Source organism: Ideonella alba (genome assembly GCF_018069875.1).
GTDB lineage: Bacteria > Pseudomonadota > Gammaproteobacteria > Burkholderiales > Burkholderiaceae_C > Ideonella > Ideonella alba.
Map to the genome: position 1 here is coordinate 1 of NZ_JAGQDF010000009.1, position 111,193 is coordinate 111,193.

105 protein-coding genes (1 of these 105 cut by a window edge) are annotated in these 111,193 nt (G+C 70.9%); 48 read left to right on the top strand and 57 right to left on the bottom strand.

The annotated features are described in order from the left end of the window. Together KAK07_RS15500 and KAK07_RS15505 are read left to right on the top strand one after the other, a co-directional pair. Positions 1–735, top strand: a 735-nt coding sequence (locus KAK07_RS15500; RefSeq protein ID WP_247664400.1) for an IS3 family transposase, incomplete at its 5' end; no start/stop codon positions are given. A 447-nt stretch (positions 736–1,182) separates the two neighbouring features. Next, entirely contained in the window at positions 1,183–1,704 is a 522-nt protein-coding gene (locus tag KAK07_RS15505; RefSeq protein WP_247652910.1) for a reverse transcriptase domain-containing protein, read from the top strand. Positions 1,705–1,914: 210 nt separating this feature from the next. Here KAK07_RS15505 and KAK07_RS15510 read toward each other — a convergent pair whose 3' ends face one another. From KAK07_RS15510 to KAK07_RS15525, 4 genes are all read right to left on the bottom strand, one after another. Continuing rightward, on the bottom strand, positions 1,915–3,159 hold the full coding sequence (locus KAK07_RS15510) for a tyrosine-type recombinase/integrase (RefSeq protein WP_210853562.1): 1,245 nt from the start codon (positions 3,157–3,159) through the stop codon (positions 1,915–1,917). A 263-nt stretch (positions 3,160–3,422) separates the two neighbouring features. Continuing rightward, positions 3,423–4,868: an MFS transporter gene (locus KAK07_RS15515; protein WP_210853564.1), complete on the bottom strand. Its 1,446-nt coding sequence runs from the start codon at positions 4,866–4,868 to the stop codon at positions 3,423–3,425. Between the two features lie 249 nt (positions 4,869–5,117). Continuing rightward, entirely contained in the window at positions 5,118–6,878 is a 1,761-nt protein-coding gene (locus KAK07_RS15520; protein WP_210853566.1) for a glycosyl hydrolase family 17 protein, read from the bottom strand. Positions 6,879–6,886: 8 nt separating this feature from the next. Further along, positions 6,887–8,263, bottom strand: a complete 1,377-nt coding sequence (locus KAK07_RS15525) for a TonB-dependent receptor (RefSeq protein ID WP_210853568.1) — start codon at positions 8,261–8,263, stop codon at positions 6,887–6,889. Between the two features lie 252 nt (positions 8,264–8,515). Between KAK07_RS15525 and KAK07_RS15530 the strand changes: the two genes are divergently transcribed. The 6 genes from KAK07_RS15530 (at position 8,516) to KAK07_RS15555 (ending at position 16,629) form a co-directional block, all read left to right on the top strand. Next, positions 8,516–10,807 carry a glycosyl hydrolase gene (locus tag KAK07_RS15530; RefSeq protein ID WP_210853570.1) on the top strand — a complete coding sequence of 764 codons (2,292 nt, stop codon included), beginning with the start codon at positions 8,516–8,518 and terminating at the stop codon, positions 10,805–10,807. Positions 10,808–10,863: 56 nt separating this feature from the next. Beyond that, a complete protein-coding gene (locus tag KAK07_RS15535; RefSeq protein ID WP_210853571.1) occupies positions 10,864–13,047 on the top strand; it encodes an Ig-like domain-containing protein in 2,184 nt (727 codons plus the stop codon). 125 nt (positions 13,048–13,172) lie between these two features. Beyond that, on the top strand, positions 13,173–14,240 hold the full coding sequence (locus tag KAK07_RS15540; RefSeq protein ID WP_210853573.1) for a LacI family DNA-binding transcriptional regulator: 1,068 nt from the start codon (positions 13,173–13,175) through the stop codon (positions 14,238–14,240). Positions 14,241–14,393: 153 nt separating this feature from the next. Then, on the top strand, positions 14,394–15,749 hold the full coding sequence (locus KAK07_RS15545) for a GH1 family beta-glucosidase (RefSeq protein WP_210853575.1): 1,356 nt from the start codon (positions 14,394–14,396) through the stop codon (positions 15,747–15,749). Between the two features lie 14 nt (positions 15,750–15,763). Further along, a complete protein-coding gene (locus KAK07_RS15550; protein ID WP_210853577.1) occupies positions 15,764–16,156 on the top strand; it encodes a glycoside hydrolase family 16 protein in 393 nt (130 codons plus the stop codon). Positions 16,157–16,302: 146 nt separating this feature from the next. Continuing rightward, positions 16,303–16,629, top strand: coding sequence for a glycoside hydrolase family 16 protein (locus KAK07_RS15555; RefSeq protein ID WP_210853579.1), 327 nt, complete (start codon positions 16,303–16,305; stop codon positions 16,627–16,629). On the opposite strand, the gene KAK07_RS15560 is transcribed toward KAK07_RS15555, so the two are convergent. Genes KAK07_RS15560 through KAK07_RS15570 form a run of 3 tightly spaced genes read right to left on the bottom strand, consistent with a single transcriptional unit; the run spans position 16,607 to position 18,845 of the window. Further along, positions 16,607–17,122, bottom strand: a complete 516-nt coding sequence (locus KAK07_RS15560) for a dihydrofolate reductase (protein WP_210853581.1) — start codon at positions 17,120–17,122, stop codon at positions 16,607–16,609. The genes KAK07_RS15555 and KAK07_RS15560 overlap by 23 nt on opposite strands. Next, a complete protein-coding gene (locus tag KAK07_RS15565; RefSeq protein WP_210853583.1) occupies positions 17,119–18,006 on the bottom strand; it encodes a DMT family transporter in 888 nt (295 codons plus the stop codon). Before KAK07_RS15565 ends, KAK07_RS15560 begins: the two co-directional genes overlap by 4 nt. Further along, complete coding sequence (locus KAK07_RS15570; protein WP_210853585.1) at positions 18,006–18,845, bottom strand: thymidylate synthase; 840 nt, start codon at positions 18,843–18,845, stop codon at positions 18,006–18,008. Before KAK07_RS15570 ends, KAK07_RS15565 begins: the two co-directional genes overlap by 1 nt. A 49-nt stretch (positions 18,846–18,894) precedes the next feature. Between KAK07_RS15570 and KAK07_RS15575 the strand changes: the two genes are divergently transcribed. After that, positions 18,895–20,013 (top strand): acyltransferase family protein, encoded by a 1,119-nt coding sequence (locus tag KAK07_RS15575; RefSeq protein WP_210853587.1) that lies wholly within the window; start codon positions 18,895–18,897, stop codon positions 20,011–20,013. Here KAK07_RS15575 and KAK07_RS15580 read toward each other — a convergent pair whose 3' ends face one another. Next, a complete protein-coding gene (locus tag KAK07_RS15580; protein WP_210853589.1) occupies positions 20,014–21,798 on the bottom strand; it encodes an ABC transporter transmembrane domain-containing protein in 1,785 nt (594 codons plus the stop codon). It abuts the gene before it with no gap. Positions 21,799–21,917: 119 nt separating this feature from the next. Between KAK07_RS15580 and KAK07_RS15585 the strand changes: the two genes are divergently transcribed. The 4 genes from KAK07_RS15585 to KAK07_RS15600 are packed head-to-tail and all read left to right on the top strand — an operon-like array spanning position 21,918 to position 26,700. Next, positions 21,918–22,430, top strand: coding sequence for a MarR family winged helix-turn-helix transcriptional regulator (locus KAK07_RS15585; RefSeq protein ID WP_210853590.1), 513 nt, complete (start codon positions 21,918–21,920; stop codon positions 22,428–22,430). Beyond that, entirely contained in the window at positions 22,427–23,860 is a 1,434-nt protein-coding gene (locus KAK07_RS15590; RefSeq protein ID WP_210861743.1) for an efflux transporter outer membrane subunit, read from the top strand. The genes KAK07_RS15585 and KAK07_RS15590 overlap by 4 nt, the downstream gene beginning before the upstream one ends. 31 nt (positions 23,861–23,891) lie before the next feature. Then, on the top strand, positions 23,892–25,112 hold the full coding sequence (locus KAK07_RS15595) for an HlyD family secretion protein (RefSeq protein ID WP_210861745.1): 1,221 nt from the start codon (positions 23,892–23,894) through the stop codon (positions 25,110–25,112). Between the two features lie 13 nt (positions 25,113–25,125). After that, entirely contained in the window at positions 25,126–26,700 is a 1,575-nt protein-coding gene (locus tag KAK07_RS15600; RefSeq protein WP_210861747.1) for a DHA2 family efflux MFS transporter permease subunit, read from the top strand. Here KAK07_RS15600 and KAK07_RS15605 read toward each other — a convergent pair whose 3' ends face one another. From KAK07_RS15605 to KAK07_RS15625, 5 genes are all read right to left on the bottom strand, one after another. Continuing rightward, positions 26,701–26,886, bottom strand: coding sequence for a type II toxin-antitoxin system antitoxin (locus tag KAK07_RS15605; RefSeq protein WP_210853597.1), 186 nt, complete (start codon positions 26,884–26,886; stop codon positions 26,701–26,703). It lies immediately after the preceding gene. Then, positions 26,886–27,158, bottom strand: coding sequence for a hypothetical protein (locus KAK07_RS15610; RefSeq protein WP_210853599.1), 273 nt, complete (start codon positions 27,156–27,158; stop codon positions 26,886–26,888). Before KAK07_RS15610 ends, KAK07_RS15605 begins: the two co-directional genes overlap by 1 nt. A gap of 15 nt (positions 27,159–27,173) precedes the next feature. Then, positions 27,174–27,674, bottom strand: coding sequence for a DUF1648 domain-containing protein (locus KAK07_RS15615; RefSeq protein WP_210853601.1), 501 nt, complete (start codon positions 27,672–27,674; stop codon positions 27,174–27,176). Between the two features lie 19 nt (positions 27,675–27,693). Next, positions 27,694–28,584: an SPFH domain-containing protein gene (locus tag KAK07_RS15620; RefSeq protein ID WP_210861748.1), complete on the bottom strand. Its 891-nt coding sequence runs from the start codon at positions 28,582–28,584 to the stop codon at positions 27,694–27,696. An 80-nt stretch (positions 28,585–28,664) separates the two neighbouring features. After that, positions 28,665–30,806: an acetyl-CoA hydrolase/transferase C-terminal domain-containing protein gene (locus tag KAK07_RS15625; RefSeq protein ID WP_210861751.1), complete on the bottom strand. Its 2,142-nt coding sequence runs from the start codon at positions 30,804–30,806 to the stop codon at positions 28,665–28,667. Between the two features lie 195 nt (positions 30,807–31,001). On the opposite strand from KAK07_RS15625, the gene KAK07_RS15630 reads away from it, so the two are divergent. Then, positions 31,002–31,811, top strand: coding sequence for a GGDEF domain-containing protein (locus tag KAK07_RS15630; protein WP_210853606.1), 810 nt, complete (start codon positions 31,002–31,004; stop codon positions 31,809–31,811). 12 nt (positions 31,812–31,823) lie between these two features. On the opposite strand, the gene KAK07_RS15635 is transcribed toward KAK07_RS15630, so the two are convergent. The 6 genes from KAK07_RS15635 to KAK07_RS15660 are packed head-to-tail and all read right to left on the bottom strand — an operon-like array spanning position 31,824 to position 39,166. After that, complete coding sequence (locus KAK07_RS15635) at positions 31,824–32,594, bottom strand: oxygen-binding di-iron domain-containing protein (RefSeq protein WP_210853608.1); 771 nt, start codon at positions 32,592–32,594, stop codon at positions 31,824–31,826. Positions 32,595–32,636: 42 nt separating this feature from the next. Continuing rightward, entirely contained in the window at positions 32,637–33,578 is a 942-nt protein-coding gene (gene miaA, locus KAK07_RS15640; RefSeq protein WP_210861753.1) for a tRNA (adenosine(37)-N6)-dimethylallyltransferase MiaA, read from the bottom strand. Continuing rightward, positions 33,559–34,797 (bottom strand): Bcr/CflA family efflux MFS transporter, encoded by a 1,239-nt coding sequence (locus KAK07_RS15645; RefSeq protein WP_210861754.1) that lies wholly within the window; start codon positions 34,795–34,797, stop codon positions 33,559–33,561. The genes miaA and KAK07_RS15645 overlap by 20 nt, the downstream gene beginning before the upstream one ends. Beyond that, complete coding sequence (locus tag KAK07_RS25815; protein WP_210861756.1) at positions 34,784–36,127, bottom strand: pseudouridine synthase; 1,344 nt, start codon at positions 36,125–36,127, stop codon at positions 34,784–34,786. The genes KAK07_RS15645 and KAK07_RS25815 overlap by 14 nt, the downstream gene beginning before the upstream one ends. Positions 36,128–36,177: 50 nt before the next feature. Further along, the gene (mutL, locus tag KAK07_RS15655; protein ID WP_210861758.1) at positions 36,178–38,013 is read right to left on the bottom strand and encodes a DNA mismatch repair endonuclease MutL; all 1,836 of its coding nucleotides are present in this window, start codon (positions 38,011–38,013) and stop codon (positions 36,178–36,180) included. 22 nt (positions 38,014–38,035) lie between these two features. Next, positions 38,036–39,166, bottom strand: a complete 1,131-nt coding sequence (locus KAK07_RS15660; RefSeq protein ID WP_210861760.1) for an ABC transporter substrate-binding protein — start codon at positions 39,164–39,166, stop codon at positions 38,036–38,038. A gap of 118 nt (positions 39,167–39,284) precedes the next feature. On the opposite strand from KAK07_RS15660, the gene KAK07_RS15665 reads away from it, so the two are divergent. From KAK07_RS15665 to fae (KAK07_RS15700), 8 genes are all read left to right on the top strand, one after another. Beyond that, positions 39,285–39,923, top strand: coding sequence for a DedA family protein (locus KAK07_RS15665; RefSeq protein WP_210853620.1), 639 nt, complete (start codon positions 39,285–39,287; stop codon positions 39,921–39,923). A 142-nt stretch (positions 39,924–40,065) separates the two neighbouring features. Further along, on the top strand, positions 40,066–41,178 hold the full coding sequence (locus KAK07_RS15670; RefSeq protein WP_210853622.1) for a beta-ribofuranosylaminobenzene 5'-phosphate synthase family protein: 1,113 nt from the start codon (positions 40,066–40,068) through the stop codon (positions 41,176–41,178). A gap of 45 nt (positions 41,179–41,223) precedes the next feature. After that, positions 41,224–42,126, top strand: a complete 903-nt coding sequence (locus KAK07_RS15675) for an NAD(P)-dependent methylenetetrahydromethanopterin dehydrogenase (RefSeq protein ID WP_210861762.1) — start codon at positions 41,224–41,226, stop codon at positions 42,124–42,126. Next, positions 42,123–43,292, top strand: coding sequence for an ATP-grasp domain-containing protein (locus KAK07_RS15680; protein WP_210861764.1), 1,170 nt, complete (start codon positions 42,123–42,125; stop codon positions 43,290–43,292). Before KAK07_RS15675 ends, KAK07_RS15680 begins: the two co-directional genes overlap by 4 nt. After that, a complete protein-coding gene (gene mch, locus KAK07_RS15685) occupies positions 43,289–44,287 on the top strand; it encodes a methenyltetrahydromethanopterin cyclohydrolase (RefSeq protein WP_210861766.1) in 999 nt (332 codons plus the stop codon). Before KAK07_RS15680 ends, mch begins: the two co-directional genes overlap by 4 nt. Positions 44,288–44,295: 8 nt before the next feature. Then, positions 44,296–45,219: an ATP-grasp domain-containing protein gene (locus KAK07_RS15690; protein WP_375141229.1), complete on the top strand. Its 924-nt coding sequence runs from the start codon at positions 44,296–44,298 to the stop codon at positions 45,217–45,219. A gap of 49 nt (positions 45,220–45,268) precedes the next feature. Continuing rightward, the gene (locus KAK07_RS15695) at positions 45,269–46,150 is read left to right on the top strand and encodes a triphosphoribosyl-dephospho-CoA synthase (protein WP_210861771.1); all 882 of its coding nucleotides are present in this window, start codon (positions 45,269–45,271) and stop codon (positions 46,148–46,150) included. 117 nt (positions 46,151–46,267) lie between these two features. Then, complete coding sequence (fae, locus tag KAK07_RS15700) at positions 46,268–46,777, top strand: formaldehyde-activating enzyme (protein WP_210853831.1); 510 nt, start codon at positions 46,268–46,270, stop codon at positions 46,775–46,777. Between the two features lie 200 nt (positions 46,778–46,977). On the opposite strand, the gene folB is transcribed toward fae (KAK07_RS15700), so the two are convergent. Beyond that, positions 46,978–47,460 (bottom strand): dihydroneopterin aldolase, encoded by a 483-nt coding sequence (folB, locus tag KAK07_RS15705; protein ID WP_210861772.1) that lies wholly within the window; start codon positions 47,458–47,460, stop codon positions 46,978–46,980. Between the two features lie 224 nt (positions 47,461–47,684). Here folB and KAK07_RS15710 point away from each other — a divergent pair, with 224 nt between their 5' ends. From KAK07_RS15710 to KAK07_RS15730, 5 genes are read left to right on the top strand one after another with little or no spacing between them, the layout of a single operon-like run. Continuing rightward, positions 47,685–49,694, top strand: a complete 2,010-nt coding sequence (locus KAK07_RS15710) for a sigma-54-dependent Fis family transcriptional regulator (RefSeq protein ID WP_210861774.1) — start codon at positions 47,685–47,687, stop codon at positions 49,692–49,694. Next, positions 49,627–50,307: a flavoprotein gene (locus KAK07_RS15715; protein WP_210861776.1), complete on the top strand. Its 681-nt coding sequence runs from the start codon at positions 49,627–49,629 to the stop codon at positions 50,305–50,307. Before KAK07_RS15710 ends, KAK07_RS15715 begins: the two co-directional genes overlap by 68 nt. Beyond that, the gene (locus tag KAK07_RS15720; RefSeq protein WP_210853640.1) at positions 50,286–51,689 is read left to right on the top strand and encodes a DUF6513 domain-containing protein; all 1,404 of its coding nucleotides are present in this window, start codon (positions 50,286–50,288) and stop codon (positions 51,687–51,689) included. The genes KAK07_RS15715 and KAK07_RS15720 overlap by 22 nt, the downstream gene beginning before the upstream one ends. After that, positions 51,682–52,257: a DUF447 domain-containing protein gene (locus KAK07_RS15725; RefSeq protein ID WP_210861778.1), complete on the top strand. Its 576-nt coding sequence runs from the start codon at positions 51,682–51,684 to the stop codon at positions 52,255–52,257. The genes KAK07_RS15720 and KAK07_RS15725 overlap by 8 nt, the downstream gene beginning before the upstream one ends. Continuing rightward, entirely contained in the window at positions 52,254–52,955 is a 702-nt protein-coding gene (locus KAK07_RS15730) for a (5-formylfuran-3-yl)methyl phosphate synthase (protein ID WP_210861779.1), read from the top strand. The genes KAK07_RS15725 and KAK07_RS15730 overlap by 4 nt, the downstream gene beginning before the upstream one ends. Here the strand turns inward: KAK07_RS15730 and KAK07_RS15735 are convergent. The 3 genes from KAK07_RS15735 to KAK07_RS15745 are packed head-to-tail and all read right to left on the bottom strand — an operon-like array spanning position 52,946 to position 55,549. Continuing rightward, entirely contained in the window at positions 52,946–53,527 is a 582-nt protein-coding gene (locus tag KAK07_RS15735; protein ID WP_210853646.1) for an amino acid kinase family protein, read from the bottom strand. The genes KAK07_RS15730 and KAK07_RS15735 overlap by 10 nt on opposite strands. Before the next feature lie 11 nt (positions 53,528–53,538). After that, on the bottom strand, positions 53,539–54,600 hold the full coding sequence (locus KAK07_RS15740) for a hydantoinase/oxoprolinase family protein (RefSeq protein ID WP_210861781.1): 1,062 nt from the start codon (positions 54,598–54,600) through the stop codon (positions 53,539–53,541). Then, a complete protein-coding gene (locus KAK07_RS15745) occupies positions 54,593–55,549 on the bottom strand; it encodes an ATP-grasp domain-containing protein (protein ID WP_210861783.1) in 957 nt (318 codons plus the stop codon). Before KAK07_RS15745 ends, KAK07_RS15740 begins: the two co-directional genes overlap by 8 nt. Positions 55,550–55,570: 21 nt before the next feature. Between KAK07_RS15745 and KAK07_RS15750 the strand changes: the two genes are divergently transcribed. The 10 genes from KAK07_RS15750 to KAK07_RS15795 all read left to right on the top strand — a co-directional run bounded on the left by KAK07_RS15750 (position 55,571) and on the right by KAK07_RS15795 (position 65,584). Beyond that, positions 55,571–56,314 carry a HisA/HisF-related TIM barrel protein gene (locus KAK07_RS15750; RefSeq protein ID WP_210861785.1) on the top strand — a complete coding sequence of 248 codons (744 nt, stop codon included), beginning with the start codon at positions 55,571–55,573 and terminating at the stop codon, positions 56,312–56,314. 208 nt (positions 56,315–56,522) lie between these two features. After that, the gene (locus tag KAK07_RS15755; RefSeq protein ID WP_210853654.1) at positions 56,523–57,701 is read left to right on the top strand and encodes a molybdopterin-binding domain-containing protein; all 1,179 of its coding nucleotides are present in this window, start codon (positions 56,523–56,525) and stop codon (positions 57,699–57,701) included. Then, positions 57,698–59,377 (top strand): formylmethanofuran dehydrogenase subunit A, encoded by a 1,680-nt coding sequence (locus tag KAK07_RS15760; RefSeq protein ID WP_210861787.1) that lies wholly within the window; start codon positions 57,698–57,700, stop codon positions 59,375–59,377. The genes KAK07_RS15755 and KAK07_RS15760 overlap by 4 nt, the downstream gene beginning before the upstream one ends. After that, positions 59,374–60,285, top strand: a complete 912-nt coding sequence (gene fhcD / locus KAK07_RS15765; RefSeq protein ID WP_210853657.1) for a formylmethanofuran--tetrahydromethanopterin N-formyltransferase — start codon at positions 59,374–59,376, stop codon at positions 60,283–60,285. Before KAK07_RS15760 ends, fhcD begins: the two co-directional genes overlap by 4 nt. After that, a complete protein-coding gene (locus tag KAK07_RS15770) occupies positions 60,282–61,100 on the top strand; it encodes a formylmethanofuran dehydrogenase subunit C (RefSeq protein ID WP_210861790.1) in 819 nt (272 codons plus the stop codon). The genes fhcD and KAK07_RS15770 overlap by 4 nt, the downstream gene beginning before the upstream one ends. Positions 61,101–61,145: 45 nt before the next feature. Then, positions 61,146–61,679 (top strand): formaldehyde-activating enzyme, encoded by a 534-nt coding sequence (gene fae / locus KAK07_RS15775; protein ID WP_210803350.1) that lies wholly within the window; start codon positions 61,146–61,148, stop codon positions 61,677–61,679. After that, on the top strand, positions 61,666–63,582 hold the full coding sequence (gene pabB, locus KAK07_RS15780; protein WP_210861792.1) for an aminodeoxychorismate synthase component I: 1,917 nt from the start codon (positions 61,666–61,668) through the stop codon (positions 63,580–63,582). Before fae (KAK07_RS15775) ends, pabB begins: the two co-directional genes overlap by 14 nt. Positions 63,583–63,900: 318 nt before the next feature. Beyond that, complete coding sequence (locus tag KAK07_RS15785; protein WP_210861794.1) at positions 63,901–64,338, top strand: hypothetical protein; 438 nt, start codon at positions 63,901–63,903, stop codon at positions 64,336–64,338. Between the two features lie 67 nt (positions 64,339–64,405). After that, positions 64,406–64,858: a GFA family protein gene (locus KAK07_RS15790; protein WP_210861796.1), complete on the top strand. Its 453-nt coding sequence runs from the start codon at positions 64,406–64,408 to the stop codon at positions 64,856–64,858. Positions 64,859–64,909: 51 nt separating this feature from the next. After that, the gene (locus KAK07_RS15795) at positions 64,910–65,584 is read left to right on the top strand and encodes a hypothetical protein (protein ID WP_210861798.1); all 675 of its coding nucleotides are present in this window, start codon (positions 64,910–64,912) and stop codon (positions 65,582–65,584) included. 70 nt (positions 65,585–65,654) lie between these two features. Here KAK07_RS15795 and KAK07_RS15800 read toward each other — a convergent pair whose 3' ends face one another. Next, complete coding sequence (locus KAK07_RS15800; RefSeq protein ID WP_210861800.1) at positions 65,655–66,263, bottom strand: response regulator transcription factor; 609 nt, start codon at positions 66,261–66,263, stop codon at positions 65,655–65,657. Positions 66,264–66,444: 181 nt separating this feature from the next. Between KAK07_RS15800 and KAK07_RS15805 the strand changes: the two genes are divergently transcribed. The 3 genes from KAK07_RS15805 to KAK07_RS15815 are packed head-to-tail and all read left to right on the top strand — an operon-like array spanning position 66,445 to position 70,581. Continuing rightward, positions 66,445–67,218 (top strand): hypothetical protein, encoded by a 774-nt coding sequence (locus KAK07_RS15805; RefSeq protein ID WP_210861802.1) that lies wholly within the window; start codon positions 66,445–66,447, stop codon positions 67,216–67,218. 17 nt (positions 67,219–67,235) lie between these two features. Further along, a complete protein-coding gene (locus KAK07_RS15810) occupies positions 67,236–69,584 on the top strand; it encodes an ATP-binding response regulator (protein ID WP_210861804.1) in 2,349 nt (782 codons plus the stop codon). Then, positions 69,574–70,581, top strand: coding sequence for a phosphotransferase enzyme family protein (locus tag KAK07_RS15815; protein ID WP_210861806.1), 1,008 nt, complete (start codon positions 69,574–69,576; stop codon positions 70,579–70,581). The genes KAK07_RS15810 and KAK07_RS15815 overlap by 11 nt, the downstream gene beginning before the upstream one ends. A 23-nt stretch (positions 70,582–70,604) precedes the next feature. Here the strand turns inward: KAK07_RS15815 and KAK07_RS15820 are convergent, their stop codons facing one another. After that, positions 70,605–70,862 (bottom strand): MoaD/ThiS family protein, encoded by a 258-nt coding sequence (locus KAK07_RS15820; RefSeq protein WP_210861808.1) that lies wholly within the window; start codon positions 70,860–70,862, stop codon positions 70,605–70,607. Beyond that, positions 70,859–71,998, bottom strand: a complete 1,140-nt coding sequence (locus KAK07_RS15825) for a glycosyl hydrolase (protein ID WP_210861810.1) — start codon at positions 71,996–71,998, stop codon at positions 70,859–70,861. The genes KAK07_RS15820 and KAK07_RS15825 overlap by 4 nt, the downstream gene beginning before the upstream one ends. Before the next feature lie 242 nt (positions 71,999–72,240). Here KAK07_RS15825 and KAK07_RS15830 point away from each other — a divergent pair, with 242 nt between their 5' ends. Together KAK07_RS15830 and KAK07_RS15835 are read left to right on the top strand one after the other, a co-directional pair. Continuing rightward, positions 72,241–73,038, top strand: a complete 798-nt coding sequence (locus tag KAK07_RS15830) for a substrate-binding periplasmic protein (RefSeq protein ID WP_210861812.1) — start codon at positions 72,241–72,243, stop codon at positions 73,036–73,038. Then, positions 73,035–75,158 carry a diguanylate cyclase domain-containing protein gene (locus KAK07_RS15835; RefSeq protein ID WP_210861820.1) on the top strand — a complete coding sequence of 708 codons (2,124 nt, stop codon included), beginning with the start codon at positions 73,035–73,037 and terminating at the stop codon, positions 75,156–75,158. Before KAK07_RS15830 ends, KAK07_RS15835 begins: the two co-directional genes overlap by 4 nt. A 25-nt stretch (positions 75,159–75,183) precedes the next feature. Here the strand turns inward: KAK07_RS15835 and KAK07_RS15840 are convergent, their stop codons facing one another. The 13 genes from KAK07_RS15840 to tsaE all read right to left on the bottom strand — a co-directional run bounded on the left by KAK07_RS15840 (position 75,184) and on the right by tsaE (position 86,559). After that, positions 75,184–75,729 (bottom strand): thioredoxin domain-containing protein, encoded by a 546-nt coding sequence (locus KAK07_RS15840; protein WP_210861822.1) that lies wholly within the window; start codon positions 75,727–75,729, stop codon positions 75,184–75,186. Further along, a complete protein-coding gene (locus KAK07_RS15845; protein WP_210861824.1) occupies positions 75,726–76,568 on the bottom strand; it encodes a quinoprotein dehydrogenase-associated SoxYZ-like carrier in 843 nt (280 codons plus the stop codon). Before KAK07_RS15845 ends, KAK07_RS15840 begins: the two co-directional genes overlap by 4 nt. A 13-nt stretch (positions 76,569–76,581) precedes the next feature. Then, positions 76,582–77,571, bottom strand: coding sequence for an MBL fold metallo-hydrolase (locus KAK07_RS15850; RefSeq protein WP_210861826.1), 990 nt, complete (start codon positions 77,569–77,571; stop codon positions 76,582–76,584). Between the two features lie 10 nt (positions 77,572–77,581). Then, complete coding sequence (locus tag KAK07_RS15855) at positions 77,582–78,124, bottom strand: SRPBCC family protein (protein WP_210853704.1); 543 nt, start codon at positions 78,122–78,124, stop codon at positions 77,582–77,584. Further along, complete coding sequence (locus KAK07_RS15860; RefSeq protein WP_210861827.1) at positions 78,124–79,110, bottom strand: YncE family protein; 987 nt, start codon at positions 79,108–79,110, stop codon at positions 78,124–78,126. The genes KAK07_RS15855 and KAK07_RS15860 overlap by 1 nt, the downstream gene beginning before the upstream one ends. Further along, positions 79,107–79,970: a quinoprotein dehydrogenase-associated SoxYZ-like carrier gene (locus KAK07_RS15865; RefSeq protein ID WP_210861829.1), complete on the bottom strand. Its 864-nt coding sequence runs from the start codon at positions 79,968–79,970 to the stop codon at positions 79,107–79,109. The genes KAK07_RS15860 and KAK07_RS15865 overlap by 4 nt, the downstream gene beginning before the upstream one ends. 8 nt (positions 79,971–79,978) lie before the next feature. Beyond that, positions 79,979–80,341 carry a hypothetical protein gene (locus tag KAK07_RS15870; protein WP_210853710.1) on the bottom strand — a complete coding sequence of 121 codons (363 nt, stop codon included), beginning with the start codon at positions 80,339–80,341 and terminating at the stop codon, positions 79,979–79,981. Further along, entirely contained in the window at positions 80,338–81,102 is a 765-nt protein-coding gene (locus tag KAK07_RS15875; RefSeq protein ID WP_210861831.1) for a hypothetical protein, read from the bottom strand. Before KAK07_RS15875 ends, KAK07_RS15870 begins: the two co-directional genes overlap by 4 nt. A gap of 17 nt (positions 81,103–81,119) precedes the next feature. Beyond that, positions 81,120–81,977: a substrate-binding domain-containing protein gene (locus KAK07_RS15880; RefSeq protein ID WP_210853712.1), complete on the bottom strand. Its 858-nt coding sequence runs from the start codon at positions 81,975–81,977 to the stop codon at positions 81,120–81,122. Further along, complete coding sequence (locus KAK07_RS15885) at positions 81,974–82,372, bottom strand: c-type cytochrome (RefSeq protein ID WP_210853713.1); 399 nt, start codon at positions 82,370–82,372, stop codon at positions 81,974–81,976. Before KAK07_RS15885 ends, KAK07_RS15880 begins: the two co-directional genes overlap by 4 nt. Before the next feature lie 141 nt (positions 82,373–82,513). Then, complete coding sequence (xoxF, locus tag KAK07_RS15890) at positions 82,514–84,319, bottom strand: PQQ-dependent ethylene glycol dehydrogenase XoxF (RefSeq protein WP_210853833.1); 1,806 nt, start codon at positions 84,317–84,319, stop codon at positions 82,514–82,516. 408 nt (positions 84,320–84,727) lie between these two features. Beyond that, the gene (locus KAK07_RS15895) at positions 84,728–86,077 is read right to left on the bottom strand and encodes an N-acetylmuramoyl-L-alanine amidase (RefSeq protein ID WP_210861833.1); all 1,350 of its coding nucleotides are present in this window, start codon (positions 86,075–86,077) and stop codon (positions 84,728–84,730) included. Beyond that, positions 86,074–86,559 (bottom strand): tRNA (adenosine(37)-N6)-threonylcarbamoyltransferase complex ATPase subunit type 1 TsaE, encoded by a 486-nt coding sequence (tsaE, locus tag KAK07_RS15900; protein ID WP_210853834.1) that lies wholly within the window; start codon positions 86,557–86,559, stop codon positions 86,074–86,076. The genes KAK07_RS15895 and tsaE overlap by 4 nt, the downstream gene beginning before the upstream one ends. Here tsaE and queG point away from each other — a divergent pair. Next, positions 86,554–87,681, top strand: a complete 1,128-nt coding sequence (queG, locus tag KAK07_RS15905; RefSeq protein WP_210861834.1) for a tRNA epoxyqueuosine(34) reductase QueG — start codon at positions 86,554–86,556, stop codon at positions 87,679–87,681. The two genes, tsaE and queG, sit on opposite strands and share 6 nt — an antisense overlap. Here the strand turns inward: queG and KAK07_RS15910 are convergent, their stop codons facing one another. Continuing rightward, positions 87,682–88,590: an AEC family transporter gene (locus KAK07_RS15910; protein WP_210853716.1), complete on the bottom strand. Its 909-nt coding sequence runs from the start codon at positions 88,588–88,590 to the stop codon at positions 87,682–87,684. Between the two features lie 131 nt (positions 88,591–88,721). On the opposite strand from KAK07_RS15910, the gene KAK07_RS15915 reads away from it, so the two are divergent. Together KAK07_RS15915 and xerD are read left to right on the top strand one after the other, a co-directional pair. Continuing rightward, positions 88,722–89,699 carry a tripartite tricarboxylate transporter substrate binding protein BugE gene (locus KAK07_RS15915; protein WP_210861836.1) on the top strand — a complete coding sequence of 326 codons (978 nt, stop codon included), beginning with the start codon at positions 88,722–88,724 and terminating at the stop codon, positions 89,697–89,699. Continuing rightward, complete coding sequence (gene xerD, locus KAK07_RS15920) at positions 89,696–90,601, top strand: site-specific tyrosine recombinase XerD (RefSeq protein ID WP_210861838.1); 906 nt, start codon at positions 89,696–89,698, stop codon at positions 90,599–90,601. The genes KAK07_RS15915 and xerD overlap by 4 nt, the downstream gene beginning before the upstream one ends. Positions 90,602–90,695: 94 nt before the next feature. Here xerD and KAK07_RS15925 read toward each other — a convergent pair whose 3' ends face one another. Further along, on the bottom strand, positions 90,696–91,649 hold the full coding sequence (locus tag KAK07_RS15925; protein ID WP_210861840.1) for a porin: 954 nt from the start codon (positions 91,647–91,649) through the stop codon (positions 90,696–90,698). 216 nt (positions 91,650–91,865) lie between these two features. On the opposite strand from KAK07_RS15925, the gene KAK07_RS15930 reads away from it, so the two are divergent. Further along, positions 91,866–92,465, top strand: a complete 600-nt coding sequence (locus KAK07_RS15930) for a MarC family protein (RefSeq protein WP_210853720.1) — start codon at positions 91,866–91,868, stop codon at positions 92,463–92,465. Positions 92,466–92,511: 46 nt separating this feature from the next. Here KAK07_RS15930 and KAK07_RS15935 read toward each other — a convergent pair whose 3' ends face one another. The 3 genes from KAK07_RS15935 to KAK07_RS15945 form a co-directional block, all read right to left on the bottom strand. Further along, on the bottom strand, positions 92,512–93,264 hold the full coding sequence (locus tag KAK07_RS15935) for an amino acid ABC transporter permease (RefSeq protein WP_210853721.1): 753 nt from the start codon (positions 93,262–93,264) through the stop codon (positions 92,512–92,514). A 30-nt stretch (positions 93,265–93,294) separates the two neighbouring features. Next, positions 93,295–94,167 carry a basic amino acid ABC transporter substrate-binding protein gene (locus KAK07_RS15940; protein ID WP_210853722.1) on the bottom strand — a complete coding sequence of 291 codons (873 nt, stop codon included), beginning with the start codon at positions 94,165–94,167 and terminating at the stop codon, positions 93,295–93,297. A 103-nt stretch (positions 94,168–94,270) separates the two neighbouring features. Further along, a complete protein-coding gene (locus tag KAK07_RS15945; RefSeq protein WP_210861843.1) occupies positions 94,271–95,074 on the bottom strand; it encodes a ferritin-like domain-containing protein in 804 nt (267 codons plus the stop codon). A gap of 100 nt (positions 95,075–95,174) precedes the next feature. Between KAK07_RS15945 and hslO the strand changes: the two genes are divergently transcribed. Continuing rightward, positions 95,175–96,209 carry an Hsp33 family molecular chaperone HslO gene (gene hslO, locus KAK07_RS15950; RefSeq protein WP_210861844.1) on the top strand — a complete coding sequence of 345 codons (1,035 nt, stop codon included), beginning with the start codon at positions 95,175–95,177 and terminating at the stop codon, positions 96,207–96,209. Here hslO and KAK07_RS15955 read toward each other — a convergent pair whose 3' ends face one another. From KAK07_RS15955 to KAK07_RS16015, 13 genes are all read right to left on the bottom strand, one after another. After that, positions 96,210–96,902, bottom strand: a complete 693-nt coding sequence (locus KAK07_RS15955; RefSeq protein ID WP_210861846.1) for an AAA family ATPase — start codon at positions 96,900–96,902, stop codon at positions 96,210–96,212. It abuts the gene before it with no gap. After that, entirely contained in the window at positions 96,889–97,515 is a 627-nt protein-coding gene (gene pnuC, locus KAK07_RS15960) for a nicotinamide riboside transporter PnuC (protein WP_210853835.1), read from the bottom strand. The genes KAK07_RS15955 and pnuC overlap by 14 nt, the downstream gene beginning before the upstream one ends. Before the next feature lie 22 nt (positions 97,516–97,537). Then, positions 97,538–97,816, bottom strand: a complete 279-nt coding sequence (gene ftsB / locus KAK07_RS15965) for a cell division protein FtsB (RefSeq protein WP_210853726.1) — start codon at positions 97,814–97,816, stop codon at positions 97,538–97,540. 28 nt (positions 97,817–97,844) lie between these two features. After that, the gene (eno, locus tag KAK07_RS15970; RefSeq protein WP_210853727.1) at positions 97,845–99,128 is read right to left on the bottom strand and encodes a phosphopyruvate hydratase; all 1,284 of its coding nucleotides are present in this window, start codon (positions 99,126–99,128) and stop codon (positions 97,845–97,847) included. A 91-nt stretch (positions 99,129–99,219) separates the two neighbouring features. After that, complete coding sequence (locus KAK07_RS15975) at positions 99,220–99,516, bottom strand: DUF1330 domain-containing protein (protein ID WP_210853728.1); 297 nt, start codon at positions 99,514–99,516, stop codon at positions 99,220–99,222. A gap of 5 nt (positions 99,517–99,521) precedes the next feature. After that, the gene (kdsA, locus tag KAK07_RS15980) at positions 99,522–100,379 is read right to left on the bottom strand and encodes a 3-deoxy-8-phosphooctulonate synthase (protein ID WP_210853729.1); all 858 of its coding nucleotides are present in this window, start codon (positions 100,377–100,379) and stop codon (positions 99,522–99,524) included. A gap of 3 nt (positions 100,380–100,382) precedes the next feature. Continuing rightward, on the bottom strand, positions 100,383–102,044 hold the full coding sequence (gene pyrG, locus KAK07_RS15985) for a CTP synthase (RefSeq protein WP_210853730.1): 1,662 nt from the start codon (positions 102,042–102,044) through the stop codon (positions 100,383–100,385). A gap of 109 nt (positions 102,045–102,153) precedes the next feature. Beyond that, entirely contained in the window at positions 102,154–102,975 is an 822-nt protein-coding gene (locus KAK07_RS15990) for a hypothetical protein (protein ID WP_210853731.1), read from the bottom strand. A 33-nt stretch (positions 102,976–103,008) separates the two neighbouring features. Further along, positions 103,009–103,887 carry an alpha/beta fold hydrolase gene (locus KAK07_RS15995; RefSeq protein ID WP_210861848.1) on the bottom strand — a complete coding sequence of 293 codons (879 nt, stop codon included), beginning with the start codon at positions 103,885–103,887 and terminating at the stop codon, positions 103,009–103,011. Positions 103,888–104,088: 201 nt separating this feature from the next. Continuing rightward, positions 104,089–106,107: an AfsR/SARP family transcriptional regulator gene (locus KAK07_RS16000; RefSeq protein WP_210861850.1), complete on the bottom strand. Its 2,019-nt coding sequence runs from the start codon at positions 106,105–106,107 to the stop codon at positions 104,089–104,091. A gap of 21 nt (positions 106,108–106,128) precedes the next feature. Beyond that, positions 106,129–106,953 carry a proteasome-type protease gene (locus KAK07_RS16005; protein ID WP_210853734.1) on the bottom strand — a complete coding sequence of 275 codons (825 nt, stop codon included), beginning with the start codon at positions 106,951–106,953 and terminating at the stop codon, positions 106,129–106,131. Between the two features lie 4 nt (positions 106,954–106,957). Next, positions 106,958–109,495, bottom strand: a complete 2,538-nt coding sequence (gene mutS / locus KAK07_RS16010) for a DNA mismatch repair protein MutS (RefSeq protein WP_210861977.1) — start codon at positions 109,493–109,495, stop codon at positions 106,958–106,960. 73 nt (positions 109,496–109,568) lie between these two features. After that, the gene (locus KAK07_RS16015; RefSeq protein WP_210853735.1) at positions 109,569–110,504 is read right to left on the bottom strand and encodes an inositol monophosphatase family protein; all 936 of its coding nucleotides are present in this window, start codon (positions 110,502–110,504) and stop codon (positions 109,569–109,571) included. A gap of 141 nt (positions 110,505–110,645) precedes the next feature. Here KAK07_RS16015 and KAK07_RS16020 point away from each other — a divergent pair, with 141 nt between their 5' ends. After that, positions 110,646–111,193: the 5' portion of an RNA methyltransferase gene (locus KAK07_RS16020; RefSeq protein ID WP_210853736.1), read on the top strand. The gene runs 223 nt beyond the window's last position; 548 of the gene's 771 nt are visible here — the first part of the coding sequence; the start codon lies at positions 110,646–110,648; its stop codon lies off the right edge, out of view.

A 111,193-nucleotide genomic window follows, 5' to 3' on the forward strand; every position in this document is an offset into this window, starting at 1 on the left:
CAGGCGCTGAAGGACAAGATCGTCGAGATCGCGCACGTCCGGCGGCGCTTTGGCTACCGGCGCGTGCACGACCTGCTACGGGGTGAGTTCCCGGGCGTCAACCACAAGCGGGTGTACCGGCTCTACAGCGCGGCCAACCTGGCGGTGCGCGAACGCAAGAAGGTCAAGCGACCGGCGATGGAGCGCACGCCGCTGAACATCGCCCAGCATATCAACGAGGTGTGGAGCATGGACTTCGTCAGCGACAGCCTGACCAACGGGCGGCGCATCAAGTGTCTGACCGTGGCCGATGACTTCAGCCACGAGTGCGTGGTAATCGCGGTGGACTACGGCATCAGCGGCCTGTACGTGACGCGGCTGCTGGATCAAGCAGCGCGCTTCAGGGGCTATCCGGCCGCCGTCAGAACCGACAACGGCCCGGAGTTCACCAGCCGCGCCTTCATCGCCTGGACCCAGGAGCACCACATCCGGCACATCCTGATCGAGCCCGGCTGGCCCATGCAGAACGGCTACATCGAGAGCTTCAACGGCAAGTTCCGCGACGAGTGCTTGAACGAGCACTGGTTTCAGACCCTGCACCAGGCAAGAACCGAGATCGCCAACTGGCAGCGCGACTACAACGAGGTAAGGCCCCATAGCAGCATAGGGCGGACACCACCAGCGCGCTTCGCCGAGCAGCGTCGCCGGCATGCAGGCGACGCTGCTCGGCACCTGACTCCCACGGAAATCCATTAACCTTCAACCCAGGACCCCTACCGAATCACTGGTACGGCCGTAGGGGGCAGGTCAGAGCGACCGGACGAACGTCATCCCATCCGGGGTGTCCGGTACGTACTGAGAAGATGAGCGAAAGCAAACAGTCCGACGACGCATCGTTATGCCCAAAGCGCTGTCAAAACTGAGGTGGACCATTTGCTTCAGGACGAGTCGGGGCGATACCTGCCTACGGACCCGATGGCAGCCGGTGTATAGGCGGCATGATCTCAGTACAGGCTTCGGTACGGAACGTGAGAACCTCTCTCCAGATGCCAAGGGAAATGACAAGTGGCAAACACCACGAGGAAGAACACCGATGCTGGTGCAGAGGGGCGGAGCCTCCCGTAGTAGCGATGAGGCCTCTGTAATGGGGGCGGAGCGAAGGGGCGGCGTCATCCTTCCGACGAAGATCGCCAACCTCCGGGGATGAGCGACGTGACCTCGGCGAAAACTTACGGCATAGCGAAGCGCACGGTATGGGAGGCATACCAGCAGGTCAAGGCTAACTGCGGTGCCGCAGGTGTTGACGATGTAACCCTCGCCGACTTCGGGCGGCACCTGCCCAAGAATCTGTACAAGCTGTGGAACCGGATGTCGTCGGGAGCGTACTTCCCGCCTCCGGTCAAGCAGGTTGAGACTCCCAAGGCATCCGGCGGCACGTGCAAGCTGGGCGTGCCTACGGTCTCCGATCGTGTAGCGCAAACCGTCGTCAAGCCTCTCATCGAACCAGCGTTGAATTCGATCTTCAATCCAGACCAATACGGGTACCGGCTGGGAAGATCGGCCAGGCAAGCCGTGGCGATCACTCGTGAGCGCTGTTGGCGATATGACTGGGTGGTGGAGTTTGATATCAAGGCAGCCTTCGATCAGATCGATCATGCGCTGCTGATGAAGGCGGTGCACACCCACATCAAGGAAGACTGGATTCTTCTGTACAACGAGTGGTGACTGGGATAGGCGTCGCCGATGGGTGCGCTCAGCAACCGGCCTGAAGCCCGGTTCGCATGCGAAAACGCCCATCAAAGTTGACATAATTAAGACTGCCGCGCACCAGTCTGTAGGAGCAAAGTTCTAACGTCGCCTGCTTTACCGCGCTTGTACCAGATGCGTAGGTCGACGAACTCCCCGGCCGAATCGACGCTTCGCCGCGCTGTGACCTCAGCAGGACCTCTCGCAGATCATTGGCTGCGGCACACCAGTTACTTGCGTGCCCGGCGGACTTGCGCGAAGTTCGTCCACTCGGTCAGCCCATGTCTGCAGCATGATGCGCCGCTCAGCCTGATAGGCATGTCGGTTGTAAGCCGCACGCACTCGGTTGCCAGGGGCATGGGCCAGACAGTGTTCAATAACGTCGACGTTCGCGCCGGCCGCATTGAAATTCGTGCTGAAGGTCGCTCGCATGCCGTGCGGTGTACCGTCGCCGCTGAAGCCCAGTCGCTCCATGAGGGCGTTGAGACTTCGATCGGCCATCGGCCGATTGGGATCGCGTCGATTGGGGAACAGGTAGACACTGCCAACCGGGACGAGTTCGCGCAATTCGTTGAGCAGTTCCAAGCACTGTCGCGACAGTGGAACCCAGTGTGCGCGGCCAGCCTTCATCCGGTTGGCGGGGATCTCCCATTCTGCGGCTTTCAGGTCAATCTCGCTCCACTTGCCTCCGATGACTTCGGCTTTGCGACAGGCCGTCAACACGACCAGCAGCATCGCGATCCGGGTCTGCTCGTGGATCGTGTCGATGGCGTCCAGCTTGCGCAGGAACTCACCGAGCAAGGCGGGCGACAGGGCAGGGTGATTCCCCTGGTTTCTCTTGCGGAGCACGCGAACCGGCGGCACTGGGTTGTCGGCGATCAGCCCGGAATCGATGGCGTACTCGAAGATGCCCCATAGGTAGTTGCGCAGATTCCGTGCGACCTCGGGCGCCCGCGCCTCAACCTCTTTCAGCGCAGTGGTCAGTTCGAGGCGCGTGATCCTGGAGATCGGCCGATCCTTGAAGCGGGGTGTCAGGTCCTTCTCGATCTCCCTGTTGCGCTGAAGGACCGTCGCCGACCGAAGGTCAGCACCCGTCGCGGCATTCCAGTCGGCACACACCGCGCCAAAGCTGCCTTTGACACGGTGCAGTTCTGCCTGGGCACGGCGCTCGCGGTCATCGCGTTGCGCTTGGACGGGGTGAACGCCCTTTGCGACCAGCTTGCGAGACTCTGCGTGGGCGTGCCGCGCGTCGGCGAGCGTGACCTCGGGGAACGCGCCAAGCGCCTGCAGACCTTCGACGCCGTCCAGTCTGAACTTGTAGCGCCAGAGCTTCGAGCCGTTGGGCTGGACGAGAACGAACAGCCCACCTGTGTCGGCCAGCTTGTAGGCACGTTCCGACGGCTTGGCCGACTTGATCTGAAGGGTTGTCAGCATGGGGGTATCGATCGATCCGTACCCCCAACCATACCCCCAGCCGATCGAGATCTCAAGAAATCGGTCGGAACTTCTCGAGACAAGGTGTGACGCTAAGTTGTTGTCACGTATAGGGCAATCAGGACAAGCTGGGACATCCTGGAATCGCTCGGGACCCTCATGCACAGTTCAGGTGGCGAGTTTCACGGCGGTGGTCTTGGGTGACGATGCGCCGATTGTCGACGCTGTCGGGCCTGCTGATGGTGGCCGGTCAGGCGTCGTGCTCAAGCCGCAGGGGATCCGGGTTCCGCGGCCCTGGTTGAGCCGCGCCGCGCCAGCTCGGCCTGCACCTGTGCGGCGCGCTGCTCGTCCAGGTCGTAGTCGCGCATCACCCACAGGGCCAGCAGCGTGCCCAGGATCGGCACGCCCGAGTAGAACAGCCGCAGGCCATCCACCGCCCCCGCGGCCTGTGCCGGTGCGCCAGGCGTGAAGCCCACCAGGCTCATGATCGCACCGCTGAGCAGACCGGCGATCGCGAAGCCGAACTTCACCATCCACCAGTAGATCGCGCCGAAGATGCCCTCTCGGCGCTTGCCGGTGGCCAGTTCGTCCAGGTCGCAGACATCGGCCGTCATCGACATCATCAGCGTGAACAGCCCACCGATGCCGAACGAGAAGAAGGGCAGCGCGATGATGAACAGGGAGGGCCGGCCCGGCACCATCAGGAACCACAGCAGCACGTAGCCGATGACCGAGATGCCCTGCGACAGCATGAAGGCGTTCTTCTTGCCCATCCTGCGCGACATCCAGGCCACGGTGGGAATCACCGCGAAGGTGGTGATCAGCGCGCCGATGCTGCCGAACAGCGTGGGCCAGATGCCGGCCGCCGCGGTGTCGCCACCGAACAGGTGGTAGACGACGATGAAGAACGAGAACGCCGCCACCGTGTTGAAGGCGTTGAAGATCAGGAAGGTGGCGAAACACAGCTTGCGAAACGGCGGTGACCCGAAGGCCTCCTTGAAACCGTTCAGGATCTCGCGCACGCCGCCTTGAAGGTTGCGCCAGGTCAGCGGTACCAGGTGCGTGTCGTCCACGCTGGAGCGCAGCGGAATGAACAGCGCCGGCACCATCGCCAGCAGCATGCAGATGCCGCCCACCCACCAGGCCAGGTGGCGGGTGGCCGCATCGGCGTTGTCGAACCAATTGCGGTCGTACATCACCACCCAGAACCACGGGGCGATCACCCAGGCCCATTGGCCAATCCACTGCGCCACCGCCATGATGCTGGTGCGCTCATGGAAGTCGTCGCTCATCTCGTAGCCGATGGCCACATAGGGAATGCTGAACAGCGTCAACCCGGCGTAGAACACCAGCGACCAGAACAGGAAGTAGATGAAGTTGCGGGTGATGCTGTCGTCGCGGTAGAGCTGCCACATCGCGATGAACGAGATGCCCATCACGATCGCGCCCAGGAAGACGTAGTGATGACGCCGGCCCCAGCGCGAGCGCGTGTTGTCGGAGATGAAGCCCATCACCGGATCGATCACCGAGTCGAAGATCCGTGGCACGAAGAACAGGATGCCCCACATCCAGCTGGGAAATCCCATGTCCTGCACCAGCACCACCATGAAGATGCCCAGCGCAGCGGGGAACATCTGGTTGGCCAGCATGCCCAGGCCGAAGGCGACCTTGTTGCGGAAGGGAACGCGGTGCGGTGGGGTGGCGGACATGGGCAACAGACTATCGGGCGCGGGCGCGCCCACATTTGGCCAGCGCAGGCAAGGGGAACCCGGCCGGGTGGATCAGCCCATCAATGGCCAGTTCGACGTTGCGGCTGGTCATGTGCACGCGGCACGGCTTGTCGCCATGACCCTCGGCGGGCTGAAAGCCGGCGCGCGGCGCGGCCTGCGGCGACCGCCGCAGCGCCTGGCCGTCGTCGCGGGCACGGAGCACCCTCTGAAGCGCAGCGCCCGGGGTCATCAACGCGACCAATGCAGGTCGTCGATGTGCAGCGTCGGCAGGCCGGTGTAGTCCAGCGGCTTGCCGGTGAAGCTGAAGCGGTCGGCGACGATGAAGCGGAAGTTCACGTAGCGCAGGTCCAGCTTCGGATTCACGGCCAGGAAGGCGCTGACCGGGATCGAGACCTGGCACCAGCTGCCGTTGTTGCAGTAGCCGTAGTCGCCGGGGGCCACCTGCAGGAAGGCTTCCTGGATGTCACGGTCCTCGGTGTCGGTGGTGATGCCCACCTCGATCTTGCCGGGGTAGCCATCGCTGCGCACCTGGAAGTTCAGCCGGCCATTGGCAAAGCTGGACAGGTTCTCCAGCACGCCTGCACCCGAGTAGCGGAACAGGCCCCAGCCGTAGTTCAGCGGATTGGGCGTGATCTCCAGGGATACGCCGCCGTCGGTCGAGGCCGGGCCGGTGGCGGACTCGCGGTAGCCGGTGAAGGCGAACGGGTCCCAGCGCAGGCCGGTGGCAAAGGTGTCGTCGGCGGTGGCGGTGTCGGCGAACAGCGTGTAGCGCGCGGTGCTCACGGCCGGCGCCAGTGTGGGCGGTACCCACTTCGTGGCATCGGCATCGGTGTAGCTGCCGGCCTCGCAGGCCCAAGTCACGCCGCAGGTGCCCAGCGCCTGGACCGCATAGCGGGCCTGGCGTTGCGCATTGAACAGGCCCCAGCCGTCGTCCCCCTGCTTCCAGGGCTCATCAAAGGCCTGGAAGACGAAGATCGCCTTCGGGCCCTGCGCGTCCTGCCGACCCTGCTGCACCCAGGTCTGCAGCGCGTCGAGGTAGAGCTTCTGGTTCACCGGGTGGGCGCGGAAGGCCAGGTTGGGGCCGCCGCCGGTGTCCACCGCGGCCCAGCCGGTTTCGCCGATCAGCATCGGCAGGCTGCCCAGGTTGAGCTTGACCAGGCCCTGGCGAGCGCGTTCGAACTGCGACCTGGCTTCGGTGATCGTCGCGTCGATCATGGCCTGGGCGCGCTCGGCCTCAGGCACCGATTTCTGGCGCCAGTCGTAGGCCGTGGGGTTGTAGTAGGTGTCGAGGAAGGGGTAGACGTGCACCGCGGCAAAGTCCACCACCTCGGCGATGGCCTTGGGCACCGAAGCCCAGAACAGGAAGTTGTCGTCGGTGGTGACCGGCTGGGTGATCGCGTCGCGCACATGCTTGAGGTAGCGGGCCATGTCGGCCACCGCGATCTTGTGGGCCGACCACTCCACCATGGTCTCGTTGCCCACGCTCACCGCCACCACGGTGTCGGGGAAGTCCTTGGCCAGCGCGATGCAGGCGTCCAGCTCGGCCAGGTTGTCGGCCTCGGCGGCATCACCGGTGACCGGATTGGGGTAGGCGCCCAGGTAGACCTTCAGGTCCAGCGCGTTGTCGCGGATCACCTCCAGCACGGTGCGGGCGAAGGCGCGGCTGCTGAACAGGCGGATCGTGCCGATGCCGGTGGCCTGGACCAGTCGCAGGTCTTCCAGCACATGGGCCGGTGTGATCACCTCGTTGGCCAGGTCGTCGGCATTGGCCGCGGTGCGGTAGGGCGAGTAGTTGACCGCGGCGCGCGTCATCAGGCTGCTGGGCAGCACACGCCGCTCGCTGGTCTGCGAGACGGCCTGCTCGGTGTAGCCGCCGCTGCTGCCACCGCCGCAGCCGGCCAGTGCGAGCACACTGCCCGCCAGGACGAGCGCGGCCACAGCCGTCCAGCGGGCCAGTCGCCGAGGATCAGGGGTGAGTCGAGGATGCATGACAGGCCTCAGAACGTGAAGTTGACGCCGACGGCAACCGAGTTGCCGCGCGTGGCGACGCGCGAATCGATGCGGGTGAAGGCGTCGTTGGCGGGCATCGACAGTGGCGCCAGCCCCTTGCGCCCGTACTGGTAGGCGCTGGCCGAGGCGTACAGGTTGATGTGCTCGTTGACCGTGTAGCCGACACTGGCGCTGGCCACGCTCAGCGTGTTGCTCTGGCCGCGCTCACTGGGGTTCTTGGTGCTGGCCCGGCCCAGGTAGACCAGGCCGGCACCCAGCGTGAGCTGGTCGTCCCAGCGGTAGCGCACGCCCAGCATGCCGTCGGTCGAGCGCGCCGCGTAGCCCGGATTGGGCACGCCGTTGGCGTCGACACCGCCCCAGTCGACGTTGAACATGTTGTTCCAGCGGCCCAGCGCGCCGGGCGTGGTCTGCACCGCATAGGCGCCGCTCCAGCGGTTGAAGCGCACGCCGCCCGACAGCTCCAGCTGCGGGTTCAGCAGGTGGCGCACCATCAGCATGGCCATGCCCTGGCTGGAGCCGCCCAGCAGCGGGTCGTCGGCCGGGAAGGGCGTCAGGCCACCGAAGGGCGCCTTGCCCCAGGCCACCGGCTCGCCGTTCTTGGCCGACTGCACGATCACATCGACCAGCAGGTCGCGGCCGATGTACTTGGCGTACAGCTCCAGGAAGGACGGCCGGTTGCGTGTCCAGCCGGACTTGCCGAAGTCGTAGGTGGCCTCCAGCAGCACATCGCCGCCGAACATCTCGACCGGGCGCGACATGTAGCGCACGGCGCGGCTCAACAGGCCATAGGCAGCGCCGCTGTCGCTCCAGGCCGTGGAGGAGCCCACGCCGCCGCCCCAGAAGTCCGAGCCGATCGCCTTGAAGGCATAGGGGTAGTCGGGCACGCTCCAGCCGCGGGTGGTCATCGCGCCGATCGTCAGGCGGCCCCAGTCCTCGTGGGCCACGCCCAGGTTGCGCTCATAGAGCCAGCCGTCCAGGTCCACCTTGCCGTCGCGCCAGCGCTGGCTCAGCAGGCCGAAGACCTCGAAGCCACCGCCCACGCGCTGCTTGTAGCCCAGGTAGGGTTGGAACAGCGTGACGTGATCGGCGCGCGTGCCAAACGGTTTGCCGAAGGCCAGGTCGTCGGCCCAGACGCGCTGCCGGTTCTCGCCCAGTTCGCGCTGGCAGTCCTCGCAGACATTGGTGGTACTGGTCGCTTCAGCCTTGGCAAAGCCGGTGAGGCTGAACGGTCCCAGTTCCACGGCGACGCTGGGTACCGTGGCCAGCGTGGCGCCCAGGGCCAGCAGCGCGTGGCGGGCGCGTCGGCGCCCCTGCGAGCGTGGCAGGCGCTGCAGGAGCGGGAGGAGGCGGTTCGGTGGCGGCATGGAGGCCCTCGGGACGACGGTGCAGAGGTGGGCGCAGCCAGGCTGGGCAGATCGGCGACAGGGCCGGAATCGGGCTCGAGGCTGAAAGCGCTTTCAGACGATAGGCCCGATACCCTCACGAGTCAACGGATCGGCCACCCGTGTTTTCCCGCAACCTCGGATCGACGATATCCGGGAAAACGACAGATAGTGCTGAAAGCGCTTTCATACACAATCCTCCCACTGCCCAGTCCGGGCGTTCGAGACCTCGCCATGAGCCTCACCCGCCGCGATCTCCTGGCCCTGATGCCCGCGCTGGGCGCCGGTTGGGGCACCGTCCACACCGCCGCCTGGGCACAGGCAGACTCGGTGGCGCTCGGTGCCGGGCGGGTCAGCCTGAGCCCGCGCGGCAACGCCCCGGTGCCGCGCGCCCCGCACCGCACCGAGGCGATGGCGCGCCGCGCCGCGCCCACCAACCAGTGGTACTCGACGCTGATCTTCAGCGACAAGCCCGAGGCGCTGCATGCGCTGCCGCTGACCGCCAAACCCACCGCCGCCGGGCTGGAGGTGTCGCTGCCGAAGAAGGCGGTGGTGCCGACCGAGCGCCGCGATGTCGAGATCCACTACGCCCACCACGACGCGCTGCTGATCGCGCCGACGGCCTTCGAGCCCGGCCGGGCCCTGCTGGCCGGCGCCAGCGACTGGGCGGTGGATATCGCGATGGGCCGAGGCGCCGACCGCTTCGACGCCACCGTGGCCCATGGCAGCCCCTACGTCTGGCTGCGCATCGGCCGCGGCGACCTGCGGGTGCGCCTGAAGTCGCCGGCCGAGCGCCTGTCCTCGGCCGACCCACGGGCGCTGCTGCTGCGGGTGGCCGGCACGCCCTACGCGCTGTACGGCCCGACCGGCGTGCAGTGGGAGCAGGCCGCGCCGACCGAATGGATCGCCCGCCTGCCGGCCGGCCCGGGCTATCTGGTCGCCGCGGCCCTGCCCGACGACAGTGCCGCCACCCAGGCCCTGCTGCTCAGACATGCCTATGCGGCGGTCACCGACACCCGGGTCAGTTGGAGCGTTGACCGCGCCAGCGGCCGGGTCGAGACCGTCTTCACCGCCACCACCCAAGCGCTCGAGGGCAGCGAGACCATGCCGCTGCTAGGTCTGTACCCGCACCACTGGCACGGCAACGCCAGCGTCGAGGGCCGCCTTGGCCCGACCTACGCCACGCTGCGCGGCCCGATGAAGCTGCTGGCCGACAAGCGCTTCACCACCACCAGCCGCTACACCGGCTTCGTGCCCTACTGGCCTGCGGTGCCCGACAGCAGCCCGCGCGTGGGCGACCTGCGCGAGGCCCTCAAGGCCGATGTGCGCAACGCCCACCGCATGCTGCAACAGGGCGGTGAGGGGCCGTACTGGCAGGGCAAGGGCTTGCTGCGCCTGGTCAAGATGCTCGATGTCTGCGAGCAGCAGGGCGACCGCGAGGGCGCCGAGCGCCTGCTGGGCCTGCTGAAGAAGCGCGTCGAGGAGTGGTTCTCAGGCACCGACCGTCGGCGCTTCTTCCATTGGGACCAGGCCATGGGCACGGTGGTGGGCTACCCCGAGGAGTACTTCGCGGTGGTGCAGATGAACGACCACCATTTCCACTACGGCTACTGGATCCGCGCGATCGCGGAGATCGGGCTGCGTGACCCCGATTGGGCGGCCCGCGGTCGCTGGGGCGACATGGTCGATCTGCTGGTCAAGGACATTGCCACCACCGAGCGCGGGCGCGCCGACTTTCCCTTCCTGCGCACCTTCGACCCCTACGAGGGCCACAGCTGGGCCTCGGGCATCGGCCTGGGCGAGTGGGGCAACAACCAGGAGTCGTCCAGCGAGGCGCTGAACGCCTGGACCGGCCTGATCCTGTGGGGCGAGGTGACCGGCGACGCGGCCTTGCGTGACCTGGGCACATGGATGCTGGTCACCGAGACCGAGGCGGTGCGCCACTACTGGTTCGACCTGCACCGCATTGTTTTCGCGCCCGAGTACCGCAACGCCGACGTCAGCATGGTCTTCGGCGGCAAGTACGCGCACAACACCTGGTGGATCGACGAGCCGCGGCAGATCACCGGCATCAACCTGCTGCCGATCACCACCGTTTCCACCTACTTCGCCAGCCACCCCGACTACATCCGGCGCAACCTGGCGTCGCTGAAGGACGAGCAGAAGATCTGGGCCGAGCGCGGCAAGCGCTTCGATCCGCCCGACATCTGGCAGGACATCTTCGCCAAGTACGGTGCACTGGCCGATCCCGAGGCCGCGCTGGCCGGCTGGGACCGCTGGGGCGCCGTCGAGGCCGGCGACAGCCGCAGCCACACGCTGCACTTCCTGCTCAGCCTGGTGGCGATGGGCGCGCCCGACACCAGCATCACCGCCGACACCACGCTCTACCAGGTCTTCCGCCGCCCCGATGGGCAGCGCACCTACCTGGCCTTCAATGCCGGTCGCCAGCCGCTGCGTGTGCGCTTCTCGGACGGCCGGCAACTGGAGGTGCCCCCCGGCCGACTGGCCCGCGCCGACGGCGCCTGACCGCCCTGCGCATCCCCCCGATGGCCTTCACCGCACCGACACCCAGGATCACCGCCATGACGACCCGTCGCCCGCGCCAGACCCTCGCCGCCACGGCGGCCGTCGCGCTGATGTTCACCCTGGCCGCCTGCGGTGGCGGCAACGACAGTGCGGCTCCGCAGACCGGCGGCAACGAGGTCACGGCGACCGCGCCCGTGGTGACGATCAGCAACAACATCAGCGACGAGACGGCCACCGGCGACATCACCTTCACCTTCACGTTCAATGTGGACGTCGGCACCAGCTTCACCGCCGACGACATCACGGTCAGCGGCGGCACCAAGGGGGCCTTCACCCGTCTCTCCGGAACCAGCGCCACGCTGGTGGTGACGCCCGCGCCGGACACCACGGGCACGGTCGAGGTTACCGTGGTCGCCGCGGGCGTCACGGACGCCGTGGGCACCGCCAACGTCGAGACCTCGGCCAGCAAGCCCTTCTACACCGTGGCGCGCACCTCGCTGGTCAGCTTCGACGAGGCCACCGCGCCCACACTGGTCGGCTTTGGCGGCGCCGAGGATGCCAGCGTGGTGGCGGACCCCACCAACGCCGCGAACAAGGTGGCCCGGGTGGTCAAGAGCGCCACCGCCGAGGTGTGGGCGGGCACCACGTTGGTGATGTGCCCCGGCGACGCGATCGCCCGGCTGCCGTTCGCTGCCGGCAAGACCCAGCTGTCGGCACGCGTGTGGTCGCCGGTGGCCGGCATCCCGGTGCGCCTGAAGGTGGAGAACTCGGCCAACAGCGCGCAAACGGTGGAAACCGAGGCCATGGTTTCGGTGGCCGCGGGCTGGCAGACCCTGGTGTTCGATTTCGCCAGACCGGTGTCGGGCACGCCGGCGCTGAACACCGCCCACACCTACGACAAGGCGTCGATCTTCTTCGACTTCGGCACCCCCGGCGCCACGTCCGGCGCACGCACCTACTACCTCGACGACCTGAGCTTCGTGGGCAGCCGCTTCAGCGCCACCTGCGCCGGCGCTGCGGCCAGCCAGACCATCACGATGGACGAAGCCAGCGCGCCCACGCTGACCGGCTTCGGCGGCGCCGAGGACGCCACCATCGCGGCCGATCCCGCCAACGCCGCCAACAAGGTGGCACGCATCGTCAAGAGCGCCACCGCCGAACTGTGGGCCGGCACGACCATTTCCATCGCGGCTGGCAGCACCATCCCGCGCATCGGCTTCGCTGCGGGCAAGACCACGATCACCGCGCGCGTCTGGTCACCGGTGGCGGGCATCCCGGTGCGCATGAAGGTGGAGGACTCGACAAACGCTGCGAAGTCGGTGGAGACCGAGGCCACGGTGAGCACCGCCTCGGGCTGGCAGACCCTGAGCTTCAACTTCGCCAACGCGGTGGCCGGCACGGCCGCCCTGGACCTGGCCGCCAGCTACGACCGCCTGTCGGTGTTCTTCGACTTCGGCACACCGGGCGCGTCAGTGGGTGCGGCGCGCACCTACTACATCGAGGACATCGTCTACCCGCTGCCAAGCGGCGGCAGCACGTCGGCGCTGGTCTTTGCCAGCGGCTTCGGGTCGGGCAACCGCACCGTCGAGGGCGGCGAGTTCGGTGGCTTCAGCGGCAGCAACCTGGACGGCTTCACCTGCAACGGCGACCCGGCCAACTGCGGCAGCGGTGGCGAGTTCACGCCCACCAAGACGGCCGCCGAGAGCTACTTCTTCTACTACCACCAGACCGCCACGCCGGCCACCGACCTGTTCATGGGCGTCTATGTGCAGGCGCCCGGCCTCACCGGTGGTTTCGTCAATGGCGTGGACACGCCTGGCGTGCAGGTGGGCGCGCAGACCCAGCTGAAGTTCAAGCTGGGGGTGAACGCCGAGTGGTTCAGCGCCCCGAACCACAACGTCATGATCGTCGCCGACCTGGGCAAGCGCTTCACCGCGGGCGCCAACACCGATTGCCGGCTGCAGTTGCGCCGCGTGGTCACCGCCGCCGCCGCCGTGGCCACCGACTATGCGCTGCCATGGAGCTCCTTCGCGCTGTCGCAGGACTGCGGGGGCGCCGCCAGCAGTGTGGCCGACGCGCTGGCCAAGTCACCGGTGTCGCAGCTGTCGTTCCAGGGGGTGGGTGGGGGCATCGCGCTGTCCGACGGCACACTCACCAGCGGCGCCAACCTGTCGGTGGCCAACGGCTCGGGCGTCTACCCGACCACCGTGGTGCTGGTGGGCGGCATCACGATCGAGTAGAGGCCCGCGGGCCGAAGGTCGGCGTGGGTCGCTTGGCGGACTGCCACAATGCAGTCAGCCCCGGCCAGCCGCGTCGATCTGCCATGAAGGCGGCGCGCCCGGCCATCCGTGCTGGATCGCGCCTGATGAGCAGCAAGCCCTCTCCCCGCCGTGCACGGGGCTCCTCAACCCCCGCCACCGATGGCGGTGCCGCTGGCGTGGTGACCCTGGAGATGGTCGCGCACACGGCAGGTGTGTCGCCCAGCACGGTCTCGCGCATCCTCAACGGCACCGCCCGGGTCAGCCAGGCCAAGCAGCAGGCGGTGGACGCCGCGATCCAGTCGCTGGGCTTTCGGCCCAACCCTGTGGCTCGGGGCCTGGCCGGTGGGCGCACGCTGAGCATCGGCGTGCTGACGCAGACGATCAGCAGCCCCTTCTATGGCGAGGCCTTGCATGCCATCGAGGACCGGCTGGACGAGGCCGGCTACATCCCGATCTTTGTCAGCGGCCATTGGCAGGAGGTCGAGGAGCGCAAGGCGCTGGAGGCGCTGATCGCCCGCCGCGTCGACGGGCTGATCGTGCTGGCCGGGCGCCTGTCCAGCCGCGCGCTGCAGGCCGGCGCCGGCCACCTGCCACTGGTGGTGGTGGGCCGCACCATGGAAGGCCCGCGCGTGCATGGCCTGACCCTTGACAACCGGGCTGGCGCGGCCATGGCCACGCAGCACCTGATCGATTGCGGCCACCGCCGCATCGCCCACATCGCTGGCGAACCCGACCATGCCGATGCCCACGAACGGCTGGCCGGCTACCGCGATGCGCTGGACCGCGCCGGCCTGCCGTTCGACCCGGCGCTGGTGACCCCGGGTGACTACACCGAGGCGGGCGGCCTGCTGGCGGTGAACCGCCTCCTCGACGCCCAGCGGCCTTTCACCGCGATCTTCGCCGCCAATGACCAGACTGCGATCGGCGCGGCATTGGGCCTGTACCGGCGCCATGTGCGGGTGCCCGACGACGTCTCGCTGGTGGGCTTCGACGATCTGGCGCCGGCGCGCTTCGCCATCCCGCCGCTGACCACGGTGCGCCAGCCCGTCTACGAGATGGGCTTCCAGGCCGCGGGCGCGATGATGGCCCTCTTGCGCGGCGAGCCTGCGCAGGTGGCCTTGCCGCCGCTGCAACTGGTGCCGCGCGAGTCGGTGCGCCGCCTGCAGCGCTGATCCCCTCGCGCGGTCCACGCCGAACCGTGGGGTTCGGGGTTTTCCTGCAGCCTGTTGCGGCCCCCCTCCACGCAGAATCTCTGGCAAAATGAAAGCGCTTTCAGTTTCGAATCCGATCGGGCCTGATGAAGGCCGACCACGCTGACCGCCACCATGTCCCGGACCCTCACCGAGCTCCCATCCTTTCCCCCCGACTTCGTCTGGGGCGTGGCCACCAGCGCCTTCCAGATCGAAGGCGCCGCCCATGAAGCTGGCAAGGGCGAGTCCATCTGGGACCGCTTCTGCCGCCAGCCCGGCGCGATTGCCGACGGCTCGAACGGCGACATCGCCTGCGACCACATCAAGCGCGTGGACGAGGACCTGGACCTGATCGCGCGGCTGGGGGTCGACGCCTACCGTTTTTCAGTCAGCTGGCCGCGCGTGCAGCCCGACGGCCGCGGTGCCTTCAACGAGGCCGGCCTGGCCTTCTACGACCGCTTGGTCGACGGCCTGCTGGCCCGCGGCCTGCGCCCCTACCTGACGCTGAACCACTGGGACCTGCCTCAGGCGCTGCAGGACGGCGGCGGCTGGGCGGTGCGCGACACCGTGCACCGCTTCGTCGACTACGCCCGCGCGGTGAATGCCCGGCTGGGTGACCGTCTGGCCGCCGTCACCACCCACAACGAGCCCTGGGTGATGGCGGTGCTGGGCCATGAGAGCGGGATCTTCGCGCCCGGCATCCGCCATCGTGGCACCGCGATGCAGGTCGCGCACCATCTGCTGCTGAGCCATGGCCTGGCGCTGCAGGCGCTGCGTGCCGACGGCTGCCGCAGCCGCCTGGGCATCGTGCTGAACCTGTCACCGATCGGCCCGGCCACCGACAGCCCCGAGGACCGCGCCGCCGCCTGGCTGGAGGATGGCCGCCTGGTGCGCTGGTACATGGATCCGCTGCTGCTGGGGCGCTATCCCGAGGACGTCTGGCAGCACCTGGGGGCCGACGCGCCGCGCATCGAGCCCGGCGATCTGGCCGCGATCGCCACGCCGATGGACTACCTGGGCATCAACTACTACACCCGCGGCGTGGTCAGCGCCAGTGGCGGCTGGAGCGCGCAGTCCAGTGGCCTGCCGCTCACCGACATGGGCTGGGAAGTCGTGCCCGAGGGCCTGACCGAACTGCTGCTGCGCCTGCACCGTGACTGGGACCTGCCGCCGGTCTACGTGATGGAGAACGGCGCGGCCTTCCGTGACGAACTGGTCGACGGCCAGGTCATGGACACCGAACGTCGCGACTACATCGCCCGCCACATCGCCGCCACCCACCAGGCCCTGGCCGCCGGCGTGCCGATGGCTGGCTACATGGTCTGGAGCCTGATGGACAACTTCGAGTGGGCCTCGGGTTACGCCAAGCGCTTCGGCATCGTCCACGTCGATTACGCCACGCTGGCCCGCACGCCCAAGCAGAGCTACCACTGGTACCGCCACTTCCTGCAGTCCCAGCGTGCGCAGCGTCAGCAGCCTCAGGCCGCCTGACACCCGAGGCGACGATGGAGCCGCCCACGACCAAGATCTGGACCCTGGTCTGGCACGACGAGTTTGACGGCGACACGTTCGACCGCAGCAAGTGGGACTTCGATCTGGGCAATGGCTTCTACGACGATCGGGTACACGGCTGGGTGCCGGGCTGGGGCAACGATGAGTTGCCGTACTACACGTCGGAGCCCGAGAACGTGCAGGTGCGTGACAGCAGCGTGTTCATTCGCGCGGTCCAGGCGCCGCTGCACGGCTGTGGCTACACCTCGGCACGGCTGAAGACCCAGGCACGCGACGGCCGGGTGCTGTTCGCCAAGCGCGATGGCCGCGTCGAGTTCCGTGCCCGCATGCGCTGGGGCAAGGGCCTGTGGCCCGCCTTGTGGATGCTGCCAGCCGATGACCACTAGGGCGGCTGGGCCGCCAGCGGCGAGATCGACCTGATGGAGATCGTCGGCGAGCAGCCGCACGAGGTGCTCAACAGCCTGCATGTCGGTTCGGCCTTACCGCGCCGCTCGCTCGCCACACCACTCATCGCCTGCCTGCCGACTCCAGCGTGGCCGGTTGGCACACCTACGCCGTGGAGTGGGAGCCGGGCGAGATCCGCTTCGTTGTGGACGAGGTGCAGACCTGCAGCTACCGCCACTGGTGGAGCTGCAGCTGGCGCGAGGCAGGGCAGGGCGTGGAGGCGCGCGCCGAGGCCGATCTGAACCCCTGGCCGGCGCCCTTCGACCAGCCCTTCTACCTGCTGATGAACGTTGCGGTGGGCGGCAACGTCCCTGGCCACCCCGACCAGCACACACGGATGCGCGGCCGAAGTTCGGCTGACGGGCCGAGCCAGGGCCCGCCGCTGGCGAGCCTCAGCGCCGTCGCCGGTAGGTGACGAAGCTGATGTCGAAGTTGTTGGGCGCGGCGGCGTGGCGGGTGTCGCGGGCCACCTCGGTGAAGTCGGTGGTCGGCCAGTCGGGGAAGAAGGCGTCGGCGTCCGGCACGTCCAGCGCCAGCTCGGTCAGCAGCAACTCATCGGCCAGCGGCAGTGCCTGGACGTACAGCTCGGCGCCACCGATCACGAACACCCGCGGCACGCCGGCGCAGCGCGCCAGCGCCTCGGGCACGCTGCCCACGACCTCGGCGCCGGGACAGACCAGGCCGGTCTGACGGCTCAGCACCAGGTTGCGCCGTCCAGGCAGCGGACGAAAACGCTCGGGCAGTGATTCCCAGGTGCGCCGGCCCATCAGCACCGGCGCGCCCTGGGTGCTGCGGCGGAAGTGGGCCAGGTCCTCCGGCAGGTGCCAGGGCAGCTGGTTGGCGCGGCCGATCGCGCGGCCACGGGCCAGCGCGGCGATCAGGACCAGGTCGGGGCGGGTGTCGCTCATGGGGCCGATTGTCGGCGCGGCAGCAGCGCGCTGGCGATGGCCAGCACGATGGCCAGTGCCGCCACCAGGTCCAGCGGCCGCGGCCATTCGCCGACGATCGCGGTGGCCGCCGCGGTGCCCACCAGCGGCACGGCCATGATCGAGAAGGCGCTGGCCGAGGGCGGCAGCGTGCGCGCCATGCCGAACCAGATCACCTGGGCCACGCCATAGTTGAGCAGCACGCCATAGAGCAGCGACCACCACAGGCCGGTGCTCCAGGCCGCCGGGCTGGGCGTGGCCTCCAGCAGTGGCGCCACGCACCAGAAGAAGGCCGAACCCAGCGCCATCATCCACACCGTCACCGCCTCGGTGGGCATGGGACAGGTGGTGCGGCGCATCAGCACCGTGCCGGCCGCCCAGCTGAAGGCGGCGGCCTGCATCCACAGCACGCCTTCGGGCCGACCAGCCAGATGGGCCAGTTCCTGCCAGGACAGCAGCAGCACCGCGGCCAGTGCGGCGACGGCCGACAGCAGCACCCGGCCGCTGGGCCGCTCGTGGGCCAGCACCAGCGTGATCAGCACCGTCCACACCGGCATCGTGAAGCCCAGGATCGCGGCGCGCCCTGATGCCAGCGCCTGCAGGCCGGTGATCGAGCAGAAGTGCCAGGCCAAGATGTTGGGCAGCGCCAGCAGTGCCACCTGTCGCCACTCGGTGCGCGGCCAGCGCATATCGACGCCGCGCCAGAAGCGGTAGTACAGGTACAGCGTGAGCGCGCCGCCGGTCATCGTGATGGCACGGAAGTACAGCGGCGACAGCTCGCGCAGGCTGAACTTCATCATCGGCCAGTTGACGCCCCACATCAGCGTGAGGGCCACCAGCACCGCGATCTGGCGCGGCTGCAGCATCAGACCGCGACGTCGGCCTTGATGGCCGGATGGTGCTGGTACTCCAGCACCTCGAAGTCCTCGTACTGGTAATCAAAGATCGAGTCAGGGCGGCGCCTGATGTTCAGCACCGGGTAGGGGAAGGGCGTGCGCGCCAGCTGCGTGCGCACCTGCTCGAAGTGGTTGGTGTAGAGGTGGCAGTCGCCGCCGGTCCAGATGAAATCGCCCACGTCCAGGTCGCACTGCTGGGCCAGCATGTGGGTCAGCAGCGCGTAGCTGGCGATGTTGAAGGGCACGCCCAGGAAGATGTCGGCGCTGCGCTGGTAGAGCTGGCAGCTGAGCTTGCCGCGGCCACCCGGCGTGGTGGCCGGCGCCACGTAGAACTGGAAGAAGGCATGGCAGGGCATCAGCGCCATCTTGTCCAGGTCGGCCACGTTCCAGGCGCTGACGATGATGCGGCGGCTGTCGGGGTTGCTCCTGAGCTGCTGCACCACCTGCGCGATCTGGTCGATGTGGCCACCGTCCGGCGTGGGCCAGTTGCGCCACTGCACGCCATAGACCGGCCCCAGCTCGCCGTCCTCGCGCGCCCACTCGTCCCAGATCGTGCAGCCACGCTCCTGCAGCCACTTGACATTGCTGTCGCCGCGCAGGAACCACAGCAGCTCGACGATGATCGCCTTCAGGAAGACCTTCTTGGTGGTCACCAGCGGGAAGCCTTCGGAGAGGTCGAAGCGCATCTGGTGACCGAACACGCTGCGCGTGCCGGTGCCGGTGCGGTCGCCCTTGGCCACGCCGTGTTCCCAGACATGGCGCATGAAATCTTCGTACTGCGAGCGGACAGGGCGGGCGGCGGAACTCATGGGGCCGGATTATCCCGCGGCCGGGGTGTCACACTCGGCGCTGGCCGCCATGACCTCGCCGCACCGCCTGCATTTCCTCGATGACCTGCGCCTGCTGGCGCTGGGTGCGCTGCTGCTCTACCACGTGGGCATGGCCTATGTGCCCTGGCCCTGGCATGTGAAGGGCGGTGTCACCAGCGCCGCGCTGGCGCCCTGGATGCTGGCGCTCAACCCGTGGCGGATGAGCCTGTTGTTCGCCATCTCCGGTGCGGTCACCAGCCTGACGATCGCTGGTGCGCCCCCGGGATGGCTGCGCGCCCGGATGACGCGCCTGGGTGCACCACTGCTGCTGGGCGTGCTGCTGATCGTGCCGCCGCAGGCCTGGTGGCAGGTGCGTGAGCAGTTCGGCTACACCGGCGACTTCCTCGACTTCATGGGCCTGTACCTGCGCGGCTACCACGGCTTCTGTGATGCAGCCGGGCACTGCCTGGTGCTGCCCACCTGGAACCACCTGTGGTTCCTGCCCTACCTGATGGTCTACACGGGGCTGCTGTGGGCCACGCTGCGGCGCTGGCCCAGGGCGCTGGATGAGGCCGGGGCCTGGCTGGCCACGCGCCTGGGCGCATGGAGCCTGCTGTGGGCGCCCTGGCTGCTGCTGGCCGCCGGCCGGCTGGCCTTGCGGCCCTGGTTTGACGTCACCCACGACCTGATCCACGACCCGCTGGCCCATGCGCAGTACGTCCCGGCGTTCCTGGCCGGCGCCGTCTGGGCGCGCACGCCAGGCGCCTGGGCGGCGATCGCGCGCCTGCGGCACCTGGCGCTGGCGTTGGCGGTGACGGCATTCGCGGCATCGCAGCTGCTGGGTGAGCCCGCGCCGGCGGCACTGGTCCGGGCCGGCTTCGCATTGCAGCAGTGGTGCGGCGTGCTGGCCGCGCTGGGATTCGGCCAGCGCTGGCTGGGCGCCATCAGCACCCGGTGGCCTGGGCTGGCGGCGCGGGTGTTCCCGGTCTATGTGCTGCACCAGACGCTGCTGATCGGCGCGGTGGTGACGCTCAAGCCGCTGGGGCTGGCGCCGCTGGCCGAAGCGGGCGCGGTGCTGGGGATCACCGTGGGCGGCTCGTGGGTGCTGGCCGCCACCGCCACGCGCTGGCGCGCCGTGTCGCCCTGGCTGGGCGGTGCGACGCGCTGATCAGCCGGGCTGGAACTGCATCGCCGCCAACCGGGCGTACAGGCCGCCGCGCGCCACCAGTTCGGCGTGCGTGCCCTGCTCGACGATGCGGCCGTGTTCCAGCACGACGATGCGGTCGGCGCGCTGCACCGTGGCCAGGCGGTGGGCAATGACCAGCGTGGTGCGGTCCTGCATGGCCGATTCCAGCGCCGCCTGCACCATGCGCTCGCTCTCGGCGTCCAGCGCGCTGGTGGCCTCGTCCAGCAGCAGCAGCGGCGGGTTCTTCAGCATCGCCCGCGCGATCGACAGGCGCTGGCGCTGGCCGCCCGACAGGCGCACGCCGCGCTCGCCCAGGAAGCTGGCATAGCCCTCGGGCAGGGCCAGGATGAAGTCGTGCGCGAAGGCGGCTTTGGCGGCGGCGATCACCTCCTCGTCGGTGGCGTCGGGGCGACCGTAGCGGATGTTCTCCATCGCGCTGGCGCTGAAGATCACGCTGTCCTGCGGCACGATGCCGATGCGCGCGCGCAGCGCGGCCAGGTCGGCGTGGCGCACATCGACGCCGTCCACCTGCACCGAACCCTCGGCCACATCGTAGAAGCGCAGCAGCAGCTGCAGCACGGTGCTCTTGCCGGCACCGCTGGGGCCGACCAGGGCCACGGTCTCACCCGGCTGCACGCTCAGGCTGACGTCGTCCAGCGCCGCCTGCTGCGGCCGCGACGGGTAGCGGAAACGCACGCCCTGCAACTGCAGCGACGAGCCGCCGCGCGTGGCCGGCAGGGACTGCGGCGCGGCAGGCGATTCGATCGGCGAGCGCGCGTGCAGCAGCTCCATCAGGCGCTCGGTGGCGCCGGCGGCGCGCAGCAGATCGCCCCAGACCTCGGAGAGCACCGCCACCGAGCTGACCAGCAGGATCACGTACAGCACGGTCTGGCCCAGGTGGCCGGCGGTGATCTCGCCATGCAGCACCGCCTGGGTGCCCTGGTACAGGCCCCAGAGCAGCGCGCCGAAGGTGGCAGTGATCAGGAAGGCCACCAGCAGCGAGCGCACGCGGGTGCGCTTGCGGGCGGTGTCGAAGGCGGCCTCGGTGGCCAGCGAGAAGCGCGCGGCCTCGCGCGGCTCGGCCACGTAGCTCTGCACCACCGGCATGGCGTTGAGCACCTCGGCGGCGATCGCGGAGGAATCGGCCACGCGGTCCTGGCTGGCGCGGCTGAGCTTGCGCACCCGGCGGCCGAAGGCCAGGGCCGGCAGCACCACCACCACCAGGATGCCCATCACCTGGAACATCACCCAGGGGTTGGTGACGATCAGCATCGCCAGCGCGCCGATGCCCATCACGGTGTTGCGCAGGCCCATGCTGAGGCTGGAGCCGACCACCGTCTGCACCAGGGTGGTGTCGGTGGTCAGGCGCGAGAGCACCTCACCGGTGGCGGTGGTCTCGAAGAACTCGGGGCTTTGCCGCAGCACGTGGGCGTAGACGGCATCGCGCAGATCGGCGGTGATGCGCTCGCCCAGCCAGGTCACCATGTAGAAGCGGCTGGCCGAGAACACGCCCAGCGCCGCACCCACGCCGAACAGCGCCAGGAAATGCTCGCGCAGCGCCATCACGCGCTGCCCCGGATCGGCCGCCACGATGCCCTGGTCGACCAGGGACTTCAGGGCCGCAGGCAGCAGCAGCGTGGACACCGCTGCCAGCACCAGGAACAGCAGCGCCAGCGCGATCTGCAGGCGGTAGGGACGGAGAAAGGGCAGCAGGCCGGACAGCGATTGGGGGCTGCTGCCGGTGGGACGGTCGGGACGGGTAGCCATGCGTGCAGTGTAGGCAGCAGGTGGGGCCTGGATCGCACCCTCGTAAAAACCCTGCCAAAACGCTGGACTATTCAAATAATGACCAAGCAATCATTGCATAGGCAACTAAACTGGCGGGCATGGCAAAGAAAGAACCCGAGCCCGCTGGCTTCTACCAGCCGGGCCAGTACCGGCCGGACGAGAGCGTGGGCTACCTGATGCGCAAGGTCATCAGCTCCATCCTGGCGCAGGCCGATGCCCAGCTGGCCAGCTGTGACCTCACCTATGTGCAGTGGCTGCCGCTGTACAAGCTGGTGATGAAGGAAGGCCACACCGTGGCCGGCCTGGCGCGCGACCTGGAGATCGACCCGGGCGCGATGACCCGCTCTCTCGACCGCCTCGAGGCCAAGGGCCTGGTGCGTCGCGAGCGCTCCACCGAGGACCGTCGCGTCGTCAACCTGGTGCTCACCGACGAGGGCCGCAAGGTCGCGCGCCGCGTGCCCCAGGTGCTGGCCGACGTGCTCAATGGCCACCTGCGTGGGTTCAGCCACGACGAGTGGCGCACCCTGGTCGACCTGTTGACGCGCATGCTGGCCAACGGCGAGCGGCTGCGCCAGGGTGATGCGCAACCCGACCCGAAGGATCCGGCATGACGCCCCGCCCGACCCCATCCCCCCGCCGCATGGCCGCGCTGGCCCTGGCGGTCGCGCTGCTGGCCGGTTGCGCCACGCCTGGCGACCGTGCGCAGGCCGCGCGGCTCGACGATGGCCAGGCGCTGGCCTTGGCCGCACGCACCGAGGCACTGCCGGCCGCCGACTGGTGGCGCGTGCTGGGCGACGCCCAACTCGACACCCTGATCGAGCAGGCCCTGCGCGACCAACCCAGCCTGGCCGTGGCACGCGAGCGCGTGCGCCGCGCCCAGGCCCAGGCCGACGTCCTGCTGGCGGCCCACGGTCCGCAGGCCCAGCTGAGCGCCAGCCTGACGCGCCAGCGCTACTCGGAACATGGCCTGGTGCCCGCCCCGATCGCGGGCGATACCTGGAGCTCGGGCGAGCTGCAGGCCGCGCTGGCCTGGTCACCCGACCTGTTCGGCGCCCAGGCCGCCGAGCAGGCTGCGGCGCTGGGCCAGGCCCGTGCGGCCCGTGCCGAAGCCGCCGCCGCCGCCAACGGCCTGGCCACCCAGATCGCGCGCGGCCATGTGGCGCTGGCCCGTCTGCTGGCGCAGCGCGAGGTGCTGCAGGCCCAGACGGCCCAGCGTGAGCGCATCCGCCAGATCACCCAGCGCCGAGTAGCCGCCGGCCTGGACACCCGCGTCGAGCAGGTGCAGGCCGACGCCGCGCTGCCGGATCTGCGCGTGCAGCTCGAAGCGCTGGACGAGCAGACCACGCTGCTGCGTCGCCAGCTGGCGGTGCTCAGCGGCCAGGCGCCCGAGGCGCTGAGCGGCCTGTCGCCTCGCCTGGCGGACCTGCGCAGCCCCGCGCTGCCGTCCGCGCTGGGTGCCGACCTGCTGGGCCGCCGGCCCGACCTGGTGGCGGCGCGCTGGCGCGTCGAGGCCAGTCTGGCCGATGTGCGCGCCGCCGAGGCCGCCTTCTACCCCAGCATCAACCTGGTGGCCTATGCGGGCCTGTCGGCGCTGGGTCTGGACCGCCTGTTCGACCTGGGCAGCCGCCAGCTGGGTGTGCAGCCGGCGCTGCGCCTGCCGCTGTTCGACGGCGGCCGACTGCGCGCCGCGCTGCAGGGGCGCGAGTCCGAGCGCAACGCCGCCATCGCGCAGTACAACGCCACGCTGCTGGACGCGGTGCGCGAGGCCGGCGATGCGCTGGCCTCCGAGCAATCGCTGCAGCGCCAGCGCGCCGAACAGGCGCGTGCCCTGGCCGCGGCCGAGCAGGCCCACAGCATCGCCGAAAAGCGCTACGCCGCCGGCCTGGGTAACCAGCTCACCGTGCTGGCCACCGAGACCGCCGTGCTGGCGCAGCGCCGCAACGCCGTGGACCTGCAGGCGCGCCAGCTCGACAACCGCCTCGCGCTGATCAAGGCGCTGGGCGGTGGCTGGATCGACGACACCGCGCTGGCCGCCCGCTGAGCTGGCCGAGCCACACCGAAAGACGACACCGATGAAAGCCCCCGCCTCTTCCGTTTCTCCGGCCGCAGCGCGCACCGCCCGCCAGCGCGGCCTGACCGCCATCGCCCTGGTCGTGCTGCTGGCCGGCGGCGCCTGGGCCGGCTGGCACTGGCTGCATGGCCGCCACCTGCAGAGCACCGACAACGCCTACGTCGGCGGCAACGTGGTGCAGATCACGCCGCAGGTCGGCGGCACCGTGGTCGCGCTGGGCGCCGATGACAACGACGCCGTGCGCGCCGGCCAGGTGCTGGTGGCGCTGGACCCGGCCGAGGCGCGGGTGGCCCTGGCCCAGGCCGAGGCCACGCTGGCGCAGACCGTGCGCGAGGTGCGCGCGCTGTACGCCAACAACAGCACGCTGAAGGCGCAGATCGCGCTGCGCGAGGCCGACGTGGGCCGCGCCCAGGCCGACCTTGCACGCGCCGACGACGACGTCAAGCGCCGCGCCCCGCTGGTGGGCGAGGGCCTGGTCGGGCAGGAGGAGTTCAACCACGCCAAGGCGCAGCAGGCGGCCGCGCGCAGCGCGCTGGCGGCGGCGCAGTCGGCGGCCCAGGCGGCGCGCGACCAGCTGGCTGCCGGCCTGACGCAGACCGAAGGCACCAGCGTCGAGCAGCACCCCAACGTGCTGCGCGCCGCCGCCAGGGTGCGCGAGGCCCACCTGGCGTTGCAGCGCGTGGCGCTGGTCGCACCGATCGACGGCCACGTGGCCAAGCGTGCGGTGCAGCTGGGCCAGCGCGTTCAGGCCGGCACGCCGCTGCTGACGGTGGTGGCGATGAACCAGCTGTGGGTGGACGCCAACTTCAAGGAAGGCCAGCTGAAGGACCTGCGCATCGGTCAGCCGGCCGAGCTGACCGCCGACGTCTTTGGCGACCAGGTGGTCTTCCACGGCCGCATCGCCGGCCTGGGTGCCGGCACCGGCGCCGCCTTTGCGCTGCTGCCAGCGCAGAACGCCACCGGCAACTGGATCAAGGTGGTGCAGCGGGTGCCGGTGCGCATCGCGCTGGACCCGCAGGAGCTGGCGGCGCATCCGCTGCGCGTGGGCCTGTCGATGGAGGTGAACGTGGACACCCGCGACCAGTCTGGCGCGCAGCTGGCCCAGGCGCCACGCGCCGAACCCCTGGCCCGCACCGCGGTCTTCGAGGCCCAGCAGAAGGCCGCCGACAGCGATGTCGAGCGCATCATCGCCGCCGCGCTGGGCCGCGGCAAGGTCCACTGAGGGGCCGGGCACCATGGCCGATGATGCCGCGCCGCAGGGCCTGCCGCCCCGGCCGCCGCCGCTGAGCGGCACACCGCTGCTGCTGGGCACGCTGTCGCTGTCGCTGGCGACCTTCATGAACGTGCTCGATTCGTCGATCGCGAACGTCTCGCTGCCGGCGATCGCCGGCGACCTGGGCGTCAGCCCGGGACAGGGCACCTGGGTCATCACCAGCTTCGGCATCGCCAACGCGATCTCGGTGCCGCTGACCGGCTGGCTGGTGCAGCGCTTCGGCGCGGTGCGGCTGTTCGTGGCCACGGTGCTGCTGTTCGTGCTGGCCAGCTGGCTGTGCGGCTTCGCGCCGTCGCTGGAGTGGCTGGTGGCCTTCCGCGTGCTGCAGGGCCTGGTGGCCGGACCGATGATTCCGCTGTCGCAGACCCTGCTGATGGCCACCTACCCACCCCACAAGACCGGCCTGGCGCTGGCCCTGTGGGGCATGACCACGCTGGTGGCACCGGTGGTCGGGCCGCTGCTGGGTGGCTGGATCACCGACAACATCAGCTGGCCCTGGATCTTCTACATCAACGTGCCCGTGGGCCTGCTCGCCGCCGGCCTGACCTGGGCCATCTACCGCAAACGCGAGACCACGATCCGCAAGCTGCCGATCGACGCCGTGGGCCTGGGTCTGCTGGTGCTGTGGGTGGGCTCGCTGCAGCTGATGCTCGACAAGGGCAAGGAGCTGGACTGGTTCTCGTCGCCGCTGATCGTTGCCCTGGGTGTCACCGCGGTGGTGGGCCTGGCGGTGTTCATCGTCTGGGAGCTCACCGCCGAGCACCCGGTGGTGGACCTGCGCTTCTTCCAGCGGCGCAATTTCGTGTTCGGCGCCGCCACCTTGTCGATCGCCTACGGCCTGTTCTTCGGCAATGTGGTGCTGATGCCGCTGTGGCTGCAGCAGTGGATGGGCTACACGGCCACCAGCGCCGGCTTTGCGCTGGCGCCGGTGGGACTGCTGGCGATCCTGCTGACACCGCTGGCCGGTCGCAAGGTCACGGTGTGGGATCCGCGCTGGATGGCCAGCGTGGCCTTCGTGATCTTTGCCGGTGTGCTGTGGGTGCGCTCGCAGTTCACCATCCAGACCGACCTGGTGCACATCATGGTGCCGACGCTGGTGCAGGGCGCGGCGATGGCGATGTTCTTCATTCCGCTGACCACGCTGACGCTGGCCGGCGTGCCGCCCGAGCGCATCCCGGCCGCCGCCGGCCTGTCCAACTTCACCCGCATCACCGCGGGGGCGATGGGCACCTCGATCTCGACCACGCTGTGGGACGACCGCGCGGCCCTGCACCACGCCCACCTCAGCGAGGCGCTGGGCAGCGGGCAGGGCGGCGCGCTGGCCGGCACGCTGGCCAACCTGCAGGCCGCCGGGCTGTCGCGCGAGCAGGCGCTGGCGCAGATCAATCGCCTGGTCGACCAGCAGGCCTACACCCGCGCGGCCGACGACATCTTCCTGGCCTCGTCGATGATCTTCCTGGCGCTGATCGCGCTGGTCTGGGTGGCGCGCCGGCCACCGCGCCAGGCGCCGCCGGCCGACGCCGCCGGCGCGCACTGATCAGGACCCGGGCGCGGGCCGGGGCGGCGGCGCCGGCTTGATGCCGCGCCGCGCCAGCGCCTCGCGCAGCAGGAACTCGATCTGCGCGTTGGCGCTGCGCAGTTCCTGCGCGGCCAGGCGCTCGATCTCGGCCCACAGCGCAGGGTCGATGCGCAGCGGATAGCTCTTCTTGCCGGGGCTGGCCATCAGTGCTTGCGCCGGTCACCCAGGCCGGGTGGATCTTCTGAAAACCAGCCCCAGGCGGCGTCGCGTGCGCCCCGGCGCAGCAGCGCCTGCGCCAGTGTGCCGGTCAGCCAGGCCAGCAGGGCCAGCGTGGCGAGCACGCACAGCGCCAGCAGCACGGCCGCCCCCATCAGGCGTGGCGTGCTCCAGGCGGGCAGCAGGTCGTGTCCGGCCATGACAGCGACGCCGCACAGCGCCAGCACGGCCACGGACAGTTTGAGCATCAGCAGGTTCATGGCGACTCCCTTGGCTCAGCGCGTGCGACCAAAGCGCAGGTTCAACTCGACCACCCAGGCCAGCATGCCCAGGATCAGCGCGCCGTGCAGGGCCAGCATCAGGCCCTGCGGCAGGTGCGGTGGTTGCAGCTTCTGCGCCTGGACGATCAGCAGGTGCAGGCCCAGCGGATAGGCGGCCAGCAGCGTCGCCATCACCTTGGCGCGCACCCCCATGGCCGCGAGCGTGTCAGCGCGGCGCTCGGGAGCCAGCCAGTAGGCCTTCTGGGGGATGCTCAGCCGCTGGCCCTCGCGCCCGGCCAGCAGGCCCATGCCGTAGCCCAGGGGCAGGGGCAGGCCCACGGCGAGCAGCGTCATCATCCACAGGTGCCGGTTGCGCTCACCGTAGCCGGTGGCTTCGCCCAGCGCGCCGAAACCCGTGGCGATCTGCGAGGGCAGCGCCAGGCCGGTCCCCCAGATCGCGGCGGCGGCTGCGGCCACCGTGGCCAGCAGCAGCGCATCGATCAGACGCGGGTTCATGGCGGCTCTCCACCGGGGGTCAGTTGTAGAGCGTGCCGGTGTTGACGATCGGCTGCGTGTCCTTGTCCGAGCACAGCACGACCAGCAGGTTGCTGACCATCGCGGCCTTGCGCTCGTCGTCGAGCTGCACGATCTCGCGCTCGGACAGGCCCTTGAGCGCCGCCTCGACCATGCTGACCGCGCCATGCACGATCTTGGTCCGCGCGGCGATCACCGCCTCGGCCTGCTGGCGCCGCAGCATCGCCTGGGCGATCTCGGGCGCATAGGCCAGATGGGTCAGCTTGGCGTCCACCACGCGCACGCCGGCCGGCCCGAAGCGCTGCTGCAGTTCGGCCTGCAGCGCCTGCGCCACCTCGTCCAGGCTGCCGCGCAGCGTGGGCTCCTGGCCGGCGTCGGCGTCGACATCGCCGTCGTCATAGGCGTAGCGCGAGGCCAGGTGGCGCAGTGCGCTCTCGGCCTGCAAGGCGACGAAGCGCTCCACGTCATCCACCGAGAAACTGGCCTGCGCGGTGTCATGCACCTGCCAGACCACGGCCGCGGCGATCTCGACCGGGTTGCCGCGCTTGTCATTGACCTTCAGGGTGCTCATGTTGAGCGTGCGGGCGCGCAGCGACACGGTGCGCTTGAGCAGCAGCGGATTGCTCCAGCGCAGGCCTTCGCGGCGATCGGTGCCCTGGTACGCGCCGAACAGCATCAGCAGCGCGCCGGTGTTGGGCTGCAGCATGTACAGACCCGAGGCCAGAAGGACCGCCAGTACCACCGACACCCCCATGACCAGAAACGACCCGCGGTCATCGGCCAGCTGGAAGACCTGCCAGGCCGCGGTGCCCGCGAGCCCCGCGATCAGCAGCACGATGGGGTAGCCACTGGTGGTGGTCGCCGAGCGTTCGACGTGCTCCGAGCGGTCCATGAAGGTCTCCTGGATATTATATCAAAGTGATATCACTTTAGGCCGGCTTTCAGCAGCCGTCAAGCCTCCTGGTTCGGCGCTCAGAGATTGCCGGCGAACAGTTTGCGGATGAACAGCTGCTTGAAGTCGGTGGCCTCGTCCAGGCCCAGGCGCTGCAGATAGGCGGGCGGGGCCTCGCGGTTCTCCCACAGCGCCTTGAGCGCCAGCCGCACCAGATCCACCGGATGCTCGGTGGCCTTCTTCAGGCGCTTGAGGGCGCGCACGATGTGCAGCTCGTCGGCGGTCAGGTCGGTGCCGAAGGGGAAGTCGGGCAGGGCGCCGGCCTCGCTCCAGGGGTGGAGCCGGCTGTCGAGCGTGGCGGGCAGGTTGTGGCGGTGCGCCTCGGGCACCTGCCAGCCGGCCTCCAGCTTGCCGTGCGACTGCGCGGCACGGATCAGCTCGTCCTGGAAGCGCGAATCGGCGATGCAGATCAGGCGCTTGACCACGTCGCCATCGGACTGGCCGCGCAGGTCGGCCACGCCGTACTCGGTGATGACGATGTCGCGCAGGTGGCGCGGGATGGTCGCGTGGCCATAGGACCAGACGATGCTGCTCTTCAGGCCGTCCCGGTGCTCGTGGGTGGCGCGCAGCATCAGGATCGAGCGTGCGTCGGGCAGCGCATGCGCCATCGCCACGAAGTTGTACTGGCCGCCCACGCCCGAGACCACCTGACCGCTCTCCAGGCCGTCGGACACCGCCGCGCCCAGCAGCGTCACCATCATCGTGGTGTTGATGAACGAGGCCTGGCGGCGCTGGGCGCGCTTCAACTCCATCTCGCCGCGGTGCTGGCCGTAGAGCTGGTTGATGAAGTCGATGCGCGTCATGTCGATCTTCGCCAGCCGGCTGCGCGGCAGGTGGCGCAGGCGCTCGTAGAAGTCGCCCGGGCCGAGGAAGAAGCCGCCGGTCATGAACACGCCATGCGCCAGCCGCGTGCCCAGCCAGGTCGAGCAGATCGCCTCGAAGGCGTCGCCATCGTCCAGGTCGTTGCGCAGGCGGGTGTCGCCGTCAACGAGCTCATGCCCTTCGCGCCGCAGGCCGGCCTTCAGGATGCCGAAGCGGCCCAGGAAGTCCAGGTCGCGCTGGCGCAGCGGCGAGTCGATGCGCCCGGCAGCCTGCAGCGCCCGCAGCGTGTCGGGGGTGACGGCCAGGTCGGGGATGCGGCCGGCGTTGATCAGCTCCTGCAGCACCGCGTCATCGAACACCTCGCGCCGCACGATGCCGGCTTCCATCAGCTGCAGGAAGCCGTTGACGAACATCTCCGAGCAGCCGTAGAGGCCCTGCTCGAAGCGGCCGGTCTCCCGGCCGTCCAGACCGTCGGGACACAGCGTGGTCAGGATGCGGCGGTAGTCGGCCCCCTGGCGCTCGCGCAGGATCAGCGCCTGGGCGATCGCATCGCCCAGCGAGCCGATGCCGATCTGCAGCGTGCCGCCATCGCGCACCAGGCTGGAGGCGTGCAGGCCGATCGCATAGTCGGCGGTGCTGACCTTGCCATTGGGCGGCGCGAACAGCTCGTGGGTGCCGCGTGGGTCGGTGACCACGATGTCGAAGAAGTCCGGCCCCACCTCGGCATGGTTGGGCATGAAGGGCATGCGCTGGTTGACCACGCCCACCTTCAGCAGCGGCAGGCCCTGGGCGGCGTAGCGCTCGGCGATCTCGAAGGTGAGGTCGGGGTTGCTGGACAGCGACAGCTGCCAGTGGGCGCCTTCGCCCTCGCTGGCCACCGCCTGGGCGATCACGTTCATGCCCTGCAGCGCCATGTCGCGGGCGACGAAGGTGTAGTTGGTGCTGATGTAGCCCTGCTGGGCAGCGGCGTTGCCCAGGTAGTCGCCGGTCTTCAGGAAGAACTCGCGCACCTCGATGTGGGCGGGCAGGGTGCCGGCGCGGCTGTCCTTCACGTAGTCCAGGTCGGGGTAGTCGGCGAACACGCGCTCGACCAGCGGCGCCAGGAAGTGCCGCTCCAGTTCGCTCTTGCCCACCGGTTTCTCCAGCGACAGCGCGGTGACGATGCGCAGCCGCCGCGTGTCCTGGGCCTTGAGCCGGCGGTAGAGCGCATTGACGAAGGGGTTGGGCTTGCCGATGCCCAGCGGGATGCCCAGCACGATGTCGCCGCTCACCCGGTCCAGCACCGCGTCCACCGCGCGGTCCAGGTCATCCATCACGAGGGGGGCGGCGGTCGGGCTCATGGTCTCCTTGTCTCGCGCCGGGTGGGCGCCTGGGGCGCAGTGTCGTGCACCGGCGCGGTGCGGGCCTTGACGCCGGGCAAGACCGGCGCCGGCGCGCCGGCCGTTGCCTTTGTCACGCGGGGGCGCGCCGAGATCGCCACAGCGCCACGGCTTTGTGATGCAATGTCTGCCTCGTCCACGAACGACCGTCGCATCTTGACCCGCTCGTCCACCGCCACCCCGCTGACACAACGCCTGGCCCTGGCGGCCATCCGCCTGGGCACCGGTGGGGCGTGGATCTTCGAGCTCAGCGTCGGCCTGGCCGTGGCGCTGGCGGTGGCCACGCTGCTGGTGCTGCTCGATGGCATGAGCTGGGGCACCGCGGTGCTGGCCGGTGTGCTGGCCCTGGTGCCGGCGCTGCTGGCCGGCGGGGTGGCCCTGCACCTGGCGCGGGCGCTGGCCGAATCACAGCAGCAGCGCGAGATGCTGATGCTTGACGAAGACCTCACCGGCGTTAGCTCGCGGCGCCAGTTCCTGCGCCTGGCCGAGCGCGAGTGGTCACGCTGCCGCCGCTACGGCGATGACGGCGCGCTGCTGCTGATCGACACCGACCACCTCAAGCGCATCAACGACGGCCTGGGCCTGCGCTGCGGCGACGCCGTGCTGCTGGAGGTCACCCGCCGCGTCAACGCCACGCTGCGCCAGTCCGACCTGCTGGGCCGCTTCGGCGGCGCCGAGCTGGCGGTCTTCCTGCCCCACACCGACCCGCTGGGCGCACTGGACGCCGCCGAGCGCATCCGCCAGCAGGTGGCCGGCGCGGCCTTCCGCTGGGAGCAGTCGCACCTGGTGGTCACGGTCAGCGTGGGTGTGTCGGCGGTGCATGTCAACCAGGCCTCGCTGGACGCCCAGATCCAGGAAGCCGAGGCGGCACTGGAGCTGGCCAAGGACGCCGGCCGCAACTGCGTGCGCGCCGCCCCCATCATTCCGCGCCCCTCGGGCGAAACGGCGCCGGCCGCGCGCAGCTGAGGGCCGCGCCGATCAGGCCGGCACGCGGTAGGTCTGCGGGCCGACCAGGTCGATGCCGCAGGCCAGCGTGCGCACCCAGGCGATGAACTCCTTGACTGCCGGGCCGGCCAGCGGCGCGCCGTGCTGCGGCACGATCATGTCGATCGCCATCGGCTCGACCATGTCGGCCCATAGGCGCAGCACCTTGTTCGACACCATGTAGCGGCGGTGGAAGGCCTCCATGCGCGGCAGCAGCGGCGCCAACGCGGTGGCCGGCTGCTTGGCGTCCTGGCCGCCGCCCAGCGACACACCCAGGTCACCCGAGAAAAGAATCCTGCTGATCGGGTCGTAGAACTGGAAGTTGCCTTCGGCGTGCAGGAAGTGCGCCGGCAGCGCGACCAGTTCGCTGTTGCCAATGGGAATGCGCATGCCGCTGTCCGGAATGCCCACCACGCGGCCGGCGGTCTTGCCCGGCTTGCAGAAGTGCGGCACGAAGCGCTCCCAGATGGTGGAGACGTAGATCTTGGCCTGCGTGGACGTGGTCCAGCGGTCCAGCGAACCGATGATGTCCGGGTCGGCGTGCGAGGCCACGATCGCCGACAGCTTGTGCGGCGGAAAGTGCTGCGTCATCGTCAGGTACAGCTCGCTGTAGGCGAGGTTGCCGCCCGGGTCGATGATCGCGCCGGTGTCGTCGTTGACGACCAGGAACTGGTTGGACTGCACCGCCTCCGCCGCATGGTCATCGGCCAGGTCGGTGAACATGAGGCACTTGTGGCTGCCGTGTTGGTAGAGGGTGACGGGCATGCGGCACTGTAGCCGTTGAAGCCGCCTTGCACTTGATCTTGGTTAAGGCGAAATCGCTTGCAGCGCGGCCTGGCACAGCGCTGGCGCGTCCAGCTGGTCGATCGGCAGCGCTTGCCGCACCATGCCCCGCAGCCAGGTCAGCTGCCGCTTGGCCAGCTGGCGGGTCGCGGTCGCGCCCCGGGTGGCCACGTCGGTGCGCAGCGCCGCGCCCGCCAGACCGGCGTCCAGCGCCTCCCAGGCCTGGCGGTAGCCGACGCAGCGCATCGAGGCCAGGCCCGGGTGCAGGTCGCCGCGCGCGCGCAGCGCCTGCACCTCGTCCAGCAGCCCGGCGTCCAGCATCTGGGCAAAGCGCTGGCCGATGCGGGCATGCAGCCAGGCGCGGTCCACGGGCTCCAGCGAGATCAGCTGGTGGGTCAGTCCGCGGGAGCGCGGGCCGGTGTGGAAGGCCGACAGCGGCCGGCCGCTCTGGCGCCACACCTCCAGCGCGCGCTGGATGCGCTGGGCATCGGTGGCGTGCAGGCGCGCGGCGGTGACCGGGTCGACCTGGGCCAGCTCGGCGTGCAGGGCCGGCCAGCCGCGCTCGGCCGCCTCGGCGTCCAGCGCGGCGCGGATCGCCGGGTCGCTGGCCGGGATCTCGTCCAGGCCGTCGATCAGCGCCTTGAAGTACAGCATCGTGCCGCCCACCAGCAGCGGCAGGCGGCCCCGGTCGCGGATCTCGGTGATCAGCTGGGTGGCGTCCTGCACGAAGCGGGCGGCTGAATAGGCCCCGGTGGGCTCGATCAGGTCGATCAGGTGGTGCGGCACCGCGGCGCGCTCGGCCGTGCTGGGCTTGGCGGTGCCGATGTCCATGCCGCGGTAGACCAGGGCCGAGTCGACGCTGACCACCTCTAGCGGCAGCCGCTCGGCCAGCGCCAGCGCCAGCGCGGTCTTGCCCGACGCGGTCGGCCCGGCCAGGCCGACCCAGTCAATGGCCGGGTTCACCATGCCGGCGCACCAGCGTCCAGGCGATCAGCGCGGTCACCGCCGCCGGCACCGCCACGCCCCAGCCCAGCATCGCCAGCGAGCCGTCCAACGCGCGGCCCAGCCACAGGCCCATGCCGAAGGCCACCAGCGCCAGGATGAAGCCGGCCAGCGCCGAGGCCGTGCCCGCGGCGCGCGGGAAGGGCGCCACCGCACCCACCTGGCCGCAGGGCTGGTGAAAGCCATGGCCCCAGCTGTACAGCCACTGCGCGCCGATCACCAGCGGCACCGAGCGCACATCGGCCAGGCCCAGCGCCAGCATCGACAGCCCGCCGGCCAGTGTGAAGAAGCCGCCCACCCAGGCCGCACCGGCCAGACCGCGCCGGGGCAGCAGGCGCCGGCAGTGGAAGGTGCCGGCGATGTAGGCCAGCGAGCAGGTGGCCAGCGTCACGCCGTACTGCGCGGTGCTCATGCCCAGCGTGCCGATGTAGACGAAGGAGGTGCCGGCCAGCAGCACGTACAGCCCGGCATAGGTGCTGGCCACCAGCAGCGCCCAGGCGCGAAAGCCCGGGTGCGCGGCGATCTCGGCCAGGCGGCGCAGCAGCGGGCCGGGCGCGGTGGCCTGCGGGTCGCGGCGCGGCGCGGTCTCGGGCAGCTTCAGCACCACGAAGACCAGGATCGCCGCGCTGCACAGCGACAGCGCCGTCATCGAGCTGCGCCAGCCGCCCCAGGCGGCCAGCAGCCCGCCCACGGTGGGCGAGGCAAAGGCGATCACCCCCAGGCCCGACAGGCCCTGGCTCATGACCGTGGCGCCCTGGTGCGGCTCGAACAGGTCGCGCACCATCGCCCGCGCACAGACCACCGAGGCCGCCAGCCCCACGCCCTGCACCGCGCGCAGCGCGATGAACACGACGATGTCGCCGGCCAGCGCCGCACCGGCGGCGCCGGCCGCATGCAGGGCCAGGCCGCCCAGCAGCACCGGCCGGCGGCCGAAGCGGTCGGACAGTGGACCCATCACCAGCTGGCCGGCGCCAAAGGCCAGCAGCAGCGCGGCCATCGTCATCTGCACCCGCTCCATCGGCGCGTCCAGGCCGGCCTTGAGCAGCGGCAGCGCCGGCAGGTAGAGGTCGGTGGTGATCGGCTGCAGGCCCAGCAGCAGGGCCAGCGCCAGCACCACCACCTGCGGCGGCAGCGCGCGGGCGGCGGCGTTCAGCGGGACGGCCGCCACCTCAGAAGCGTTCATCGTCACGCAGGTAGCGCCACTCACCCACCGGCAGCTTGCCCAGCACCACCGAGCCGATGCGTACCCGTTTGAGCGCCAGCACCTTCAGCCCGACCAGCTCGCACATGCGGCGGATCTGGCGCTTGCGGCCCTCGCGCAGCACGAAGCGCAGCTGGTCTTCGTTGGCCCAGCTGACCTTGGCGGGCTTGAGCTTCACGCCGTCGAGCTCCAGGCCATGGTTCAGGCGCTGCAGGTCGGCCTCGGGCAGCTGTTCGCCGCGGGTGTATTCCACCCGCACCAGGTACTCCTTCTCGACGGTCGAGTCGTCGCCGATCAGGTGCTTGGCGATGCGGCCGTCCTGGGTCAGCACCAGCAGGCCGGTGGAGTCGATGTCCAGCCGACCGGCCGGCGCCAGGCCGCGCGCATGACCCGGATGGAAGGGCTTGCGCGCCGGGTCGTCGGCCCAGTGGTTGGCCGGCGTGACCAGCACGCTGGCGGGCTCATAACCGTCCTCGGCCTGGCCGGACACATAGCCGATCGGCTTGTGCAGCAGGATCGTCACCCGTTTGGCCTGCTGGGTGCGGGCGGCGGGGTCGATCTCGATCGCGGCGTCGGGCGCCACGCGCTGGCCCAGCGTGGCCATCTGGCCGCCCACCTTCACCCAGCCGGCCTCGATCCACTCGTCGGCCTCGCGGCGCGAGGCCAGGCCGCGCTCGGCCAGGACCTTAGACAGGCGCTCGCCGGCGCCCTCGGGCGCCAGGCGAGGCGGCACCACGCGCTCACCGGCCGCCGGGTCGCGGCGCGGGCGGTCGGTGCGCGGGCGAAACTCGTCGCGCCCCTCGGGCCATCCCTCTGGCCGCGCCTCGCGCGGCGGGCGCGGGTTGGGCGGGCGGCCCGGGCGGTCGCCGCGCTCGGCGCGGGGGTCGCGTTCCTCGCGGCGTGGGCCGCGGGGTTCGGCCCGGGCGCCTTCGCGACCTTCAGGCCGTGGGCCCTCGCGCCGTTCAGCCCTCGGGCCATCACGTCGTTCAGGGCGGGGGCCATCACGCCACTCCGGGCGCGGGCCGTCGCGCCGATCCCCCTGCGGTGGGCCGCGGCGGTCGTCGCGGGGCGCGGTGTTCCGGTCATTGCGGCGCTCATCTCGGCGATCGTCGCGGCGGGGCGGGCGGCCATCGTGGTGCGGCGGGCGGCGATCGTCACCGCGCGGTCCCCCCTCGCTGCGGGGCGCGTAGCTGACCTTGACGGCCGGGTCGACCACCACCGTGGGCTCGGTCGGGGCGGGTGTGTCGGGCGTGGCGGCCGGGCTGGCTGCGGCGCGGCGCGGCTTGCGCTGGATGTCGCGTTCGGAACGCATCGGGAACCTTCGTCGGGGCGGGGCCGCGGCGGGCCCAATCGCGTATTGTCTCAGCGACCGCGCAGAAACAGGGCGTCGAGCTCTTTCATCGACACCTGGCGCCAGGTCGGGCGGCCGTGGTTGCACTGGTCGGCCCGCTCGGTGGCCTCCATCTGGCGCAGCAGGGCGTTCATCTCCTCCAGCGTCAGCCGGCGGTTGGCGCGCACCGCGCCGTGGCAGGCCATGGTGGCCAGCAGCTCGTCGCGGGCGCGGGTGAGCAGGTGGCCGGCATCCGCCTCGGCCAGCTCGGTCAACTCGCGCAGCACCGAACGCGCCAGCTCCACCGGGTCGGCGTCGGGCAGGGCCGCCGGACGGCTGCGCACCGCCAGCCGGCCCGGGCCCAGCGCGGACAGGTCCAGGCCCAGCGCCTGCAGTTCGTCGGCGCGGGCTTCGGCGGTGGCCACCTCGGTGGGCGTGGCGGCGAAGGTGGCCGGGATCAGCAGCGGTTGGGCGGCCAGCGCCGCCTGGTCGGCCGCGGCCTTCAGGCGTTCGTAGACGATGCGCTCGTGCGCCGCGTGCATGTCGACCACCACCAGGCCCTGGGCGTTCTCGGCCAGGATGTAGACGCCGGCCAGCTGGCCCAGCGCGCGGCCCAGCGGCCAGTCGTGTTCAGGGGTTGGCGCGGGCACCGACGCGCTGGGTTCAGCGGCCAGCAGCCGCGTCGCGCCGGTCTCGACCGGCAGCGGGGCCCGCGGCTCGGGGGCGTAAAGCGCGCCCAGATCGGCCAGCGAGAGGCGCGATTGATGGGCGGTGGGTGGCAGGCCGGCGAAGCGAAAGCCGCTGCCGGCCACCGGGGTCTCGGGCAGGGTGATCGGCGCGGGCGCGGCCACGATCGGCGCCGCACCGCCCGGCGCGGCCAGCGCCTGGGTCACCGCGCGCCGCACCGCGGCGTAGACCTCGCCCGAATCGCGAAAGCGCACCTCGATCTTGGTCGGGTGCACGTTGACGTCCACCCGCGTGGGGTCGATGTCGATGAACAGCACATAGACCGGCTGGCGCTGGCCATGCAGCACGTCTTCATAGGCGCTGCGCAGCGCATGCTGGACCAGCTTGTCGCGCACGAAGCGGCCGTTGACATAGCAGAACTGCTGGTCGGCGCGGGCGCGGGCGGCCTCGGGCAGGCCGACGCGGCCGATCAGGCGCATCGGGCCGGCCTGCACGTCCAGCGCGCGGCTCTGGGCCAGGAAGTCCTCGCCCAGGATGTCGGCAAAGCGCTGCTCGTGGCTGCCGCGCTTCCACTGCTCGACCAGCTTGCCCTCGTGCCACACCGCGAAGCCCACGTCGGGCCGGGCCAGCGCGTGGCGGCGCACGGCTTCCACCGCGTGGGCCAGCTCGGTGGCTTCGCTCTTCAGGAACTTGCGCCGCGCCGGCGTGCTGAAGAACAGCTCGCGCACCTCGATGCTGGTGCCCTGGGCGCGCGCCGCCGGCGCCAGCTCGCCGCTGCGGGCGTCCAGACGCTGGGCGTGGGCGGCGTCGGCGGGGCGGCTGACGATGGCGGTCTCGGAGACCGAGGCGATGGCCGCCAGCGCCTCACCCCGGAACCCCATCGTCGACACGCCTTCCAGCTCTTCCAGCGTGCGGATCTTGCTGGTGGCATGACGGCGCAGCGCCAGCGGCAGCTCCTCGGGCGGAATGCCGCAGCCGTCGTCCTCCACCACGATGGCGCGGATGCCGCCCGCCACCAGGCGCACCGTGACCTGCGTGGCACCGGCGTCCAGCGCGTTGTCCACCAGCTCGCGCACCACCGAGGCCGGTCGCTCCACCACCTCGCCGGCGGCGATCTGGCTGACGAGCTCGTCGGGCAGTTCGCGGATCGGGCGGCGGGGCGGGGCGGCGGTCTCGGTCATCGCCGGATTGTAGAAAGCCGACTCAGCGCAGGAACTTCCCCTGGGCATTGACCTGCACCAGCTCGACGAAGCGCGAGCCGGTGGCGTCATCGCTGAAGTCCAGGTCCAGCCCGCCGACGCGGCCCTTGAAGCCGCGCATCACCGTGTGCAGGCCGGCGCGGGTGGGCTCCTTGCCGCAGCGGCGCAACGCCTCCAGCAGCACCAGGGCGTTCAGGTAGCCCTCGTAGCTGGTGTAGCTCACAGGGGTCTTGGCGGCGTCGCACAGCTGCTGGAACTGGCGCGCGGTGGGGTCGGCGCCGCTCCAGGGGTAGGGCACGGTCTGGCAGATCGCCAGCCCGCGCAGCCGCGCGCCCAGCGTGGCCGCGACCTTTTCGCCGGCCACGGTGGACATGCCGTAGAAGCTGGGGCTGCGGCCCTTGGCCCACAGACCCTCCATCAGCTGGGCCACCGGCGGGCCCGAGAGGAACATCACCACCGCCTGGGGATCCAGCCTGGCCAGGGTGTCCACCGCCTGGGCCAGCTGGCTGCCGTCATTGCCCACGGCGACCGCCCCCAGCAGGTCCTTGCCGCTGCGCTTCTTCAGCGCCTGCTGGACCAGGGCCAGCACTTCGGTGCCGCCCGGGTTGTCCAGATGGGCCACCGCCAGGCGCTCGACGCCCAGCGTGCTCAGGTGCTGCACCAGCTTCTCGGCCTCACGGCCGTAGCCGGCGCGGATGAAGTAGGCCGCCCCGCGCGCCTTCTGGCGCACGCTGTCGGCCACCGCGAAGTTGCCCACCAGGGGCACGCCGGTGTCGCGCAGCAGCGGGGTGACCGCGGCGATCGTGCCAGAGCCGACGCCGCCGAAGAAGGCGAACACCCCCGGGTCCTGCAGCAGGGTGCGGTAGTTGCGCTGGGCCAGGTCGGGCTTGAGTTCGTCGTCCAGCGAGACCAGCCGGACCTGCCGGCCACCGATGCCGCCGCGCGCATTGGCATCGGCCAGGGCCAGCGCGGCGCCGGCATTGAACATCTGCAGCGACAGCCCCAGCGGGCCGCTGAGCACGGCGCTCTGGCCGATCAGGATCTCGCGCTCGCTGACACCCGGCTCGGCCGCCCGGCTCCAGGCGGGCCAGGCCGCCGCCAACGCGGCCAGGGCCGCCTCCCGTCGTCGCCACATGCGTGGGTGTTCCTTGGTGAATCAGCGCCGGACAGACGGCGCGTTGGGTCCAGTGTCGGTAACGCCTGCCGGCTTGGGCATCAGGGTTGCCACGGAGCCGCTGGCGATAATGCGGCGGATGGATCTGCTTGCCCTGCTGGTCGACTTCGTGCTGCATGTCGACGTTCACCTTGCCCAGTTCGTCACCCAGTACGGCGCCTGGGTCTACGCCCTGCTGTTCCTGATCATCTTCGTCGAGACCGGCGTGGTGGTGATGCCCTTCCTGCCGGGCGATTCGCTGCTGTTCGTGGTGGGCGCGCTGTGTGGCGCCGGCCTGATGCAGTACCAGTTGGCGGTGCCGTTGATGCTGGTGGCGGCCGTGGCCGGCAACCAGAGCAACTACACGATCGGCCGGGCGCTGGGCCCCAAGGTCTTCCAGTGGGAGAACTCGCGCTTCTTCAACCGCCGCGCCTTCGACCAGGCGCACGCCTTCTACGAGCGCTATGGCGGCATCACCATCGTCATCGCCCGCTTCATGCCGTTCCTGCGCACCTTCGCGCCCTTCGTGGCCGGGGTGGCGCAGATGACCCGCAGCCGCTTCACCTTCTTCGACGTCACCGGCGGCACGCTGTGGGTGGTGGGCGTGACCAGCGCCGGCTACTTCTTCGGCCACCTGCCCTGGGTGAAGGAGAACCTGGACAAGATCATCTGGGCGATGATCTTCATCCCCGGCGGCCTGGCCCTGCTGGGCGCCTGGCGGGCCCGCCGCAAGGCGTGACAGATTGTCCCCGCCGCGGGTCAGGCGGGCGGCCGCGGGGCGGGGTGGCCGACGGGCCCGCGGGCGGCCTGCCGCCGGGCGTGGATGGCCACCGCGGGACATCCCTGAGCGCATGGGAACACCCTTTGCTTACCGTCTGTGCATGACCGCGTCCGCCGACCCCGCCACGCCCCGCCTCGTCAGCGTCGACGCACCTGGGCGCCTGCACCTGGGCTTTCTGGATCCGTCCGCCTCGCTGGGGCGTCGTTTCGGCAGCCTGGGCCTGGTGCTGGACGACTGGGTCACCCGGGTGGAGCTGCGCGCTGCGCCGGGCGCCACCGACCTCTTCACCGCCGACACCCCCGAGGCCCGCGCCGAACTGCCCCGCGCCGAGGCCCATCTGGCAGCACTGAAGTTGCGCACCGGCCAGCCCGCGCCGCTGCACCTGCATCTGGCCCGGGTGCTGCCGGCGCATGCTGGCCTGGGCTCGGGCACCCAGCTGGCGCTGGCGGTGGGGCGGGCCTTCGCCCGCTGGCACCAGCTGAGCCTGTCCACCGCCACGCTGGCCCATGGCCTGGGCCGGGGCCTGCGCTCGGGCATCGGCATCGGCGGCTTCGACCAGGGCGGTCTGCTGCTGGACGGCGGGCCGGGCGCCGATGGTCAGCCGGCGCCCGTGCTGGCGCGGGTGGCGCTGCCGCCGAACTGGCGGGTGCTGTTGGCCATCGAGCCTGGCGCGCGCGGCCTGTCAGGGGCCGAAGAACGCGCCGCGCTGGCCCGGCTGGCGCCGCTGCCGGCCGCGGCCGCGGCCGAGATCTGTCACCAGACGCTGATGCGTGTGCTGCCCGGCGCCACCCAGGGGGATTTCCTGGCCTTTGCGATGGGCGTGGGCCGGATCCAGCAGATCGTCGGCGACCACTTCGCGCCGGCGCAGGACGGCGAGGCCTACACCCGACCCGCGATCGGCCGCCTGATGCGCTGGCTCGAGGCGCATGCCCCGGCCTTCACCAGCGAGCCGGTGGGGGTGGGCCAGAGCTCCTGGGGCCCCACGTCCTTCGCCTTCGTCAGCCGGCCCGAGCATGGCCAGGCCTTGATCGCCGCGGCCCGCGCGGCGGGTGCGCTGGCCCAGGGCCTGCAGCTGGTGATGGTGCGTCCGCGCGACCATGGCGCCCTGGTCAGCGACAGCGCTGACACCGCCCACCGTGCACCCAGCCGACCCAGCGCCGAGAGCCTGTGGCGCTGGCAACAGACCGAGCAGGCGCCCTGGCGCCTGCACTGACCGCTTTCAACGACTGTCGCGGCGCTCCCACGCGCCCCTTGAGCCATGGAACGTCCCTACATCCTGCACATGTTCACCCCGGGCCGCCAGATGAGCCCCTTCGATGTCAACATGGCCGCTGATGCCGGCTACCAGGTGCTGGCGCCCTACACCGATGTCACGCTCGACGCGGTGCGCGGTCTGACCCAGGACGCAATCTTCTCGCGCAGCCCCAAGGGCCTGGCGCGCACCGCCATCTTCATCGGCGGCCGCGACGCGGTGCTGGCGGCCGACATGCTGGAGCGGGCGCAGCAGGCGATGGTGCCGCCGTTCACGGTCTCGCTGATGGCCGATCCCAGCGGCTCGTACACCACCGCCGCGGCGATGGTGGCGGCGGTCGAGGCCGAACTGGTCGCGATGGGTGCGGGCGGCCTGACGGGCCAGCGCGTGGTGGTGCTGGGCGGCACCGGCCCGGTCGGCCGCATTGCCGGCGTGATGGCGGCCATGGCGGGCGCCAACGTGGCGCTGTCCAGCCGCAACGGCATCGACGTCGCCGAAGAGGCGGCGCAGCAGACCGGCCAGCGCTTCGGCGTCACGCTGCATGGCATCTCGGGGGGTGACCGCGACGCGGTGCGCCGCTCGATCGCCGACGCCGATGTCATCCTGGCCACGGCCGCTGCGGGCGTGCAGGTGGTCTCGGCCGAGGACCTGACGGCGGCCACGCGGCTGAAGGTGGCCGCCGACGTCAACGCCGTGCCGCCTGAAGGCATCGCCGGGGTGGGCGTGATGGACAAGGGCACGCCGGTGCCCGGCACCCAGGCCCGCGGCCTGGGCGCACTGGCGATCGGCAACGTCAAGTACCAGACCCAGCAGCGCCTGCTGCGCTCGATGAACGAATCCGCCGAGCCGGTCGTGCTGGGCTTCGCCGAGGCCTTCGAGGCCGCGCGGGCCCTGCTGCGCCAGGCATGACGGTGCACGGTCCGCTGGCGCTGGCGGGCCTGTCGGTCCGGGCGGCGGCGCAGGCGGCCCGGCGCGACGGCCTGCGCGTGCTGGCGCTGGACCTGTTCGGTGACGCCGACACCTGCGAGGCGGCCGAGGCCTGGCGCCCGCTGGGCGACCCGGCGCGGCCGCAGATCGACGGCGAGCGCCTGCTGGCGCTGCTGGCGCGGTGCCGCGACGAGCTGGCCGGCTGGTGGCCCGGCAGCGGCTTCGAGGACCGCGCCGACCTGCTGGAGGCCGGCAGCGCGCTGTGCCCGCTGCTGGGCACGCCGGCCCAGGGCTGGCGCCGGCTGGCCGATCCACGGGCCTTCTTCGAACGCCTGGACGCCTGGGGCATCGCCCACCCGGAGGTGGTGTTCCAGCGGCCCGTGCCGGCGCTGGGCTGGCTGCGCAAGCGCGGCGGCAGCCGCGGCGGCGAGCATGTGCAGCCGGCCGATGTGACGGCGGCCGAACCGGCCGACACGGCTGCGGCCGAACCGGCCGACGGCCCCTGGTACTGGCAGCGCTGGCAGGACGGCGCGACGATGTCGATGACCCTGCTGTGCGCCGCGCCCGGCCGCGCCTGTGTGCTGGGCCTGAACCGCCAGTGGCACCAGCCGCAGGCGGGCCAGCCCTTTGCCTATGGCGGCGTGCTGGGACCGGTGGGCCTGCCTGGCCGCGCGAGCAGCCTGTTGCAGGGCGTGGCCGAGCGCCTGGCCGCGGCCTTCGAGCTGCGCGGCGTGGTGGGGGTCGATTTCATCTGGCACGAGGACAGCGCCTGGGTCCTGGAGGTCAACCCCCGCTGGCCAGCCAGTGCCGGCCTGTATGCGCCCCAGGGCGGCCTGGTGCGGGCTCACCTGCAGGCCTGCCTGCATGGCCGCCTGCCGGCGCCGGCCCAGGTGGCGGCCTGGCAGCCGCCGCGCCTGCGCGGGCTGCAACTGCTGCGTCTGGCGCATGACGCCCAGCTTGACGCCGCCACGGTGGCGCGGTGGGCGCGCCAGCCGGATGTCCATGACCGCCCGTCGGCCGCGATGCGCTTGCCGGCCGGCGCCCCTGTGTGTACCGTCAGTGCCGAGGCCGACGACGAAGCGGCGCTGCGCCGCCAACTTGACGCCCGCTGCGCCGCACTGGCCTCGACCCTGGAGACCCCCGCATGAGTTCCACGACCAGCCACCGCGCCTGGCCCAGCCCCAACGACCTGGCCGTGCCCCTGGTGGCCCAGCTGCTGCAGGACGCCGAGCGCCTGGGCGTGTGCTGGACCCGCGACGAGCGCGGTACCTGCATCGTGGACGCCGGCATCGACGCCCCGGGCAGCATCGCCGCGGGCCTGCTCATCGGTCGCATCTGCATGGGCGGCCTGGGCGAGGTCTCGCTGGTCACCGACGGCCGCCACGGCTGGGCCAACTGGCTGCAGGTCAGCAGCCCGCAGCCCGTGCTGGCCTGCCTGGGCAGCCAGTACGCCGGCTGGAGCCTGGCCGCCAGCAAGGAGGAGACTGGCGGCAAGAAGTTCTTCGCCCTGGGATCCGGCCCGGCACGGGCGCTGGCAGCCAAGGAGAAGCTGTTCGACGAGCTGGCCTGGCGCGACGCCGCAGGCAGCGGCGTGCTGGTGCTGGAGGTCGATCGCGCGCCGCCGCGGGTGGTGATCGACAAGGTGCTGCGCGACACCGGCCTGGCGCCCGAGGCGCTGACCATCGTGCTCACCCCCACCAGCAGCCGCGCCGGCACCACCCAGGTGGTGGCCCGGGTGCTGGAGGTGGCGCTGCACAAGGCGCATGAGCTGGGGATTGCGCTGGACGACATCGTCGACGGCACCGCCAGTGCGCCGCTGCCGTCGCCCACCGCCGACGGTGCGCAGGCCATGGGCCGCACCAACGACGCCATCCTCTACGGTGGCCTGGTCACGCTGTCGGTCAACGGCGAGGTCGAGGCGGCGCGGTCGCTGGCCCAGCGCCTGCCCTCGGGCACCTCGCGCGACTACGGCAAACCCTTCGCCGACATCTTCTCGGCCGCCGGCTACGACTTCTACAAGATCGATCCGGCGCTGTTCGCTCCGGCCGCGGTGGTGGTGCAGCACCTGCCCAGTGGCCGCAGCTTCGAGGCCGGTCGGCTGGACATGCCGGTGCTGCTGCAGGGCTGGCGCGAGGCGGCCTGAGCATGACGATGCGCGTGGCGATCATGACCGACGAGGTCGGCTGGCACACCCGCCAGCTGCAGGCGGCGCTGCGCGCACGCGGCGCCCAGGGCCGCTGCCTGGACCTGGCCGACTGCGGCATCGACACCAGCGCCACGCACCACGGCCTGCGCCTGCCTGGCTTCGAGCGCGCGCTGCCCGAGGCGGTGATCGTGCGCGGCATCGCTGGCGGCAGCTTCGAGCAGGTCACACAGCGCCTGGGCGTGCTGCACGTGCTGCGTGAGCTGGGTGTGCCGGTCTACAACGATGCCCGTGCGATCGAGCGCACCGTGGACAAGGCGATGACCACGCTGCTGCTGCACGCCGCCGGCCTGCCCACACCGCCCACCTGGACCTCGGAGAGCGAGGCCGTGGCGCGCCGCATCGTCGCCCGCGAGGCCGCGGCCGGCCACGCGCTGGTGCTCAAGCCGCTGTTCGGCTCGCAGGGGCGGGGTCTGGTGCGGGTGGGCCAGGTCGAGGGGAGCTTCGAGCCACTGCCCAGCCTGGCCGGGCCGCCCTTCAACGGCCTGGCCTACCTGCAGCGCTGGGTGCCACCGCTGTCCGAGCCGGGTTTCGACTGGCGCGTGCTGGTGATCGGTGGCCAGGCCCGCGCGGCCATGCAGCGCGTCAGCGGCCACTGGATCCACAACATCAAGCAGGGCGCGCGGCCGGTGGCGGCGGCGCTGACGCCCGAGCTGGCCGATCTGGCCGAGCGCGCCTCGGCGGCGCTGGGACTGGACTATGCCGGAGTCGACATCCTGCCCACCCGGGACGGTCTGACCGTGCTGGAGGTCAACGGCATCGCCGCCTGGCAGGGTTTGCAGCGGGTGACCGGCTTCTCCATCGCCCAGGCGCTGGTGGACGACCTGCTGGCGCGACGCTGCGCCGATCGCAGCGCCGCGCGGCGCGCATGAGTCCCCTCCCGCCCCGCCAGCGGGCGCCTGCCGCAGGCCGGGGCGGGCCATGAGCGCCCGCATCGAGGCCGCCTGGCGCCGCGCCTGCGCCTGGGACGTGGCCGCCCGCAAGCCCGGCAACGTCAGCCATGCCAGCGACGGCCACCGCATGACGGCCGCGCAGTTCCTGGACAGCGCCGACGCCGCGGCCGCCGCGCTGGCCCGCCCGGGCGGGTCGGTGGGCGAGGGCATCGAGGCGGCGGTCGACGCCACCTGGGCGCGGGTGGGCTGCAACACCAACCTGGGCATCGTGCTGCTGTGCGTGCCGCTGGCCCAGGCCTGGCGGCGCCTGCCCGCCGGTGCGGCCGATCACACCGCGCTGCGCCTGGCGCTGGGCGCAGTGCTGGCCGGGCTGACGCCGCAGGACAGCGCCGCGGCCTACCGCGCCATCCGCCGGGCCAATCCGGGCGGTCTGGGCCATGCCGACGACGAGGACGTGCACCAGGAACCCACGCTGGACCTGCGCGCCGCGATGAGCCTGGCCGCTGACCGCGACCGCATTGCCCGCCAGTACCGCGACGGCTTTGCCGAACTGTTCAGCCTGGGCCTGGACGCGCTGGGCGAGGCCGACCTGGGCGTGGGTGCGCCGCAGGGTCCGCGCGAAGACGCCGCCGCCGAGGCGGTGCAGCGCGTCTTCCTGGCCTGGCTGGCCTCGGCGCCCGATGCACATATTGTCCGCAAGCACGGTGCGGCGGTGGCACAGTGTGTCATGAACGATGCCAGTCGGTGGCTGCAGCGCCCCGCCGCCGGGCGCAGTCTGGACGCCGATCCGGGCTGGCGCGCCTGGGATGAGCAGCTGAAACAGCAGGGCATCAACCCCGGCACCAGCGCCGATCTCACCGTGGCCACGCTGTTCCTGCACGGTCTGATCGACCGCCGCGGGGCACCCTAGGGATAGCCCGGGGCGCCCGGCGCCCCGACGTGGCATGGAACGTGATTCCATGTTGACCAGCGCCGGCGGATGAGCCCCGGCGTCGTCAACACAGGAACAGCACAGGAGACTGACAATATGGCCAAGATCGATCGCATGCTGGTGGGCGAATCGCTCGTGGGCGATGGCAATGAGGTGGCTCACATCGACCTCATCATCGGCCCGCGTGGCAGCGCCGCTGAAACCGCGTTCGCGAACTGCCTGACCAACAACAAGGACGGTTTCACCTCGCTGCTGGCGGTGGTGGCCCCGAACCTGCTGTGCAAGCCGGCAACCGTGATGTTCAACAAGGTCACCATCAAGGGCGCCAAGCAGGCCGTCCAGATGTTCGGCCCGGCCCAGCGTGGCGTCGCCATGGCGGTGGCCGACTGCGTCGAGGATGGCACCATCCCCGCCGACGAAGCCGACAACCTGTTCATCTCGGTCGGCGTCTTCATCCACTGGCTGGCCGAAGACGACAAGAAGATCCAGGACTACAACTACGCTGCGGTCAAGGAGTCGATCAAGCGCGCCGTCGCCGGCACGCCGACCGCCGCGGAAGTGGTGGCCAAGAAGGGTGGCGCGTCGCACCCGTTCGCCGCCAACTGACCTGCTTGAGGCCGCCGCCTGTCTGGCAGGCGCGGCCCGCGTTGCGAGCACGCAAGGGGGCCTTGCGAGCGCCCGGGGGTCATCCGGGTTGCATGACCGGTCAGCACCGCTGACCGGTTCTTTTTTGCGCCCTGCGCGCTCCTTGCCGATGAAAAAGGGCCCCGCATCTGCAGGGCCCCGGAGGCGTCAGGGCGAGCCGTTCAGGACTTGGCCGGCACCATGCCCGAGCCGATCCAGCGCAGCACCTGGGCGCTGCGGCCACCGGCGGCGCGCGACGAGGCGGCACCGGCGCGGCGCTCGATCTGCACGCCCACCGCATCGAGGTCCTCGAACTTGTTCGGCTTCACCACCTTGACCCGCACCCACTGGGCACCGAAATCGTGGATCAGCATCTGCGCAATCTGCTCCGCCAGTGCTTCGAGCAGCGTGACACCATGGTGAAGCATCAGGCCGTGCAGGCGTTCACGCACCACGCTGTAGTCGATGGTGTCGGCGATGCGGTCGCTGTCGCAGGCGTCGGCGTGCGGCACGCCGGCGTGCAGGTCGATCACCAGCGGCTGCGGGCGATGCAGTTCGTTGTCGTGGATGCCGATCACGGTCTGCACGCGCAGGCCTTCGATGAAGATCAGGTCCAGGGCCTGGGGTTCGGCGGTGCCGTGGGCTTGGGGCAGGGCGGCAAGCATGTCGGGGGATGTCTCCGGTCGGGTTCCTGGTTCCAGGGTTCGGCGGTGTCGAGGCAAGTTCCAAGCCACCGGCGGCACCGGCGTTTATCGGCTGGCCGGGCCTTGATTTCAGTCCATCAACATCGGGGGTTTCACCGGCGTGGTCGTTACTGCGGTAGCGCCACAATCCGGAATGGCGCCCAAACTGTCGGGAGCCCGTCCTCGTGAAACAGGGAGATTTTCCCATGAGCCTCGTCCTGCCTCGTTCCGACGGCCACGCCGACCATGTGTTCGATGTGGTGCGCAGCGGCCAGCACGACGACCCGAACGACATCGTCGCGCGCTCCTGGAGCCGCTGCCTCAACGAATACCGCCTGCACCCCGACCGGCCGCGCGAGCTGCCGGTGCTGCCGGCCAAGACGCTGGAAGAGCGCCTGTCGCGCATGGCCGACGTCATCGACTGCGCGCGCTACGAGATGACCTCGCTGTACCAGCAGCTCTCCGACGGCGAGACCGCGGTGGTGCTGACCGACACCGAGGGCGTGATCCTGCACATGGTGACCTCGGCCGATTTCGCCTCGCAGGTGGAGCCGATGGGCCTGCGCGTGGGCGCCATCTGGAGCGAGAACACCGCCGGCACCAACGGCATGGGCACCTGCCTGGCCTCGGGCGCACCGGTGTCGGTGCGCCGCGAAGACCACTTCTTCACCGCCTTCACCGGTCTGACCTGCTCGGCCGTGCCGGTCTATGACCCGGCGGGCGAACTGTGCGCGGTGCTGGACGTCTCCAGCCGCAGCTCGATGATGCAGCAGCACCTGCTGGTGCTGCTGGGCATGACCGCGCGGATGATCGAGAACCGGCTGATCGACCGGCGCTTTCGCAGCGCCCACCCGGTGCACTTCCACAGCCGGCCCGAATTCGTCTACACCCTGCACGAAGGCCGCCTGGCGGTGTCCGAGGACGGCCGCATCCTGGCTGCCAACCGCAGTGCGCTGTTCCAGCTGGGCATGACCTCGGTGGCCGAGATCCGCGCGCGCCGCGTGGAGGACCTGTTCCAGTCCAGCCTGGACGACATGGTGCAGCGCAGCGTGTCCTCGTCCTTCCACCCGATCGTCACCTACCGCGCCAATGCGGCGCACCGCTTCTTCGCGGTGGCCCGCCGCCCGGCCGAGGATGCCCGTGCGGGCGGGGCGATGACGGTGATGCCCGCACCCACGCCCGGTGCACGACCGGCCGCCGCGGCCCGTGCCGCGCTGCCGCGCCCGGGCAGCGGCGGGGTGTCCACCTTTGCTGATCCGCGCCTGGCCCAGCAGCTGGGCACGGCGCGCCGCGTGATCGGCCGCCAGACGCCCATCCTGCTGTGCGGCGAGACCGGCTCCGGCAAGGAGGTCTTCGCCCGCGCCGTGCACGAGGCCAGCCCGCACAGCGGCGGCGCCTTCGTGGCCATCAATTGCGCCAGCCTGCCCGAGAGCCTGATCGAGGCCGAGCTGTTCGGCTACCGCGCCGGCGCCTTCACCGGCGCGCAGCGCACCGGTCGGCGCGGCAAGATCCTGCAGGCCGACGGGGGCACGCTGTTCCTGGACGAGATCGGCGACATGCCGCTGGACCTGCAGGCGCGGCTGCTGCGGGTGCTGGAGGAGCGCCAGGTCACGCCGCTGGGCACCGAGGAGGTCCACGACGTCAATTTCCAGCTGATCAGCGCCAGCCACCGCAACCTGCTGGCCCTGGTCGATGAAGGCCTGTTCCGCGAGGACCTGTACTACCGCCTGGCCGGCGTCGAGCTGGACCTGCCGCCGCTGCGCGAGCGCAGCGACAAGCGCGAGCTGATCCGCAACCTGCTGCAGACCGAGGGCGGCACCGAATGCAGCCTCAGCCCCGAGGCCGAGCGTCTGCTGCTGAACCATCCCTGGCCCGGCAATGTGCGCCAGCTGCGCCATGTGCTGCGCTCGGCGGTGGCGCTGGCCGACGCCCAGCAGATCGGCGTCGAGCACCTGCCCAGCCTGCGCTCCCAGCGCGGTGCGCCGCCCGCGGACACCGTGGTGCAACCCGCGGTGCCGGTCGTGCCCGCCGAAGAGCCGGCCGACGAGCTGCCCCGCCTCAACCCGATCCAGGCCAACGAACGCCAGGTGCTGCTGCAGCTGCTGGAGCATCATCGCTGGAACGTCAGCAACGTCGCCAAGGCGCTTGATGTCAGCCGCAACACCCTCTACCGCAAGCTCCACAAGCTCCACATCCGGATCTCCCATCCCGGCTGAGGGCCGCGAGCGCATCGACGCCGTCGACGAGGCGGCCGGCCTGGAGGACGCGCCCAGGCGCTCGCGCTTTGCCTGGTGCGTGACCGGCTCGGGCCATTTCCTGGAAGAGTCGATGGCGCTGGCCGCGCGGCTGCCGCAGTGCGACCTGTTCCTGTCGGCCGCGGCCGAAGAGGTACTGCCCATCTACGGCTACCACCTGGACGCGCTGCGCCAGCGCCACAAGCTGTTCCGCGACAAGACCGCCAGCGCGGTGCCGGTGGGCGCGCTCTACACCGACGTCTACCACACGGTGATCGTCGCCCCGGCCACCAGCAACACCGTGGCCAAGTGCGCCTACGGCTTCAGCGACACGCTGCCCACCAACATGTTCGCCCAGGCCGGCAAGCTGGGCATTCCCGGCATCGTGTTTGCTTGCGATACCGAGCCGGTGGTGGTCACCAAGGCGCCCCATGATTGGGTCATGCTGCGGCCGCGGCGCGTCGAGCTGGAGAATGTCGAGCGCCTGCGCGGCATCGACCATGCGCAGGTGGTCTGCTCGCCCGATGAACTGGAACAGGCCCTGACCCGGCGACTGGCTGAACTGCACCTCGCGTGGAACACATCGTCTTCCTGACCGGCCACCTGGCCGAGGCCTCGCTGCAGCGGGTGCTGCAGTCCTTGAACAGCACCGCGGGCGAGGCGCCCTTCACCTGGGAAACGCGTGACGTGGGCGTGCAGGTGGCGGCGCTGATGACCGCCGACATGATCCGCCGCCGTGTGCCCGCGCCGCTGCCCGGCGCCGACCGCATCCTGGTGCCAGGCCGCTGCCGCGGCGATGTCGAGGGCTTGTCGGCCCACTTCGGCGTGCCGGTGCAGCGCGGCCCCGATGAGTTGAAGGACCTGCCGCAGCACTTCAAGCGAGCGGCCCAGGCGGTGGATCTGTCGAAGCACCGCACCCGCATCTTTGCCGAGATCACCGACGCGCCGCGCCTGAGCGTGGCCGAGATCGTCGAGCGCGCCCGCGCCCTGGTGGCCGACGGCGCCGACGTGATCGACCTGGGCGGCCTGCCGGCCACGCCTTTCGGGCACCTGGCCGAGTCGGTGCAGGCGCTGAAGGCCGAGGGCTGGCAGGTCAGTGTCGACAGCCAGGACACCGACGAGCTGCTCACCGGCGGCCGCGCCGGTGCCGACTACCTGCTGAGCCTGAAGGCCGACACCCTGTGGGTGGCCGACGAAGTGGCGTCCACGCCCATCCTGATCCCCCGCGAGCCGGCCGACGAGGCCAGCCTGGACGCCGCGATCGCCGGCATGCGCGCGCGCGGCCGGCCCTTCCTGGCCGACCCCATCCTCGACCCCATCCCCTACGGCTTCACTGCGTCCATCGTGCGCTACCACGCGCTGCGCCAGCGCCACCCGGAGGTGGCCATCATGATGGGCACCGGCAACCTGAGCGAGCTCACCGAGGCCGACACCAGCGGTATGCACGCGCTGCTGCTGGGCATCTGCGCCGAGCTGGACGTGGCCGCGGTGCTGACCACCCAGGTCAGCCTGCATGCGCGACGCGCGGTGCGCGAGGTGGATGCCGCTCGGCGCATCATGCACGCCGCCGCCACGCTGCCGGCGCTGCCCAAGGGCCTGAGCCCGCTGCTGGCCACGGTGCACGAGCGCCACCCCTGGCCCGACACCCCCGAAGAGATCGCCGCCACGGCGGCCCAGGTGCGCGACCCGAACTTCCGCATCCAGGTCAGCCAGCGCGGCCTGCACGTCTACAACCGCGACGGCCTGCGCGAGTCCACCGAGGCCTTCGCGCTGTGGCCGCAGCTGGGTCTGCAAGGCGATGGCGGCCATGCCTTCTACATGGGCGTGGAGCTGGCCCGCGCCGAGATCGCCTTCCAGCTGGGCAAGCGCTATGTGCAGGACCGGCCGCTGGACTGGGGCGTGGCCTGGCAGCCCACGATCGACAATGAGCAATGCGCCCCTGGCCCGACCCGGGTGAAGCGCGACACCGATGCCTGAACTGATCTACGAGTGCGTCGTCAGCACCACCGACGCCACCGGCCGCCCGCACCTCGCGCCCATGGGCGTGCGCTACCGCGCCGATGACCGCGTGCTGCTGATGCCCTTCAAGCCCTCCACCACGCTGGACAACATCCTTGCCACCGGCGTGGCCGGCCTGAACGTGCTGACCGACACGCGCGTCTTTGCCGGCTGCGTCACCGGCCGGCGCGAATGGCCGCTGCTGCCGATGCAGCGCCTTGGCGGCCTGCGCCTGAGCGCGGCGCTGCGCCACCAGGAGCTGCAGCTCGAGTCGGTCAGCGACGACCCGCAGCGCCCCGTGCTGACTCTGCACGCGGTCCACAGCGTGGACCACGCGCCTTTCCTGGGCCTGAACCGCGCGCAGGCGGCGGTGCTGGAAGGCGCGGTGCTGGTCAGCCGCCTGCACCTGCTGCCGGCCGACAAGATCGACACCGAGATGGCCTACCTGCAGATCGCGATCGACAAGACCGCTGCGCCGGCCGAGCTGGAGGCCTGGGGCTGGTTGCGTGAGGCGATTGCCGCGCACCGCGCCGGGAGCCTGGCATGACCCGGGTGCTGGTCAGCGTGCGCGATGCCGTCGAGGCGCAGGTGGCCGCTGCCGCCGGCGTGCCCTTCATCGACCTGAAGGAGCCCTCGCGCGGTGCGCTGGGCGGGCTGGACCCGGCGGTGATCGCGCGCATCGTGGCCCAGCTGCGCACCTGTGCGCCCCAGGCGGTGGTCAGCGCCACGATCGGCGACTGGCCCGCCGAGGCGGCTGACGAGGTGGCAGCCCGTTGCCGCGCCGTGGCCGCCACCGGCGTGGACCACGTCAAGGCCGGCGTGGTGCCGGGTGGGGCGGCGCTGGCGCTGCTGCGCCAGCTCGATGCGCTGCGCCGCACCGAGGGCCTGCCGATCGTGCCGGTGCTGGTGGCCGACGATGGCGTGCCCTGGGCGCTGGTGGACGCGGCGCTGGCCGCCGGCTTCGAGCTGCTGATGCTGGACACCGTGGACAAGCGCGGCGGCAGCCTGCTGCAGCGCTGCGCGCCGGCCGATCTGCAGCGCTTTGTCGCTGCCAGCCGGGCGGTGCGCGCGCGTCCTGGCCTGGCCGGCGCACTGCGCGCCGAGGACTGGCCGCAGCTGGCGGCACTGGCGCCGGATTTCGCCGGTTTCCGCTCGGCGGTGTGCGCCGGCGACCGCGCCGGCACGCTCAGCGCCGAGCGCCTGTCGGCACTGCTTCGGATGTCCGCTGGGGCCGCTCAGGCCTGACCCAGCAGCAACCCGCGCGCCTCGGGCCACTGGCCCACGTTGAGCACATCGATCGGGAAGGCCACCGGCCCGAGCCGGTCCATGAAGCCCTCGTCGATCACCTCGCGGCGGTGCAGGCTGTCCAGGTCCTCGCCGTCGATGTCGCAGCTCTTGACCAGCAGCAGGCGCTCGGCATTCAGGCGCAGCGCCAGGTCCAGCGCGATGCTGTCGCCGGTCACGGCCCAGTTGGTGTTCGCGTCAGGCACCTGGCGCACCAGCTCCAGTGGCGACCACACCACGGTGCGCGCCTGACGCAGCGTGCGCACGATGTCGGCCTCGCGCTCCACCAGTTGCAGCGCGGGCTGCAGGCCGCACATCAGCCAGGCGTTCTGGGCCATCGCCAGCACCGCCATGTTGTGCGCCGGCAGGTCGTCGAACTGCCAATGCGCCTGCAGCCGGCGCACTTCCTCGGCCAGGCCACCGCCACCGGGCACGATGATGACCCGGCCGCCCCCCAGCAGCGCCAGGCCATCCAGCCAGTCGCGCAGGCCGGCGCTTGCGTTGAGACTGCCTCCGAGCTTGACCACCCACATGGTGCTTCTCCTCAGGCGCCGGCCAGCAGGGCGGCCACGGCCACGCTGGGCGCGCAGACCGTGGCCCAGCCGGCCAGCGGCCCGGCCCGCGCCACGTCGCGCCCGTGATCGATCAGCGCGATGCCCACCGCGGCGTCGCCATACACCCGTCGCATCAGCGCGGCGGCCAGGAAGGCGCCGGCACCTGCCACCACCACGCGCTCGGGGCGCTGTGGCTGGACCTGTTGCCAGGCCTCGGCCAGACGGTTCAACTGGGCCTCGCGCCACTGGCGGGCCAGCTGCCGCCACTCCTCGGCGGTGGCGTCGCGCCGGTCGCAGCCCACCATGCGGGCCAGCCGCGCCTGGCTGCCGGCCTCGTCCTTCGGGCCGTTGTCGGCGCTGGGCTGCTGGTCGTGTGCGGGGTCGAGTTCGCCGGTCAGGCGGTAGACATCGGCGGTGGTGGCGAACCATTCGTTCATCACGCCCAGGCGCTGGCCCTGCAGCTGCACATGCGCGGCCAGCGCGCACAGCGGCGTGCGAACCACGCCCTGGTAGACCAGTTCGCCACTCGCCAGGCGGTCGCGGTCGCTGCGGCTGCGGGTGTCCGGGCGGCCATCGGCCAGGCGGATGATGTCGGTGGTGGTGCTGCCGATGTCCAGCAGCACGCCGTGGCCGATGATGGCCGCCGCGTGCTGCGCCGTGGCCAGCCAGTTGGCCGAGGCCACGCGCTGCCACTGCGCCGCGGCCTGCGCGCTGTCCAGCCACAGCACGGCCGGCCCGGGCGCCAGCCGGGGCCCCGCATAGACCTGCACCGGCGCGTCCAGGCCGGCGCACATCGCAGCGGCCAGCCGGGCCACGCCATCGGCGCGGTCGTCGAACAGATCGGTCATCTCGGCGGTCATCGTCAGCGCGTGGCGCGCCCGCTGCAGGTCGGGCCAGCGCGCCCGGGCCAGCGCCATGGCGGCCTCCAACTGCGGCAGGCCCTGCCACACCGGGCAGGGCCACTGCGCCACATCCTGCACCTGGGCGTCGGCCCAGCGGCAGGCCTTGAGGTGGGCGCCACCCAGGTCCCAGCCGATCACCAGCTCAGACATGGGCCTGCTCCGGCAGGGCGGGCGACCACCACGGCGCCAGCAGCTCGGCCGCCAGCGGCCGGCCCAGCCGCTCGGCCAGGCCGATGAAGGCACAGGTCAGGCGCGCATTGACCTCGACGCACACCGGGCCCAGCTGCGGATGCCAGACCAGGTCCACGCCCACGTAGCCGCGCAGGCCGGGAATGGCCGCCCACACCGATTGCGCCACCGCCTCCAGCCGGCGCCAGCGCGGGTCGCCCGGCGCCACCGCGGCCGCCTCGACACCCAGGAAGCGCAGTTCGCCGTCGTCGGGCGTGTGCAACTGCTGGCGATTCACGGCCAGCAGCCGGCAGCCGTCGGGCCGGCAGGCCATGGACAGGCTCAGCGGCTCGCCGGTGATCCAGGGCTGGCACAGCACGGCTTCGCCGCGGGCGCGCCGCGCCGCCAGCATGCGCAGTGCCTGGGCCTTGCCGGACAGCCGCCAGCAGCCCTCGGCCCCTGCGCCCTGTTCGGGCTTGACGACCCAGTGCGCGGGCTGCACCTCGGCGCCGATGTTGTCCGGCGTGCGCAGCCCGGCGCCGGCCAGCGCGGCCAGTGTGCGCGGCTTGTGGCTGCTCACCTCCAGCGCTGCGGCGCTGCTGCCCACCCAGCGCTGCGCGCCCACCAGGCGCTTGCAGCGCAGCAGCCAGTTGTCGGACTCAGGGGCGATCACCCAGACCAGCTCGTGCGTCACCGCCAGGCGCCGCACGAAGGCCTCGGCCGCCTCGCCGGCATGCGCCCGCACCCCGCGGCCCTGATGGGCCGGGGCGGCGGGGCTGTCGGCCACGCTCAGCGTCAGGCCGGGCAGATCAGCCAGGGCCCGCGCCAGCGCGTCGCGCATGGCCACGCCCTGGTCCAGCAGGCGCGACTCGGCCGGGCCCAGCGGCAGCGCGCCGGCGCTGAGCAGTTCGTACACCACAATGCGGGTCATGCCGACCCCTCAGCGACGACCATGGAACTGATCCCGGTGCTGGACCTGCGTGCGGGCCAGGTGGTGCATGCCCGGCGGGGCGAGCGGGGGCGGTACGCGCCGATCGAGTCGGCGCTGTGCCCGGGCGCCGATCCGCTGGCCCTGGCGCAGGCGCTGGTGGACCTGACGGGGACCCGCACGCTGTACCTGGCCGACCTGGACGGCGTGCTGGACGGCCGCCCGCAGGCCGCGCTGCTGCGCCGTCTGGTGCAGGCCTGGCCGCAGTTGCGGTGGTGGATCGATGCCGGCTGGCAGCGCCGCGAGGACGCCTGGCGCCTGCGCGACGCGCTGGGGTCGGCGGGCGACGCCGTGGTGCCGGTGTACGGCACCGAGAGCCTGGCCGACCGCGCGGCACTGGAGGCGCTGCAGGATGACCCGCGCGCCGTGCTGTCGCTGGACCGCCGGGCGTCCCGCCCAATGGACCCCGCCGGCCTGTGGGACTGCCCGCAGCTGTGGCTGCCCACCACCATCGTCATGACGCTGGAGCGGGTGGGCAGCGGTGCCGGGCCTGACCTGCAGACCTTGCCGGCGCTGCGCCGCCAGGCGCCGCAGGTGACACGCTGGGTGGGCTCCGGCGGCGTGCGCCACCCGGCCGACCTGGCGGCCGGCGCTGCGGCCGGGGCCGACGCCTGGCTGGTGGCCAGCGCCTTGCACACCGGCGGCTGGCCGGCAGGGCGGGTGTCGGGAAAGGAGCAGGCAACGGGCACGGCGGGGCGGCATTCATGAATCGTGCCACGGTGCCGACCCGCCCCGCCCGCCCCGGGCCGATCACGAAACGGAACAGTGTGTGCCGGCCTTGGGCCCGGGCATGCGCCGGTGCGCGAGCGCTGTCGGCCCCGGACGCCGGGGCCTCGCCCGAGCGCGCCATCGGTGACCACGCCGGCCGGCGCCTGCCCGGGGCGCAGGTGGCACGGTGATTGCGGTGCACGGGGCCATGCCTTCCCTTGAAACGGCCATGCCCTCGGCGGCATGGACCTGTCCCTTCTGCCCCCTGATGTGCGAGGCCGAGCCCGGCACTTCGCTCGCCTGTCCCCGACTGGACGCCCGCAGCGCCGCGCTGCCCGTGGTGACGCCCCTGCCTGATGATGTGCTGGACCAGCGCCTGGTCCAGGCTGTGGCCTGGCTGCGGGCCAGCCGCCAGCCGGTGTTCGGCGGCCTGGGCACCGACGTGGCCGGCGCCCGGGCGCTGCAGGCCCTGGCCGACCCATGCGGCGCGGTGGTCGACGGTGGCGTGGCCATGGCCCAGCCGCTGCGCGCGCAGCAGGACCGCGGCAGCTTCAGCGTCACGCTGGCCGAGGCCCGCGAACGCGCCGACCTGATCGTGCTGGTGGGCTCCTGGCCGATGCAGCGCGCACCGCGGCTGCGCGAGCGCCTGAGCGGCGGGCCCTTCGGCGAGCCCGCCTGGGTGGCGCTGGGCGCACCCCAGGCCGGGGCCGTAGATGGCATCGAGCGCATCGAGGCGCCCGACCTGTTCCGGGCGCTGAGCACCCTGGCGGCGCTGCTGGACCAGCGCCGCCTGCCCGCTGGCGTGCCGCAGGCCTGGCGCACCCTGGCCACTCGCCTGGCCGCCGCACGCTACGCCGTGCTGGTGTTCGAACCGGGGCCGCTGGGCCCTCAGGCCGGGCTGCTGATCGAGCGCATCAACACCCTGGTCACGCTGCTCAACCGCCAAGGCCGCGCCGCGTCCTTGTCCATCGGCGCCGGTCAGGGCCTGGGCACGGTGCAGCAGGTGCTGGCCTGGCGCACCGGCCTGCCGCTGCAAAGCCGCCGCGGGCCGCTGGGCCGCGAGCATGACCCGCTGACCCTGGACGGCCTGCGCCAGGTCCACGAGGGCAGCGCCGACCTGCTGCTGTGGGTGTCGGCCTATGGCGAGGCCATGCCGCCTTCGCGCCCCGGGTTGCGACGCATCGTGCTGGGCGCCGCCGACCAGGTCCATTTGTCTTTGCAGCCAGACACCCTTTTCTTCCCGGTGGGCACGCCGGGACTGGACCATGGCGGCCACCTGCACCGCACCGACGGCGTGGTGGTGCTGCCCCTGTTCGCGTCGCGTCGCAGCGCGGCCCCTGCGGTGGCGACGGTGCTGACCGCCTTGCTGGAGAGGCTGATGTCATGAGCCGCCTGACCTGCCTGCGCGGCGGCCTGGTCGTCGACCCCACCCAGAGCGGTGGCCCCACCGTGCGTGACCTCTTCTTCCGTGATGGCCGCATCGTCACCCCGGCGCCCGGCGAGCCGGCCGACGAGGTGATCGATTGCGCGGGCCGCACCGTGATGGCCGGCGGCGTGGACCTGCACAGCCACATTGGCGGCGGCAAGGTCAACCTTGCGCGGATGCTGCTGCCCGAGTTGCAGCGCGACGGCGCCAACCCGCTGCGCTGCACGCCGCACGAATCCGACCCCTGCAGCCTGGTCACGCCGGGCACGCTGGCCACCGGGCTGCGCTATGCGCAGATGGGCTACACCGCGGCCTTCGAGCCGGCGATGCTGCCCGCCAACGCGCGCCACGCCCACCTCGAGATGGGCGACACCCCCATCCTGGACCACGGCGCCTACGTGATGCTGGGCAGCGACGAGCTGCTGCTGCGCTGGATGCATGCCGGCGTGCCGTTTGAGCAGATCCGCGACTACGTGGGCTGGACCATCCACGCCAGCAAGGCGCTGGGCGTGAAGGTGGTCAACCCGGGCGGCATTTCGGCCTTCAAGTTCAATCAGCGCAAGCTGGACGTGGACGAGGCCCATGTCCACTGGGGTGTGACGCCGCGCCAGATCGTGCACACGCTGGCGCGCGCGCTGCGCGAGCTGCAGGTGCCGCACCCGCTGCACATCCACGGCAGCAACCTGGGCGTGGCGGGCAACATCGCATCCACGCTGGAGACCATCGCGGCGCTGGAAGGCCTGCCCGCGCACCTCACCCACGTGCAGTTCCACGCCTATGGCACCGAGGGCCCGAAGAAGTTCTCGTCGGCCGCACTGCAACTGGCCGAGGCGGTCAACGCCAACCCCCACATCTCGATCGATGTGGGCCAGATCATCTTCGGCCATACGGTCACCGCCAGCGGCGACACCATGCGCCAGCACGCCAACGCCGGCCTGGCCAACCCGCGCAAGTGGATCGGCGCCGACATCGAGTGCGACGCCGGCTGCGGCGTGGTGCCGTTCCGCTACCGCGAGCAGAGCTTCGTCAATGCGCTGCAGTGGGTGATCGGCCTGGAGCTGTTCCTGCAGGTCAAGGACCCGTGGCGTGTGGTGCTGACCACCGACCACCCCAACGGCGGCCCCTTCACCAGCTACCCGCACCTGATCCGCCTGCTGATGGACCGCTCGTTCCGGCTGGAGCAACTGGCCAGACTGCATCCCGAGGTGGCGGCGAACTGCGCGCTGAAGGACATGACGCGCGAGCTGACGCTGGAGGAGATCGCCATCATGACCCGCGCCGGCCCCGCGCGCCTGCTGGGCCTGGCCGATCGCGGCCACCTGCGCCCCGGCGCGGCGGCCGACATCGCCGTGTACCGCCAGGACGGCGACGCCGAGCAGCAGTTCACCGACCCGCCGCTGGTCTTCAAGGACGGCCTGCTGGTGGCCCGCGCCGGCCAGATCGTGGCGCAGCCGGTGGGCGCCACGCACATCGTCGAGCCCGTGTACGACACCAGCATCGACAAGCGCATCCGCGCCGAGGCGCAGGCCCACGGCGGCACGCCGCCGCAGCCGATCAGCCACGACGAGCTGTGCAGCTGCTGCCGTGGCGGCCGCATCCTGCCGGTGGAATGCCTGGCGGCGGAGGAGGGCGCATGACGGTCGTGATCAACGGCACCGTCATCGACGACGGTTTTGCCGAAGCCTTCCCGATGAAGGCCACCCGCATCGTCATCACCGCGCACAACGCCACCTGGGCGCGCCACGCCGCGGTGGCCGCCAGCGGCTTTGCCACCAGCGTGATCGCCTGCGGCTGCGAGGCCGGCATCGAGCGCGAGCTGGGCCCCGATGAGACCCCCGACGGCCGGCCCGGTGTGGCCGTGCTGCTGTTCGCCATGAGCGGCAAGGAGCTGGTCAAGCAGCTCGAGCGCCGCGTGGGCCAATGCGTGCTGACCTGTCCCACCACCGCGGTCTACGCCGGCATCGACGATGGTGAGGCGGTGGCTCTGGGCAAGAACCTGCGCTTCTTCGGCGACGGCTGGCAGATCGGCAAGCTGATCGGCGGCAAGCGCTACTGGCGCGTGCCGGTGATGGACGGCGAATTCGTCGCCGAGGAGACGACCGCGGTGGTCAAGGGCGTGGGCGGCGGCAACCTGTTGCTGCTGGCGCGCGACACCGCCAGTGCCCTGGCGGCGGCCGAGGCCGCCGTGGACGCGATGCGCGCGGTACCCGACGTCATCATGCCCTTCCCCGGCGGCGTGGTGCGCTCGGGTTCCAAGGTGGGCAGCAAGTACCCGGCGCTGGGCGCCTCCACCAACGACGCCTTCTGCCCCGCGCTGACCGGCCTGGCCCGCAAGACCGACCTGGACGAGCGCGTGGGCAGCGTGATGGAGATCGTCATCGACGGCCTGAGCGAGGCCGCGGTGGGCCAGGCCATGCGCGTGGGCATGGGCGCCGCCACCGCGCTGGGCGAACCGGGCGGCCTGCTGCGCATTGCCGCGGGCAACTACGGCGGCAAGCTGGGCCCGTTCCACTTTCACCTGCACAAGCTGCTTCCCGAAGCATGAACCGCTGGCACCTGCACCTGCGACACGCGCCCGAGGCGAGGCTGGACCTGCGCAGCATCGGTTCGCACCTGCGCCTGGCGCCTGACGCCGACACCCTGGCCGCGCTGCCGCTGGCCTGCGGCCGCGATCTGCTGCCGATGGGCACGCTGTTCGACATCGCCCCGCTGAGCGAGGGCGACGCCGACCTGCGCCTGTCGGGCGATCTGTCGCGCGCCGACCGCATCGGCTGGCAGTGGAGCGAGGGCACGCTGGAGGTGATCGGCGACGCCGGCCACCACCTGGGCACTGCGATGAGCGGCGGCACGGTGCGCGTCAGCGGCGATGCGGGCGACGGCGCCGGCATCGAGATGCGCGGCGGCGAGTTGCGCATCGGCGGCAACGCCGGGGACTACCTGGCCAGCACGCTGCCCGGCAGCATGGACGGCATGCGCGGCGGCCTGATCGTGGTGGACGGCTCGGTGGGCGCGCGCTGCGCCGACCGCATGCGCCGCGGTACCGTCGTCGTGCGCGGCGACGCGGGCGATTTCCTGGGTTCGCGCCTGGTGGCCGGCACCGTGCTGCTGGGCGGCCGCTGCGGCGCCCACCCGGCCTGGGGCATGCGCCGCGGCACGCTGCTGCTGGCCGGCCCGGCCCCGGCCGACCTGGGCGATGGCTTCGTGCCCGACCACGCCGACCATGGCGTCTTCCTGGCGCTGCTGACGCGCGACCTGGCTCGCCACGGCGGTGTGGCCGCGGCCCTGGCCGGGCGGCCGGCGCGCTTCCTGCGCGGCGACCTGGCGGTCGACGGGCGCGGCGAAGTGCTGCTCTTCGCCTGATACCCTTCCGCCATTCCTGTTGTTTCACTCTTTCGGAGTTGTCCGATGACCCAGCCCTACACCTTCCATGCGGGCGAAGCCACCGTGCTGGCCGCCGACGGCCAGTTCACCGACGCCATGCCCGAGATCCTGATCGGCCGCGTCGACGGCCCGGTCGGCCAGGCCTTTGCCAACATGATGGCCCAGACCAAGGGCCACACCGCGATGTTCGCGATCCGCGCCTGCAACCAGCTGGTGCGCCCGGCCACGATCACCGTGCCCAAGGTCACGCTCAAGGACATGGCCAACATCGACCTCTTCGGCGGCGTGGTGCAAAGCGCCACCGCCGACGCGGTGATCGACTGCGTGATCGAGGGCATCATCCCCAAGGACGTGGCCAACGACCTGTGCATCATCAGCCTGGTGTGGATCGACCCGCGCTGCGCCACCCACGCCGAGCTGGACAAGAAGGACATGTACCGCACCAACTACGAGGCGACCAAGCTGGCCATCAAGCGTGCGCTGAACAACGAGCCCTCGATCGACGAGCTGATCGCCAACCGCCACACGATCAAGCACGACATGGATGACTGGAGCTGATCCAGACACCTCCGCCGTCGTCGCGCTGCTGGACGACGGCACGCCCGGCGATACCAGCCGCCACGGCAGCCGCCTGTACAGCGGCTTCTCGCACGAGCGCCGCTGCACCGACCCGGCCACGCTGGACGCCTGCTGGGCCGCCGTGGCCGCCGACCAGGCCCGCGGCCTGCACGCCGTGCTGCTGGCCGACTACGAATGGGGCGCCAAGCTCCAGCGCGCGGGCGGCCCGGTGCCCGAGCACGCCGCGCTGCGCGTGCTGCTGTTCACCCAGCTGACCCCCCTGGACGAGGCCGGCGTGCAGGCCTGGCTGCAGGCCCAGGACGGCGGCGCCCAGCCGCCCACGCCCGCAGGCGCGATGGACCTGCAGCCCAGCGTGGACCAGGCCGCCTTCACCGACGCAATCGACGCCGTTCAGGCCGCGATCCGCGACGGCGAGACCTACCAGGTCAACTACACCTACCGCCTGAGTGGCCGCGCGCACGGCCACCCGGCCGCGCTGTACCGCCGCTTGCGCGCGCGCCAGTCGGTCAGCTTCGGCGCGTACATCGTGCTGCCGCCGGACGACCGCCCGGACGCGCCCACCCACATCCTGTCGCGCTCGCCCGAGCTGTTCCTGCGCCTGGCGCAGGGCCTGGTGACCGCCCGCCCGATGAAGGGCACGGCCAGCCGGCTGCAGGTGCCCGAGAGTGACAGCGAAGCCGCCCGCCTGCTGCAGCAGGACGTGAAGAACCGGGCCGAGAACCTGATGATCGTCGACCTGCTGCGCAATGACCTGGGCCGGATCGCCCAGGTGGGCAGCGTGCAGGTGCCCTCGCTGTTCGCGGTGGAGCCCTACGCCACCGTGTTCCAGATGACCAGCACCGTGCAGGCGCGGCTGCGTCCCGGCATCGACATGCCGGCCCTGCTGCGTGCCACCTTCCCCTGCGGATCCATCACCGGCGCCCCCAAGCTGCACACGATGGACCTGATCCGCCGCTTCGAGAGCACGCCGCGCGGCCTGTACTGCGGTGCCATCGGCTGGGTGGACGCGCCACAGCCCGGCGCCGCCTACTCGTCGATCGGCGACTTCTGCCTGTCAGTCGCCATCCGCACCCTCACATTGCAGGCACCCGACGCGCAGGGCGCCCGCGCGCTGCGCCTGGGCGTGGGCGCCGGCATCGTGCAGGACAGCGTGGCCGCGGACGAGTTCGAGGAATGCCGATTGAAGGCCCGCTTCCTGACCGCGCTGGACCCGGGCTTCGAACTCTTCGAGACCATGCTGGTGCCAGCCGGCGCGCAGCCGCTGGCCATCGCTGAGCGGGCCCGCCATCTGGCCCGCCTGCAGCGCAGCGCGCAGGCGCTGGGCTTTGTCCACGACCCCGTCGCCATGGAGCAGGCGCTGGACGCCGCACTGGCCGAGATCGCTGCCGCGGGGCAAGCCGCCCCCCTGGGCTGGCGCCTGCGCCTGGCATTGCGCTTCGATGGCCATCTGCACACGCGGCACGCACCGCTGACGCCGCTGGCGACGGACGGGCAGGGGCGTGTGGCGATCGGATGGGCCACGCAGCCACTGACGCCCAGCCCGCTGAGTGCCCACAAGACCACCCACCGCGCCCACTACGACGCGGCGGTGACCGAGGCCGAATCGCGCGGCCTGTTTGACCTGGTCTTCTGCACGCCGGACGGCCGGGTCATCGAAGGTGGCCGGTCCACGGTCTTCGCGTTGATCGATGGCGAATGGGTGACACCGCCGCTGGCGCAGGGCGCCCTGCCTGGCGTGTGGCGCGAGCAGGTGCTGGCTGCGGGCTTGGATGGGCTGCCGGCGCGAGAGGCCCCGATCCTGGCCCACGATCTGACCACCGCCAGGTCGGTCGTCCTCGGGAACGCATTGCGCGGATCGCTCCAGGCGCGTTGGCAGCCCTAGCCTGGGGCGTGGGCTGCCATTGGCCGGGGCCATCGGCGCGCTGGGCGGTCGATCTCGCGCCAGGGCGCACGGCCCAGCTGCCAGCGCTTGTCACTGGAGAGGATCCCAGGCACAGTTGACTGAGGAAGAGGCCTCTGCTGACGGTGAGCCAATGTTGCAGGCGTGCATGGTCAACGGGTGTGACAGCGAACCCTGGTGCTGCCCGCCAGACCATGGATCTGACGACTCGACGGAGGCAGTCCGCATGGCGTCGCAGCAAAGCGGTCGCTCCCGTCCAAGTTGGCCACCAGATTCCTTCTCTTGACCTCAACCTCCCCCATGTCCACGGCTCCGTTCCTCCTCTTCAGCGCTGCGCTCCTCTTCCCCAGCTTTTCAACGGCGCAGCCTGCAGCGGGCTTTGCCCAAGCGCAGTTGTCGGGGTGGTGGGCAGAGAGCTACAACACAGATCAAGCCTGTGACCCGCAGAACCTGAGGGTGCGCCACACGATCTCGCCCGAGGGCCGCCGACTGGTCATTCAGTTCGACCGGAAGTGGAAAACTGACCTTGGCGAGATGGATCGGATCGAAGCAACGATCATGTCCTCCACAGAGCGATCCCTCACGATTCGCTATGACGGCGAAAGTCGAACGAAGCGCAACGGTCAACCTGTCGAGTGGGAGTTGTCCATGGTTGCCCCGGGCGTCTATCGCTGGCGCGAAACGGAATGGCCGGCGGGTACGGTGAACACGGTCGTGGGAATCCGGTGCGCCAACTGAGGCCTGTTGCCGCGCTCGACCTGATCCACGCCAGCCGGTAGCAACTTCCTTGTCTCTCGACACACCCATGCAGATCACAGGTCGATGCCATTGCGGCGCCATTTCATTCACTGCCCACGTTGACCCGGCCAAGGTGATGGTCTGCCACTGCACCGATTGCCAGCAGTTGTCTGGGGCACCCTTCCGGGCGGTGCTTCCCACGCGCGCAGAGGACGTCGTGATGTCGGGCCAGGCGAAGCACTATGTCAAGCTCGCAGACAGCGGCAATCGCCGAGTTCAGGCGTTCTGTCCCGACTGCGGCACCCAGTTGTATGCCACCGAGGCGGACGGACCTCCCAGGATGCTGAACCTGCGGCTGGGCTGCGTCAATGAGCGGGCTCAGCTGGTGCCCGTCACCCAGATCTGGGCGGCATCGTCGATGCCGTGGCTCCAGCAACTGCAGAGCATCCCGGCACACAGCGAGGGCTTGTCGAGCGCGGCATGGCCTCCCGCAGCGGCGGACGGCACCTGTGCTGCGTGACGCGTCTGCGCCACCGGTTCGCTTCAGTGGTCAGCCTTCCTGGGAGCCTTGGTGACCATTCCTGATCGGCAAGAATCGGTCGACGAGCAACTCATCGCGGGTTCAGACAAGCTGGTCCTGCTGTTCGGCGGAATCTCAGGTGGACTCGGGGTTCCGCCCTTTGAGTTCTACAAGGCCGCGAACCTCCTGGATTGCAGCAAGATCTTCCTGCGAGACCTTCGTCAGGCCTGGTACCAGCGTGGTCTGCCAGGGGTGGGTGACGATGCACGCTCGATTGCGACGTACCTGGCGCAGAAGATCAATCAATCGGGCTGCTCCGACATCACCTTCATCGGAAACTCCATGGGTGGCTTTGCCGCCCTGTTGTTCTGCTCCATGATCGGACGGGGCCGGGTGATTGCGTTTTCTCCGCAATCCTTCATCAGCCCATCGAAGAGGCGCCTGCATGGGGATCGCCGCTGGGGCGAGGTGATTGGAGCCATCCATGCCCATCCTGCGGCTTCGGACGTCTACGATCTGAAGGACTGGATGCTTCAGGCCTGCCCGGACATTCAAGCAAGAGTGTTCTACTCCGACTCGGACCGGCTTGACGTGGTGCATGCGCAGGAACTGTCCGACTTTCGGAACATCGCCCTCCATGGTTTCAGGGATGGCGGACATACGCTGGTCAAGAAGCTGAGGGACGAAGGCACTTTGGGCAGGATTCTGGCGGGGGGGGACGACTGATCTTCGCCAGCAGCGGTCGCCCTGATCACAACGGGCTTCCGCTCAGCCCCACAGGTGCCGCACCAGCCTCTCACTCCGCACTGTCAAACACCAACCACCCCGCCACGCTGGCCTGCGCCACCGCCTCGGCCCGGTTGCGCACGCCCAGGCGGATGAAGATCAGGCTCAGGTGGTCCTTCACGGTCCGCTCGGTCACGCCCAGGCGCTGGGCGATTTCGCGGCTGGGCAGGCCGCGGCCGACCAGGCGCAGCACTTCCAGTTGGCGGGCGGTCAGAGGCGCATCGTCACCGCCGCTGGCGCTGGGAAAGCAGCGCTGGCCCTGCAGCACGCGGTGCAGGGCGTCGCTGATCTGTGGCGGGGTCCAGCGCTTGGGCAGGTAGGCGTCCAGGCCGCATTGCCGGGCGTGCAGGATCAGGCGCGGCTCGTCGGCCCCTGAGAGCAGCAGCCGCAGCGGCACCTGGCCGGCCAGCGTGGCCAGCCAGGCCAGGCCTTCGCCATCGGGCAGGCGCTGGTCGGCCAGCACCAGGCGCGGCGACTGGGCCAGCGCCAGGCGCGCTTCGGCCAGGGTGCTGGCGGCCAGACAGTGCCAGCCGGGCAGGGTGGCCTGCAGCGTGTCCAGCAGCGCCTGGCGGTAGAGCGGGTGGTCTTCAACGACCAGGGCCACGTCGGCGGCGTTCATCGCGCGGGATCGTAGCAGCGCGCCCGAGCGGCGCCACCGGACGAAGGTACGGTGCGGACCCCCTGGCTGCTAGGGGTGGGGTGGACCGTCCCTTCGTCCGGTGCCCGGTGGGTGGGTGAACCGAAGAATCGGACCCAGTCCCCTGCGGGACCCGATCGTCAACCCACGCTGGAGAACCTCGATGAACCACCGCCTGCTCGCACCGATGCTGGCCTCCCTTGTTGCTGTCAGCGCCGCCGCCCAGGCCGGCACCGTGCTGCTGCCCACGCTGACCGCGCCCACCGAACTGCAGCTGGGCCAGCACGACGAGTACACGCTGTCGGTCACCAACACCGGCAACGTGATCGGCAGCAATGTGGTGCTGCGCATGCCTTTCCCGAGCGGCCTGGTGCTGGCGCAGGCGCCCACGGGCTGCAGCGTCATCAGCAACGAGCCGCTCGGCGGCTCGGGCCCGAACACGCGCCAGGTCAAGTGCCTGGTCGGCGGCCTGGGCATTGGCGTGACCAAGAGCTACTGGATGGTGGTGCGCGCGCCCACGCAGCCGCGCCTCGTGCAGCACCGCAACTGGGCGAGTGCCAGCAATGCGGCCTCGGCGCAGTCGGCCATCACCACCACCGACTACCGCCACTACGACGTCACCGTGCCGCCCGGCAGCACCTGGCAGCGCACGCTGTGCAGCGGTTACGCGCCGATCGATTTCGACATCTGCCCGCCCGGCAGCATCCAGGGCCCGGTCACGCTGGACCTGCTGGCCGGCGGTCAGGTGGCCCGCGGCGGACAGGTCAGCTCGATCATGGCCTGGTCGCAGGCCACGGCGCATGACCTGCGGGTGGACTGGTACCGGCCGGTGGCGCCGTTCGCTGATGTGATGCAGGCGCTGAACTCGCGCTGCTTCCGCGGCACGATCGAGCAGACCTCGACCATCTACACCGTGGTGCGCTACTGCCGCACCTGAAGGTGCCGCCACATGCCATGATCGCTGCGACCATGGCCGCCGCCACCGAGCCCCTGCCGCCGCTGGACGCCTTGCTGCGCGAGGCCTGGCAACGCATTGCCGAGCGCGCCGATGCGGCGCTGCCCTGGCTGCAGACCCAGGCCGACGCCTGGCGGGCTGACGCTCGTGCCCAGGGCTGGCTGGCGATGTTCGAGGCCCGCTCGCGCTGGACGCGGGGCGAGCGCGCGCTGGCCAAGACCACGCTGGCGCGGGCCCAGGCGCTGCTGGCCGACGACCGCGACGGCCAACTGGCCTGCCTGGACGCGCGCTGCTGGATGGCCTTCAGCGAGTCCAGCGACGACGAGCAACTGCTGGCCTGGCTGGCACCGGTGATGCCCACGCTGGGCGCCGACACGCCCGCCGTGCTGCGCCGCCTGTTGTGGGTGCGCCAGGGCGGTGTGCTGATGCGCCTGCAGCGCGAGGACGAGGGCCTGCGCGCCTTTCACCTGGGCCTGGCCGCGGCGCGTGAGGCGGGCATCCCGTCGCTGCTGGCCACCGCGCTGGCGTCGCTGGGCGGCGCGCACTGCAGCCTGGGCAACCCCGAGGAGGGGCTGCCGCTGTGCGAGGAGGCCTGGGCGCTGTGCCCGCAGCCGGGTGCCAAGGGGGCGGTGCGGCCCAACCTGATGTCGACCCTCAGCGCCGTGGGGCGCCATGACGAGGCGATCACGCATGCCCAGGCGCTGTTGGACTGCGCGCCCGGCGCCAAGGTGTTGGCGCTGTGTGCGCTGGTCTTTGATCGCGCCGGCCAGCCACAGCGTGCGGCGGCATTGCTGGAACAGGCCCAGGCCTCGGCTGAGGTGCCCAGCGAAACGCAGCACGAACTGGTCTGGCTGCAAGCCCGGCAGTGGCGTCAGCAGGGGAGGCCCGCCGACGCACTGGCCTGCGTCGAGCAGCACCTGGCGCACGGCGGCCGCGACAGCCTGTTTCCGGTGGACCGGCTGGAACTGCACCGCGAGGCTGCGTTGGCCGCCGAGGCCCTGGGCGACCTGCACCGCGCGCTGCACCACCAGCGCCAGTCCCACGAGGCGCAGGTGCAGTCGCTGCGCCAGGCGGCCATGGCGCGCCGCGTCAGTCTGCAGGTGCGGCTGGAGCTGGACATGGCCCATGCGCAGCGCGACGCCGCGCTGCAACGCGAGCAGGCGCTGGCCGTGCTGAACCGCGCGCTGCGTGAAGCCGGCGAGGCCAAGACCCGTTTTCTCGCCGCCGCCAGCCACGACCTGCGCCAGCCGGTGCATGCGCTGATCCTGCAGGCGGCGGCGCTGCGCCCGCAGCTGGACACGCCGCGCCAGCGCGAGATGCTGGCCGGCATCGAGCGCTGCGCCGCGTCGCTGGGCGGCCTGTTCGATGCGCTGCTGGACCTGGCGCGCCTGGACGCCGGCGCGCTGCAGCCGCGTCGCGAGGCGGTCAACCTGGGCCCGCTGCTGGCCGGCCTGGTCGAGGAGCTGCTGCCCCAGGCCGAGGCCAAGGGTCTGCGCCTGGCCCTGCGGCTGAGCAGCCGCGCCCCCGCCTGGGTCGACAGCGACCCGCACCTGCTGGCCACGGTGCTGCGCAACCTGCTGGGCAATGCGCTGCGCTACACCGCGCGCGGCGGCGTGCTGGTGGGCGTACGCGCGCGCCGAGGACCCGGCGGCGCGGCAGGCTGGTGCGTGCAGGTCTGGGACACCGGCGTGGGCATCGCGCCCGAGCACCAGGCCCAGGTCTTCGAGGAGTTCTTCCAGGTCGACAACCCGGCGCGCCAGCGCGAGCGCGGCATCGGCCTGGGCCTGTCGATCGTGCGGCGCCTGGGTGCGCTGCTGGACATGCCGCTGCGCCTGCGATCGCGGCCGGGGCAGGGCACCTGCGTCGAGTTGCAGCTGGGCGCCTGGCTTGCGCCGCTGCCTGATGCCGCGGGCGGCAGCGGCCTTCCGGTGCTGCCGCCTGGCCTGAAGGTGGCGCTGCTGGAAGACGACCCTGAGGTGCGCGCCGCCACCGAGTCGCTGCTGACCGCCTGGGGCTGCGAGGTGCGCGGCGCCGACAGCGTGCGTGCGCTGCAGGCCGCGTGCACGGGCTGGCCGCCGGACCGGCTGCTGTCAGACCTGCGCCTGCCCGGGGTGCAGGACGGCGTGGCCGCGGTGGCCGCGCTGCGCCAGGCCTGGCAGTTGCCCGCCCTGCCGGCGCTGATCCTGACCGGCGACCTGGGTGCACCGACGATGCAGCGCCTGGCGGCCACCGACCTGGCCTGGCTGCCCAAGCCGGTGCCGCTGGCGCGGCTGGCGGCGTGGCTGCAGTCCACTGCGCCCGCACTTGAATCGCTGCCGGTGCCACTGGGCCACGCCCATGGCCCCTGAGCGCGGCCCGGAACCGAACACCGGCGCGGCGCCGCAGGCGTTTGTCCGGACTGTGTTGCAGCGCCATGGCCTGCGCGCCCAGGCGCTGCGTTGCGTGGCCCGGCTGGACTGCGAGGTCTGGCGCATACGGCCCAGCACCGGGCCGGAGCTGGCGCTGCGCCTGTACGCCGCCAGCCACCAGGACACCGCCGCGATCGAGACCGAGCTGGACTTTCTGGAGGCATCGGCCGCCGCCGGCCTGCATGTGCCAGTGCCGCTGCGCAGCCAGGAGGGCGCGCGCTGGCACCGCCACCCGGATGGCCGTTTGGCGGTGCTGCTGACCTGGCTGGGTGGCCGCCAGCATGACCGGGGGCTGAGCCCGGCGCGACTGGCGGCGGTGGGCCGATTCACCGGCACGCTGCACCGGGTGGCCGACGAACTGCAGCATGCCGGCCGCGTGCGCCTGACGCGTCCGGCGGTGTCGCTGGACCTGCCGGCCTGGGCCGATGGCACGCGGGCCGGCCTGGCCCGCCTGACGCCTGAGCACCGCGCGCTGCTGGCCCGGGCGGCGGCCCGCTTGCACCCGATGATCGAGGGCTTCGGCCAGGCGCCCGGCACCTGGGGTCTGGTGCACGGCGACCTGCACCCGTGGAACCTGCTGTTCGTGCGCGGCGCGGCCGGCGCGATCGACTTCACCGACTGTGGTCTGGGCCACCGCGCGATGGACCTGGCCGCCACCTTGCAGTACCTGCGCCATCCACTGGCCGACAACCACGACCACCGACCGCAGTACGCGGCCTTGCACGACGCGCTGCTCGACGGCTACGCCGCCGCCACCACGCCGCCGCCCGACCTGCCACGGCAGGTGTCGCTGCTGATCACGGCGCGGCTGATCATGACGCTGGGCTGGATGCTGGACGACTGGCCCACGCTGGACCACCTGCCCTGGGGGCCCGGCTTTGTGCGCGGTTCACAGCGCGCGCTGCGGGACTGGCTGGACCAGGCCGAGGGGTGCTGAGGCGCGGCGGCGGCGCCCGTTCCTCAGCCGCCACTGAGCGCCAGCACCACCGCCACGTCATCGCCGGGCTGCAGCGCCTGGCCCAGGTCGCGCACGCAGCGGCCATTGACGAAGACCCGCATGTGCGGTCGCAGCTGGCGCTGCTCGTCCACCACCCGGAAGCGCAGGCCGGGGTAGCGCGCGTCCAGGTCGGCGAACAGCGCGTGCAGCGTGTCGCCCTGGGCCTCCACGGTGTTGGCGCCGGTGTAGCTGTACAGGGCGCCGGGCAGCAGGACCTTCATGCCAGCACCGCCGCCTCCACGGCGTAGATCTCGGGCAGGTGACGGGCCAGCAGTTCCCACTGCGCGCCGCCATCGCGGCCGATCCACAGCTCCCCGCTGGTGGTGCCCAGGTACAGCGCTGGCTGCGGCAGGGTGTCCACGGTCATGGCCTGGCGCTTGATCGTCCACCAGGCCTGTTCGCTGGGCAGGCCCTGGTCCTGGCGCTGCCAGCTGGCGCCGGCGTCGTGGGTGACGTAGGCCGCCGGTCGGCCGGCCGGGGCGGTGCGGGGCCAGACGTCGGTGCCGTCCATCGGGAAGACCCAGGCAGTGTCGGCGTCGTGCGGGTGCACCACCATCGGAAAGCCGATGTCGCCCACTTCGGCGGGCATGGCGCGTCCAATGCGCTGCCAGGTGGAGGCGGGCCGGTCCAGGCGGTAGATGCCGCAGTGGTTCTGCTGATAGAGGCGGTCGGGCTGGGTGGGGCACTGGCGGATGCAGTGCGGGTCGTGGAAGGCCACGTTGCCGGGGTCGAAGCCGCCCACCACCTCCATGCCCTCGATCAGCGTGTGCCAGGTCTCACCTTCGTCATGGGATTCGTGCACGCCGCCGCCGGACATGCCGAACAGCAGGTGCGCCGGGTCGCGCGGATCGACGATCAGCGAATGCAGCTTGGGGCCGTCGGGCGTGCCGTCCTGCACCGTGCCCATCCAGTCGCGGAAGCTGGGGCTGTCGTTGATCGAGGACAGCGGCGTCCAGGTGTCGCCGCCGTCGTCGCTGCGGAACAGGCCCTGCGGCGAGGTGCCGGCGTACCAGCGGCCGGGCTGGCTGGCGTGGCCGGGCGTGAGCCAGAACGTGTGGTCCACGCTGCGTGCGGGCAGGCCGTTGGTGGGCGCGGCAAAGGCGGGCGGGCGGCTGGCCTCCTGCCAGGTGGCGCCCAGGTCGGCGGAGCGGAAGATGGTGGGCCCAAGGTGGCCGGTGCGGGCGGCGGCCAGCAGGGTGCGGCCGTCGCGCGGGTCCAGCCGCAGGTGGCTGAGCGTGTGGCCCAGGAAGTGGGGGCCGTCGACGCGCCAGGTCTGGCGCTGCGGGTCGCCGTGATACAGCCAGGCGCCCTTGCGGGTGGCCACCATCAGCAGCAGTCGGGTGGGGGATACGGTCATGGGCTCACTCCTGGTCGGCCGCCCCATGGCGGCTCAGGACAACGACGATCGGGCCGCCGTCGATTCGACACGCCGGCGCGCGACGGCAGTGTGGCATTGGCCGCAGCGGCTCGCCAGTCCGGCGCCCCGGTGGCTGCAAAGTGCCGAACAAGCGGATCGCTCAGGCCCTTCTCCGGGTTCCCCGGTGGGCACCTGGCGGCGCAGAATGGCTGATTCCTGCTGCTTGTTGTCCGGGAGCACCCATGGAGCGATTCGCGCGTTGGGCCGCTGTGCTGTGGCTGGCCCTGGCCGGTGCCGGCAGTGCCATCGGGGCCGAATGCACCCGGGTGGTGTTGTCGGCCAACCCCGACTACCCGCCCTACCACTGGGCCGACGGCGAGCGCATCGTCGGCGCCAGCGTCGCGCTGACGGGCCGGATCCTGGACGAGCTGGGCGTGCCCTGGGAGGCCCGCCACATGGGGCCCTGGCCGCGGGTGCTGAAGTCGGCCGAGTTCGGCCAGATCGATCTGGTCGTCAGCCTCAAGCCCACGCCGGAGCGCGAGGCCTACCTGCAGTTCACCCGCTCACCGGCGTTCCCGAACCCGATGGCGGTGTTCGTGGCCCAGGCCCGGCCGCTGAAGTTCGACAGCCCCAAGGACCTGGTGGGCAAGCGCGGCGGGCGCACCAGCGGTGACCGTTTCGGCGACGCCTTCGACCGCTTCGCCGAGCAGTCGCTGACGCTGGAAGACGCCGACACCCTGGCGGTGAACTTCCAGAAACTGGCGGCGGGCCGCATCGACTACGTGGTCACCGGTCTGTACACCGGCCGGGCGCAGCTGTCGCAGCTGGGCCTGGCGCAGCGCATCGTGCCGCTGCCCAAGCCGGTGAACGAGGGCACGATCCACCATGGTTTCTCGCGCCGCAGCCCCTGCGTGTCCTTGCTGGACGCCGTGGACGCGAAGCTGGCCGAGGCCAGGCGCAGCGGCCTGGCCCATCGGCTGCTGGAAGAAGCCCTGGTGCAATGGCAGCACAGCGCCAGCGCGGGCGGCACGCGGCCATGAGACGCTGGTCCGGCATCGGACGCCTGGCGCTGCGGCAGACCCTGCTGGCCGCGCTGCTGGGCGTGCTGTTCGGCGCGGGCTTCAGCCTGCTGCAGGTGCAGCACAACTACCAGGTGTCGGTGGAGTCCGAGCGGCGCGAGATGCAGCAGCTGCTGGCGGCGATGCGCGAGCCCGCTGCCCAGGCCGGCTACCACCTGAATGTCCAGGCGGCGCAGGTGGTGGTGAACGGCGCGCTGTCCTATGTGCCGGTGGTGGAGGCCACCTTGCGCAGTGACTTCGGCGAGGTGCTGGCCCAGGGCCGCAGCCAGCGGCCCGAGGCGGCGCCCAGCCAGGCCTGGTGGACGCGCTTCATCGCTCCCACCCAGGCCTACAGCCTGCCGCTGGATTACGGCACGGCGCGCCAACGGGTGGGCGAGCTGCATGTGGTGACGGCCCAGGCGCCGCGGGTGCAGCGTTTCCTTGACAGTGCCTGGCGCGACCTGGGCCTGAACGTGCTGCGCAGCCTGACCGTGGCGCTGGCCTTGGGCGCGCTGTCGTTTGTCACGCTGACGCGGCCGCTCACCGCGATCGCCCGGCGCATCGGCCACGGCCCGCGGGCCGGGGGACCGACGCCGCTGGCCGAGGCGCATCGGCGCGACGAGATCGGCCAGATCGCCACCGCCTTCGAACGATTCGAGCGCGAGGCCGATGAGCGCGCCGCCAGCCTGGAAGCCTCGGCCCGCGCGCTGGCGGCCAGCGAGCAGCGCTACCGGCGCATCGTCGAGACCGCGGGCGAGGGCGTGTGGCAGCTCGACGAGCAGGGCCGCACCACGCTGGCCAACGAGGCCATGGCGCGCATGCTGGGCACCCGGGCGGCGCTGCTGACCGGGCGATTGCTGTTCGACTTCGTGGACGACGAGGACCGCCCCGCGGCGCAGGCGCTGCTGCGGCGCCGGCTGGACCAGGACAGCGAGCGCCATGAGATCCGCTTCCGCCGGGCCGACGGGCGCACGCTGTGGGCCGAGGTGTCGACCTGTTCGTTCGCCGAGGCCGACGGCCAGGCCGCCGGCACCCTGGCCATGGTGACCGATGCCACCGATCGGCGCCGGCGCGACGAGGAACTGCGCGCCACCAACACCCGGCTGATCGCCATGGTCAGCGACCTGGAGCGGCACAAGGCCGACATGGCCTTGATCACCGAACTCAACGAGCTGCTGCAGTCGGCCCGCACCGAGGCCGAGGCCTACGAGGTGGTGGGCACCGCCGCCGCGCAGCTGTTTCCCGGCTGCGACGGCGGCTTTGCGGTCGCCCGCGGCGACGAGGATCTTGCCGTCGTCGGCACCTGGGGCGCGACGTCCTGTCTGCCCGAGCGCTACGAGCGCAGCGCCTGCTGGTCGATCCGGCGCGGCGGGCCACACCTGTTGCTGGGGCATCAGGGCATCCGCTGCGCCCACCAGCCGCCCGGCCTGCAGGGGGTCATGCTCTGCACACCGCTGTACGTGGAAGGCGAGCTGCTGGGCGTGCTGCATGTGCACGCGCGCGAGACCACCGAGGCGGATGCGGTGCGCCAGCGCTCGGAGCTGTTTGGTGAGGTGGTCAAGCTCGGCCTGTCCAACCTGCGGCTGCGCGAATCGCTGCGCGAGCAGGCGCTGCGCGATGCGCTGACCGGCCTGCCCAACCGCCGCCTGTTCGACGAGACCCTGCCGCGCGAGCTGGCGCGTTGCGTGCGAGCGGGCCAGCCGCTGACACTGGCGGTGGTGGATGTGGACCACTTCAAGGGCATCAACGACAGCCACGGCCATGAGGTGGGCGACCGCGTGCTGCAGGCGGTGGCGCAGGCCCTGCAGCAGTGCATCCGCACCAGCGACCTGGCCAGCCGCTACGGCGGCGACGAGTTCATGTGCCTGCTGCCCGGCATGAGCGCCGCCGACGCCCGGTTGCGCTTCGAGCGGGCGCTGGAGCGCCTGTCGGCCGAAGGCGCGGCCGGTCTGCCTGGCGTGTGCGTGGGCTTCACGGTGGGCCTGGCCGCTGCACCGGTCAACGGCGGCGAGCCGCTGGCGCTGATGCGGGCGGCCGACGAGGCGCTCTATGCGGCCAAGCAGGCGGGCCGCCACCGGGTCGAGGTGGCTGCGGCGGCCTGAGCGGTTCGGGCGCCAGAGCGCCGGTTCACTCCTCCAGTCGCAGGATCTCGAGCTGCTCGGGCACGGTTTCGAACGTGCCGGCGCCGGCGGGCATCTGCATCAGCGGCTTGCCATCGGCCGACAGCACCCACACGCAGGGGTAGACCAGCAGGCGCGCGCGCTGGTCGCCGATGGCGCGCTGGAAGTCGGCGTACAGGCCCTGGTGGGCGTCGGTGCGCAGCTGCAGGCGCTTGGCGTCCACCTCGAGTCTGGCGGTCATCGTGGCCACCATCCAGCGCTCGTTGAAGTGCGGCACCAGGGCCTTGGCGTTGGCGGCCAGGAAGGCCTCGTAGCGGTGGCAGTAGTGGCAGTCGGTGGCGGTCAGGACCAGGTAGATGTCCTTCTTCAGCTGGCGCGCGCGGGCCTGGGCGGGGCGCAGGTCGAACAGCCAGGGGCCGCCGTCGCCCTGGGGCTTGTCGGGCTCGATGACCATCGGCGCATAGGCCGCCGGGATGGCGGCGCGGGCGGGGGCGGTCCAGGGCAGGGCGCCCAGGCAGGCGGCCTGCAGCCAGTGGCGGCGCCGCGGGTTCATGCAATGGCTCCGGTGGCCAGATCCAGTGCGCCGCGAAAGCGCTGCTCCTTGCTGTCCTCGACCTCGGCTTCCAGGCGGCCGCCGCCGTCGGCGCGCGGCTGGAACAGGAAGCGCCAGCTGGGGTTCTCGCTGATGGAGAAGTCGCAGTCCAGGTCGAACAGCAATCGGCCGTCGTAGCGCGCGCGGATGCTGCGCACGAAGTGCGGCGGGATGTACATCACCGTGACCTGGTTGAGCTCGAAACCGGTGTCGTTGGGATGGATCACCGTGACCTCGCCCGGCGTGGCCTGGCCCGCGGGTTTCAGGCCCTCGGGCAGCTTGAAGCGGGTCTGGCCGATCAGCTGCGGCGCATCGCGGTTGGGCGGTGCGCTGCAGCCGCCCGACACCTTCACGTAGCGCGAGGACAGGTGCAGCGAGCCGTCGTCCAGCTCGGCGATGACGCGCATGTGGCCGTACTCGTCCACGCGCAGCCGGGTCTCGAACTCGGCGCGGACGATGGCCGGGCCGATGTTGAGCGTGGCGGCCACCGGCGACGGGTTCTTGTCGACCAGCAGCGTGTAGCGGCGCACGGCGCGACCGGGCGCTTGGTCGCCCAGACGGGGCACGATCTTCACCGGCACCGAGGCACCGTAGGCCGCGCGCAACGGCACCACCAGCTGCACCGCGCTGTCGGCCCCGGTGGCGATCGGGCGGTCGCCGAAGAGCTTGGCGCGCAGGCGGTCCCACTCGGGCGAGCCGCCGTCGTGGTCGATCACGGCAGGCAGGCCGCCCGGCGCGGCGGTGGCCGCCAGCGGCAGGCCGGCCAGGGCCAGCAGGGCGTGTCGTCGGGCGATGCTCATCAGGGCTCCTCGGTCAGCGCAGCAGCAGCGCGCGCTCCTGGCGCAGGAAGACGATCGACGCATTGCGCCGGTGGATGGTGTCGGCCTGGTCCCAGTCGGCGAACTCGGGCAGCGTGGCCGCCTCGGCCACGTCCGACAGCGGCGTGCCCTGTGCCAACAGCACGGCGATGCGCTCGTCGAGCTGGTCCAGGTAGCGGCGGGTCTGGGCCACCAGGTCCGGCGCGGCCAGCGGGCCGTGGCCGGGCACGATGCGGGCCAGCGGCAGCGCCTGCAGCGCGGCCAGCGCGGCGCGCCAGCCCTCGGGGCGGGCGTCCTGCACGTCGGGGATGGTGTGTGCGTCCATCAGGCCGCCCGCGAACAGCGTGCCACTGGACTCGTCCAGCACCGCGAGGTCGCCGGGACCGCTGCTGTGGGCCTCCGGGCCGTGCACCAGCAGGCGCAGGCGCCGACCGATCAGCCCGGCCAGTTCGGCCTCGGCGGCGGGCAGGTCGGCCAGCAGGCGGTCCGGTCGGGCCACGCGGCTGCCGGCCATTTCATCCTCGCCCAGCACGCGCTTGAGGGTCTTGAGGCAGTTGTCGCAGCGCGCCGCCATCAGACGGGCGGCGGCCGGGTGCATCCACACCGGCACGCCGTGGTGCTGGAAACTGGTGGCGCCAAAGACGAACTCCTGGCGCACATGGGTCAGCAGCAGCGCGCGCACCGGCAGCGCCGTGATGCGGCGCAGGCTGGCCAGCAGGGCCTCGCCGTGGCGCGCTGACACGCCGCTGTCGATGACCACCACGCCCGTGGGCCCGACGATGAAGCCGGCATTGCCGATACGGCCCCGGTTGGCCGGGTCGACCTCGCCGCCGGTCCCGGGCACCATGAACACGCCAGGGGCCACCTCCAGGGCCTGACCAGGTGTGGTCACCGGCGCAGCCGCGCAGGCGGCCAGCGGCGGCAGGCAGGACCAGGCCGCCCACTGCAGCAGGCGGCGGCGCTGGCGGCGAACCGGGTGGGGCATGCGACAGGGCCTACTTGCCCTCGACCAGGGACTTCAGGTTGGCCAGGCCGCTCTGGTAGACGCCGGTGACGGCGCGCACCGCGGCTTCGTCGTTCTGGTCCGGGGGCGGGTTGTTGTTGGGATAGCCGCGGTAGAAGGCGCCACGCCACTCCACGGTGGCCTTGCCCCCGTCTTCGGTGACGCGCAAAGTGGACGTGTAGTTGGTCACCGGCAGCGCACCGCCGTCCTTGGCGCGGTAGGTGTACTTCATGCCGGCATCGTCCCAGGCTTCCAGGGTCTCGGTCAGCGCGCCGCCCCCCTTGAGCGTGAGCTGGCGGACCGAGCCGACCTCGTTGCCCTTGTCGGCCGGGCTGGATGCGACCGCCGGGTGCCAGGCCTGCAGCGCGGCGAAGTCCTTGATCCGGGCCCAGACGGTGGCCGCGGGGGCGTTGATGGTGATGGTCTCGGTCACCTTCTGGCGCGTCGGGCCGTGCGCGGTGGCGGCGCCGGACACGGCGGCCAGGGCCAGGCCGAGCAGCCACAGGCGGCGTGTCGGCGGGAGGGAGCGGGTCATCAGGGGGTCTCCTTGCGGGCGAGGGAAAGATCAGGTGGGGTGGCGATGAAGGCGCCAAAGCCGCGCGGGTTGCGGCCCAGCGGCACGCGGCTGATCAGCTGGCCGCTCGCGGCATCGAGCAGGCTGAGGTCGTCGTCCATCCAGTTGACGACCAGCACCTGCGCGCCGTGGGCGGCAATGCCTTCGGGGTAGCCAAAGCCGCGCAGCGTGGCCAGCGGGGTCAGGCGGTCGGCGTCGAAGACGCTGACGGTGTCGTCGTGCTGGTTGGTCACGTACAGGCGCCGGCCACTGTCGGCCAGCGCCGCGCCGTAGGGTGCCTTGCCCACCTTCAGCGTGGCCACCACCTGGCGGCTGCGGGTGTCGATGACGCTGACGTCGTCGCTCAGCACGTTCAGCGCGTACAGACGCTGGCGCGGCGTATCCAGCAGCAGCGCAAACGGGTGCTGGCCCACCGGCACCCGGGCGATCACCTCGGCGCGGGCCACGTCGACCAGGGCCACGCGGTTGTCGTCGCGCTCGGCCACCCAGGCCTGGGCGCCGTCGGGCAGGGCCGCCACGCCGGCCGGGGCGCGGCCCAGCGGCACGTCGGCGATCAGGCGGCGCGCGGGCAGGTCGAAGACCTTCAGGCGCTGGCGGTACCAGTCGGCGGCAAAGACGCGGCCGCCGTCGGCGCTGGCATCCACGCCCACCACGCCCTGGCCCACCGTCAGGCGGGCGAGTTCGCGCGGGGGCTGCATGGCCAGCACGGTGAGGGCGTCGTCGTCGGCGTTGCTGACCACCACCTCACCGCGTGCCGGCACCGCCACCACGCCGGCCGGCGAGCGGCCCACCGGCACCGTGGCCACCACCCGGCGGGTGGCGAGGTCGACCACCGACACATCATGGCTGCCCTGGTTGGTGATCCAGGCCAGCGGCGCCGCGGTGGCTGCCGCGGCAAGGGCCAGGCCGGCAGCGGCCAGCGCCCGGGCGGCCAGCAGCGGTGTCATGCGCCGCCCGTCAGCGTGGACAGCGCGGCCTCGGCGGTGAATCGGCGGGCGCGCGTGTCGGTGACCTCGGCGCGCAGCGGCGCGTCACCCTGCGGCACGAAGCGCAGGCGCAGGCTGGGGTTCTCGCTGAGGGCGAAGTCCAGGTCGGCGTTCAGCAGCAGCCGATCGCCCTGCCACAGGCGCAGTGAGCGGATGTACTCGGCCGGCGTGAACTGGCGCGTGTACTGGTCCATCGCCAGGCCCGAGTGGTTGGGGTGCAGCACCTGCCACTGCAGCGTCCAGGGCTGGCCGGCGGGCGGGCGCGGGCCCTCGGCACGGAACAGCATGCGGCCCAGCGAGGCGCGCTGCGCGGCCTCGTCGCCGCCCGGCGGTGCCGAGCAGCCGCCACTGGCCTTGACGTAGCGCAGCGCCATCAGGCGCCGGCCATCGGCGCGCTCGGCCACGGCACGCACGAAGCTGTATTCGTCCACCCGCACGCGGGTTTCCAGGTCGGGCAGGGCGCCGCCCTCGGGCAGCTCGAAGATGGCGGCCAGCGGCGACGGGTTCTGGTCGATGATCAGCGACAGGCGTCGGATGGCGGCAGCGCCCGCCGAGGGCACCGTGCGCCGGGTGGCCAGCGGCACGAAGGCCGGATCACCGGCGCGCTTGGGCGCTGACAGGCTGAGTTCCTCGGGCGAGGCGAGCGCCGGCGTGCGGTCGTCGAAGTACTGCGCGCGCAGCTTGCGCCAGATCGGCGAATCGTCGGGGTTGCTGTCCTCGGCCGGCGGCGCGGCCCAGGCGGCCCAGGGCAGCGCGACCAGGCCCGACCAGCCCAGCACGCTGCGGCGTCGCGGGTGAAGGGGAGGCGGGCGGCTGGACATGGCGGCGTTCAGCGGATCACGAAGCAGGCCTTCTTGACCTCGGTCTGCAGCTTGCGGTAGCGGCGCACGCCGGTCTGCACGCCTTCGTTCTCGCGCAGGTAGGCGCCACGCTCACCGCCGATGGTGGTGGCGTTGGCCTCGGTGGACAGGGTCTCGTACTCGTCGAAGCTGATCTGATCGGCCAGCTTGTCCAGCGCGCAGGCGCACTTGTTGACCATCTCGAAGTGCGGGCCGGGGTGGTCGCGCATGCATTCGTGCACATAGAGCACGCGGGCCACCGTGGGGAAATCGTTGCCCGCGTGGGCGGGCAGTGCACCCAGCAGTGCCGCACCGGCGGCGGCGGTCGTGGTCAGCAGACGAAGCAGCGTCATTGGACGGTCCTGACGGCGATGGGCGTGAACGGCTGCAGGGCCGGCACCGAGGCGCCTGCCAGGGTGAGCTGGTCGTCGGTCAGCGGCGTGGAGTCGGGCTTGGGCCCGGGCGTCAGCGTCTGCAGCGACAGCACCTGGCCGGGCACCGACTCGGACAGCACGAAGCGGTAGCTGCGCTGCACATACAGCGGGAAGCGGGCCTCGTTGGGATCGTTGACGTAGGGGGTGAGGATGATCTCGCGCGCCGCCACCGGCTTGCCCTGGTAGGTGGCCTGCACGTCGCGCAGCGTGCCCGCCTCGTAGAGGGCCATGCGGATGCGCTTGCGGAAGTAGTTGGCCGACCCCTTGGTGATCTTGTTCATCTGGCGGATGTCGCGCTCCAGGAAGTACAGCAGCACCGGGTTGCCCACCGGGCTCTGTACCTCGGGCAGCTGCAGCTTGCGCGCACCGCTGAGGAATTCACCCTTGGCCGAGCAGCAGCTGCCGTCCTGGCGCTTGGCCAGCATCACCTTGGCGTCGTCCTCGAAGGGCTCATCGCCCTCGCCCTTGTGCACGTAGCGGTAGTTCAGCGTGGTGCCGGCCTTCAGGCCCTTGAGCTGCTCGGACATCAGCAGCAGGCGCTCGGAGGGCGAATAGTCCTTCTTGCCTTCGGCCGGCGCGGGGCCGGACGCATCGGGGGCCGCCGGCACCTGGGCCTGGGCGGTGGGCAGTGCCAGCAGACTGGCCAGGGCCAGTGTGGCGAGCGTGTCACGGAGGGGCATCGGGGGGGAATCAGGGCTCAGCGGGAAGGGGCGGGCGCGTCCTCGAGCAGCGGCACGTTGTACGACTGCAGGATGGCGCGGATGTCCGGGCGACGGGCGTCGATCAGGGCCTCGATCTGGTCCTTCCAGGCCTTCTCGCCGTAGCGCACGCCCATCGCCATCTGGTAATCGAACCGCACACCGGGCTCGGAGGCCATCGGGATCACCACCAGTTGTGGCTGCTTGACCCGCTGGGCGAAGAAGCCCGCCAGCGGACCCCAGACGATGGCCGCGTCGATGCGGCCCTGGGCCAGCTCGTCCTCGATGATCTGGCCAGGGTAGCGGGCCGGGTCGGCGTCAAGCATCTTGTAGGGCACGCCCTGGTCGGTCAGGTCGTGGCGCGCCAGCCAGTCGGAGGCGGGCGAGCGGTCGAACACGCCGATGCGCAGCTTGCCCAGGCGGTCCTTGCCCAGCGCCAGGAAGTCGGCGGTGGACTTCACGCCATCCAGGCCCTTGCCCAGCGGGATCACCAGCGCATAGGTCGAGCGGTAGTAGGGCTTGGTCACCGAGACCTGGTCGAAACCGACCGGCACGCCCATCATCAGGTCGCAGCGGTAGTCCTCGCCCGGCAGCTTGAAGCGCAGCGTGTTGCGCACGAAGGCCATGCGCTGCGGGAACTCGTAGTACTGCACCGGCAGGCCCAGGGCCTTGCCGAAGAGCTCGGCCAGCTTGTTCTCGATGCCCTCGCCCGCGGTGTTGGAGAACGGCAGGTTGTTCGGGTCCTGGCAGACCTTCAGCGCCTTGCGCGGCGCGTCGTCCTGGGCCGATGCGGTGGGCGGCAGCACCGCGGCCAGCGCGGTCACCACCAGCGCGGCCACGCTGCGCAGACAGCTCATTTGATCTCTTCCACCTTGGCGCGCGTGATGGCGCCGTCGGAGCGGCCCTTCAGGTAGGCGTAGAGGTGGTCGATGTTCTCCATCACCGTCGGGTTGGTGCCGAAGCTCTGCATGCCCTTGTCGAGGCGCCCGTTGGTGACGGTCTTGACGAATTCTTCCTTGCTCAGGGTCTTCAGGCTGTTGACCAGCGACGGGCCGACCATGCCTTCCTGGTTGGCGCCATGGCAGCGGTCGCAGGCCGCGGCACGCCAGGTGCGGAAGCCCTTCATGGTGTTGGCGTCCACCTTGTAGCCTTCCTGCACGGTGTAGAGCGGCTTGTCCTGGGCTTGGGCACCGACGGCACCAAAGGCGAGGACGAGGGGCAGGGCCAGGGCGGCGAGTTGCTTCACTTGCATGGTCTCCAGGTCGTGGTGATGTCTTGCCGGATGGACGATCCGGCCAGGGAATGGGGAAAAGAGAAGGGGCCAGCGTTGTTCACCTGTCAACGCTGGCCCCGGTCAGTCAGGCCAAGGGGTTTACCCTTGGCCGTTCGTCGCTCAGTTGGGCAGCGCGAAGACCGTCAGCGAGCCACCGAGTTCGGTGTACTGGCTCAGTTCACGGTAGCCACCGACAGCACCCAGGCCATCCTGGTCCTTCTCGAGGCCCGCGGCCATGCCGATGCCGGCCCAGCCACCAATGCCCGAGAACACGCCGATGTACTGCTTGCCCTTGTGCTCATAGGAGAACACGTTGCCGATGATGCCCGACGGCGTCTTGAACTTGAAGAGCTCCTTGTTGATGTCCTTCTTGTCCACGCACTTCAGGTAACCCTCGAGCGTGCCGTAGCAGCTGATACCACCCGCGGTGTTGAGCGCGCCGGACCAGACCGAGAACTTCTCGGGCTTGGACTGCACGATCTTGCCGTTGCCGGCATCCCAGGTGATGTAGTTGCCCATGCCGCCATGGCTGCCCGGCGCCGGGAACATCGACAGCGTCGCACCGACGTACGGCTGACCCGCGGTGTACTCGACCTTGAACGGCTCGTAGTCCATGCAGACGTGGTTCGTCGGCACGTAGAACAGGCCGGTCTCGGGGTCGAAGGCCGCAGGCTGCTGGTCCTTGGAACCCAGCGCCGCCGGGCAGATGCCCTTGGTGTTGACGTCAGGACCGTTCTGGGCGGTGGAGTACTGCTTCACCACCTGCGGACGACCGGTCTTCATGTCGACGTGCGTGGCCCAGTTCACCTTCGGGTCGTACTTCTCGGCAACCAGCAGGGCGCCGTTGGTGCGGTCCAGGGTGTAGGCGAAGCCGTTGCGGTCGAAGTGCACCAGCGCCTTGGTCTGCTTGCCCTTCACAGGGATGTCAGCCAGGATCATCTCGTTGATGCCGTCGAAGTCCCACTCGTCGAACGGGGTCATCTGGTAGACCCAGTTGACCTTGCCGGTGTCGACATCACGCGACCAGATGGACATCGACCACTTGTTGTCGCCCGGGCGCTGCGACGGGTTCCAGGTCGACGGGTTGCCAGTGCCGTAGAACACGGCGTTCAGGCCCTTGTCGTAGCTGTACCAGCCCCAGGTGGTGCCGCCGCCGATCTTCCACTGATCGCCTTGCCAGGTCTTCAGCGAGGAGTTCGGGCCGACCGGCTTGACGGCGCCGTCCATCCAGGTGGTGGTCTTGTTCGGGTCGATCAGCATCTCGGCGTCGGGGCCGGTGGAGTAGCCCTTCCAGACCTGCTTGCCGGAGTTGATGTCGTAGGCGGCCAGGTAGCCGCGCACGCCCCACTCACCGCCCGAGATGCCGGTGATGACCTTGTCCTTGAAGACGTGCGGGGCGTTGGTGTTGACCGCGCCCAGCTTCGGGTCGCCGTTCTTGACGTCCCAGACCTTCTTGCCGGTCTTGGCGTCCAGGGCCACCAGCATCGAGTCGGCCTGCTGCAGGAAGACCTTGCCTTCGGCATAGGCCAGACCGCGGTTGACGGTGTCGCAGCACATCTGCGGGATCACCGCCGGGTCCTGCTTGGGCTCGTACTTCCACTTGATCTTCTGCGTGTCGAGATCGATCGCGAAGACCTTGTTGGGGAAGGGCGAGTGCAGGTACATCGTGCCGTCGACGACCAGGGGCGAACCTTCGTGGCCGCGCAGCACGCCGGTCGAGAAGGTCCAGGCGACCTGCATCTTGCCGACGTTGCCCTTGTTGATCTGGTTGAGCTTGCTGTAACGCTGGTTGTACATGTCACCAGCTTGCATCGCCCAGTTCTTGGGGTTGGCCGTGTTCTTCTCGACGTCGGCGTTGGCCATGGCGAGCGCCGGCAACGCCAGCAGCGCCAGGGCGACGCGTTGACTGAGCTGCCGGGTCTTCATCCCGTGGAATCGCATGTGTGTCTCCTCGCTCGTGGGGTGGCTAGACAGATGGACGTCGGCCCCACCCGGAACCGACGCAACCGCTACGGATAGCAGGTGGCTTTCCGCAACTAGCGTGCCTGTCCCCTGAAGCCTGGGCAGCCGGTGCAGGCGTCATGCCTGCTGAACGGTGGCTGGCCCCGGAGGCGCTACAGAGGGAAAACTTCCCTGCCGGCCGCACTCATCGGCCCGAGCGCAGGGGCTGTTGATCAGGGAAAGTCCGCAGGCGCCGAGGGGCCTGCTGAACGCGTTTCGAGCGTGCTGCATCGCAGCATCCGACAAGCCCCCAGGATGGGGGACACAGATATGACGCACTGTGTGCCAGCCGCCCGGCGGACGTCTGGTGACACTGCCCTGAGGACGTGTCACTCAGGTGCTGCGTTGGCGTGACAGCGCTGGATTGCGGGCGAAGTAACGGCGGATGCCGCTGTACAGCGCCTCGACCAGGCGGGCCTGGTAGTCGGGGTCGCGCAGGCGGGATTCCTCCTGCGGGTTGGAGATGAAGGCGGTCTCGACCAGGATGGACGGGATGTCGGGTGCCTTGAGCACCGCGAAGCCGGCCTGCTCGACCTGGCGCTTGTGCAGGCGGCCGACACCGCCGATGCGCGACAGCACCTCCTGGCCCACCTTCAGGCTGTCCTTGATCTGGGCCGCCGTGCTCATGTCGAGCAGGGTGCGCAGCACCTGGGTGTCCTTGGCGGCGATGTTGACGCCGCCCACCAGGTCGGCGTCGTTCTCCTTGTTGGCCATCCAGCGCGCCGCGGCGCTGGTGGCGCCGCCCTGGCTGAGGGCGAACACGCTGGCGCCGCGCGCTTCGGGGGTGAAGAAGGCGTCGGCGTGGATCGAGACGAAGAGGTCTGCCTGCACCCGGCGGGCCTTGCTGACCCGTTCGTAGAGCGGCACGAAGAAGTCGTCGTCGCGGGTCAGCATGGCCCGCATGCTGGGGTGGGCATTGATGCGGTCGCGCAGCTGCAGGGCGATCTGCAGCACCACATCCTTTTCCTTGAGCCCGCTGGGGCCGATGGCGCCCGGGTCCTCGCCGCCGTGGCCGGGGTCGATGGCGACGATCGTCAGCCGGTTGATGCGTTCGCGCTGGGCGGCGCTGACCTCGGGCGGCGACGTGGTCTGGCGCGGGCGGGCGGGCGCCGGGCTGCTGGCGGCCGGCGCCTGGGCCACGACAGGCCCGCCGGGCAGCGGGCGCTCGAGCTGGCCGATGAACTCGCCCAGCGCGTCCTGGATGGCTTGGCCGGCGGCCCGCTCGGCCTGGTCGCGCTCCAGGATCATCGCGGCCAGCGGGTCGGCCGCCTGGGTGGGGTAGAGGTCGAACACCAGTCGGTGCTGGTAGGCCGCCACCGGCGGCAGCGCGAACTGCTGCGGCTTGACGGCCTGCTTCAGGTCGATCACCAGGCGCACCACGCGCGGCTGGTTCTGGCCGACGCGCACGCCGGCGATGAAGGGATCGTCCGGGCGCACCTTGCCCACCAGCTCGCGCAGGGCCGGGCTGAGCTCGAGGTTCTCGATGTCGACCACCAGGCGCTGCGGGCCATCGGTGAGGAAGTGCGCCGCCTGCAGGGCCTTGTCGGATTCGATGGTCAGACGCGTGTAGTCGCTGGCCGGCCAGACCCGCACCGCGACGATGCTGGCGCCGAAGGCCAGCTCGGCCGGGCCGAGCGCCAACACCAGCGTGCCCAGGGTGGACAGGGCCTGGCGGCGCTTCATGCGCGGGCTCCCGCGGCGAGCAAGGCCTGGCCGATGACGCTGCCGGCCTGGGCGGTGACCCGGCGGCTGTCGTCGTCCTGCGGCTCGATGGCCAGGCGCAGGTCGGGCGGCGGCAGCATCGCGCGGGCCTTGTCGGCCCATTCGCTGAGCTTCAGGCCGGGGGCCGCGAACAGCTCGCGAAAGCCGGCGTCTTCCCACTCGCGCGGATCGCTGAAACGGTAGAAGTCGAAGTGGGAGATCGCCAGGTCGCCGACCTCATAGGGTTCGACCACGGTGTAGGTGGGGCTCTTGATGCGGCCGCTGACACCCAGCGCGCGCAGCAGGTGCCGCACGAAGGTGGTCTTGCCGGCGCCCAGCGGGCCGTCGAGTTCGATGCCGGCGCGGCGCAGCGCGGGCTCGGCAGCCAGCGCAGCGGCGAAGCGTTCACAGGCCGCTTCGTCGGGCCAGGAGAAGGTGCGGCTTTCTAGAATCGGCGGATGGATCAAGACGGGCGTCAGCGACAGGGGCAGGTGGAGCCACGGGCCCAGGCACTTGCGCAGCAGGTGGCGCAGGCGCTGCCGGCGTGGGCCGCTGAGCTCGGATTTTCCCAGATCGGAGTGGCAGATGTGGATTTGCAGGCCGCCGAGCCGGGTCTGCAGGCCTGGCTGTCGGCTGGTTGCCACGGCGACATGGGCTACATGGCCCGCCATGGCCTGATGCGCGCCAGGCCGGCCGAACTGGTGCCGGGCACGCTGCGGGTGATCACCGCCCGGATGGACTACCTGCCACGCAGCACGTCCGCCACCTGGTGCCCCGACGAACAGGCCCGGCTGGATCGCCCGGGCGAGGTGGTGGTGTCGCTGTACGCACGCGGTCGGGATTACCACAAGGTGCTGCGCCAGCGCCTGCAGCAGCTGGCCATGCGCATCGAGGCGCTGGCAGGGCCCTTCGGCCACCGCGTCTTCACCGACTCGGCGCCGGTGCTGGAGGTGGAACTGGCCAGCCGCAGCGGCCTGGGCTGGCGCGGCAAGCACACGCTGGCCTTGTCGCGTCAGGGCGGCTCGATGGCCTTCCTGGGCGAGCTCTTCGTGGACCTGCCGCTGCCGCTGACCCCGCCCGACAGCGCGCACTGCGGGGAATGCAGCGCCTGCCTGGCGGCCTGCCCGACCGGGGCGATCGTGGCGCCGTACCGGCTGGACGCGCGGCGCTGCATCTCCTACCTGACGATCGAGCACGCCGGCCCGATCGACGAGCCGCTGCGGCCGCTGATCGGCAACCGGCTGTACGGCTGCGACGACTGCCAGCTGGCCTGCCCGTGGAACAAGTACGCCCAGGTGTCCTCGCTGCCGGATTTCGATGCCCGAGCCCCCTGGACCGCCCCGGCGCTGCTGCCGCTGTGGGCCTGGGACGAAGCGGCCTTCCTGCATCACACCGAGGGCAGCCCGATCCGCCGCATCGGCTGGTCGCGCTGGCGGCGCAACCTGGCGGTGGTCAGCGGCAATGCGCTGGCCGGCGGCCTGCCGCCCGCCGACGCGGCGGCGCTGCGGGCCGCCCTGACCGCTGCGCGGACCGCCGCCGACCCGCTGGTCGCCGAGCACATCGCCTGGGCGCTGGCGCGCGCCTGATCAGCCCGGCTGCGCCCAGCCCAGCGCGGCCAGCGCCAGCGGCAGCCCGAGCATCGCGATCAGCGTGGACAGGCTGACCAGGCCGGCGACGAAGCCGCCATGACCGCCCATGCGGGTGGCCAGCACGTAGGCGCTGGAGGCCGTGGGCAAGGCGGCAAAGGCCACCACCACACTCTGTTGCGCCGGCGGCAGGCCGGCGGTCACCACCAGCGTGATCGCCCACAGCGGCAGCACCAGGTGGCGGATTCCCAGCAGGGCCGCGGCCAGGCGCGGGGCGTCCCGCAGGGCGCCCATCTGCAGGCCCGCGCCCACCGCCATCAGGCCCAGCGGCAGCGCGGCACTGCCCACCCGGGTCAGGGTGATGTTCAGGGCGTCGGGCAGGCGCAGGCCGGCCAGGTTGCACAGCAGACCCGCCACCGTGCCGATGATCAGCGGGTTGCGGGCCAGCTCGCGCCCGAAATGCTGCCCCGAGCGCCGCGCCAGCGGCCACACCGCCGCCACGTTGCACACCGGCACGCACAGCGCAATCAGCAGCGCGATCCAGGCCACGGCCTGCACGCCGCCCAGGCGCTCGGCCATGGCCAGCCCGACATAGGAATTGAAGCGGAACGCGGTTTGCGCGCCTGAGGCGTGGGTCAACGCGTCCACGCCCTGCAGGTGACCCAGCGCATAGGCCAGCGCGATGCCCAGGCCGACCACCGCCAGGCCGCAGCCGGCGAAGCTGAGCATTTCGCCGGCCTGCAGCGGCTGGCGCAGGATGGCCACGAACAGCAGCACCGGAAACAGCAGCCAGTAGACCAGGCGCTCCACGCCGTCCCAGACCGGCCGGTCCAGGGCGGTGTGGCGGCAGACGAGGTAGCCCGCAACGATCAGCAGGAAATCGGGCAGCAGCAGCAGGACCTGGGACATTCCCCGAGTGTGCCAGCGCCCACCGTACGCAGTTTCCACAGCCCGGCCAGGGCCGGATGCGCTTCATCATGGCCCGGCGCTGCCTGGCGCGGTCACAATCAGTCATTGCCCCTTCTTGCGGAGACCTCCCGATGCGTTCACGCCCCCGTCTCGTCGTCCTGGCCGCGCTGATCGGCCTGCCGCTGTGGAGCCCGTCGCTGTGGGCCCAGTCCTACCCGTCCAAGCCGGTGAAGCTGGTGGTGCCGTTCGCCCCGGGTGGCACGACCGACATCGTTGCCCGCGTCGTTGCCGAAAAGATCTCGCCGGCCCTGGGCCAGACCCTGGTGGTGGAGAACAAGGCCGGTGGCGGCGGCTCGGTGGGTGCCAACGAAACCTCCAAGGCCGCGCCCGATGGCTATTCGCTGGGCATGGCCACGGTGTCGACCACCGCGGCCAACCCGGCGATCAACGCCAAGATCCCGTACAACCCGCTGACCGACTTCACGCCGATCATCAACATCGCCGCCACGCCCAACGTGATCGCGGTGCATCCCTCGTTCCCGGCCAAGGACTACAAGACCTTCCTCGAGGTGGTGCGCAAGAACCCCGGCAAGTACAGCTTCGCGTCCTCGGGCACCGGCGGCATCGGGCACCTGCAGATGGAGCTCTACAAGAGCCTGGCCGGCGTGTTCATCACCCACATCCCCTACCGTGGTGCGGGTCCGGCGCTGAACGACACGGTGGCCGGCCAGGTGCCGATCATCTTCGACAACCTGCCCTCGGCGCTGCCCTTCATCAAGGACGGCCGGCTGGTGCCGATCGTCGTGGCCGCACCGCAGCGCCTGGCGGTGCTGCCCAATGTGCCCACCTTCAAGGAAGTCGGCCTGGAGCCGGTCAACCGCATGGCCTACTACGGCATCTACGGCCCCAAGGGTCTGCCCAAGGAGGTGGTGGACAAGGTGCATGACGCGGTCAAGCGCACGGCCGAGCTGCCCGACGTGAAGAAGCGGATCGAGGACACCGGCTCGCTGCTGGTGCTGAACACCCCGGACCAGTTCCGCGAGCAGATCCGCGCCGAGTTCGAGGTCTACAAGCAGGTGGTGGCGCGTCAGAAGCTCACGCTGGAGTGAGTGCGCCCAGCGGCGGCGAGGCCGCCGTGATCCGCCGCTTCAGCGACGCGCTGTGGCTGGAGGACGGCCTCTCGGCCAACACCCTGGCCGCCTACCGCCGCGACCTGGCCGCGCTGTCCGAGTGGCTGGTCGCGCAGCGCAAGACCGGTCTGCTGACGGCCGCTGAATCCGACTTGCGTGCCTACGCCGCCGCGCGTCATGCGGGCACGCGGGCGACCACCGCCAACCGGCGGCTGTCCACCTTTCGTCGTTTCTACCGCTGGGCGCTGCGCGAGCGGCTGCTGAGCGCCGATCCAACGCTTCGCCTGGACGCCGCCCGCCAGCCGATGCGGGTGCCACACACCCTGAGCGAGGCCCAGGTCGAGGCGCTGCTGAACGCCCCCGACACCGACACCCCGCTGGGTCAGCGCGACCGCTGCATGCTGGAGCTGATGTACGCCAGCGGCCTGCGCGTCAGCGAGCTGGTCGGGCTGCAGAGCCTGCACGTCGGACTGGCCGAGGGCGTGCTGCGGGTCACCGGCAAGGGCAGCAAGGAACGCCTGGTGCCCTTCGGCGAGCAGGCGCAGCAGTGGATCGAGCGCTACCTGGCCGAGGGGCGCGGCCAGCTGCTGGGCGCACGCGCCTCACCCGCCCTGTTCGTCACGGTGCGCGGCGGGCCGATGACACGGCAGATGTTCTGGCGCCTGGTCAAGCGCTACGCGCTGCGCGCCGGGATCACCGCGCCGCTGTCGCCCCACACGCTGCGCCATGCGTTCGCGACGCACCTGCTCAACCATGGGGCCGACCTGCGCGTGGTGCAGCTGCTGCTGGGGCATGCCGACATCTCGACGACGACGATCTACACCCATGTGGCGCGCGAGCGGCTCAAGCAGCTGCATGCGCGGCACCACCCGCGGGCCTGACACCCGCGCGGCGGCCAAGCGGCCATGAAAAAGGCCACCCGAAGGTGGCCTGCTTGATGCACAGGGGCACCCCATGCGGGATGCCGCGCCGTGATCAGAAGTTGTGGCGGACGCCCAGAGCCAGCGAGCTGACGTCGGCGCCAGCGGCACCCGACACGTAGGCAGCGGCGGTCTCGTTGTTGACCTTGGTGTAGAAGCCGTAGACCTTGGTGCGCTTGCTCAGGTTGTAGTTCACGCCCAGGGTGACTTGGGTGGCGTCGGTGTTGGCCACGCCGCCGATTTCACCGGCCTTGCCGTAGTTCAGGTGCAGCTCGGTGGCACCCATCGTGTACATGCCCGACAGACGCCAGGAGGTACGGTCAGCGCCAGCCACACCAGCGATGTCGTTGTTGCGGATGTAGTACGCGCCAACGGTGACGGCACCGATGTCGTAGGCGCCACGGACGCCCAGTTCACGGTGATCGCCGTCCTTCTCGTAGGAAGCGCCCAGGTGCAGCGGGCCACCTTCGTAGTTGCCGGTCAGCACCACGGTGCGGCCCAGGTCGCCGATACGCTTCTCGGCGACTTGCGCGTCGATGGTCAGACCACCCAGCGCCGGCGAGGTGTAGGCAATCATGTTGCTGCCACGGCCGGGGTACAGGTAGAACGCATCCGACGAGATGCCGGTGTCGTGGTTGTGGTTACTGATGTAGTCGGCGGTGGTGAAGTAGGCCATCGTCGGGCCCATGTTGCCCAGACGCAGCTTGCCGAAGCTGCCAGCCAGCCACACGTTGCTCTCACGGCCCCAGAAGGTGCCGTTGGCGGTGCCGGTGGCGGGGTTGAAGCCGTGCTCGATCAGGAAACCAGCCTTCAGGCCGCCACCCAGGTCCTCGACGCCCTTGAAGCCGATGCGCGACGAGTTGTTGAACACGCCCTTGTCGGTGTCGGCGCCGATCTTGCTGCTTTCGACGGTGACGTTCAGGCGGCCGTAGACGGTGACCGAGCTCTGAGCGAAGGCGGGCGCCACGGTGGCGGCGGCCAGGGCGGTCAGGATGAGAGTCTTCTTCATAAGTACCTTGTACGGAAGAGAGTTGAAAACCACGCCGGTGCGGGTCACGCCGGGCGGCGCAGGCGCTCTGAAGGCGTCGTGACCTGATTTTAAGGGGGCGAAACCGGGTGACGTGCACTGCCACCCCCACCGGCCCCCCCGCGGAGCCCCAGACCGTGGCGCCGGCGCAACTGATGACGGAAATCCCGGGCGCGGCCGGCTGGGCACAATGGCGCCATGGACCATACCTTCGCCTCGGCCCTGGTGCTGCTGCTGCTCGTGCTCGACCCTTTCGGCAGCCTGCCGATCTTCATTTCCGTGATGCGGGGCGTGGCGCCCGAACGCCGGCGCGTGGTGGCGCTGCGCGAGGCCGGCATCGCCTTTGGCGTGCTGCTGGCCTTCATGGTGTCGGGTCAGGGCTTTCTGAGCCTGATGCACCTGTCCGAGCGCTCCCTGGAGGTGGCGGGCGGCGTGATCCTGCTGATCATCGCGATGCGGATGATCTTCGCATCGGGCGGGGAGATCTACGCCACCGACGGGGCCCGTGAGCCGATGATCTTCCCGTTGGCGGTACCGCTGCTGGCGGGCCCCTCGGCGATGGCCACGGTGCTGCTGCTGGCCTCGCGCCAGCCCGAGAAGCTGTGGTCCTGGGTGGGCGCGCTGACGCTGGCGATGGTGGTCAGCACGGTGGTGCTGATGTCGGCCGAGCGCATCCGCAAGCTGATCGGCACGCCGATGGTCTCGGCGCTGGAGAAGCTGATGGGCCTGGTGCTGACGGCGATTGCCACCGAGATGGTGCTGGCTGGGCTCAAGCGCTACTTCTTCGACAGCCCCTGAAACAGCACAGGCCGCCCGGGGGCGGCCTGTGCGCGGCGGTGGCGGCTCAGCGCCCGCGCAAATGGGCCGGCGCTTCCAGACGCTTGGCCAGCGTGGACAGCACCAGCGTCAGCACCAGGTACATCGCCGAGATCGCCAGGTAGGGCTCCCAGTAGCGCGAATACGCGCCCGCCACCGTGCGTGCCGCCAGGGCCAGCTCGGCCAGACCGATCGCCGAGACCAGCGACGAGTCCTTGATCAGCGTGACGCCTTCATTGACCAACGCCGGCACCATGCGGCGGAAGGCCTGGGGCAGGATCACGAAGCGCATCGCCTGGCCATGGGTCAGGCCCAGGCTCCAGGCGGCCTGGGTCTGGCCGCGGTGGATGCTCTCGATGCCGGCACGGAAAATCTCGGAGATGTAGGCGCCGGCGTTCAGCGACAGCGCCACCGCGCCCGAGAAGAAGGCGCCGTACTCCTGGCGGAACTCGCGGGCGGTGTCGCCCGACAGCAGCAGGCCGCCATCCGGGTGCACCAGTGCGGGCATCACCGCGAAGTGCACCAGCAGGATCTGCACGAACAGTGGCGTGCCACGGAAGAAAGTGACATAGGCCAGCGTGACGCCGCGCAGCGCCCGCAGACCCCAGTCAACGGCCAGCGACTTGGGGCGGGGCGCGTCGCGCGAGCTGCTGACCAGCCCGAACAGCGCGCCCAGCACCAGGCCGACGGCAATCGCCACCACGGTGATCTTCACCGTGGTGACCAGACCGTCCATGAACAGCGGCCAGTAGCCGCTGAGGATTCCCCAGCGCAAGTCCATGGACGGCGTCTCCGGCGTGCGACCTGTCGATCAGTTCGACGCGGCGGGGGCCGGAGCGGCCGGGGCGGCAGCCGGCGGCTCGGTGCCGAAGGTCTTCTTGTAGATCGCCGCGTAGGTGCCGTCGGCCTTCACCGCAGCCAGGCCCTTGTTGACCATGGCCAGCAGTTCGGCATTGCCCTTCTTGACGGCGATGCCGTACTGCTCGGGCGCGAAGGACTTGGTGTCGGCCACGGTCTTGAACTTGGCGCCCGGGTTGTTGGCCACGTAGTGGATGACCACGCCGTTGTCGGCGACCACGGCGTCAACGCCACCAGCCTCCAGCTCCTTCAGGGCCAGCGGGGTGGACTCGAAGCGCTTGGTGGTGCTGGCGGTCTTGCCCTGCAGCTTGGTCACCACCTCGTCACCGGTGGTGCCAGTCTGCACGCCGACCTTGGCCTTCTTCAGGTCGTCGAACTTGGCGACTTTGGAGCTCTCCTTCACGGCGATCAGCTGGATCGCGTCGAAGTAGGGGTCGGAGAAGTCCATCGTCTGCTTGCGCTCGTCGGTGATGGTGATCGAGGAGATCAGCAGGTCGCGGTCGCCCTGGCCCAGCGCGTTGAAGATGCCTTCCCAGGGGGTGTTCTGGAACTTGACCTGGAAGCCGCCCTTTTCAGCGACGGCGGTCAGCAGGTCGACCGAGAAGCCGACGATCTCGCCCTTCTCGTTCTGGTACTCGAAGGGGGCGTAGGCGGCATCGGTGCCCACCACGTACACCTTGGGCGCCGGAGCGGCGGCGGACGCGGGAGCGGCGGCCGATGCGGCCGGGGCCGGCGGCGCTTCCTGCTTGCCGCAGGCGGCCAGCACCAGCGTGGCCAGCAGGGTGCCGGCAGCCTTCAGGAAGCGACGGGTGTCGTGTTGGGCCATGAGATCCTCGTTTGCCGTGTGTCCGGCGTAGCGGTGAAACGATCAGTTTACGGCGCAATCCACCGAATGGAATGCGGTTTCTCCCGCGGAGCTGTCGCAAGGCTCATGCCCGGCTGTCGGCCTCCAGACGCACCAGTTCGGCGTCGCTGAAGCCGGCGCGGCGGCGCGCCTCCAGGTTCAGCGGTGCACGCAGGCGCGGGGCCTGGTAGCGCTGCGCCAGTTCGGGGTAGAGCGTCAGCGCGTCCAGCCCGCGCTGCTGGCACAGCCACAGATACCAGTGGTTGCCGATCGCGACATGGCCCACCTCGTCGCGCAGGATGATGTCCAGGATGGCCACCGCGGCCTGGTCGCCGGCCTTGGCCAGCCGCGCCTGGATGGGCGGCGTGGCGTCCAGGCCGCGCGCCTCCAGGGTGCGCGGCACCAGGGCCATGCGGGCGACGATGTCATCGGCGGTGGCGGCGGTCATGCGCCACAGGCCGTCGTGGGCGTCGAAGTCGCCGTAGGCGTGGCCCAGCGTGGCCAGGTGATCGCGCAGCAGCCGGAAGTGCAGCGCCTCCTCGGCCGCCACCTGGAGCCAGTCGCGGTAGAAGTCGGGCGGCATGCCGGCGAAGCGCCACACCGCGTCCAGGGCCAGGTTGATGGCGTTGAACTCGATGTGGCAGATCGCGTGCAGCAGCGCCGCCCGACCGGCCACGGTGTGGACCGAGCGCTGCGCCACCTGGGTGGCGGCCACCAGCCGCGGCCGCTGCGGACGACCGGGCAGGGTGGCGTCATCGGCGCTCATCGTCGCCTGCGGGTCGGCGGCAGCACCTTGCAGCACCGCCTGGTACAGGGCGGTGACCGCGACACACTTGGCCTCGGGATCGGTCAGCTGCAAGACCCTCAGTGCTTCGGCGCGGACATCCATCCGTAGAATTATCCCCATCGCGCCCCTGGAAATCCGCCCCGGGCGCCCCACCTGAGCATCCGGCCGCCGCTGCCCCTTTTCGCAGCCGGCGGCCTTTTCCATGAGCGAACTCCACAAATTCATCTTCGAAGGCCTGCCGGTGCGCGGCATGCTGGTGCGACTGACCGACAGCTGGCGCGAGGTGCTGGCCCGCCGCCAGGAGGCCGGTGCCTTCCCGCCCGAGGTGCGCACGCTGCTGGGCGAGATGGCCGCCGCGGCCACGCTGATGCAGGCCAACATCAAGTTCAACGGCGCGCTGATCCTGCAGGTCCTGGGCGACGGTCCGGTCAAGCTGGCCGTGGCCGAGGCCAACAGCGAACTGGGCTTTCGCGCCACCGCCAAGGTGGTGGGCGAGGTGCCCGCGGGCGCGCAGCTCGAGGCGATGCTCAATGTGCACGGCCAGGGCCGCTGCGCGATCACGCTGGACCCCAAGGACCGCCTGCCCGGGCAGCAGCCCTACCAGGGCGTGGTGCCGCTGCATGGTGACCAGCGCGAGCCGCTGCAGCAGCTCTCGCAGGTGCTGGAGCACTACATGCTGCAGTCCGAGCAGCTCGACACCCGTCTGGTGCTGGCCGCCAATGACGAGATCGCCGCCGGCCTGCTGATCCAGCGCCTGCCGGTGGAAGGCGAGGGCAACCTGGGGGGCCGGTACGGCGCCGGGCCGTCCCAAGCCGGACCGAGCCCCCTCGGGGGGCAGCCGGCGCAGCCGGCGTGGGGGCAGTCATGGGGCAATGAGGACGAGATCGGCCTGTCCGAGGCCTTCAACCGCATCGCCCACCTCAGCGCCACGCTGACCGCCGAGGAGCTGCTGACGCTGGACGCCGACACCATCCTGCGCCGGCTGTTCTGGGAAGAGACAGTGCGCCGCTTCGAGCCGCTGGCGCCGCGTTTTGCCTGCAGCTGCTCACCCGAGCGGGTGCGCGGCATGCTCAGCTCGCTGGGCCGCGAGGAAGCCGACTCGATCATCGCCGAGCGCGGCGAGATCGAGGTGGGCTGCGACTTCTGCGGCCGCCACTACCGCTTCGATGCGGTGGATGTGGGCGAGCTGTTCACGCCGGGCGCCCACCCGGGCGACGAGGGCGCGACCCGCCACTGATCAACGTGGCGCCAGCTGGCGCAGCGCGTGCTCGCAGGCTGGATCGTCGCAGTGCTCGCAGCGCCAGGCGCGGCCGGCGGGGCCGGCGTCGCGCTCGTCGAGGCGGCTGAACAGGCCGCGCCCCGGCGTACGGCGCGCGCGCAGCAGCGGCGCCACCGCATCGACCGCCGATTCCAGCCGTTCGCGTCCGCTGCCGCGCACCACCGCGAAGGGCAGGCCAGCACCCACCAGCAGCCGGCGCAGCCGGGCATCCACGGGCGCGCGCACCTGCGGGCCGTCGCGCTGCAGGCCGTCGGCCTGCCAGGGCAGGTCGAGTGCGGTCAGCAGCGTCAGCGCACAGTGTGTCTGCCAGGCCTGGGCCGGTGCGTCCAGCGTGTCGTCGCCAAACACCTGGTGGTGGTAGACCGCAGTCATCAGCGGTGTGGTGTCGGCCACCACCACCGCGTGGCTGGAACAGGCCTCGGCCAGACGGCGCGCCTGCTCGGCGGCGATGCCGTCCTGCTCGTGCTGGCGCGGCGTGCGGCCCTCGCGGTCGCACCATTCGCGCAGCACCTCGGCCACATGGGTGCAGGCCAGGCCGGTGTCGTCCACCAGGCGCTGCGCCAGTGCGGCGGCCAGCGTGCTCTTGCCGGTGCTCTCGGCGCCGACGATGGCCAGCAGCACCGCGCCGCGCGGCGGTTCAGGCCAGCGCATCGCGGCGCTCCAGCTGCAGCCAGGCGCGCCAGCCGGCCAGCGCCATCAGGGCGAACAAGGCGTACAGCGCGGTGGTCAGCCACAGCGCCTTGCTGGCGAACAGCAGCACGCTGACCCCGTTCACCGCCACCCACACCGGCCAGTTCTCAAGGGCCTTGCGCCCCAGCAGCAGCGTGCCGGTGATGCTGCCCACGGTGGGCAGCGCGTCCAGCCAGGGCGTGGTGCTGTCGGTGGCCACGATCAACAGGCCCGCCAGCGCCGGCCAGGCCAGCAGCGTGGCGCCAGCCACGCGCCAGCGCTGGCGGACACCGAGCCGGTGCACGCGCAGGGCCGCGCCGTCCTGGCCGGTGCCGCGCAGCCAGCACCACCAGCCCCAGGCAGCCATGCCGACGAAGAACAGCTGCAGCGCGGCCTCGCCATAGAGCTTCGAGCTGGCGAACAGCAGCGCATAGAGCAAGGAGCTGGCCATGGCCAGCGGCCAGGCCGCCGGGTGCACCCGCATGTTCAGCCACACCATGGCCAGCGCCAGCAGGGTGCCCAGCAGCTCGGCGCGGCTGACCGGTGAGCCGGCCAGCGTGAACACCGGTGCCATCAGCGGCGCGGCGGCCTGCATCAGGTCCACAGGACGGCCCGGTTCAGCGGCGGGTGCCGGAGACGACCACCAGGGTCTCGTCAGGGCGCACCATGCCCAGCTCGCGCCGGGCCTTTTCCTCGACCATCTCCAGGCCTTCCTTGAGGTCAGCGACCTCGGCCTGGGTGCGCTCGTTGCGGGCGCGCAGCACGTCGTTGGCCGCCTGCTGGGCGGCCAGTTCGGACTGCAGCGCCATCACGTGCGGCACGCCGCCCTTGCCCAGCCACAGCTCCGCCTGCACCAGCACCAGCAGCGCGGCCAGGACGAAGGGGACGAGTCGCATGGGCAGCTATTGTGCCGTTGAGTGCCGCTTACTTCAGGTTGTAGAAGGCGGAGCGGCCCGGGTAGACCGCGACATCGCCCAGGTCTTCCTCGATGCGCAGCAGCTGGTTGTACTTGGCCATGCGGTCCGAGCGCGACAGCGAGCCGGTCTTGATCTGGCCGGCGTTCAGGCCCACCGCGATGTCGGCAATGGTGGAATCCTCGGTCTCGCCCGAGCGGTGCGACACCACGGCGGTGTAGCCGGCGCGCTTGGCCATCTCGATCGCGGCGAAGGTCTCGCTGAGCGTGCCGATCTGGTTGATCTTGATGAGGATCGAGTTGGCGATGCCCTGGTCGATGCCCTGCTTCAGGATCTTGGTGTTGGTGACGAACAGGTCGTCGCCGACCAGCTGCACCTTCTTGCCCAGGCGCTCGGTCAGGTGCTTCCAGCCGTCCCAGTCGCCTTCGTGCATGCCGTCCTCGATCGAGACGATCGGGTACTTGTCGCACCAGGTGGCCAGGATGTCGGTCCACTCCGGCGCGGTCAGCTGCAGGCCTTCGCCGTCCAGGTGGTACTTGCCGTCCTTGTAGAACTCGCTGGCCGCGCAGTCCAGGCCGATGGCGATCTGCGTGCCGGCGGTGAAGCCGGCCTTGTCGATGGCCTCCAGGATCAGCTGGATCGCGGCCTCGTGGCTGGGCAGGCTGGGGGCGAAGCCGCCTTCGTCACCCACGGTGGTGCTCATGCCCTTGGCGTCGATGATCTTCTTGAGCGCGTGGAAGACCTCGGCGCCGTAGCGCAGCGACTCGCGGAAGCTCGGCGCGCCCACCGGGATGATCATGAACTCCTGCAGGTCCAGGCTGTTGTTGGCATGGGCGCCGCCGTTGATGACGTTCATCATCGGCACCGGCAGCTGCACCGCACCCATGCCGCCGAAGTAGCGGTACAGCGGCAGGCCGCTCTCTTCAGCGGCGGCGCGGGCCACGGCTATCGAGACCGCCAGCATCGCGTTGGCGCCCAGGCGGCTCTTGTTCTCGGTGCCGTCCAGGTCGATCAGGGTCTTGTCCAGGAAGGACTGCTCGGTGGCGTCCAGGCCCAGCACGGCTTCGCTGATCTCGGTGTTGATGTGGTTGACGGCCTTGAGCACGCCCTTGCCCAGGTAGCGGCTCTTGTCGCCGTCGCGCAGCTCGATGGCTTCGCGCGAGCCGGTGGACGCACCCGAGGGCACGGCGGCGCGGCCCAGCGTGCCGCTTTCCAGCAGCACGTCGCACTCGACGGTGGGGTTGCCGCGGCTGTCCAGGATCTCGCGGCCGACGATGTCAACGATGGCACTCATGCTTCATCACTTTCGTTTGCTAGGAATTCGGGTTGGCGGTGCGCAGCATGCCCGTTGCCGGTTACCTGCGCGGATCAATCGCTGCAGGGACTCACTCCGGACCGTCGACAACGATCATGCGCATCACGCCGGCGCCTGCGCGCACACGGCGTGCCTGGGTGTAGATCTCGCTGTCGTAAAACGCCTGGGCGGCAGCCCGGCCGGCAGCGAACTTCAGCACCACGATGCGGGTGGGGGCCCAGTCGCCCTCCATCACCGCGGGGGCGCCGCCGCGCACCACGATCTCGGCGCCGTGCTCGGCCATGGCGCGGCTGCTCCATTGCCGGTATTCGGCCATCTTCTGCTCGTCGGTGACGGTGACGTCGGCGATGATGTAGGCAGCAGGCATGGGTCTCAGGCGCTGAAATCCGTCTCCAGCAACGGCTGGCTCTTGACCACGCGGTCGAGCGCGACCAACTGCTCCAGCAGGGCGCGCATGTGGCGCAGCGGCACCGCGTTGGGGCCGTCGCTCCAGGCCTGCGCCGGGTCGGGGTGGGTTTCCATGAACAGACCGGCCACGCCGGCGGCCACGCCGGCACGCGCCAGCACCGGCACCATCTCGCGGGCACCGCCGCTGGAGCCGCCCAGGCCGCCGGGCTTCTGCACCGAGTGGGTCACGTCGAAGACCACCGGGGCGCCGGACTTTCGCATCTCGGCCAGGCTGGTCATGTCGGCGACCAGGTTGTTGTAGCCGAAGCTCACGCCGCGTTCACAGGCCAGGAAGCGGTCCTCGCTGAGACCCGCTTCACGCGCTGCGGCGCGGGCCTTGTCGATGACGTTCTTCATGTCCCAGGGCGCGAGGAACTGGCCCTTCTTGATGTTCACCGGCTTGCCGGACTTGGCCACGGCGCGGATGAAATCGGTCTGGCGGCACAGGAAGGCAGGGGTCTGCAGCACGTCGACCACGCTGGCCACCTCGGCCACCTGGGATTCATCGTGCACGTCGGTCAGCACCGGCAGGCCGGTCTGGCGGCGCACTTCATCGAGGATCTGCAGGCCCTTGTCCAGGCCCAGACCGCGCTGGGTGCTGCCCGAGGAGCGGTTGGCCTTGTCGAACGAGCCCTTGTAGATCAGCGCAATGCCCAGCGCGGTGCAGGCCTCCTTGAGCTGGCCGGCCACGTCGAGCGAGAGCTGCAGCCCTTCGATCGAGCAGGTGCCGGCGATCAGGAAGAAGGGCCGCTCCAGGCCGACCTCGAATCCGCACAGCTGCATGGCTCAGCCCTTCTTCGCGCGGGCGGCCTGGTGGTCCAGCGCCGCCTTGATGTAGCTCTTGAACAGCGGGTGGCTGCCCCAGGGCGTGGACTTGAACTCGGGGTGGAACTGCACGCCGACGAACCAGGGGTGCACCTCGCGCGGCAGCTCGACCATCTCGGTGAGCTTCTCGCGCTGGGTGATGGCCGAGATCACCAGGCCGGCCTTCTGCAGGGCATCGAGGTAGTGCTCGTTGGCCTCGTAGCGGTGGCGGTGGCGCTCGGTGACGACCGGGCCGTAGATCTCGTGGGCCAGCGTGCCGGGCTTGACGTCGGAGCTCTGCGCGCCCAGGCGCATCGTGCCGCCCAGGTCGGAGTGGGCATCGCGCTTCTGGATCGAGCCGTCCGCGTCCTGCCACTCGTCGATCAGGGCGATCACCTTGTGCGGCGCTTCGGGGTCGAACTCGGTGGAGTTGGCGCCTTCCAGGCCGGCCATGTGGCGGGCGTATTCGATGGTGGCGACCTGCATGCCCAGGCAGATGCCCAGGTAGGGCAGCTTGTGCTCGCGGGCGGCGCGGGCGGCCGAGATCTTGCCTTCCACGCCGCGCTTGCCGAAGCCGCCGGGCACCAGCACCGCGTCGTACTTGCCCAGCTCGGCGGCGGCGTTGTCGTCGGTGAGGGTTTCCGAGTCGACGTACTCGATCTTCACCCGCACGTGGTGCTGAAGGCCGGCGTGGCGCAGCGCCTCGTTGAGCGACTTGTAGGAGTCCGACAGGTCGGTGTACTTGCCGCACATGGCGATGGTCACCTCGCCGCGGGGCTGCTCGACCTCGCTGACCAGGCGGTCCCAGGTCTTCAGATCGGCCGGGCGGGTCAGCAGCTGCAGCTTCATGCAGATCAGCTCGTCCAGGCCCTGCTCGTGCAGCATGCGCGGCACCTTGTAGATGGTGTCGGCGTCCCAGACCGAGATCACGCCGTGCGGCGGCACATTGGTGAACAGCGAGATCTTCTCGCGCTCCTCGGCCGGCACCTCCACATCGGCGCGGCACAGCAGCGCGTCGGGCTGGATGCCGATCTCGCGCAGCTTCTGCACCGTGTGCTGGGTGGGCTTGGTCTTGAGCTCGCCCGCGGCCTTGATGTAGGGCACGTAGGTCAGGTGCACGAAGGCGGTGTTGCCGGCGCCCATCTTCAGGCTCAGCTGACGCACGGCTTCCAGGAAGGGCAGCGATTCGATGTCGCCCACGGTGCCGCCAATCTCGCAGATCGCCACGTCCACCGCCTCAGGGGTGCCGAAGCCGGCGCCGCGCTTGACGTATTCCTGGATCTCGTTGGTGACGTGCGGGATCACCTGCACCGTCTTGCCGAGGTAGTCGCCGCGGCGTTCCTTCTCGAGCACGCTCTTGTAGATCTGGCCGCTGGTGAAGTTGTTGGCCTTGCGCATGCGCGTCGTGATGAAGCGCTCGTAGTGGCCCAGGTCGAGGTCGGTTTCGGCGCCGTCGTCGGTGACGAAGACCTCACCGTGCTGGAACGGGCTCATCGTGCCCGGGTCCACGTTGAGGTACGGGTCCAGCTTGATGAGGGTGACCTTGAGGCCGCGCGATTCCAGGATCGCAGCCAGAGATGCTGACGCGATGCCCTTGCCCAGCGAGGACACCACACCGCCGGTGACGAAGACGAACTTGGTCATGTCGTGGGGCATCCGGCGACCCGCTGAGCAGCGGCCGGAGACGAATGCCGAGGTGGTAAAGCCCGATTATACCGACCGACGGCCCCCGTCTCCCTCCGATGGGGGGAGCTCAGGGCACGGTGCAGGGGCAGGGCAGGCGCCAGTCGACGCCGCTGTCGGTGCTCAGCGTCCAGTTGGTGTAGACCTGTCCAGACCAGTAGTCGCGCAGTTCGACCACGCCGTCCCACAGCAGCCCGCTGGCCGGTGTGCTGGCGCGGCCGGAGCCCGGCGCACCCATGGCGGCCACGCCGGAGCTGGCGGTGAGCGTGGCGGCCAGCCAGAACGGGGCGTCGTTGTTGATCAACAGGCTCACGCTGGCGGTGTCGTTGACGGCCAGGAACACATCGGGGGCGGCGATCTCGGAGCGGATGCTCCACTGGCGGCCGCCCACATGGGCGCCATCGGCAAACACCGCGGCGCCCAGCCCGGCAGACCCCGACAGGCCATGGGCTTCGAGCTGGCCCTGGACCTTCAGCCGCACGGTCAGGAGCAGGGCGGCGCGCGTGTCGACACCCGGCACTGAAATGGTCCAGTGATCGGCGAAGCCGGTCAGGCTGCGGTTGCCCTCGTCGGACAGGGTGCTGCTGCTGGCCAGCACGGCGCCCTTGCCAGCCAGGCTCTTGGCTTTGCCTTTGGAGCTGCCGCCGCTGACGCCGCTGTAGTGGCTCGCCGCCTTGCTGGCCAGTGCCGGCGCCACGCTGGACTCCTTGCACTTGAACTGGCCGGCGACGAAACCGTCCTGCAGGTTGATGCCGTTGTAGCCGTTGCCGTTGCCGCGGCCGGAGCAGCTGTAGGCGAAGTTGCCTGACTGCAGCAGCGACGGCGTGGCGTGGGCAACCTGCAGGCCCAGGGACAGCAGAACAGCGGTGCCGATGTGGGAAAGACGGGGCATGGCAATTTCCTTTGAATCGCGGCCCCGCGGTGTTCACACGGCAGGGGCCTCAGGGTGGGCAGGGGGAAGGGGTGAGGCGCTCAGGGCGCCAGGGTGCTCGAAATCCTGGAACAGCCGCAGGATCAGCTCGGCGGTGGCCTCGGGCCGCTCCATCGGGAACAGGTGGCTGCCCTCGAAACGCACGAAGCGCTCGCCAGCCAGCCGGCGCGAGGCGGCGTCGCCGCCCTGGCGCATCTCGGCGGACTGCGTGCCGGCGATGAAGCCCACCGGGCAGCGCAGCGGATGGCGGCGCAGCAGCGGGCCCAGGTGGTGCGGCAGGCTGTTGTAGATGCGGGTCTCGACCTCGCGCTCGAAGCGCAGGCGCACCTCGCTGCTGCCATGGCCTTCGGTGCCGGCGTCCACGTAGTCGCGCAGCACGCGCGGGTCCCAGCGGGCGAAGACCGGCTTGGACTGGAAGTGGGCCAGCGCCGCGTCGCGGTCCGGCCAGGCGTGGCGGCGGCGGATCGAGACCTGTCCCGGACCCAGTCGCTGCACCAGACCGACGCGCTTGATGGCGTGCAGCACCTGGGCGCGCCAGCCGGTGATGAGCGGTGAGTCCAGCAGCACCACGCCGGCGCACAGCGCGGGTCGGTGGCTGGCGGCCAGCATGCTGAGCAGGCCGCCCAGGGAATGGCCGACCAGCAGCACCGGCGCCTGGCCGGTGCCGGCAACGAAGTCGAGCAGTTCGTCGCGCAGGCCGCTCCAGCGCGGGCCCACCGGGTAGCGCGGGTCGTGGCCGAAACGCTCGGGGGCGTGGACGGTGTAGCCTGCGGCGCGCCAGCGCTCGAACAGCACGCGGTAGGTGCCGGCCGGAAAGCCGTTGGCGTGGGCGAAGACGATGGTGCGCGAAGGCGCAGCGGAGCGCGGGTCCAAGCGGTTTCCTGGGCAGACGGGGCACCCGATGTTGCCATGGGCGGCAGGCGAGGCGGAGGGCGCACAGTCTAGGTCCGGTGGTCGGCGGGTGAGCCCACTGTCGCCCAGCGGCGACCGACCCGCACCAACGGATGACCAACGGTTGGCGCACTTGAACCCCTGGATCCAAGGGGGGCGCGGCGTCTTTTGCAGGCGGGCCGTTCAGGCCGGCAACTCAGGGGCGCCCGCGGCGCGGCCCAGCGCCTGGGTCCCGGCGCCGGGGCCCACGCCCAGCGCGCTGCCCAGGGCGTCGCAGCAGCGCCGGTAGGCGCGCAGCGCTTCGGCGCGCTCGCCATGCACCAGCAGGGCGCGCATCAGCGCGCGGTGCAACGGCTCGGCCAGCGGATCAACGCCCACCGCCTGGCGGTACAGCGCCAGCGCGCCCGGCCAGTCGCCGCGCGCCTCCAGTGCCTGGCCCCAGGCCTCGATCGACTGCAGGTAGGTCAGCGACAGGCGCTCGCGTGCCAGGCGCATCGGGCCGGTGAGGGTGTCGGTGCCCAGCAGGCGGCCACGGTACAGGCCGAACAGGCGCCGGGCATCGTGCGCCAGGGCGTCCAGAGGTGCGTGGCCGGCGGCCAGGCGTTCGCGCAGGCGGGCCGAGAGCTGCTCGAAGGCGACGGCGTCGCACCACACCAGGTCGGGGTCCAGGGCCACCGTGCCCTGGCTGACCAGCACCGCCTCGGGACACGCCAGCAGCTTGCGCAGGCGCGAGACGGCCATCTCGAGCGAGGCCTTGGGCGCGTCCGCCTCCAGCGAGGGCCACAGCGCATCGATCACCTGGTCGCTGCCCAGCGGCCCGCCGCCGTGGGCGGCCAGCAGCGCCAGCAGCTCCAGCGGCTTGCGCTGCGCCTTGCCGGCCGAGGCGATCGGCGTGCCCTGGCGGCTCAGGCCCATCGGCCCGAGCACCTGCACCGCCACCGGCCGGGGCCAGTCGGCGCGGGTGGGGTCGGGGGCGCTGAGGTGACGGTCGCGGATCACCGAGTGCACGAACTCGGGCTCGATGCCGGCGTCCAGCGCCAGCTGGCACAGGCGCGCCGACAGCGCCGGCGCGGTCATCAGGAAGCGGGTGTAGCCCAGGCGGGCGGCATCGGCCAGCGCGCTGCCCAGGCGGTCCAGCGCCACATCGGGCTGGGTGTCGAGCCGCGCGGCGACTTCGACGAAGGCGATCATGGTCTCGAGGATCTCGGCCTGGCTGCCCGTCTGGCTGGCGCGCAGGCCCTGCAGCACCCGCAATGCGTCGTCGAAGCGGCCGGTGGCGGCCAGGATGTTGGCGCGCAGGCCGTGGTAGGCGCCCTGGTCGCGCTCGGGCACCTCCAGGTCGCCGCAGAGCGCCAGCAGGCGATCGGTCAGGGCCAGCGCCATGGCGTTGTCGCCGCGGAAGGCGCGGTAGCTGGCCTGGGCGCGCAGGCACTGGACCAGGAAGCCCGCGCGCAGCTCGGGCATCAGCCCTTCCAGCTCGCGGTCGATGCGGGCGGCGCGGTCGAGCTGGCGCTCGCGCAGCGCGAGCTGCATCTCGCCGCACAACTCGGCGGTGCGGTAGGCCTTCAGGCCATGGCGCTCCACCAGGGCTTCCAGCCGCTGGCGGGCCTGGCGGGCGGCCTCCATCTCGCCGAAGTACTCGGCATGGCCCAGCACCAGCAGCCACCACTGGGCCTGCTCGGCCGGGCTCAGCGGGTCGAGCAGCAGGCGCTCCTGCTGCACCGCCTGCACGCGGCTGACGGCGGTGGTGTCGAGCTGCATCGAGAAATGGTCGAACAGCACCTTGGCCAGCACCAGGCGCTGCGAGGGCGGCAGGCGCTCGCTGTTGTGCAGGCCGCGGAGCAGCGCCTGGGCCACCTGGTTCAGCCAGGGCGGGGGCAGCAGGGACGGGTCGTCGGCGATGTAGGGCAGCACCAGCGCGGCGCCGCAGCGGCGCATCGCCGCGGGGTCGCCGACGGCGGCGTGTGTCAGCAGCGCGGAGGCCTCGCTGGTGTCCAGGCGCTCGTGCAGGTAGCCGCACCAGCGCTGGCGGCCCCGGAAGTCGACGTAGTTCAGGCCGATGCCCAGCAGGATGCCGACCGCCGCCTCATCGGCCAGAGCGTCGTCGCGCTGCAGGGTGGCCTGGGCGAACAGCGCCTCCAGCGCCGCCCGGGCCCGCAACTCGTCGTCAACGAGCAGGGCGAGGGCGGCCGTCAGGTCCATCGCGCCGGCCCGCTCAGCCTATCAGACGATCTTGTCTTCCGGCCGGGCGATCTTGCGCATCGGCTCGTAGCGCCCGGTGTCGGTCTTCAGCGGATGAGCGGCTTCGCCGCCGTCCCACTGTGGATCGTCGATGCCTTCGAACACCTCGCGCAGCCGCTGGCCCCAGGTCTCGTGGATCATCCGGAAATACGGGTTCTCGTTGTCGATGCAGACGATGCGGTCGCTCTTCAGCCGGCCTTCCTCGTAGACCAGCAGGTCCAGCGGCAGCCCCACCGACAGGTTGGACTTCAGCGTGGAATCCATCGAGACCAGCGCGCACTTGGCGGCCTGGTCCAGCGGTGTGGTGGGGGTGAGCACGCGGTCCAGGATGGGCTTGCCGTACTTGCTTTCGCCGATCTGGAAGAAGCAGGTCTCGCGCGTGGCCTCGATGAAGTTGCCGGCCGAATACACCAGGAACAGGCGCATCGCTTCGCCGGCGATCTGGCCGCCGAAGATCATCGAGCAGTTGAAGTCGATGCCCGCCGCCTTCAGCGCCGGGCCATCCTGCTCGTAAACGCGGCGCACCGCGCTGCCCAGCACGCGGGCGGCGTCGAACATGCTGGTGGCGTTCCAGATGGTGATCGGCTCGTCATCGCCGTTGGCCAGTTTCTCGACCTGCAGGATCTCGCGCACCGACTGGCTGATGCTCAGGTTGCCGGCCGACAGCAGGGTCATGAAGCGCTCGCCCGGCTTCTCGTAGACGATCATCTTGCGGAAGGTGCTGATCGCGTCCAGGCCCGCGTTGGTGCGCGAGTCGCTGAGGAAGACGAGGCCGGCGTTGAGCCGGATGCCGACGCAGTAGGTCATGGCTTCAGGGCGTGTGGAGTTTCTTCAGCCGGTACAGCGCATCCAGCGCCTCCCGGGGGGTGAGGGTATCCGGATCGATGGCGGCCAGGGCCTCCTCGACCTCTGAACAGGTGACAGGCTGTGCGGCGGGCGGGGCAGCGAACAGGTCGACCTGCGATTCGCCGCTGCGCGACTGCGCTTCCAGCGCCTCCAGCGTGCTGCGGGCCTGGCGCACCAGGGCCGGCGGCATGCCGGCCAGACGGGCCACCTGCACGCCGTAGCTGCGGCTGGCGGGGCCGGGCTCGATGGCGTGCAGGAAGACGATGTCCTCGCCGCTCTCGGCTGCGCTGACGTGCCAGTTCTGCGCCCGCTCATGGCGGCGCGGGAACTCGGTCAGCTCGAAGTAGTGGGTGGCAAACAGCGTGAAGGCCTTGTTGCGGTCGTGCAGATGGCTGGCTATCGCCGAGGCCAGCGCCAGGCCGTCGAAGGTGGAGGTGCCGCGGCCGATCTCGTCCATCAGCACCAGCGACTGCTCGGTGGCGCCGTGGATGATCTGCGCCGCCTCGGTCATCTCCAGCATGAAGGTGGACTGGGCATTGGCCAGGTCGTCGGCGGCGCCGATGCGGGTATGGATGGCGTCCATCGGACCCAGGCGGCAGCGCCGCGCCGGCACGCACGAGCCCATCGCCGCCAGCAGCGAGATCAGCGCCACCTGGCGCATGAAGGTGCTCTTGCCGCCCATGTTGGGGCCGGTGACGATCAGCATGCGGGTGCGGGCATCCAGGCGGCAGTCGTTGGCGATGAACTCGCCGCCGCCGGTCTCGGCCAGCCGCGCCTCGACCACCGGGTGGCGGCCGCCCTCGATCTCAATCGCCGGGTGGCGCACGAACTCGGGCGTGCACCAGCCCAGCGTGGCAGCACGCTCGGCCAGCGCGGCCAGCGCGTCCAGGCTGGCCAGCGCGTGGGCCAATGCGCTCAGCGGGCGCAGGTGGGCCTGCAGCTGGTCGAGCAGCTGCTCGAAGAGGAACTTTTCGCGCGCCAGCGCCCGGTCCTGGGCCGACAGCGCCTTGTCCTCGAAGGTCTTCAGCTCCGGCGTGATGAAGCGCTCGGCGTTCTTCAGCGTCTGGCGGCGCTGGTAGTCGACGGGCACGCGGTCCAGGCCGGAGCTGGTGACCTCGATGTAGAAGCCATGCACCTTGTTGAACTGCACCCGCAGGTTGGCGATGCCGGTGCGGGCGCGCTCGCGGGTCTCCAGGTCCAGCAGGAAGGCGTCGCAGTTCTGGCCGATCGCGCGCAGCTCGTCCAGCTCGGCATCGAAGCCGGTGGCGATGACGCCGCCGTCGCGCAAAAGCACGGCCGGTTCCTCGGCGATCGCGCGCAGCAGCAGCTCGGCGATGGCGGGCTCGGGCGACAGGTCGGCCAGGCACTGGTCGAGCAGCGCGGTGCCGAAGGGCACGACCGCGCGCAGCGCCGGCAGCGTGGCCAGCGTGTGGCGCAGGCCGGAGAGCTCCCGCGGGCGCACCTGGCGCAGCGCGATGCGCGCGGTGATGCGCTCGACATCGCTGACCTGGCGCAGCGCCTCGCGCAGCGACTCGAAGCCCGCTTCCTGCAGTGTGCCGATCGCCGCCAGCCGCGCGCTGGCGGTGCTGCGATCGCGCTGCGGGTGGGTCAGCCAGTGGCGCAGCGCGCGGCTGCCCATGCCGGTGCGGCAGGTGTCGAGCAACGACAGCAGCGTCGGCGCGCGCTCGCCGCGCAGCGTCTCGGTCAGCTCCAGGTTGCGCAGCGTGGCGGGGGGCAGCTCGATCAGGTCGGAGCTGCGCTCGACCGTCAGGGTCTGCACATGGGCCAGCGCGCGGCCCTGGGTGTGCTCGGCATAGGACAGCAGCGCGGCGGCGGCGGCGTGGCCGGTGCTCATCTCCTGCGCATTGAAGCCGGCCAGCGTGGCCACGCGCAGCTGCTCGCACAGCTTGCGCAGGCCCAGGCCGGCGTCGAACTGCCAGGCCGGCCGCATCGTGCGGGCGGCGGGGCATTGGCGCACGGCGGGTGGCAGGTCCTCGCGGTCGATCAGGATCTCGGCCGGGGCCAGGCGCGCCAGCCAGCCGGCCAGTTCGCGCTCGCCGCACTCGGCCAGACCCAGCTGGCCGCTGGCCAGACCCAGCCAGGCCAGGCCGAAGGTGGCCTTGTGGCGCGACAGCGCCAGCAGCAGGGTCTCGCTGCGCTCGTCGAGCAGCTCGGCGTCGGTGACGGTGCCGGGGGTGACCACCCGCACCACCTTGCGCTCGACCGGCCCCTTGGCGGTGGCGACATCGCCCACCTGCTCGGCCACGGCGACCGCCTCGCCCAGCTTCAGCAGCCGTGCAAGGTAGCTCTCGACCGAATGCACCGGCACGCCGGCCATGACCACCGGCTCGCCATTGCTCTGGCCGCGGGTGGTGAGGGTGATGTCGAGCAGGCGGTGCGCCTTGCGGGCGTCTTCGAAGAACAGCTCGTAGAAATCGCCCATCCGGTAGAAGAGCAGGGTCTCGGGGAACCCCGCCTTCAGGCGGAAATACTGGGCCATCATGGGCGTGTGGCCCGCGAACTCGTCGGCGCCCGGCGGCGCGTCGGCTGCCCTGCTCACGCTGCTGGGGCGGGCGTCAGAACGGGGCGTCGTCGCCCTGGGTGGGCTCGACGGCCTTCTTGCGCAGGCGGATCGGCTTGCGCTCGGCCGGCTTGGCGTCCGGTTCGGGGACCGGCGCCGGGGCGGGCGCGGCCTCGTCCTCGGTGATCACGCGGCTGAAGGGCGTGAGCAGCTGCACCAGCTGCGCATAGACCTTGGGGTTGCCCGCCACCACCTCGCGCTGGTGCAGGAAGTCGGCCTCGCCGGTGAAGTTGCCGATCAGGCCACCGGCCTCGGTGATGATCAGCGAGCCGGCGGCGATGTCCCAGGGCGACAGGCCGGTCTCGAAGAAGCCGTCGGTGTAGCCGGCGGCCACGTAGCACAGGTCCAGCGCGGCCGAACCGGGCCGGCGCACGCCGGCGCAGTGCGGCAGCACCGCCTCGAACATCTTCAGGTAGCGCTGGAAGTTGTCGCCCTTGCGGAACGGGAAGCCGGTGCCGATCAGGGCGTCGGCCAGACGGGTGCGGCGCGAGACGCGCAGACGCTTGTCGTTCAGGTAGGCGCCACGGCCCTTGGAGGCGATGAAGAGGTCGTTGCGGGTGGGGTCGTAGACCACCGCCTGCTCGATCTTGCCGCGGAAGGACAGCGCGATCGACACGCAGTAGACCGGGAAGCCGTGGATGAAGTTGGTGGTGCCGTCCAGCGGGTCGATGATCCAGACGAAATCGCTGTGCTTGGCGCCGTGGGTGCGGCCCGATTCCTCGGCCAGGATGCCGTGGCCGGGGTAGGCGGTCAGCAGGGTCTCGATGATGGCCTGCTCGGCGGCCTGGTCGACCTCGGTGACGAAATCGTTCGGGGCCTTGGTGTTGACCTTCAGCGAATCCACGTCCAATGACGCCCGGTTGATGATCGAGCCGGCCGCGCGGGCCGCCTTGACGGCAATGTTGAGCATCGGGTGGAGGGATTGCGACATGGGACTTCAGGCGGCAAGGGGACCGGCGCCAGCAGGCGCAGGCAGGACGTGGCGACGAGGATCAAAGAGCGCGGGCCCGCGCGTCCGGTGGCCGGACAGGCGCGACAATGCCCAGGGCAAACCCGCATTCTAGCCGCAGCCATGTCCGAACTGAGCGTTCTTCCGTCACACCCTGCCTGCCCGTCGGGCACCCGCTTCGTGCTGGTGGGCACCAGCCATGCCGGCAACGTGGGGGCGGCCGCACGGGCGATGAAGGTCATGGGCTTCCACGACCTGGTGCTGGTGGCGCCGCGCTGGCCCGATGTGTTGAACCGCGAGGAGACCGTGGCCCTGGCCAGCGGCGCCGACGACGTACTGCGCAGCGCGCGTGTGGTGGACACGCTGGTCCAGGCGCTGGACGGCATCACCTGGGCCTGTGCCACGGCGATGACCCCGCGCGATTTCGGCCCGCCCACCGAGGCGCCGCGCCCGCACCTGGCCGGCCTGGCCGGCAGCGCCCACCGCGTGGCCTTCGTCTTCGGCAGCGAGCGTTTCGGCCTGGGCAATGACGATGTCTACCGCTGCCACGCCTGCCTGAGCATCCCCACCGCGCCCGATTTCGGCTCGCTGAACCTGGCCCAGGCGGTGCAACTGATCGCCTACGAGTGGCGCCAGGCGCTGGGCAGCTTCCCGGTGCAGGCGCGGACCGC

Coding starts and splice junctions, on each gene's coding strand:
- KAK07_RS15505 (WP_247652910.1), top strand. CDS start 1,183: ATGAGCGACGTGACCTCGGCGAAAACTTACGGCATAGCGAAGCGCACG.
- KAK07_RS15510 (WP_210853562.1), bottom strand. CDS start 3,159: ATGCTGACAACCCTTCAGATCAAGTCGGCCAAGCCGTCGGAACGTGCC.
- KAK07_RS15515 (WP_210853564.1), bottom strand. CDS start 4,868: ATGTCCGCCACCCCACCGCACCGCGTTCCCTTCCGCAACAAGGTCGCC.
- KAK07_RS15520 (WP_210853566.1), bottom strand. CDS start 6,878: ATGCATCCTCGACTCACCCCTGATCCTCGGCGACTGGCCCGCTGGACG.
- KAK07_RS15525 (WP_210853568.1), bottom strand. CDS start 8,263: ATGCCGCCACCGAACCGCCTCCTCCCGCTCCTGCAGCGCCTGCCACGC.
- KAK07_RS15530 (WP_210853570.1), top strand. CDS start 8,516: ATGAGCCTCACCCGCCGCGATCTCCTGGCCCTGATGCCCGCGCTGGGC.
- KAK07_RS15535 (WP_210853571.1), top strand. CDS start 10,864: ATGACGACCCGTCGCCCGCGCCAGACCCTCGCCGCCACGGCGGCCGTC.
- KAK07_RS15540 (WP_210853573.1), top strand. CDS start 13,173: ATGAGCAGCAAGCCCTCTCCCCGCCGTGCACGGGGCTCCTCAACCCCC.
- KAK07_RS15545 (WP_210853575.1), top strand. CDS start 14,394: ATGTCCCGGACCCTCACCGAGCTCCCATCCTTTCCCCCCGACTTCGTC.
- KAK07_RS15550 (WP_210853577.1), top strand. CDS start 15,764: ATGGAGCCGCCCACGACCAAGATCTGGACCCTGGTCTGGCACGACGAG.
- KAK07_RS15560 (WP_210853581.1), bottom strand. CDS start 17,122: ATGAGCGACACCCGCCCCGACCTGGTCCTGATCGCCGCGCTGGCCCGT.
- KAK07_RS15565 (WP_210853583.1), bottom strand. CDS start 18,006: ATGCTGCAGCCGCGCCAGATCGCGGTGCTGGTGGCCCTCACGCTGATG.
- KAK07_RS15570 (WP_210853585.1), bottom strand. CDS start 18,845: ATGAGTTCCGCCGCCCGCCCTGTCCGCTCGCAGTACGAAGATTTCATG.
- KAK07_RS15575 (WP_210853587.1), top strand. CDS start 18,895: ATGACCTCGCCGCACCGCCTGCATTTCCTCGATGACCTGCGCCTGCTG.
- KAK07_RS15580 (WP_210853589.1), bottom strand. CDS start 21,798: ATGGCTACCCGTCCCGACCGTCCCACCGGCAGCAGCCCCCAATCGCTG.
- KAK07_RS15585 (WP_210853590.1), top strand. CDS start 21,918: ATGGCAAAGAAAGAACCCGAGCCCGCTGGCTTCTACCAGCCGGGCCAG.
- KAK07_RS15590 (WP_210861743.1), top strand. CDS start 22,427: ATGACGCCCCGCCCGACCCCATCCCCCCGCCGCATGGCCGCGCTGGCC.
- KAK07_RS15595 (WP_210861745.1), top strand. CDS start 23,892: ATGAAAGCCCCCGCCTCTTCCGTTTCTCCGGCCGCAGCGCGCACCGCC.
- KAK07_RS15600 (WP_210861747.1), top strand. CDS start 25,126: ATGGCCGATGATGCCGCGCCGCAGGGCCTGCCGCCCCGGCCGCCGCCG.
- KAK07_RS15605 (WP_210853597.1), bottom strand. CDS start 26,886: ATGGCCAGCCCCGGCAAGAAGAGCTATCCGCTGCGCATCGACCCTGCG.
- KAK07_RS15610 (WP_210853599.1), bottom strand. CDS start 27,158: ATGAACCTGCTGATGCTCAAACTGTCCGTGGCCGTGCTGGCGCTGTGC.
- KAK07_RS15615 (WP_210853601.1), bottom strand. CDS start 27,674: ATGAACCCGCGTCTGATCGATGCGCTGCTGCTGGCCACGGTGGCCGCA.
- KAK07_RS15620 (WP_210861748.1), bottom strand. CDS start 28,584: ATGGACCGCTCGGAGCACGTCGAACGCTCGGCGACCACCACCAGTGGC.
- KAK07_RS15625 (WP_210861751.1), bottom strand. CDS start 30,806: ATGAGCCCGACCGCCGCCCCCCTCGTGATGGATGACCTGGACCGCGCG.
- KAK07_RS15635 (WP_210853608.1), bottom strand. CDS start 32,594: ATGCCCGTCACCCTCTACCAACACGGCAGCCACAAGTGCCTCATGTTC.
- miaA (WP_210861753.1), bottom strand. CDS start 33,578: ATGGTGAACCCGGCCATTGACTGGGTCGGCCTGGCCGGGCCGACCGCG.
- KAK07_RS15645 (WP_210861754.1), bottom strand. CDS start 34,797: ATGAACGCTTCTGAGGTGGCGGCCGTCCCGCTGAACGCCGCCGCCCGC.
- KAK07_RS25815 (WP_210861756.1), bottom strand. CDS start 36,127: ATGCGTTCCGAACGCGACATCCAGCGCAAGCCGCGCCGCGCCGCAGCC.
- mutL (WP_210861758.1), bottom strand. CDS start 38,013: ATGACCGAGACCGCCGCCCCGCCCCGCCGCCCGATCCGCGAACTGCCC.
- KAK07_RS15660 (WP_210861760.1), bottom strand. CDS start 39,166: ATGTGGCGACGACGGGAGGCGGCCCTGGCCGCGTTGGCGGCGGCCTGG.
- KAK07_RS15665 (WP_210853620.1), top strand. CDS start 39,285: ATGGATCTGCTTGCCCTGCTGGTCGACTTCGTGCTGCATGTCGACGTT.
- KAK07_RS15670 (WP_210853622.1), top strand. CDS start 40,066: ATGACCGCGTCCGCCGACCCCGCCACGCCCCGCCTCGTCAGCGTCGAC.
- KAK07_RS15675 (WP_210861762.1), top strand. CDS start 41,224: ATGGAACGTCCCTACATCCTGCACATGTTCACCCCGGGCCGCCAGATG.
- KAK07_RS15680 (WP_210861764.1), top strand. CDS start 42,123: ATGACGGTGCACGGTCCGCTGGCGCTGGCGGGCCTGTCGGTCCGGGCG.
- mch (WP_210861766.1), top strand. CDS start 43,289: ATGAGTTCCACGACCAGCCACCGCGCCTGGCCCAGCCCCAACGACCTG.
- KAK07_RS15690 (WP_375141229.1), top strand. CDS start 44,296: ATGCGCGTGGCGATCATGACCGACGAGGTCGGCTGGCACACCCGCCAG.
- KAK07_RS15695 (WP_210861771.1), top strand. CDS start 45,269: ATGAGCGCCCGCATCGAGGCCGCCTGGCGCCGCGCCTGCGCCTGGGAC.
- fae (WP_210853831.1), top strand. CDS start 46,268: ATGGCCAAGATCGATCGCATGCTGGTGGGCGAATCGCTCGTGGGCGAT.
- folB (WP_210861772.1), bottom strand. CDS start 47,460: ATGCTTGCCGCCCTGCCCCAAGCCCACGGCACCGCCGAACCCCAGGCC.
- KAK07_RS15710 (WP_210861774.1), top strand. CDS start 47,685: ATGAGCCTCGTCCTGCCTCGTTCCGACGGCCACGCCGACCATGTGTTC.
- KAK07_RS15715 (WP_210861776.1), top strand. CDS start 49,627: ATGTCAGCCGCAACACCCTCTACCGCAAGCTCCACAAGCTCCACATCC.
- KAK07_RS15725 (WP_210861778.1), top strand. CDS start 51,682: ATGCCTGAACTGATCTACGAGTGCGTCGTCAGCACCACCGACGCCACC.
- KAK07_RS15730 (WP_210861779.1), top strand. CDS start 52,254: ATGACCCGGGTGCTGGTCAGCGTGCGCGATGCCGTCGAGGCGCAGGTG.
- KAK07_RS15735 (WP_210853646.1), bottom strand. CDS start 53,527: ATGTGGGTGGTCAAGCTCGGAGGCAGTCTCAACGCAAGCGCCGGCCTG.
- KAK07_RS15740 (WP_210861781.1), bottom strand. CDS start 54,600: ATGTCTGAGCTGGTGATCGGCTGGGACCTGGGTGGCGCCCACCTCAAG.
- KAK07_RS15745 (WP_210861783.1), bottom strand. CDS start 55,549: ATGACCCGCATTGTGGTGTACGAACTGCTCAGCGCCGGCGCGCTGCCG.
- KAK07_RS15750 (WP_210861785.1), top strand. CDS start 55,571: ATGGAACTGATCCCGGTGCTGGACCTGCGTGCGGGCCAGGTGGTGCAT.
- KAK07_RS15755 (WP_210853654.1), top strand. CDS start 56,523: ATGCCTTCCCTTGAAACGGCCATGCCCTCGGCGGCATGGACCTGTCCC.
- KAK07_RS15760 (WP_210861787.1), top strand. CDS start 57,698: ATGAGCCGCCTGACCTGCCTGCGCGGCGGCCTGGTCGTCGACCCCACC.
- fhcD (WP_210853657.1), top strand. CDS start 59,374: ATGACGGTCGTGATCAACGGCACCGTCATCGACGACGGTTTTGCCGAA.
- KAK07_RS15770 (WP_210861790.1), top strand. CDS start 60,282: ATGAACCGCTGGCACCTGCACCTGCGACACGCGCCCGAGGCGAGGCTG.
- fae (WP_210803350.1), top strand. CDS start 61,146: ATGACCCAGCCCTACACCTTCCATGCGGGCGAAGCCACCGTGCTGGCC.
- pabB (WP_210861792.1), top strand. CDS start 61,666: ATGACTGGAGCTGATCCAGACACCTCCGCCGTCGTCGCGCTGCTGGAC.
- KAK07_RS15785 (WP_210861794.1), top strand. CDS start 63,901: ATGTCCACGGCTCCGTTCCTCCTCTTCAGCGCTGCGCTCCTCTTCCCC.
- KAK07_RS15790 (WP_210861796.1), top strand. CDS start 64,406: ATGCAGATCACAGGTCGATGCCATTGCGGCGCCATTTCATTCACTGCC.
- KAK07_RS15800 (WP_210861800.1), bottom strand. CDS start 66,263: ATGAACGCCGCCGACGTGGCCCTGGTCGTTGAAGACCACCCGCTCTAC.
- KAK07_RS15805 (WP_210861802.1), top strand. CDS start 66,445: ATGAACCACCGCCTGCTCGCACCGATGCTGGCCTCCCTTGTTGCTGTC.
- KAK07_RS15810 (WP_210861804.1), top strand. CDS start 67,236: ATGATCGCTGCGACCATGGCCGCCGCCACCGAGCCCCTGCCGCCGCTG.
- KAK07_RS15815 (WP_210861806.1), top strand. CDS start 69,574: ATGGCCCCTGAGCGCGGCCCGGAACCGAACACCGGCGCGGCGCCGCAG.
- KAK07_RS15820 (WP_210861808.1), bottom strand. CDS start 70,862: ATGAAGGTCCTGCTGCCCGGCGCCCTGTACAGCTACACCGGCGCCAAC.
- KAK07_RS15825 (WP_210861810.1), bottom strand. CDS start 71,998: ATGACCGTATCCCCCACCCGACTGCTGCTGATGGTGGCCACCCGCAAG.
- KAK07_RS15830 (WP_210861812.1), top strand. CDS start 72,241: ATGGAGCGATTCGCGCGTTGGGCCGCTGTGCTGTGGCTGGCCCTGGCC.
- KAK07_RS15835 (WP_210861820.1), top strand. CDS start 73,035: ATGAGACGCTGGTCCGGCATCGGACGCCTGGCGCTGCGGCAGACCCTG.
- KAK07_RS15840 (WP_210861822.1), bottom strand. CDS start 75,729: ATGAACCCGCGGCGCCGCCACTGGCTGCAGGCCGCCTGCCTGGGCGCC.
- KAK07_RS15845 (WP_210861824.1), bottom strand. CDS start 76,568: ATGAGCATCGCCCGACGACACGCCCTGCTGGCCCTGGCCGGCCTGCCG.
- KAK07_RS15850 (WP_210861826.1), bottom strand. CDS start 77,571: ATGCCCCACCCGGTTCGCCGCCAGCGCCGCCGCCTGCTGCAGTGGGCG.
- KAK07_RS15855 (WP_210853704.1), bottom strand. CDS start 78,124: ATGACCCGCTCCCTCCCGCCGACACGCCGCCTGTGGCTGCTCGGCCTG.
- KAK07_RS15860 (WP_210861827.1), bottom strand. CDS start 79,110: ATGACACCGCTGCTGGCCGCCCGGGCGCTGGCCGCTGCCGGCCTGGCC.
- KAK07_RS15865 (WP_210861829.1), bottom strand. CDS start 79,970: ATGTCCAGCCGCCCGCCTCCCCTTCACCCGCGACGCCGCAGCGTGCTG.
- KAK07_RS15870 (WP_210853710.1), bottom strand. CDS start 80,341: ATGACGCTGCTTCGTCTGCTGACCACGACCGCCGCCGCCGGTGCGGCA.
- KAK07_RS15875 (WP_210861831.1), bottom strand. CDS start 81,102: ATGCCCCTCCGTGACACGCTCGCCACACTGGCCCTGGCCAGTCTGCTG.
- KAK07_RS15880 (WP_210853712.1), bottom strand. CDS start 81,977: ATGAGCTGTCTGCGCAGCGTGGCCGCGCTGGTGGTGACCGCGCTGGCC.
- KAK07_RS15885 (WP_210853713.1), bottom strand. CDS start 82,372: ATGCAAGTGAAGCAACTCGCCGCCCTGGCCCTGCCCCTCGTCCTCGCC.
- xoxF (WP_210853833.1), bottom strand. CDS start 84,319: ATGAAGACCCGGCAGCTCAGTCAACGCGTCGCCCTGGCGCTGCTGGCG.
- KAK07_RS15895 (WP_210861833.1), bottom strand. CDS start 86,077: ATGAAGCGCCGCCAGGCCCTGTCCACCCTGGGCACGCTGGTGTTGGCG.
- queG (WP_210861834.1), top strand. CDS start 86,554: ATGGATCAAGACGGGCGTCAGCGACAGGGGCAGGTGGAGCCACGGGCC.
- KAK07_RS15910 (WP_210853716.1), bottom strand. CDS start 88,590: ATGTCCCAGGTCCTGCTGCTGCTGCCCGATTTCCTGCTGATCGTTGCG.
- KAK07_RS15915 (WP_210861836.1), top strand. CDS start 88,722: ATGCGTTCACGCCCCCGTCTCGTCGTCCTGGCCGCGCTGATCGGCCTG.
- KAK07_RS15925 (WP_210861840.1), bottom strand. CDS start 91,649: ATGAAGAAGACTCTCATCCTGACCGCCCTGGCCGCCGCCACCGTGGCG.
- KAK07_RS15930 (WP_210853720.1), top strand. CDS start 91,866: ATGGACCATACCTTCGCCTCGGCCCTGGTGCTGCTGCTGCTCGTGCTC.
- KAK07_RS15935 (WP_210853721.1), bottom strand. CDS start 93,264: ATGGACTTGCGCTGGGGAATCCTCAGCGGCTACTGGCCGCTGTTCATG.
- KAK07_RS15940 (WP_210853722.1), bottom strand. CDS start 94,167: ATGGCCCAACACGACACCCGTCGCTTCCTGAAGGCTGCCGGCACCCTG.
- KAK07_RS15945 (WP_210861843.1), bottom strand. CDS start 95,074: ATGGATGTCCGCGCCGAAGCACTGAGGGTCTTGCAGCTGACCGATCCC.
- hslO (WP_210861844.1), top strand. CDS start 95,175: ATGAGCGAACTCCACAAATTCATCTTCGAAGGCCTGCCGGTGCGCGGC.
- KAK07_RS15955 (WP_210861846.1), bottom strand. CDS start 96,902: ATGCGCTGGCCTGAACCGCCGCGCGGCGCGGTGCTGCTGGCCATCGTC.
- pnuC (WP_210853835.1), bottom strand. CDS start 97,515: ATGCAGGCCGCCGCGCCGCTGATGGCACCGGTGTTCACGCTGGCCGGC.
- ftsB (WP_210853726.1), bottom strand. CDS start 97,816: ATGCGACTCGTCCCCTTCGTCCTGGCCGCGCTGCTGGTGCTGGTGCAG.
- eno (WP_210853727.1), bottom strand. CDS start 99,128: ATGAGTGCCATCGTTGACATCGTCGGCCGCGAGATCCTGGACAGCCGC.
- KAK07_RS15975 (WP_210853728.1), bottom strand. CDS start 99,516: ATGCCTGCTGCCTACATCATCGCCGACGTCACCGTCACCGACGAGCAG.
- kdsA (WP_210853729.1), bottom strand. CDS start 100,379: ATGCAGCTGTGCGGATTCGAGGTCGGCCTGGAGCGGCCCTTCTTCCTG.
- pyrG (WP_210853730.1), bottom strand. CDS start 102,044: ATGACCAAGTTCGTCTTCGTCACCGGCGGTGTGGTGTCCTCGCTGGGC.
- KAK07_RS15990 (WP_210853731.1), bottom strand. CDS start 102,975: ATGCCCCGTCTTTCCCACATCGGCACCGCTGTTCTGCTGTCCCTGGGC.
- KAK07_RS16000 (WP_210861850.1), bottom strand. CDS start 106,107: ATGGACCTGACGGCCGCCCTCGCCCTGCTCGTTGACGACGAGTTGCGG.
- KAK07_RS16005 (WP_210853734.1), bottom strand. CDS start 106,953: ATGACCTACTGCGTCGGCATCCGGCTCAACGCCGGCCTCGTCTTCCTC.
- mutS (WP_210861977.1), bottom strand. CDS start 109,495: ATGATGGCCCAGTATTTCCGCCTGAAGGCGGGGTTCCCCGAGACCCTG.
- KAK07_RS16015 (WP_210853735.1), bottom strand. CDS start 110,504: ATGTCGCAATCCCTCCACCCGATGCTCAACATTGCCGTCAAGGCGGCC.